The sequence below is a fragment of the Agromyces sp. CCNWLW203 genome (genome assembly GCF_036576125.1).
Lineage (GTDB): Bacteria > Actinomycetota > Actinomycetes > Actinomycetales > Microbacteriaceae > Agromyces.
The window spans coordinates 1-111,374 of sequence record NZ_JAZHYX010000003.1 but is presented as its reverse complement, the minus strand read 5'-3'; the positions used below and the strand labels follow the sequence as shown (position 1 = coordinate 111,374).

The following is a 111,374-nucleotide window of genomic DNA, read 5'->3' as shown; positions in this document are numbered from 1 at the left end:
CGCGAGACCAGGGACTCGAGGAACTGCCCGGCGAGCAGGGCCTGCGGGTAGTTGCCCCCGACGTGCGGGTCGAGGCACGTGGGCTCCGCGTCACCGCTCGCGTAGACGAGGGTGCCGCCCGAGACCGGTTCGCCGGATGCCTCGGGTGCGGGTGCCTGGCATGCGGCGAGCGCGATCGTCGAGACGACGGCCACGGCGGCGATGCCGAGCCGTCGCAGGTTCGGGGAGCTGGTCACGGGTGCAGCAGGCATCGGGGTCCTTGCGGTGGGGGATCTGGGCGGGCTCGCGTCGGCGTGGGCCCGAACTCATCCTGACAGTGAGAAACGGCGACGACAAGCATGTTGTTCTATTTCAGATAGAACAATAGGATTTAGCCATGCTGATCCGGCTCGATCCGACCCTCGACGCACCGCTCTTCGAGCAGCTCGCGTCCGGCCTGCGCGCCTCGATCATCGACGGCAGGCTCACGGGCGGCGAGCGCCTGCCCGCCGCGCGCGAACTGGCCGCCTCGCTCGACCTCAACGTGCACACCGTGCTGCGCGCCTACCACCGCCTGCGCGACGAGCACCTGATCGAGCTGCACCGGGGGCGGGGCGCCATCGTCGCCGTCCGCATCGGCGGGCACGGCGCTCTCGCCGGTGCCGTGTACGACCTCGTCGACGAGGCGAAGAACCACGAGCTGCCCGAGGCCGCCCTCCTCGCCCTCGTGCGCGAGGCCTATCGCTCGGCGCCGCAGGCCTCGGGCGTGCTCCGCCCCATGCCGACGCGGTAGTCTTGACGGCAACGATGTTGATCCGGCTATCACCGGGGAGTCTTCGGAAGAACCCAGGCGGGGCCACGCGGCATCCGCTCGGCAGTAGAACCGAACGGTTCGGCCCGTCACAGCCGGCAATGAGGGGCGAGTCGGTCGCAAGGCGCGGCTCGCAAGCGAGGTGGTACCGCGGCGGCGCTCGATCGAGCACCGGCGTCCTCGTGAGAGCATCCGTCCCCGCAAGGAGCGAGCGTGTACCCCCGTACCCCAGACGACCACGGTGTCGCCCCCTCACCCGAGTTCCCCGCCGTCGAGCGCGACGTGCTGGCCTTCTGGAAGGCCGATGGCACGTTCCAGGCCTCCATCGACCAGCGCGAGGGCGCTCCCGAGTGGGTCTTCTACGACGGCCCGCCGTTCGCCAACGGCCTGCCCCACTACGGGCACCTCCTGACCGGCTACGCGAAAGACCTCTTCCCGAGGTTCCAGACCATGCGCGGCAAGCAGGTGCACCGCCGCTTCGGCTGGGACACCCACGGCCTGCCCGCCGAGCTCGAGGCCGAGCGGCAGCTCGGCATCACCGACAAGAGCGAGATCGAGGAGATGGGCATCGCGGCCTTCAACCAGGCCGCTCGCGACGCCGTGCTCCGCTACACGAAGGAGTGGCAGGAGTACGTCACGCGCCAGGCGCGCTGGGTCGACTTCGAGCACGACTACAAGACGCTCGACGTGACGTTCATGGAGAGCGTCATCTGGGCGTTCAAGACGCTGCACGAGAAGGGCCTCGCCTACGAGGGCTACCGCGTGCTGCCGTACTGCTGGCGCGACCAGACGCCACTCTCGAACCACGAGCTGCGCATGGACGACGACGTCTACAAGATGCGCCAGGACCAGACGGTCACGGTCACGTTCCCGCTCGTCGGGGCGAAGGCCGAGTCGCTCGGCCTCACGGCCGTGCGCGCGCTTGCGTGGACGACGACGCCGTGGACGCTGCCGACGAACTTCGCCCTCGCGGTCGGGCCCGACATCGAGTACGCGGTCGTTCCCGCGGGGCCGAACGGCACGCCCGACGCGACCGTGCGGCGCGAAGAGGTCGGCACGGCCGAGACGGGCGCCGCGGCATCCGACACCGAGGTGCTCGGCGGCGAATACCTGCTCGCGATCGACCTCGTCGGCAACTACGCGAAGGAGCTCGGCTACGAGTCGGTCGACGACGCACGCGCCGCGGTCTCCCGCACCGTTCGCGGCCGCGAGCTCGAGGGCGTGGCCTACGACCGGCTCTTCGACTACTACGCCGACGTCGAGGAGTACGGCCTGCAGAACGCCTGGCGCATCCTCGTCGCCGACTACGTCACAACTGAAGACGGCACGGGCATCGTGCACCAGGCCCCCGCCTACGGCGAAGAGGACCAGAAGATCGGCGAGGCCGCGGGCATCCCGGTCATCATCTCGCTCGACGAGGGCGGCCGGTTCCTGCCGGCGGTGACGGATGTCGCGGGGCTGCTCTGGAGCGATGCGAACAAGCCGCTCACCCAGCTGCTGAAGGCCGAGGGGCGACTGCTCCGACAGGCGAGCTACGAGCACTCGTATCCGCACTGCTGGCGTTGCCGGAATCCTCTGATCTACAAGGCCGTCTCGAGCTGGTTCATTCGCGTGCCCGAGTTCAAGGGCCGCATGGGCGAACTCAACGACGACATCAACTGGGTGCCCGACAATGTGAAGGACGGGCAGTTCGGCAAGTGGGTCGCGGGCGCCCGCGACTGGTCGATCAGCCGCAACCGCTACTGGGGCTCGCCGATCCCGGTGTGGAAGAGCGACGACCCCGAGTACCCGCGCGTCGACGTGTACGGCTCGCTCGAGGAACTGCAGCGCGATTTCGGCCGCCTGCCGGTGAACCCCGACGGCGAGCCCGACCTGCACCGTCCCTACATCGACGACCTCGTGCGCCCGAACCCCGACGACCCCACCGGCCGTTCGACGATGCGCCGCATCCCCGACATCTTCGACGTGTGGTTCGACTCGGGCTCGATGCCGTTCGCGCAGGTGCACTACCCGTTCGAGAACCAGGAGTGGTTCGACAGCCACAACCCCGCCGACTTCATCGTCGAGTACATCGGGCAGACCCGCGGCTGGTTCTACGTCATGCACGTGCTCTCGACCGCGCTGTTCGACCGGCGCGCGTTCTCGAACGTCGTGAGCCACGGCATCGTGCTCGGCAGCGACGGGCAGAAGATGTCGAAGTCGCTGCGCAACTACCCCGACGTCTCCGAGGTCTTCGAGCGCGACGGCTCCGACGCGATGCGGTGGTTCCTCATGTCGAGCTCGGTGCTCCGCGGCGGCAACCTGATCGTTACCGAGGAGGGCATCCGCGAGGGCGTGCGGCAGTTCATGCTGCCGCTCTGGAGCACGTGGTACTTCTTCTCGCTCTACGCCAACTCGGCTCGAGAGGGCGGCTACGAGGCATCCGCTCGGACTTCCTCGACCGACGTGCTCGACCGGTACCTGCTCGCGAAGCTCGGCGCCCTCGTCACTGACGTGACCGCAGACTTCGAAGCCTTCGACTCGCCGCTCGCCGCGGCGAAGCTGCGCGACTTCGGCGATGTGCTGACGAACTGGTACGTGCGTCGCTCGCGCGACCGGTTCTGGGCGGGCGTCGGTGAAGACGGTTCGGGCAGCGAGGCGTTCGACACCCTCTACACCGTGCTCGAGACCCTCACGCGCCTCTCGGCGCCGCTGCTGCCGCTCGTCTCCGAGCAGATCTGGCGCGGCCTCACGGGCGGGCGCAGCGTGCACCTGGCCGACTGGCCCGACGCCGCGGCCTTCCCCGCCGACGACGCGCTCGTCGCCGCGATGGACTCGGTGCGCGAGATCAGCTCGGCCGCGCTCTCGCTGCGCAAGCAGTCAGGTCGCCGGGTCCGGCTTCCGCTCGCGCGCCTCACGGTCGTGGCGACGGATGCCGCAGCGCTCGCGCCCTTCGAGGCGATCCTGCGCGATGAGCTGAATGTCAAGGCCGTCGACCTCGTGACCCTCGATGCCTCGAGCGCCGAGCGCTTCGGGGTGACGAAGCGGCTCACCGTCAACGCGCGTGCGGCCGGGCCTCGGCTCGGCAAGACCGTGCAGCAGGCGATCCAAGCGGCCCGTTCGGGCGACTGGAGCGTCGAGGGCGACGCGGTCGTCGCGGGCGGCATCGCGCTCGAGACCGGAGAGTACGACCTCGTGCTCGAGGCAGGCGGCAGCGGCGACGGTTCGAGCGCCCTCGCGCTGCTCGCCGACGGCGGGTTCGTGATCCTCGACACCGCGACGACGCCCGAGCTCGAGGCCGAGGGCCTTGCTCGCGACGTCGTGCGCGCCGTGCAGGAGGCGCGGAAGGCTGCCGGCCTCGAGGTCGGCGACCGGATCCGCCTGATGCTCACGCTCGACGAGACCGGCGCAGCCGCGGCCGAGCGGCACCGCGAGCTCATCTCGGGGGAGACGCTCGCGACCGAACTGTCCGTGCTCGTCGGCGCCCCCGGCGACGACGCGAAGACGGTCGGCGAGTCGTCGCGACTGACCGTGGAGGTGGCGAAGGCATGACCGACGAACTCGAGTTCAGCGACGCGGCCGACGCCGTGTACCGGAGCCTCCTCGAACGGGTCGGCGAAGCCGCTCCCGAGCGACGACTCGACGCAACGCGACGGGCGGTGGAGATCCTCGGCGACCCGCACCGCGCCGCGCCCGTGATCCACATCACCGGCACGAACGGCAAGACCTCGACGAGCCGCATGATCGAGTCGATCCTGCGCGCCGGGGGCCTTCGCACCGGCCTCATGACGAGCCCGCATCTCGAGCGATTCACCGAGCGCATCCTGATCGACGGCCTCCCCGTCGCCGACGAGGCGGTCGCCCGCAACTGGGAGGAGATCGAGCCGTTCATCGCGATCGTCGACGCCGAGCTCGAGGCGGCCGGCACGCCCCGGCTGACGTTCTTCGAGGCGCTCACGGCGCTCGCGTTCGCGTGCTTCGCCGACGCCCCCGTCGACGTCGTGGTGCTCGAGGTCGGCATGGGCGGCGAGTGGGACTCGACGAACGTGGCCGACGGCCAGGTCGCGGTGTTCACGCCGATCGACCTCGATCACGAGTCGGCGCTCGGCACGACGATCGACGAGATCGCGCGCACGAAGGCCGGCATCATCAAGCCCGAGGCTGCCGTCGTCACGGCGTTCCAGTCGCCCGAGGCGCTGACGGTGCTGCGCGACCGGGCTGCCGAGCAGGGCGGCACCTTCGCCGTCGAAGGCGGTGCCTTCGCGGTGCTCGACTCCAGGGTCGCCGTCGGCGGCCAGCTCATCTCGGTGAAGGGACTCGCGGGGGAGTACCGCGACCTCGCGCTGCCCCTCTTCGGCCGCCACCAGGCCGAGAACGCCGCCGTCGCGATCGCCGCGGTCGAGTCATTCCTCGGCGCGGGCACGATGCGCATGGCCGACGAGGTGCTGCAGCAGGGTCTCGGCGGCGTGACCTCGCCCGGGCGACTGCAGATGGTCGGCACCGAGCCGCCCGTGCTCGTCGACGCCGCGCACAACCCGCACGGCGCCGCTTCGCTCGCCGCCGCACTCGAGGAGTACTTCGACTTCGACGAGGTGGCGTTCGTGCTCGGCGTGCTCGCCGGCAAGGATGTCGCCGGCATCGCGGGTGCGCTCGCACCGGTCGCGACCCGGTTCATCGTCACCGCCCCCGATTCCGATCGCGCCATCGGGGCCGAGGAGCTCGCGGCATCCGTCGCCCGAGCCGTCGGACCCGAGCAGGCGGCGGCCGTCGAAGCCGTCGAACGCCTCGACGACGCCCTCGACGAGGCCCGGAGATGGGCCGAGGCCGCGCCGAAGCGCGCGGTCGTCGTCGCCGGTTCGATCGTGCTCGTCGGCGGGGCCATCGCCATCGCCGCAGACCGTGAATGGGGGCGCTCGTGAGCGACTCGACGTCCGTGCCCGAACCCGACGACGCACCCGTGCGGCCGCTGCGCTCCATCCGCCAGAGCCTCGCCGCCATCGTGCTCGGCTTCGAGGTCATCGTGGTGTTCCTCGCCGCGCTCGTCATCTGGGGGCTCTCTCAGGGCGGCGTCGAGGGCTCCCTGCCGTCCTGGGTCGCCCTCGCGGCCGGCGGCGTCATCATCCTCGCCCTGATCGCGACCATCGGGCTCCTGCGGTTCAGCTGGGCGTACCCGCTCGGCTGGGCCATTCAGGTGCTCATCCTCGCGTCGGGCTTCCTGAACCCCGCGATGTTCGTCGTGGGCGCGCTCTTCGGCGGCATGTGGTGGTACTGCATGGTGACCGGCGCACGTATCGACCGAGACCGAGCGGCCGCGGCCGCGCAATGGAAGGAACAGCAATGACCAGCCCCATCGAAGAGACCCTCGTGCTCGTCAAGCCCGACGGCGTCGCACGCAACCTCACCGGCGAGATCCTCCGCCGCATCGAGGCGAAGGGGTACTCGCTCGTCGACATCCGCCTCGTGCAGCCCGACCGCGAACTGCTCGCCCGTCACTACGCCGAGCACGAGGGCAAGCCCTTCTACGAGCCGCTCATCGAGTTCATGGAGTCGGGTGCGATCGTCGCCATGCGCGTCGCCGGCAACCGCGTCATCGAGGGCTTCCGCGTGCTCGCGGGAACGACCGACCCCACGACGGCGGCACCCGGCACGATTCGCGGCGACTTCGGCCGCGACTGGGGCCTCAAGGTGCAGCAGAACCTCGTGCACGGTTCGGACTCGGTCGAGTCCGCCGAGCGCGAGCTCGCCCTCTGGTTCTGAGGCTTCGCTCGAGGCTGCTCGCCGCCCAGCTGCGGCCGCTCGCCATGAGACGGCGATCCGCCTCGCACAGCTGAACGCAGGTCGCGGCGCCCGGTCACCCGGGTGCCGCGACCTCGGCGTTTCAGCCGAAGGCGTTCTGCAGGTCGATGAGCACTCGCGGGATCGCGTTCATCTGCGCCTGCGCGAGCAGCACGACGACGGCGTAGCAGACGACCGTGATGAGGGGCACCCATGACAGCCAGCCGCCCGCGAGGCGACGAACGCGTGCCGATGCCGGAATATGCCCCTCGCGGAGGTTGTAGAGCGTCAGCGCCCAGAACACCGGGATCGTGACCGCCCACGTGAGCATGCACCACGGGCACAGCACGTCGAGCACGTAGATGCTCTGGTAGATGAGCCATCCGACGAACGCGAGCGCGCCGGCCACGCCGACGTTGAAGGCCAGCCAGAACCAGCGCGCGAATGTCGCCCCGGCGAGGATCGCCACGGCGATCGTGATGACCACGGGCCACGCCATGAGGCCGAGGAACGGGTTCGGGAAGCCGAAGACCCCGCCCTGCCACGAGGCCAGGTTGGTGCTGCACCCGACGAGCACCCCCACATTGCAGGAGGGGACGTGCGACGCGTCGCTGAGCGAGAGCACCTTCTCGATCGAGAGCTCGAACGCCGCGAGGAGGCCGAGCGCCCCGGCGATCAGCAGGAAGACGGCGAGGCCGACGGGGCGGGAACGGGCGGGGGAGTCCGGCATGCTCGGATTATGGCATGCCGATTCCGCCCTCAGCTGCGAGAGCATGCGATAATCGGATGAGTCGTCCGGGCCGCGCCCGGCACGACGCCAATGAGGGCTTTGAGGATGCAGCGCATCCAGTGGGCGGTGAACGCACCGCAAGACGTGGCGACACAGGCAACCTGCCGGTCGCAGTAATGAAGGATTCAGCGGCTCGGCGCACGCGCGGAGCCGCTCCAGACGAGTACGGGACGACGGCGCGGCCGTCGGAACCGGCGTAGGAGTGCACCAGAGATGGTGGAAGGCAACGAGAAGAACACGAACGAACCCGAGGCCGGCAACGGCACGACCAAGCGGCGCGGAGGTCTCTTCGGCGCACGGCGTGCGAGTCGCGCCAAGGCGGTCGAGACGCGGGTGACGCCCGAGGTCGAGACGCCGGCGGTGCCGGCGGTCGAGATCGCAGCTCCGGATGCCGCGGCGCCGGTCGCCCCAGCGTCGGTCGCCCCTGTGGCCACCGACGTCGCGAACGTCGACGCAGGCGCACCGACCGCCCCGGCGACGTCCGAGGCCGAGCAGCCGGCAGAGGTGGGTGCCGAGGCATCCGCTCCGACCGCCGAGGTCGAGGTCTCGCCGATCCCCGCGACCCTCACGACGACGTCGCTGATCTTCCATGCGCCGCCCGTGCTCGTGGGCTTCGATCGCGACGAACGCGATGAGCGCGACGCGCGCGGCGGTCGTGACGACCGCGGCGCGGAGCGTGGCGGCCGTGACTCCGCCCGCGACGACCGTGCGGGCCGAGAGCGCGACGACGACGAGTCGTCGACCGTTCGCCGGCGCACACGCCGTCGCAGCGGCGAAGAGGGCCGTGCCAACGCCGACGAGCCCGCTAACACGGTCGTCAAGGTTCGCCGGCCCCGCGAGGTCGAGCTCATCACCGAGCCGCAGAAGGTCAAGGGCTCGACCCGTCTCGAGGCGAAGAAGCAGCGTCGCCGCGACGGGCGCGATGCCGGGCGTCGCCGCGCGGTGATCACCGAGGCCGAGTTCCTCGCCCGCCGCGAGTCGGTCGACCGATCGATGGTCGTGCGAGAGAAGGGCGGCCGCATCCAGATCGGCGTGCTCGAAGACGGCGTGCTCGTCGAGCACTACGTCGCGCGCAACCAGGACGCGTCGCTCATCGGCAACGTCTACCTCGGCCGCGTGCAGAACGTGCTGCCGAGCATGGAGGCCGCGTTCGTCGACATCGGTCGCGGCCGCAACGCCGTGCTGTACTCGGGCGAGGTCGACTGGGAGGCTGCCGCCGAGAACGGCGAGAAGAACCAGCCCCGCCGCATCGAGCTCGCGCTGAAGCCGGGCGACCGCGTGCTCGTGCAGGTCACGAAGGACCCGGTCGGCCACAAGGGCGCCCGCCTCACGAGCCAGGTCTCGCTGCCCGGCCGCTACCTCGTGTACGTGCCGAACGGCTCGATGAACGGCATCAGCCGGAAGCTCCCCGACACCGAACGCGCGCGGCTGAAGAAGATCCTCAAAGAGGTGCTGCCCGACAACCAGGGCGTCATCGTGCGCACCGCCGCCGAAGGCGCGACCGAAGAGCAGCTCACGCTCGACGTGAACCGCCTCATCGCCCAGTGGGCCGACATCTCGACCCAGCTCGAGAAGGTGCAGGCGCCCGCGCTCCTGCACTCCGAGCCCGATCTGCTCATCAAGATCGTCCGCGACGTCTTCAATGAGGATTTCCAGAAGATGGTCATCGAGGGCGACGAGGCGCGCCAGACGATCGAGCGGTACCTCCGCGCGGTCGCACCCGACCTGCTCGAGCGGGTCGAGGCGTACGCCGGTGAGCGCGACTCCTTCGACGAGTTCCGTATCAGCGAGCAGATCGAGAAGGCGCTCGACCGCAAGGTCTGGCTGCCCTCGGGCGGCTCGCTCGTCATCGACCGCACCGAGGCGATGACCGTCGTCGACGTCAACACGGGCAAGTTCGTCGGCTCCGGCGGCAACCTCGAGGAGACCGTCACGAAGAACAACCTCGAAGCGGCCGAAGAGATCGTGCGGCAGCTCCGCCTCCGCGACATCGGCGGCATCATCGTCGTGGACTTCATCGACATGGTGCTCGAGTCCAACCGCGACCTCGTGCTGCGCCGACTCGTCGAGTGCCTCTCGCGTGACCGCACGAAGCACCAGGTCGCCGAGGTCACCTCGCTCGGCCTCGTGCAGATGACGCGAAAGAAGCTCGGCCTCGGCCTGCTCGAGTCGTTCAGCGAGCCCTGCGAGATCTGCGCGGGCCGCGGCATCATCGTGCACCACGAGCCCGTGGTGAAGCACCGCAGCGCTCAGCAGTCGCAGCCCGAGCGTCGTGGTCGTGGCCGCGGCGGCAACGGCCAGCAGCAGCCCGCGCAGGCCCCCGCCGAGCCCAAGGCCCACACCGGCACCCACGCGATCACCGACGACGTGAAGAACGCGCTCGCGCAGATCGCGGCGTCGACGATCCCGCACACCGAGCACAAGGCCGAAGAGCCTGCAGCGGATGTCGCGGGGGAGCAGCGGCCCGCTGCTGCGACCGCCGACGCCGGCCGCGCGCCGAAGCCCGAGACCGACGAGAAGCCCGCCGAGACGACGGGCGGCGGTCGTCGCCGCGGTCGTCACCGTCGGGTGTCGCAGGACCAGGGCGGCGCGGCTGTCGCGCCCGAGACCCTCTCGGAGCCCGCAGCGGCACCGGAGACGACGCAGGTCGAGACGCCCGAGCCCGCTGCCACGGTTGTTCCCGAGGTCACGCAGATCCTCGACCTGCCCGTGCCGCCCGTGGCGCGCAAGCGCCCCGCCAGGGTCGCCGAGACCGAGGTGCTCCTCGACTCGGTGCTCGACGCGCTGCCTGCGCCGAAGAAGGCCGGCGAAGGGCGCGGGCGCAGTCGTCGCGTCTCGACCGCCGCGCTCGACACCACGGCGGGCGGCCAGCCCGTGATCACCCGGGCCGACGGCTCCGGCGACTCCGCGGCATCCGATTCAGCCGAGTGATTCGCGGGCTGCGCGTTCACGCCGTTCACGCGGCGTGACGCGCAGTCCGCTCCTCCGCAGGCGCTCGACGAGCTCCCGCGGCGAGACCGGCAGGGCGCCCGCGGCGACGAGATCGTCGTAGCGCTCGACGGGTACGTCGTAGTGGTCGAGATCGAACGATCTCGGCGGCAGTCCGGTTCTCTCGGCGAACTCTCGGAGTTCATCGATGGACTCGTCACTGACGAGGTGGGCCCAGACCGTGCCGTGCTTGGGCCAGAGCGGCGTGTCGATGAGCACGGTCATGGGCCGATCCTACGTGTGGCGCGCGCGACTCGCCGGTGGGAGTGGTTTGACCGGCCCCGCGACATCCGGTAAACTCGACCGTTGGTGCCGCCGCTTATCACGGTGCGCCCATCCGCAGGTCTCCAGTGCTCGGTCCGCCGAGTTCCAGAATCACCCGCACATCAGTTTTCTGCCAGTCACCACCCTTCTTCCCGCTGGGGCGACCGCGCAGTGACACCCCATCAGACAGTCGGGGCCCCCGGGCTCCCCAGAGATAGGTACGAGTAGTGGTTTACGCAGTAGTGCGCGCCGGCGGTCGGCAGGAGAAGGTCGAAGTCGGCACCATCGTGACGATGGACCGCATCAAGGCAGACAAGGACGGCAACGTCAAGCTCGCCGCGGTGCTCCTCGTCGACGGCGACAAGATCACCTCCGACGCCAAGGCGCTCGAGAAGGTCACGGTCACGGCCGAGGTCCTCAACGACCTCCGCGGTCCGAAGATCGTGATCCAGAAGTTCAAGAACAAGACCGGCTACAAGAAGCGCCAGGGGCACCGTCAGGACCTCACGCGCGTCAAGGTCACCGGAATCAAGTAGAGCCTGAGGAGAGCAGCTAATGGCACACAAAAAGGGAGCGAGCTCTACTCGCAACGGTCGTGACTCCAACGCGCAGCGCCTCGGCGTGAAGCGCTTCGGTGGCCAGGTCGTCGGCGCAGGCGAGATCATCGTCCGCCAGCGCGGCACGCACTTCCACCCGGGCGCGGGCGTCGGTCGCGGTGGCGACGACACCCTGTTCGCGCTCGAGGCCGGTGCAGTGCAGTTCGGCAACAAGGGTGGCCGCAAGGTCATCAACATCGTGGCGGTCGGCGAATAGTCGACCGACGTTCATCGTGAGGGCGGGCTTCGGCCCGCCCTCACGTGTTTTACTGGGTTTGGAGAGTGCAGCATGGTCAGCTTCGTCGACGAGGTGACGCTGTTCCTGCGTGCCGGTCACGGCGGGAACGGCTGCGTCTCCGTCCGCCGTGAGAAGTTCAAGCCGCTCGCCGGCCCCGACGGCGGCAACGGCGGCAACGGCGGCGACATCGTGCTCGTCGCCGACCCGCAGGTGACCACGCTCCTCGGCTACCACGGGCGTCCGCACCGCTCCTCCGCGAACGGCCAGCCCGGCATGGGCGACCACCGTGCGGGCGCCGTCGGCGAGACCCTCGAACTCCCCGTGCCCGTCGGCACGGTCGTCAAGAACACCGACGGCGTCGAACTCGCCGACCTCACCGAGCCCGGCACGCGCTTCGTCGCGGCGGCCGGCGGTCTCGGAGGTCTCGGCAACGCCGCCCTCTCGACCACGAAGCGCAAGGCCCCCGGCTTCGCCCTCCTCGGCACCCTCGGCGACGAGGTCGAGATCACGCTCGAGCTCAAGTCCATCGCCGACGTCGCGCTCGTCGGCTACCCGTCGGCCGGCAAGTCGAGCCTCATCGCCGCCATGTCGGCTGCTCGACCCAAGATCGCCGACTACCCGTTCACGACGCTGCATCCGAACCTCGGCGTCGTGCAGGCCGGCGACCACCGCTTCACGGTGGCCGATGTTCCGGGCCTCATCGAGGGCGCCAGCGAGGGCAAGGGCCTCGGGCTCGAGTTCCTCCGGCACGTCGAGCGATGCTCCGCCCTGCTGCACGTGCTCGACTGCGCGACGCTCGAACCCGGGCGCGACCCGATCTCCGACCTCGAGATCATCCTCGCCGAACTCGCGGCCTATCCCGTGCCCGAAGGGCAGCTGCCGCTCCTCGAGCGCCCCCAGATCATCGCGCTCAACAAGATCGACGTGCCCGAGGCCCGCGAGCTCGCCGAGTTCGTTCGCCCCGACCTCGAGGCGCGCGGCTACCGGGTGTTCGAGATCTCGACCGTCAGCCACGAGGGCCTGCGTCAGCTCGGCTTCGCCCTCGGCGAGCTCGTCGACACGGCTCGGGCAGAGGCCGAAGCCGCGATTCCGCCGGCGCCCGAGCGCATCGTGCTGCGGCCCAAGGCCTCGAACGACCCCGGCTTCACCGTGCGTGCCGAGGGCGGAAGCTACGGCACCATGTACCGGGTGCTCGGCCAGAAGCCCGAGCGCTGGGTGCAGCAGACCGACTTCACGAACGACGAGGCCGTCGGCTTCCTCGCCGACCGCCTCGCCAAGCTCGGCGTCGAAGACGCACTCGTGCGTGCCGGCGCCGACGCCGGTTCGACCGTCGTGATCGGCAAGGGGTCCGGCGTCGTCTTCGACTGGGAGCCTACGCTCACCTCGACCGCCGAGCTCATCACGGCACCGCGCGGTACCGACGTGCGTCTCGACGAGAACCGTCGTGCCACCCGTGCCCAGCGACGCAGCGAGTACTACGAGCGCATGGACGCCAAGGCGGAGGCCCGGGCCGAGCTCGAGCGCGAGCGCACGGCCGGCATGTGGAACGAGCTCGACGAGCAGACGGATGCCGAGGCCACTGCTGAGGCTGCTGCCGGTGCCGACGCGGCCACCGGTGCGGGTATCGAAGCCGGGAAGGACTCGAGCGACGAGGGTCGGGAATGACCCCCGCCACTCGCGCCGAGATCCCCACCGCCTCCCGCATCGTCGTCAAGGTCGGCTCCTCGTCGATCAGCGGTGAGAACTCCGAGCAGATCGGCCCGCTCGTCGACGCGCTGGCCGCTGCGCACGCGCGGGGCGCCGAGATCGTGCTCGTCTCCTCCGGCGCGATCGCGACGGCCATCCCGTTCCTCAGCCTCGACGGGCGACCCACCGACCTCGCCACCCAGCAGGCGGCAGCGGCCGTCGGCCAGAACGTGCTCATGTGGCGGTACCAGACGAGCCTCGACCGCTATGGCGTGCTCGCGGGGCAGGTGCTCCTCACCGCGGGCGACCTCGAGAACTCGACCCCTCGATCGAACGCGCAGCGCGCGATGGATCGGCTGCTCTCCCTCCGCATCCTGCCGATCGTCAACGAGAACGACACGGTGGCGACGCACGAGATCCGCTTCGGCGACAACGACCGGCTCGCGGCGCTCGTCGCCGAGCTCATCGGTGCCGACCTGCTCGTGCTGCTCTCCGACGTCGACGCGCTGTACACGAAGCCCCCGCACCTCGAGGGGGCGAGTCGCATCGAGCACGTGCCCTACGGCGACGAACTCGCCGGCGTCGAGATCGGTTCCGCCGGTCGTGCCGGAGTCGGCACCGGGGGAGCGGAGACCAAGGTCTCGGCTGCCCGCATCGCAGCCGAAGCCGGCACGGCGGTGCTCATCACGGCGACGCCGCTCATCGCCGAGGCGCTCGCAGGCAATGACATCGGCACCTGGTTCGACCCGGCGCCCTCACGTCACACGGCGGAGCGCGACACCCTGCTCGCCTAGGCTGGGGCCATGGAGCAGACCGACCTCGACCTCTCGGTGATCGACACCCGCCTCGCCGCGGCGAAGGACGCCTCGCGGCGCCTCGCCCGTGCCTCCACCGCTGAGAAGGACGCAGCGCTCGAGCAGGTCGCCGTGCTGCTCGCCGAGCGCTCGGCCGAGATCATCGAGGCCAACGGGCTCGACCTGGAGGCCGGTCGTGCCGGTGGTCTCGGCACCGGCCTGCTCGATCGTCTCACGCTCGACGAGCGGCGCGTCGCCGCGCTGTCCGACGCGGTGCGCGAGGTCATCGGCCTCACCGACCCGGTCGGCGACACAGTCAGCGGACGCTCGCTGCCAAACGGCGTGCGCATCGACCAGATCCGCGTGCCGCTCGGGGTCATCGGGGCGATCTACGAGGCGCGCCCGAACGTCACGATCGACATCGCCGTGCTGGCGCTCAAGAGCGGCAACGCGGTGGTGCTCCGCGGTGGCACGGCGGCCGAGCAGACGAACCGGGTGCTGGTCGGCGTGCTGCGTGACGCGCTCGAGGCGGTCGGCCTGCCTGCCGATGCCGTGCAGACCGTCGACGACTTCGGTCGTGCCGGTGCCCGTCACCTCATGCAGGCCCGCGACTACGTCGATGTGCTGATCCCTCGCGGAAGTGCCGGCCTCATCCGAGCGGTCGTCGACGAGGCGAAGGTGCCGGTGATCGAGACGGGTGCCGGAGTCGTGCACATGTTCCTCGACGAGAGCGCCCGCGAGGACTGGGCGGTCGACCTCGTGCACAATGCGAAGACCCAGCGGCCGAGCGTCTGCAACGCGCTCGAGACGCTGCTCGTGCACGTCGACGCCGCCGAACGTCTGCTGCCGCCGGTGCTCGCGCGCCTCGAGGCATCCGGAGTCACCGTGCACGGCGACGACCGCGTCCGCGCGATCCGGCCCGAAGTCGAACCCGTCACCGATGACGACTGGGCCACCGAGCACATGTCGCTCGACATCTCCGTCGGCGTCGTCGATTCGATCGACGACGCGATGCGGCACATCCGTCGCTACTCGACGAAGCACACCGAATCGATCGTGACGAACGATCTCGGCAATGCCGAGCGATTCCTCAACGAGGTCGACGCCGCCGCCGTCATGGTGAACGCGTCGACGAGGTTCACCGACGGCGCCGAGTTCGGATTCGGCGCGGAGGTCGGCATCTCCACGCAGAAGCTGCACGCCCGCGGGCCTATGGGCCTGCCCGAACTGACCAGCACGAAGTGGATCGTGCGCGGTGCCGGACATGTGCGCGGCTGACCTCGCTAGACTGTCTGGAGCACGACCCGCAGGATTCGAAAGGAACGGCGAATGAGCCTTGTCACCGCAGTGCACACCGCGACAGTGCAGACCGCGACGGTGTTGACCGAGACGGTGCACGCGAGGGAACTGCCGATGGAGGGCTGGGTCTACGGTCTCATCGCACTCGCGATCTTCGCCGCCCTCGGGTTCGTCGTCGCTTCCTACCGCGACGTGGCCAACCGCCACGCCGCCAAGGCCGCGGCCTACGCCGCACGCCACACCGGAGACGAGCACGGCGGCCACTGAGGCGGGCGAGCGCGCGATGAGCGTCGCGGAGCGCCGGCCTCGAATCGGAGTCATGGGCGGAACGTTCGACCCCATTCACCACGGCCACCTGGTCGCGGCGAGTGAGGTCGCGCAGTCGCTCGACCTCGACGAGGTCGTCTTCGTGCCGACCGGTCAGCCGACGTACAAGTCGAACGTCACGCAGGCCGAGCACCGCTACCTGATGACGGTGATCGCGACGGCGTCGAACCCGAGGTTCACCGTGAGCCGGGTCGACATCGATCGCGAGAAGCCGACCTTCACGATCGACACGCTTCGCGACATCCGCCGCGAACGCCCCGATGCCGACCTCTACTTCATCACCGGCGCCGACGCGATCGCGCAGATCCTCTCCTGGAAAGACGTGCAGGAACTCTGGGATCTCGCGCACTTCGTTGCTGTGAGTCGTCCGGGACATGTGCTTTCCGTTTCTGGATTGCCGGAGCAAGACGTAAGCTTGCTGGAAGTCCCGGCACTGGCGATCTCGTCGACAGATTGCCGGAGCAGGGTGCGCCGGGGTTCCCCGGTGTGGTACTTGGTGCCCGATGGGGTCGTCCAGTACATCTCCAAGCACCATCTCTACCGGAGTGTCGAATGACGTCGTCGCAGGATCCGCCGCTGACGCGCCGCGAAATGCGCGAACGCGAGCGACTGCTGGAGCAGCAGGAGCCTTCGGCGACCCCGGATGCCGCCGGCCAGACCCGACCCGTTCCCGATGCCGTTCCTCCGGCCCCGCAGCAGCAGCCGTTGCCGCCCGCGCCGGCGCAGTCGGTGCCCGCGCCCGCGCTGCCGGTCGCGGCGACGAGTCCCGCGTACGCGGCTCCCCGCCCGGCAGCCGCGTTCGGTGAATCCGTCACGCCGTTCCCCTCGGCTCCGCCCGCGGGCCTTCCGCAGCAGAGTCCCTTCGCGCCGCGCCCGGTGGTTCCCGCGCCGGCCCCCGCGCCGCACGCCCCCGCGCAGCCGTACGTCCCCGCGCAGCCGTCGGTCGAGGCGATGCCGCAACCGCGAGCCGCGGCCGAGCAGACGCAGCAGCACGGGTTGAACGAGCCCACGACGCCCGAGCGAACGCTCACGCGGCGCGAGCTTCGAGCGATGCTCGACGCCAACCAGCTCGACGAGTTCGACCTCGAAGACGACGAGATCGACGACCCCGCACCGCAGCAGCACGGGGGAGTCGCGTCGTTCCCGGCAGCGGCGAGCCCGATGCATCCGACTCGCCCCGACGAGGCGATCGCATCACCGTCGCCTGCCGTCGGGCACTGGACCTCGCAGCTGAACGCCCCGGTCGAGACGGCTGAGCCGTTCGACCAGATGCTCTCGCGCGGCGGTGTCAGTCATGGAGTGCCGACGACCACCAATGCGCTGATCCTGCCGAACCTGCCCGACCACGGTTCGCTCGGCGGAACCCCCCTCGCATCGAGCGGGGAGATCATCGCCACCGGATCGATCGATCTGCCGCGTTCCTACGGTGCGACAGGCGTGCATCCCAGCCGCATCGATTCCTCCGACGTCGACCGGCTCTTCGACCAGATCGAAGAGGTCGGCACCGGCGCAGCGCCCGTCGCAGCGACGCGCGCCATCAGCACCCAGGGCGCAGCCCGCGCCATGATCGCCCCGCCGAAGAAGGAGGGCATGAACGTTCCGCTCGTGCTCGCCGTGACCGCCGGAGTGCTCGCGCTCGGCGTCGTCGCGACCCTCGTGATCGGCGCTGTCGCGGGGCTGTTCTGATCCGAGAACTCCACTACGCACCGGAAGTGAGCGCATGACTGCATCCGAACAGGCCCTCGAGACGCTCGCGCTGGCAGCGCGAGCCGCCGACTCGAAGGGTGGCGACGACCTCGTCGCGCTCGACGTCTCGCGCCAGCTTCCGTTCGCCGACGTGTTCCTCATCGTCACCGGCAACTCGGAGCGCAACGTCGTCGCGATCGCCGACGAGATCGAAGACGTGCTTGGTCGCGCCGGCACGTCGACGAGGCGCCGCGAAGGCCAACAGGTCGGTCGATGGATCCTGCTTGACTTCGGCGACCTCGTCGTGCACGTCTTCCACCAGGAGGAGCGGCTGTACTACGGTCTCGAGCGGCTCTGGGCCGACTGCCCGGCGCTTCCCGTCGCGCCGTTGCTCGCCGCGAGCAGCTGACCGGAACAGGCTCCACCGGTCGAGGGTCCCTCGATTTCGTCTGCGGGCGGAGGCTGGTGTAAGCTCAATTCGTTGCCTCGAACGAGGCAGAACGGGTCTGTGGCGCAGCTGGTAGCGCACCTGCATGGCATGCAGGGGGTCAGGGGTTCGAGTCCCCTCAGATCCACCAAGAACCCCTGTGAATCGAATGATTCACAGGGGTTTTCGCGTTGAGACGACAAGCAATTCGGCCTGATGCTGAATCCCGGTTCGTCGACGAGCTGGGGACTAGAGTGCGGCGAGCAGGGCCTCGGCTGCCGCGCGTGAGCGTTCCATGCGAGAGGGATCGTCGTCGAAGTCGCCGAGGAAGACCGAGCCGAGCGCGCAGGTGAGCACGCCATAGGCGGCGGTCAGGCAGGCGTCGGGTGAAGCGTCTCTGTGGGACTGAGCAACCAAGCCAGCGAGTTGAAGGCGCGTGGCCGTGTACGCGACGGTCAGCACGTTCGCGATCTCGGGAGTGGTGCGCGAGAGTTGGACGAAACCGAGCACGACCGCGTTCTCCCGGTCGGGGGAATTGAACTCCGGGCCGAACAGGTAGTCGAGCGCGCTCGTCATATCGCTGGTGTTCGGGGGCAGTATTGAGCAGATCTCGCCGCTGTGATCGGCGAAGAGGGCCGTCGCCGTGTCGAGCAGGAGTCGGTCCCGGTTGCCGACGAAGTGTCGGACGTGGCCTCGTGACATCCCTGCGGTGTCGGCGATGCGATCGAGCGTTGTGCCATGAATGCCGTACTCGGCGATGGTCGTCATCGTGGCGTCCAAGATCTGTTCTCGGCGTTCGGCGGCGACGGAGGGGCGTCCCATCGACATCTCCCTTCTCGTCAGGTTGCGGCTACTCGACGTGTCGCTGCCTGAGTGTAACGGCTCGGTAAATTCTAGTCTAGTCGGACTTGACTATTTACTTTTCCGTCCGTAGCGTGACCGTCACCCGCATCAACAAGTGACGCGGAGTCTCGAAGGAGCGACATGCCCGACATCCTGCGTATCCCCCCGGCACCCGAGAGCCCGCTCTCGTTCCCGGCACGGATTCGTATGCGCGACGGGGTGTTGCTCGCTGGCGATGTCTACCTTCCAGCATCACCCGGCGACTCCGACGCAACACCAGGTGACACGATCCTCATTCGTCTGCCGTACGACAAGTCGGGCGTCTACTGCTTCATCCCGGTCATTGCCGAGTACTTCACTCAGCACGGCTACCGCGTGGTTGCGCAGGACGTTCGCGGCAAGTTCCGTTCCGAAGGTGATGCGCTCCTGTTCGTGAACGAGGTGAACGACGGCTACGACACGATCGAGTGGATCACCCGGCAGTCCTGGTCGAACGGACGTGTCGCCATGTGGGGTGACAGCTACTACGGCTACACCCAGTGGGCCGCCGCTGCGAGCGGTCATCCAGCACTGAAGGCGATCTCACCGAGAGTCACCGGGACGAAGCTCGGGGAACCGGTGCGCACCGATCCGATGCGACGCACGCGCGATGTCGAGTGGGGCGTGACCTACATGTATCCGCTGACTCAATTCTTCGAGAACGATGCCGTGTACTGGGAGCCCGATTGGTCGCGACGGGATTTTGCCGCACAGGCCGAGGAATTCATGGCGCAGGTCGGGCAGCGCGGGCTTTCCTACGACCAGTGGTACCCGAATCCGGTGTTGCTTCCGCGGTTCCCGAATGGCGACCCGTTCGCCGGACGATCTGTACCGGCGTTGCACACCATCGGTTGGTGGGACAACTGCGCACCGCTCTCCTGGGCAGACGTGGAGCAGATCAAGCGACACCCGAACTGGGACGCGCTCCACTATCTGCGCATCGAATCGATCGATCACGAGAGCTACCAGCTGCTCGATGCCGATGAGGATCGGGTGCAGAACCGCAGCGCGGAACAGATCCGCGACCTTCTCCCTCGAACGCTCGACTCGACGCTCGCGTTCTTCGACGTCTTCGTTCGCGGTAACGGGTCGCCGGCCGATCTCGCGCGCGTCACGTGGAATCTCGCCGGCACCGAGGAGATGCGCGCGTCGGCGACCTGGCCGCCCGCCGGCGTGCGCCGGGTTACTCGATACGCCACCGCTGCATGCACTCTCGAAGACCAGCCCACTGCCGAGGCGACACTCGAATGGGTGCACAACCCCGCCGATCTCGTGCCCTCGAGCGCGCCGGATGCCTTCTCCTTCCTCCTCTACCGCCCCGACGAAGCTCTCATCGGCGATCGCGCCGATGTGCTCCGTTTCGAATCAGCGGCGCTGACGGCCGACGTCGACTTCGCCGGCCCTGTTTCCGTCCGGCTGCGAGTCGTCTCCGACGGACCCGTCATGGACTGCTTCGTGCGGCTGCTCGACGTCGCTCCAGATGGAACGGCGCTGCGGATCGCACGCGGACAACAGCAATTGCTCCGCGCGACGGAAGCCGAGACCATCGAAATCGACCTCGGCCATATCGGATATCGCCTTCGTGCCGGGCATCGTCTCCGCGTACACATCTCGAGCAGCGATTACCCGGAGTTCCTCCCGCAGCCGGGCACGGGTGCCGACCCGTGGACGTGGGGGCCGACCCGAAGCAACACGCAATCCCTCCTCGTCGGCGGCGCCGACGGGTTCGCATTGACCCTCACCATTCTCGAAGGAGACCTGCCCTGATGGAACCCACACTCGAGTACGTCTTCGAGATTCGCGCCACGATCGATCCCGACTTCCACATCGGACGTGGCCCCGAGGAGAAGCTCTCGTTCACTCCCGTTTCGGGTGGCAGCGTCTCCGGTCCGCGGTTCAACGGCGAAGTACTGTCGGGAGGCGGCGACTGGGCGACCGAGCGCTTCGGCACGGCCCAGCTGGAAGCCCGATACATGATCCGGGCTGACGATGGAACCGTGGTCGACGTTCTGAACCGCGGTTACTTCCGGGCGACCCCTGAAGTACTCGAACGCATGGACCGCGGCGAAGACGTACCTGAGGACGAACCGGGTCTGTACTTCCGCACCGCACCCGTCTTTCAGACCGACGCCCCGCAGCATCGCTGGCTGGCTGAGCATCAGTTCGTCGGTCTCGCACGTGATGAAGACGGCCAGGTCTGCATCCGTGTCTACCTGCTCGCCTGAGGCGCGAGCTCGACACCTTCGGGCAACACAGCTCGACACGTCTCCACGAACACACTGAACACCGATCCCGCACCACCCACCAACCCAACAGCACGGTCGCAGGCCCGATTCATCCGAGCTTGGCTGCAGCCGTACGGATCGAACGGAGTATCACCCATGAAACGAAACGGACTAGCGGTGGGTGCCATCGCTTGTGTGGCGATTCTTGCGCTGACTGGATGTGATCCTCGAGTCGATGGCGACGTCGATGGCGACATCCAGGAGTTCACTCTCGTCGATTCTCAGCCGGCGGGCACCAAGGCCGTCGACGAGGTGACCTGGGCCATTGTCGAGGGCGAGCCTGCGACCCTGAATCCGGCCGGCTCGGCCAGCCTCATCATTCCGAACCTCTGCGACAACCTGTTGTCGATCCAGCGCGACTTCTCGATCAAGCCGGGCATCGCCGAAAGCGCCGAGTTCGTCGACCCGGTCACTTTCGTCATCACGCTTCGCGACGATGTGACCTTCTGGGACGGCAGCCCGGTGACGGCGGATGACGTGGTCTACAGCCTCCAGCAAGGGACCAACCCGGCGTCGCAGTGGTTCAGCGCGTTCGCCCTCGTCGTCCCCGACCCGTCGGTGGGCATCGTCGCGACCGGCCCGAACGAGGTCACGGTGCGATTCGTCGCACCGGACTCCACCTTCCGTGACGCACTCGCAGGGCAGGGCGGAGCCGTGATGCAGAAGGCGTTCGGCGAAGCGGCCGGCGAGACGGTCGGTACTCCAGAGGGCGGCCTGATGTGCACCGGCCCCTACAAGCTCGAGCCGGGCGGCTGGACGCCGGGCAGCGAGATCGTGACGACCGCGAACGAGGACTACTGGGGCGGCGCTCCACTGGTCAAGAGCCTGAAGTACACCTTCGTGAGTGATGGCTCGACGCTCGCCACTGCACTGACCCAGGGCGAGATCGATGGTGCATTCAACGTGCCGCCGAGTTCACGCGCCGTCTTCGAAGGTGACGGCGCCGGCGCTCTCACGGTGGGACACTCGACCGCGTCGTACAGCTTCGGACCTGCGACGCCGACCGGTGCCGCAGCGAATCCGAAGATCCGCCAGGCGCTGAACCTCGCGATCGACCGTGATCAGTACCTCGAAACGGTCGTGAACGGGCTCGGGCACGTTCAGAAGACCATCGTGCCCGAGTTCTCGTTCCAGGCGATGGAAGGCGCGAGCACCTACCAAGACGGCTACGACGAGCTCGCTGAGCCGAAGGTCGACATCGAAGCGGCCAAGAAGCTGGTCGAGGAGAGCGGGGAGGATGTCAGCACGCCGCTGGTCATCGCAGTGCCCGCAGGCGCGAAGGAGTTCCAGCAGACGGCCGCGATCGTGCAGAGTGCCGGCAAGCAGATCGGTCTCGACATCGAGATCAACGAAATGCAGGCGTCCGACTTCGGAGCGATGTTCTATGACCCGAGCCAGCGTGAGGGAATCGACTTCGTCGCGACCCAGGGATACCTGGAGACCCCGGGTGTCCTCGGCTACCCGTCGCTGTTCATGCTCCCCCCCGAGCTGGGAGGCGTCTTCAACTGGAGCGAGTACGACAACCCCGAAGTGACCGCCCACATGACGGCTGCACGCAACGCGATCGACCCGGAGACTGCTGCGAAGGAGTTCGTCGCCGCCCAGAAGATCTTCGCGCCCGACATGCTGCAGGTCACGTTGGCCGGCACCTACCAGCTCACCTACCTGAACAAGGAGCTCACCGGGGTGACGACCTCCGTCGCCGCGTACAGCAGCCCCTGGGCGCTGCACCTCGGCGGCAAGTAGCGAGCCGGCCCGGACCACCCATGTTCAGAACACGCCGTAGCAGAGTCGCAGAATCCACCACCCGCGTGGATTCTGCGACTCCGCCGGCACCACCACGACCGGACGTGAACGCATTGTGAACACCCTCACCAGAACGTTGCTGGGCAAACTCGGCGGCCTGCTGCTCACCCTCTTCCTCGCAAGCATCGCGATCTACTCGACGGTGCTGCTCACGGGTGACCCGATCGCGGCGCTTGCGGGGGGAGCCAAGCCCACGCCCGAGCTCATCGACCAGATCCGCGCGGAGTTCCACCTCGACGATCCGGTGTGGTCCCGCTACTGGCAATGGCTCACCGGAGCGATTCAGGGTGACTTCGGGCGGTCGTTCATCTACAAGACCGATGTCATGACGCTCATCGCGCCGCGTTTCGGTATCACCGTGCAACTGGTGACGCTGACCGTCGTGATCATCCTCATCTTCGGCGTCGGCTCCGGCATGCTCGCCGCAATTCGTGGCGGCGCCGTCGATCGGACCGTGGCGGTCCTCACCTCGCTCGGCATGGCGCTTCCGACCTTCGTCGTCGCGATCCTGCTGATCTGGGTGTTCGCGAAGACGCTCGGATGGTTCCCCGTGTACGGCGAAGGCGAAGGGTTCTGGGATCGCCTCTGGCACCTCATCCTGCCCGCGATCTCGCTGGCGGTCCTGTTCATCGCCTACATCAGCCGAGTCACACGCAGCTCACTGGTCGCGCAGTTGCACTCCGAGCATGTGGATACCGCGAGAGTGCGCGGCATCCCCCGTCGACGCATCATCGGGGTACACGTCTTCCGGAACGCGTCACCGCAGATCCTCGCAATCTCGGGCACGACCATCGCCGGACTGTTCGCGGCATCCGCCATCGCAGAGGTCGCCTTCGGCCTCGGCGGTATCGGGTCCCTCCTCGTACAGGCCGCGGCACGAGCGGATCTGCCCGTCGTGCAGATCGTTTCTTTGCTGCTCGTCACGATCTTCGTGCTCATGAATGCGATCGCCGACCTGATCAGCGCCATCATCGACCCGTCGAGCGTAGCCGGAGGAAACAGGGCATGAGTATCGCACAGATCGCGCAGGGCGCCGTCCCCGACGTCGCCAGACGCGGGGCGAGCAAGGATTGGATGCTCGTCGTGGCGCTCGTCGTCTTCGGTCTCATCGTCATCGCGGCACTTCTCGGCCCCTGGATCGCCCCGTACGACGCCAATGAGCTCTACGTCGGTCCTGTGAACGGCGCACCGAGTCTCGCGCACCCGTTCGGCACTGACGACGTCGGACGCGACATCCTGTCTCGAGTGCTCGTCGGCGCCGCCCCCAGCGTCTTCGCCCCGATCCTCGTCGTCGTCTTCTCCACGTTGTTCGGCGTCGTCCTGGCGGTCACGGGTGCATGGTTCGGCGGATGGGTGAGCGGCGGCATCGCCCGCCTGATCGACGTCATCTTCGCGATCCCAGGCCTCGTGATCTCCGTGCTCGCCGTCGCGATCTTCGGCAAGGGCCTCATCGCCCCCATCGTCGCACTGTCGATCGCGTACATCCCGGTCGTCGCGCGGCTCTCGCACACGGCTGCTTCCCGCGAGCTCGGCAAGCCGTACATCGCCGCCCTGCGGGTGCAGGGAGTGTCGAGTCTCGCCATCTGCTTCCGTCACCTCGTGCCGGCGATGATTCCAGTCGTCGCGGCGCAGATGGCGGTCGGGTTCGGCTACGCGATGCTCGATCTCGCCGCGATCTCCTTCCTCGGACTGGGTCAGCAACCACCCGCTCCCGACTGGGGGTCGATGATCGCCAGCGGCCAGTCGAGCATGCTCGCCGGTGCCCCGGAACAATCCGTCTTCCCGGCGATCCTCGTCGTCGCAACCGTGCTCACCGTCGGCATCATCGGCGCAAAGGTCACCCTCTGGGCTGAGGAGAAGGAACGATGAACCACCCACTGCTCGAAATCGCCGGTCTCGACATCTACGCGCCGAGTGGCGTCGGCACTCGGCAACTGGTCTTCGACAGCACGTTGTCGGTCGACAGGGGAGAGGCGGTCGGCCTGGTCGGGGAATCCGGTTCGGGCAAGACCCTCACGGTGCGCGCCGTCGCAGGCTTGCTGCCCGACGGCTTCACGACGAGCGGCGCGATCCGGATCGACGGCCAGGATCTCGGCTCGATGAACGCACGGGCGCTTCGCGAGTTGCGAGCCCGCCGCATGGGCATGATCTTCCAGACCCCGCGGGCGCACCTCAATCCGTTGCGCACGATCGGCGACTTCATGACCGAGGCGCTCGTGCACGTCGCAGGAGCGAAACCGAGCGCCGCTGACGGGCGCGCACTGGAACTGCTCGACGAGGTCGGTATCACCGATCCTGCACGTCGAATGCGCCAGCATCCGGCCGAACTCTCAGGTGGTCTCCTGCAGCGCGTCATGATCGCCGCGACGCTCGCCATGGACCCGGAGATCCTGCTCGCCGACGAGATCACGACCGCCCTCGACGTGACGACGCAAGAGGAAGTGATGGCGGTGATCGCAGATCTGCGCCAGCACCGCGACCTCTCGTTGCTCTTCATCACCCATGACCTGGCGCTCGCCGGCGCAGTCTGCGACCGGGTGAACGTCATGCAGCACGGGCGCATCGTGGAGACTCTGCGCGCCGCCACCATGCGACAGGATGCGACAGCGGACTACACGAGAATCCTCATGTCCGCATCACTCGACGATGCACCGCCCATCCAGCCCGAAGCAGTCGGCGACGACGCCGTCGTGCGAATCGAGGACCTGCGCAAGACCTACCAGGTACGCGGCGCGGACGGCGGCAAGGAGACCCTGGTCGCCGTCGACCGGATCTCGATGGAGCTCGCTCCGGGAGGCTCGCTCGGCATCGTCGGTGAATCCGGCTCGGGCAAGTCGACGACGGCTCGAGTCCTCCTCGGACTCGAGCGCGTCGACGAGGGCACGATCACCGTGAACGGTCAGGACTGGAGCCGCCCGGCCCGCGGCAGCAAGGATCGCCGCCAGCGCGCGAAGGTCATGCAGATGGTGTTCCAAGACCCGTACCAGTCGCTCGATCGACGGCAGACCGTGCAGCAGTGCCTCGTCGAGGCGATCCGCGTGCACCAGCCGAAGGCTTCGAAGGACGCGATCGACGCGCGCGTCGTGGAACTCATGGCGCAGGTGCGGCTCGAGGAGAGCCTCCTCCGCGTCCGGCCGCGCGCCCTGTCGGGCGGCCAGCGGCAACGAGTCGCGATCGGCCGTGCCCTCGCAGCCGATCCTGCCGTGCTGGTGCTCGATGAAGCCGTCTCAGCACTCGACGTGACGACCCAGGTCGAGATCCTCACGCTGCTCGACGGCATCCGCCGCGAGACCGGCGTCGCGTTGCTCATGATCACGCACGACCTCACGGTGATCCGGCGCCTGTGCGACCAGGTCGTCGTGATGTGGCAGGGGCGGATCGAGGAGCGCGGCACTGCAGCGGCGATACTCGACGAGCCGAAGGCCCAGTACACCCACCTGCTCCTCGACTCGATCCCGCGCGAGGGATGGAAGCCTCGCCGACGCCGACTCGGCCGTACCCAGTCGCTGGCGACGGTGACCCGTAGTGTGACGACCCAGAATGAATGAAGGAGGCCGACCGATGTCCGCACCGCTGATGGAACCCGCGTTCGAGTACTGTTTCGAGCTGCGCTGCCGAGTGGAGGACCCCGTTCAGCTGGGCGGACAGGCGCCGGGCGAAGGTCTGCATTTCGCACGCGTGTCGGGAGGAACCTTCGAGGGCCCGAGGCTCCGGGGCAAGGTGCTCGACAGCGGAGGCGACTGGTGGAACGGCCGTGGGCTCACCGTCGCGCTCGACGCGCGCTACGTCATCGAGGCGGAGCTGGCCGACGGCACGGCCGGAGTCGAGGTGATCAACCGCGGCATCTGGCGCACCGACGAGAAGACGTTCGAGCGCATGCTGACGGGTGAGCCGATCACCGAACAGGATCTCTACTATCGCACGGCCTTCCAGTTCCGCACCGATCACCCCGAGCTGCAGTGGCTCACCGAATCCCAGTTCATCGGATATGCACGTGCCGAACCGGGCTACGTGATCATCCGCGTGTTCCGTCTGGCCTAGTACGCCGCGACTGATCGCCCCTTCGCAGAGAGTGGAAACACCCATGAGTACATCCGCAGAACTCGTCATCGTGAACGGCCGTGTCTTCGACGGCACGGTGCGCACCGAGAGCACTGCCGTCGCAGTTGCCGGTGGCCGCATCGTCCGTGTGGGCTCGGACGCCCAGATGCAGGACCTCATCGATGACGGCACACACGTCATCGATGCAGCGGGCGGAGTCATCCATCCCGGGTTCGTCGATGCGCATGCCCATGCCGCCTTCGCGGGCGTTGAGCGGTTGAGCATCGACCTCACGCCGGCGGTGAGCGTCGAGGAGACGCTCGAGCTGATCCGGGCCGGGGCCGAGCGCAGCGATGCCGAATGGCTCACGGGAGGCGGCTGGAGCCACGAGCTCTTCCCCATCCCCACCCGTCACCAGCTCGACGCGATCGTGTCCGACCGACCGGTCGCGTTGAGCGACGCCGGACACCACACACTGTGGGTGAACTCCAAGGCGCTCGAGATCGCAGGAGTGGACGGCAACACCCCGCAGCCTCACAACGGGCACATCCACCTCGACGAGAGCGGTGGGCCGATCGGTTATCTCAACGAGACCGCCGCGGAACTCGTGGGGCGGTTCATTCCGCCCGCCACCGATGACGAGATCTACGCCGGCCTGCTGAACGCTCAGGACTTCCTGTGGTCCATCGGCGTCACCGGCTGGCACGAGGCGATCCTCGGCGACTACAACGGCAAGGCCGACTGCACCTCCGGATACCTTCGGGGGATCACCGAAGGGACGCTGAAGAGCGATGCCTCCGGCGCACTGTGGATCGCCCCCGGACTGCAGGAGAACGACGTGCCTGCGCTCGTCGCCCGCTTCGTCGAACAGCGCGCGCGAAACGCTGAAGCCGGCTTTTCGACCTCGACCGCGAAGGCCATGATCGACGGCGTGCCCCACGGTGAGACCGCCGCACTGCTCGAGCCCTATTGCAGCCACGGCGATGACGGGTTCACCGGTGAGATGCACTTCGACGAGGCGACCATCCGTGCGTTCGTCACCCAACTCGACGCAGCGGGCTTCGCGTTGCACCTGCACATCATGGGAGACCGCGGAATCCGCGTCGCACTCGATGCCGTCGAAGCGGCGCGAACTGTCAACGGAGTCGGGCAGCGCCACCACATCGCGCATCTTTCGATGGTGCAGCCCGAGGACGCCAAGCGTTTCGGACCGCTCGGGATCACTGCGAACATCCAGGGGCTCTGGGCGGCACCCGATCCGTTCGTCGTTTCGATGATCGGCGAAGAGCGGATGATGCAGGGCTACCCCTTCCGTACGATCGCCGAAGGCGGAGCCGAGCTGGCGATGGGCTCGGACTGGCCGGTGTCGCCGGCCGAGCCGTGGCTCGCGATCCACGTGACGGTGAACCGCTGGGCGCCCCTGCCTCCGGGAGTCGAGCTGCCGCCGCTTCCCACCGGAGCGACGCCACCGACGCTCGATGCGGAGAACCAGTCGCTGACTCTCGAGCAGGCGCTCGGCGCGTACACGAACGGCTCGAGCGAACTCGTGCTCGGCCGTCCCGGACGCGTACGGGTCGGCGAGCGCGCCGATCTGGCGGTGGCGACAGGAGACCCGTTCGAGCTGCCACAGGAGGCGATCTTCACATTGCAGACCGCCCTGACGGTGGTCGGCGGCGAGGTCGTCTACCAACGCTGACCACCGGTCGCCAAGTGGGTCGGGAGTGTTCGGCCGCAGCTTCGCCCGTTCAGGTGTTGACCAAATATAGTTTTGCTGCAAAACTATCTGACATGAGCAAGGAAGCCCACCGCATAGTCATCGCCGGCGCCGGCATCGGCGGCCTCGTCGCCGCACTCAGCCTCGAAGCCGCCGGCTTCCGTGACATCGTCGTCTACGAGCGTGTCTCAGAGCTGAAGCCCCTCGGCGTCGGCATCAACCTGCTCCCGCACGCCGTGCGCGAGCTGACCGAACTCGGGCTCGGCGACGCGGTCGCTGCGCTCGGCGTCGCACCCAGCCGACTGTCGTACTACAACCGGCTCGGTCAGCCGATCTGGAGCGAGCCCCGCGGGCTCCACGCGGGCTACCGCTGGCCGCAGTTGTCAGTGCATCGCGGCGAGTTCCAGATGCGACTCGTCCACGAGGTCATCTCTCGGCTCGGCGCCGACGCCGTGCGGCAGGGGAGCCGGCTCATCAGCGTCGAGCACGGCGACGACGTCGAGCGCGCCCGCTTCGCGAGCGAGGACGGAGCTGAGTTCGAGGTCGAGTCCGACGTGTTCATCGGTGCCGACGGCATCCACTCGACCCTCCGCAAACAGGAGTATCCCACTGAGGGTGCTCCGCCCTGGAACGGGCTCATCCTGTGGCGCGGCACCTCGACGACCCCCGCGTACCTCGACGGCCGCACCATGATCATGGCGGGCGACGGCGAGCAGAAGTTCGTTGCGTATCCACTCGTCGACGTCGACGCCGACGCCAGTAGTGGCCTCAGCAGGGTCAACTTCATCGCCGAACGCCGTGCACCCGAGGGAACCCGAGCGACCGGTGACTGGAACCGCAGGGTCGACCCGGCACCGATCGTCGAACTCTTCAAGGACTGGGCGTTCGACTGGCTCGACGTGCCTGCCGCGATCGCCGCTGCCGACCAGATCCTCGAATACCCCATGGTCGACCGCGATCCCGTCGATCGCTGGGTCTTCGGCCGCTCGGTGCTTCTCGGCGACGGCGCGCACGCCATGTACCCCAACGGGTCGAACGGCGCGTCGCAGGCGATCCTCGATGCGCGAACCCTCGCCTTCCACCTCGCCATGGCCGACGAGGCCACCGGCGGAGTCGTCGCCGCCCTCGCCGCCTACGAGAACGACCGGCGGCCCGCGACGGCGAATCTGCTCGCCATGACGCGGCAGCTCGGACCGGAGAAGGTCATGCAGATCGCCTACGACCGCGCGCCGGGCGGCTTTGCAGACATCCACGACGTGCTCCCGAAGGAGGAGTTGCAGCAGATCGCTGACGACTACAAGCGCGCGGCAGGTTTCCACCCCGCAGGGCTCAACGAGCGCGCCTCCCTCACGCCGCCGCGCATGCAAGACTGACCTGATGACGAGCGGGGATCGCACAGGCGCCGACGAGATTGTGCGACTGAGCACGATCATCTCGCCGCTGCGCCGCGGACTGCTGCGAGCGGCACGGAATACCGAAGGTCTCCCCGACATACCCGACGCGCAGATCGAGGTCCTGCGGGCATTGCCCGTGGGTAGCACGCGGTCATCGGGGGAGCTCGCGACTGAGCTCGGTCTCAGCCGCCCGACCGTCAGCAACCTGCTGCGCGCGATGGAGACCGCCGGGCTCGTCACACGGCACGTGCCGTCGAACGATGGTCGCCGAGTCGATGTGGCCGCGTCCGCGCGCGCCGTTTCGCTCCTCGAGCGCTTCGACCGCGCCGCGGCCGAGGTTCTCGCCGAGTCGATGGCCGCGCTTGCGGAATTCGACCGGGCTTCCATCGAAACGGCGGTCGGCCCGCTCGAGCGTCTGCGCGATTTGGTTCAGAACGCCGCCGCATCGCATTCGAATGCGAACCGTCTCGATGCGGACGCCTGACGCCATGGCGTTCAGCTCGACGAGCACTCGACCCGGATGTCGTCGGCGCCGTGGCCTCAGAAGCGGTCCGGCATCGCCTGCGCAGATGACCTCGATCCGGGGTGTTCGCATCTGCAGGGGCCGCGAGGACCCCCTCGATGGATCAGTCCGTTCGAGGCGTGAGCTGCAGGACCGGGATCCGGCGATCGGTCTTCTCGAGGTACCCGCCGAACTGCGACTCCTCGGCCACGATCGCGCTGTACGCCTCGTGCCACTGGTCGGCCGGGATCTCGGTCGCCGTCACCGGCACCGTCACGACGTCGCCGTCGACGAGGGCCTCGATGTCGAACGACGGATTCGCCAGGAGGTTGTGATACCAAGCGGGGTTCTCTGGAGTGCCGCCCTTGGACGCCACCACGCGCCATCCGTTCTCGTTGCGGAAGCCGACGACGGGATTCAGGTGCGTCCGGCCCGACTTCGCGCCGATCGAATGCAGGATGATCAGCTTCGGGCCCCAGTGGTTCTCGGTGCCCTTGCTGCTGCGGAACTGCTCGATGACATCGTCATTCCAACCCATGTCATCGACAACAGAGGCGCTGCCCCGATTCTTCCCGGTGCGCTCCGGGGGACCGGGCGTCGGGCTGGGAGGCCCGAACGGTGACGACGGTCAGATGAAGCGGGACACGTCGACCCCGAACCACAGCAGCGCCTCGTGCGCGCTCCCGACGAGCACGTAGAGCGCGAGCACCGAGCCGAATGCGATCTCGCGGATCGACCCGGTGTCGCCGAGCACGGGCACGGCGACGAAGCCGTTCGGGCGCCAGATGCTGCTGATGATCGGTGCCTTGCGCAAGAACTTCGGCGGCCGCACCCTGATCGGCCAGAGGAGGCCGGGCAGGCCGCCGGTGGTGAGCAGGTCGCCGGCGAGATGCGCCACGAAGCCGAGAACCACGGCGAGCGGGAACCATGCGATGCTGCTCGGAGCGAGCAGCACGAGGAGCAGGGCGAACAACGCACCGAGTACCCAGGCCGTCAGCCACGACTCGACCATGTCGCGTGCCTTCACGGCGAAGCACATGAGTGCTGCCGCCCCGATCACGGTGCCGACCGAGAAGGTGCCGAGGCGGTCGGTCGTGAGCGTCAGGAGCGTCAGACCCCACGCGCCGGCGCCGACGAGCGCCGCCGCGATCAGCGAGTGGGCTCCATGCCGGTGCCCGCCGGAGACGGAGTTGACGGCGCCGGCGGCGAGCCGGCCGAAGATCGGCACCGATCGGGCGATCGTGGCGCTGTGATGGTCGGCATCGGGCAGCAGCGCCGCGCCTGCGCAGACGAAGGACCCGGCGATGACGCCCACCGGGTCGAGGGGGTAGGCACCGCTGGTGAGATACGGCATGGCTCCGGTCGCGGCGATCCACGCGGCGGCACCGCTCGTGGCATGGTTGACGCCCATCATCGTGCTGGGGGTGGTCCTCTCGGCGGCGCGCATCGAACTGGATGCAGATTCGACGTGCGCACTCCGCTCGTCACCTCACGGCCTCGGCCGCGCCATCCGACCGTATCGCGCCGCGCCGACACCGGATGCTGCGACCGCCGACTCCGATGCGGTTCAGGGCGCGGTCGCCGTCCCCACGATCAGCGACCTGAGCTCGTCGGCGAACCGGTCGACGGGACCGTCGACCACGAGACCGGGAGCGACGGCCGTGATCGGAAGGGCCGCGACCGCCGACGCCGGCAGGCCGACGTCGGCGCGCCAGGCGCTGATCTGCGCCGACGAGGCCGCATAGACGATGCGTCCGAGCCCCACCCAGGCATGAGCCGCGGAGCACATCGGGCAGTGCTCGCCCGAGGTGTAGACCACCGCTAGGGCTCGTTCCGGCGCCGTCAGGTTCGTCGCGGCCCAGCGAGCGATCTCGAACTCGGGATGCCGTGTCTCGTCGCCGAGGGTCGTCTCGCGATTGCGATCGGCGAACCGTTCGACGCCGGCGGCATCCACGAGCACCGAGCCGAATGCGCCGTCGCCTGCGGAGGCCGCCTCACGCGCGAGTGCGACGGCGCGTTCGAGGTGCACCAGGTCTTCTTCGGAGACGCTCATGGGGCGAGTCTGCCGCGATTTCGGCCGCCGCGCGACCGACTGGCGACCGGCTCGCGCCTTCAGGTTCGATGTGAAGGCGGCTCGGATGACGCGGCGCGACGTAGGCTCGACTGGTGGACATCAGAGAGATCCCCCTCACGACGATCGACGGCGAACCGACCTCGCTCGCCGACTACGCCGACCAGGTCGTGATGGTCGTCAACGTCGCGTCGAAATGCGGCCTCACCCCGCAGTACGAGAAGCTCGAGGCGCTGCAGCGCGAGTACGGCGACCGCGGCTTCACTGTGCTCGGCTTCCCGTGCAACCAGTTCGCCGGCCAGGAGCCCGGCAACGGCGACGACATCAAGGAGTTCTGCTCCATGACGTACGGGGTCAGCTTCCCGCTCATGGAGAAGGTGAAGGTCAACGGGCGCAACCGGCATCCGCTCTACGCCGAACTCACGGCGACCCCCGATGCCAACGGCAAGGCGGGGCGCGTAAAGTGGAACTTCGAGAAGTTCGTCGTGCAGCCCGGCGGCGCGGTGCAGCGCTTCCGCCCGACGACCCAGCCCGACGACCCCGAGGTGATCGCCGCGATCGAAGCGGGGCTCGCCGAGGCCCAGGCCGCCTGAGCGCGGCACGAGCCGAACTCTCTCGCCGGCTGCGGTGCGCACCGCGCGGCACCTTGACCCGTCGACCCGCCCGGCCCACAATTGGGGGGTTGATCCGAATGCCTAGGGGAGCGGAGCACGAATGTCCGACGCGTACACACGTCCGACCACCGACGAGGCGGCCGCCACGGCGACCCTGCCGAACTTCGCACCGGCGCCGGCCGACGAACCGGTGACGTCGACGCACGATCCCGCCGAACGTCGGAAGTGGAGCGGCGACCTTCGGTTCATGCTCGTCGTGCTCGCGGCCATCGTCGCGCTCTTCCTCGCCTTCGCCCTCCTCATCGCCTTCAGCCCCACGGGCGCGGCGATCAGTGCGCTCGCGATCATCGCCGCACCGATCGCCACGATGGTCGCGGCGTACTACGGCATCTCGCTCGCCCTTCGCCAGGTGAAGGACGCACGCGACGCCGCCGCGGCGAGCGAGTCCCGCGCGCGGGCCGCCGAGCAGACCGCCCGCGAGTCCGACGCGTGGGCGGCTCAGATGGAGTCGGGGCTGCGTGTCGCGGTCGCGAAGCTCAAGGCCGCAGGCCAAGACACCCGCGACGTCGAGCGCGCCGCGGGCACGCCCGACGACTTCTTCTGATCCCGAGCCGGCCCTGAGCTGACCCCGAGCCGGTCCTGGCCCCGGCGCGCCGGACTCAGAGCTCGGCGAGCACCGACACCGGCCGCTCGATGCACCGCGCCACGAAGGTGAGGAAGGCCGCCGCCTCGGCGCCGTCGCAGACCCGGTGGTCGAATGAGAGCGTGAGTTCGGTCACCGTGCGCACGGCCAGCGCGCCGTCGACGACCCATGGGCGTTCGATGAATCGGCCGACGCCGAGCATCGCTGCTTCAGGGTGGTTGATGATCGCCGCGGAGCCGTCGACGCCGAGCGTGCCGTAGTTGTTGAGCGTGAAGGTGCCGCCGGTCAGCGCCGAGGGCGGGAAGACGCCCGTGGCAGCCTCCTCGGTGCGGGCCGAGATCGCGTCGCGCAGCGTGCGCAGGGGCATCCGCTCGGCGCCGTGCACGACGGGCACGAGCAGCCCTCGCGGCGTCTGCGCGGCGAGACCGAGGTGCACGGCCGAGTGGTAGACGAGCTCGTCGCGTTCGGCGTCGAAGCTCGAGTTGAGCGCGGGGTGCTTCGCGAGCCCGGCGACGACGAATCGCGCGATGAGGGCGGTGATGCCGAAGCGCTCGCCGGTCGCCTCCCGCAATTGTCCGCGCGCGGCCAGCAGCCCGGTCGCGTCGACGTCCATCCAGACGGTCGCCTCGGGGATCTCCCGTCGCGAGCGCGAGAAGTGCGCGGCCGCAGCGCGCCCCATGCGGTCGAGCGGCACGCGCCGATCACCCTCGCGGTCGGCCGGGAGGGGAGCGACGGCTTCGGTCGTCGGCGGCCGCGTCGTCGCATCAGCAGCGGATGCCTCGGCGCCGACGCCCGTGACGGTCGCCGGTGCCTCCCGCTCGGCGATGAACGACTCGACGTCGCGTCGCATCACGAGGTGGTCGTGCCCCGAGCCGAGCAACTGGCTCGCGTCGAAGCCGTGCTCACGGGCGAGACGACGCACGATCGGCGAGACGACGGGGGAGCGGCGAGCGGCATCGAGCCGTGCGCCGCCGTTCGAGCGGGGCGCGGTCGACCCCGCTCCTCCGCTGCCCGGCGAGGCGACGGCAGCGCCGCCACTGAGGCCACCGCTGCCGCGTCGCCCGAAGCGCGCCGGCGCCGAGGCCGCACGCTTCGTCACGGTCGACTGCCGTGTGCCGTACCCGATCAGCACGGCGCCGGATTCCTCCGCCGGGGCTGAATCACTCGTCACGATGCCGGGCTCGGCGGGCTCCGCGACATCCGGAACCTTCGCATCGGCCTGCGCCGCAGTCTGCGCTCCGGGCTGCGCTTGGGTCTTCACCTCGGTGCCGAGCGTCAGCAGCACGGCACCCGCGTGCAGCACCTCGCCGACGTCGCCGCCGAGCGACTCGACGACCCCGGCGAACGGCGTCGGCAGCTGCACGACCGACTTGGCGGACTCGAGCTCGACCACGACCTGGTCGATCGCCACCTCGTCGCCGGGAGCGACGAGCCAGGCGACGATCTCGGCCTCGGTGAGGCCTTCGCCGAGGTCGGGCAGGATGAACTCGCGGCTCATGCGTCCCACTCCCAGGTGTCGAGCGCGGCGAGCACCCGGTCGGCGGTGGGCAGGTGGTACTCCTCGAGCTTCGGCGAGGGGAACGGGATGTCGAAGCCCGCGATGCGTAGCACCGGCGCGGCGAGGTGGTGGAAGTTGCGCTCGGTCACGCGGGCGGCGACCTCAGCGCCGTAGCCGCCGAATTGCGCCGCCTCGTGGATGACGGCGGCGCGAGAGGTCTTGCGCACCGAGGCGCCGACGGTCTCGTCGTCGAAGGGGGAGAGGCTGCGGAGGTCGACGACCTCGATCGACAGGCCCTCGGCCTCGGCGGCCTCCGCGGCCTCGAGCGCGGTGCGCACGGTCGGGCCGTAGCCGATGAGCGTCACGTCGGTGCCCTCGCGCACGACCTCGGCGCGGTCCATCGGAGCGGTCGTGACGGGCAGCGCGAGCGGCGCCTTCGACCAGTACCGGCTCTTCGGTTCCATGAAGACGACGGGATCGTCGCTCTCGATCGCCTCGCGCAGCATCGAGTACGCGTCGGCGGGGTTCGACGGCATCACGACGGTGAGCCCCGGGGTCGACGCCCAGTACGACTCGGACGAGTCGGAGTGGTGTTCGACGCCGCCGATCGCGCCGGCGCACGGGATGCGCACGACCATGGGCAGCGTGACGCGGCCCTTCGTGCGGTTGCGCATCTTCGCGACGTGCGAGACCATCTGCTCGAACGCCGGGTAACTGAAGGCGTCGAACTGCATCTCGACGACCGGGCGCATGCCGTACATCGCCATGCCGACCGCGGTGCCGATGATGCCCGACTCGGCGAGCGGCGAGTCCCAGATGCGCTGGTCGCCGAACTCGGCCTGCAGGCCGTCGGTGACGCGGAACACGCCGCCGAGCGGCCCCACGTCTTCGCCGTAGACGACGACGCGGTCGTCGGCCGCCATGGCGTCGCGAAGCGCGGCGTTCAGGGCGCCCGCCATGGTCAGCTGCGTCGGGGCGGATGCCTCGGCGGGGGTGCTCGTCGCGGTCGCGGTCATCGTGCGGCCCCCGAGTGCGAGGCGAACGCGCCGGCGGCGATCTCGGCCTCGAGCGACGCGCGCTGCTCGAGGAGCGCAGCGCGCTCGCGCCCGTAGACGTGGTCGAAGAGCTCGAGCGGGTCGAGTTCGGCCTCGGTCGTCATCACGTCGCGCGTGCGGGCGGCGAGAGCCTCGGCGGCATCCGTGATCTCGGTGCGCATGGCCTCGGTCAGCGCGCCCTCGGAGACGAGGAACTTCTCGAGTCGCTCGATCGGGTCGCGGCGCTTCCAGTGCTCGACATCGCGAGCGGCGCGGTAGCGGGTGGGGTCGTCGGAGTTCGTGTGCGCCTCGATGCGATAGGTCACGCCCTCGATGAGGGTGGGGCCGCCGCCGCTGCGGGCGCGCTCGACGGCGGCGCTCGTCACCGCGTACATCGCGGCGATGTCGTTGCCGTCGACGTGGTAGCCGGGCATGCCGTAGCCGACGGCCTTGTCGGCGAGGGTCGCCGCGCGGGTCTGGCGCTCGAGCGGCACGCTGATCGCGAACCCGTTGTTCTGCACGACGAAGACGGTCGGCGTCTGCCAGACCGCCGCGAAGTTGAACGCCTCGTGTGCGTCGCCCTCGCTCGTCGCGCCGTCGCCGAGGAAGGTCAGCGCGACGATGGGGTCGTTCCGCAAGCGCGCCGCGTGCGAGAGACCGACGGCGTGCAGCGCCTGCGTCGCGAGCGGGGTGGCCTGCGCGGCGGTGCGGTGGGCGTGCTGGTCGTAGCCGTTGTGCCAATCGCCGCGGAACGACTGCAGGATGTCGGCCGGTTCGATGCCGCGGGTGAGCAGCGCGATGCTGTCGCGATAGGTCGGGAACAGCCAGTCCTGCGCGGTGAGCGACGCCACGGCGCCGATCTCGCAGGCCTCCTGGCCGTAGGCCGAGGGATAGGTCGCGAGACGGCCCTGCTTCGTGAGCGCGGTGACCTGCACGTCGAAACGGCGGGCGACGACCATCTTGCGGTAGAGCTCGAGCAGCGTCTCGGTGCTCGGCAGCCCGAAGCCGCCGGTCGCCGCACCGGTGACCGCGTGACCGGCATTGTCGAGGAGGCGCAGGGGTTTCTCGCTCGGCAAGGTGCGGACGGATGCATGCTCGACATTGAGGCTCATGACCTCATCGTCGGACACTCTCGCGCGCCGCGTCGGCGGTCTCGAACAACCGTGAACGAACGGCTCCGCGCGCCCGAAAGCGTGGCCGTTCGTCCGCTGCGAGGGCCGTCAGGTGCGCCAGATGTCCAGCGTCTGCGCGGGCGGATGACCCTCGATCTCGGCGAGGATCAGGTGCGAGCGCGTCGACACGACGCCCGGCATGTCATGGATGTCGCGGAGGATCGCCTGGCTGAGCTGTTCGTGGTCGGGCGCGCTCACCGTGAGGATGATGTCGATGTCGCCCGAGACGGCCTGCACCTTCTCGACGAACGGCAGTGTCGCGAGCTTCGCCGCGATCTCCTCCCACGAGACCTCGCCGATGCGCACCACGACGAGCGCCGAGATGTTCAGGCCGATCGCCTTGCGGTCGATGTGCGCGCCGAAGCCCGTGATGACTCCGCGCTGCTGCAGCTGCTGCACGCGGTTGTGGGCGGCGGTGCGGGAGATGTGCACGCGCTCGGCGAGGGTGCGCACCGAGAGCCGGCCGTCGCGGCTCAGCTCGGCGACGATGCTGCGGTCGATACTGTCGAGCGCATCGTTGCGGTGCGGTACTGACTGGGTCATCTTCGTCCTCGTTGCTCGGTTCCAGAGTACCGGCTGCGGCGCTTCGCGCGTCGAAGCGATGCCCGCATCGGGGCGTGCCTGATGGCGCGGGGCAGCAACGGCCAGAGCGCGGCGATGGCGGCGAGCCATCCGTTCGCGACGCGCTCGACCCGAGGCGTCCAGTTGAATCCGTAAGCGGCCCGGATCGGCGCCGGCAGCAGCGCCGCCGTCATGAGGCGCACGAGCGGCAGCAGCAGCCCGGCACCGAGCGGTAGAGCGGATGCGTCGGCCAGCAGGCTCCTCGCGACGGCCCGAGCCTCATCGCCGACCTCGAGGGCGGCGAGGCGCTCGGCCCACCAGACGTCGAAGTCGGCGCGGGTGTCGGGCCATCCCTCGCCGGCGGCCTGCAGCCGCACCCCGAGCGGCGCGTAGCCGCGCACGATGACGTCGGCGGTGGCGGCCGGGAGCGGCCCCTCGAGACGCTCGTGCAGTTCGAGGGCGACGGCGAGCAGCGTCGAGGCGACCCAGCGCTGCGCGTCGGCGTCGAACGCGTTGTAGGCCGGCTGCCCGCCCTCGGCGCTTCCGCGCACGGGTGCGTGACGCCGGTTGACCGTGCGTACCGCTTCGGCGGCGAGCTGCTCGTCGCCGAAGCCGATCGCGTAGACGTAGTCGAGCGTGCCGATCAGGCGATCGAGGGGGCGTTCGCGGAAGCCGCTGTGCCGGGCCACACCACGAGCGACGCGAGGGTCGGCGAGTTGCAGCAGGATCGCGGCGCCGCCGCCGAGGAGCAGCACGCCCTCGGCGCCGTGGCGGCGGAAGACCGCGAGTTCGTCATCGTTCGTATCGGCACGCATCACTCCCAGTTGTAGCGCTAGTACCAGTTGAATCGCTCCGAGTGCGCCCAGGCGCCGCATGGGCTGCCGTATCGGTCGGCGATGTACGAGAGGCCCCACTCGATCTGCGTCGCGGCATTCGTGCGCCAATCGGCTCCCGCGCTGGCCATCTTGCTACCCGGCAGCGACTGCGGAATTCCGTAGGCGCCGCTCGAGGCGTTGTAGGCGTCGGCCCGCCAGCTCGACTCGCGGGTCCACAGCTTCACGAGGCACTGGTATTCGCCCGAGCCCCAGCCGTAGCGCGCGACGGCGGCTGCCGCGTAGGCCTTCGCGCCGGCGACGTCGACCACGACGCCGGGCGGCGGCGCGCTTCCGACGTTCACCGAGTCGCCGCTGGCGGCCTCGGCGGCGAGCAGTCGGGCCTCCTCGGCCTGCCGGAGCTGCTCACCGGCCTGGTACTGCCGCTCGAGTGCGGCCGTGCTGTCGCGCAGGCTCGCGAGCTGCGCGTAAAGGGTGTCGACGACGACCTTCTGCTCGGCGAGTTCAGCCTCGGCGGCCGCGTGGGTCGACTCGGCTGCCGCTGCGGCGTCGGCCGCGGCATCCGCGAGACGCGATCGTTCCTGTTCGGCGACGTCGGCCTGCGCCGAGAGGGAGGCCGACGCGGCCTTGGCGGCCTCGGCACGGTCGGCGATGCCGCCGTAGATGGTCGTCAGCTGCGCCGCACGGGAGAGCCCCTGCAGCAGGTCGGTCGAGGCGTCGTCGGTGAAGAGCAGTCGCATCGTGACATCCGCCCCGCCCGATCGGGCGAGCGTCGCGCCGACGCGCCCGAGTCGCTCGCTCGAGGCCACGGACTCGGCGTCTGCCGCGGTCGCCTGGCCCGCGAGCGTCGTGGCTCGCTCCTCGGCCGCTGCGTGTGCCGCGGCTGCGGCGGCCGACTCGCCCGCCGCGGCCACCGCGGCGTCGCCGAGCGCCGCGGCCGTCGACTCGAGCGAGGCGACGAGTCCGCCGATGCGCGCGGCCTCGGCCTCGCGCGAGACCACGTCCTGTTTCGCGGCGGCGACCTCCTCCCAGCTGGGATAGTCCTCGCCGGCGGCGGGAGCTGCGGGCAGCATCAGCGCCGCGGCGACGAATGCCGCCACGATCACCGCGTACCCCGGTCGCGTTCGCACGAGACCCCCTCTCGAGGCCGTGAGTCTACCCACGGCGGCTCTCGGCGGTCGTTCGGACACGCACCGTAGAGTCGTTCGAATGCGCGCCGCCCGAACTGCACGACTGCCACTGCTCGTGGTGGCAGTGATGTTCGCGCTGACCGCTTGCGCCGGCGCGTCCACCGATGACGGCGCCGCGACGCCCGCCGAATCGGTGCGAACGCCCAGCTCGACGCCGACGCCGAGGCCGATCGATCCGATCGCCGAATGGGTCGATGAGCGGATGTCGCAGCTCACCGTCGAGCAGAAGGCGGCGACCCTCCTCATGCTGCACGCGCCCGGCACCGACCCGGCGCCGCTGCGGGCGTACGTCGACGCGGGCGTGTCGGGCCTCATCCTGATGGGCGACAACGTGCCGGCGGGCCCGGCCGAGCTCGGGGCGCTCACGGCGGCCGTGCAGGCCGATCCCGAGGCCCCCGTGCTGATCGGCATCGACGAGGAGGGCGGCGAGGTGCAGCGCCTGCCCTGGGACGGCGCTGCTGCAGCGGATTCGCTTCGCGCCGAGGCGCCCGCCGCCGCTGAGGCGGCGTTCGCGGCCAGGGCGGCGACACTCGCCGCGAGCGGCATCAACGTGAACTTCGGCATCGTCGCCGATGTCACCGCCGATCCGGATTCGTTCATCTTCGGGCGCGTGCTCGGCACCGACCCCGGCGGTTCGGCCGAGCGGGTGGCCGGCGCGGTCGCGGGGGAGCAGGGGGTCGTCGCGAGCACCCTCAAGCACTTCCCGGGCCACGGGGCGGCGCCGGGCGACTCGCACTCGAGCATTCCGGCCGCGCCCCTCACCATCGACGAGTGGCGCGCCGGCCCGGCGCTGCCGTTCGCCAGCGGCATCGAAACGGGCGCCGAACTCGTGATGACCGGTCATCTCAGCTATCCGGCCGTCGACCCGGCGCCGGCGTCGCTCTCGCCGGCATGGCATCGCGTGCTGCGCGACGAACTCGGCTTCGACGGGGTCGTCGTGACCGACGACATGCTCATGCTGCAGCACAACGGGCTGCCCGAGTTCGCCGATCCCGGTGAGAACGCCGTGCGCGCAGTGGCGGCGGGCGCCGACCTGCTGCTCTACGTGCTCCCGGCCGATCCCGGCTCGATGGGCATCTCCGTCGAGGGCCTCGTCGGCGCGGTCGCAGGAGCCGTGCACTCGGGGCGCATCTCGGCGGAACAACTCGATGACGCTGCCGCGCGCGTGCTCACACTGCGGCGCACGCTCGCGGGCTGATCCGGGAGATCTTCGGAAGAAACTCCATCGACAGGGAATACCCTGAGTGTCTATGCGTTTGCATATGCGTGGCCGCACGGCCGCCATGACATCGAAAACACGGGAGACCGCCACACATGACGACGACTGCACCGACGATCGAGATCCCCGGCTACCGCGCTGGCACCTGGAACATCGACCCCACTCACAGCGAGGTCGGCTTCAGCATCCGCCACATCATGATCAGCAAGGTGAAGGGCAAGTTCGAGCGCTTCACCGCGACGTTCATCACCGCCGAGAACCCGCTCGACTCGAGCGTCACCGCCTCGGCTGAGGTCGCCTCCGTCACGACGAACGAGCCGAACCGCGACGCGCACCTGCGCACCGGCGACTTCTTCGACGCCGAGACCTACCCGACGATCGACTTCGTCTCGTCCGGCGTGCGCGTCGAGAAGGGCGACTTCAAGATCGACGGCGATCTCACGATCCGCGGCATCACGAAGCCGGTGACCTTCGACTTCGACTTCGGCGGCTTCGGCGGCGACCCCTACGGCAACTACAAGGGCGGCGCCACGGCGAAGGCCGTCATCAACCGCGAGGACTTCGGCCTGCAGTACAACGCGGCGCTCGAGACCGGCGGCGTGCTCCTCGGCGACCAGGTCACGATCACCCTCGAGCTGCAGGCTGCGCTCGAGCAGTAGTCAGCGCCGAGCGCTGGTTCACGAAGGGTCGGATGCCTCGGTATCCGGCCCTTCGTCGTCGGTTCACGTGGTCGTGATCTCGCCGAGCTCGGTCGACCAGAATGCCGCCCATCGCTCGAATGCGGGGCGGAATCCGCTCACCGCCGGTCGGCCGCGGAACCGAGTCACCTCGATCGACGTCGTGCCGCGGCGCTCGGGCGCACGGCGCCAGGTGCCGACGACCTCGCCGGCCGCAACGAGGATCGGCAGGAAGAGGCCGTTCTTGCCGGGCACGACGCGCAGCGCGTCGGTGTCGGAGCAGAACGCCGAGCGGTCGCCGTAGCCGAGGAAGTACTCGTCGAACGGGGCGAGCACGTGGCGGCCCGACGGCTCGGCCGATGACGACACGGCCGGCATCGATGGAGCATCGGCGGCGACGAAGCGCTCGTCGTCGAACGGGACCACGGCCTCGCCCGCCGCCGCCTGCGCGATGCGCGCCTGCGTGAGCGTGATTCCGGTCCACCACGCGAAGTCGCGCACCGTGACCGGCCCGTGGCCGCGTACGTACCCGGTGAAGAGACGCCCGAGGATCTCGTCGGTGTCTTCGGGCTCGTCGGGCCGGCGCGGCGACCACTCGTCGAGCAGCACGAAGCGCTGCCTCGCGCGGGTCTCGACCGGGCCGCAGCAGAGGAGCCCTTCGTTCGCGAGGCGCCAGATGAGGTGGTAGCCGCGCTGCCCGGCGGTGTCGATGCCCGCTGCCGCCCACGCCGTCTGCAGTTCGTCGCGCGTCGCGGCCCGCCCGCCCTCGAGTTCGTGCACCGCGACCCGGCGGGCGACGGCGTGCACCTCGTCGTCGAGGCCCTCGTCGCGGTGGGTCTTCGCCGCCCGCTGCATGAGCCGTGCAGCCGTGAGTCTCAGGATCGGCCGGAGCATCTCGGGAGCAACGAAGTGCAGGGTGCCGCGCATCGGCCATGAGCGCAGCAGCACGCGCTCGTCGATGGCCGCGTCGATCGTGGCCTCGGTCGCGCGCGGGACCCGGGCCCCGAGCACCCACTTCGCCGCCGCGAGGTCTTGCGCCTGCAGGCAGACCAGCCGCTCGACGGCTGCGGCGGGGGAGTCGAAGCCGCCGTCGAGACCCTGAGCAGCCAACCGGGCGGCACGCACCGTCGAGGTCGAGGCGCGCGAAGCATCCGTCGTCATGCTGCGAGTCTGCCGGAAGCCTGTGACATCCGCTCTCGCCTGCTTGCTTGCTCGCCGCCTCGCCCGGGCGGGATAGACTGGGAGGCTGTGCCGCTCGGCACGCAATCCCACCCCAGTTCCTTCGGAGGAATCCCGTGCTCGCCGTTCATGATCTCGAGATCCGCATCGGTGCGCGCGTGCTGATGGAGCACGTCGACTTCCGCGTCTCCAACGGTGACAAGATCGGCCTCGTCGGCCGCAACGGCGCCGGCAAGACCACCCTCACGAAGACGCTCGCGGGTGAGACGTTGCCGACCGGCGGCCGCATCGACCGCAGCGGTGAGATCGGCTACCTCCCGCAGGACCCGCGTTCGGGCGATCCCGAGATGCTGGCTCGCACCCGCATCCTCGATGCACGCGGACTCGGTCAGATCGCGCTCGGCATGCACGAGGCGAGCCTGAACATGGGCAGCGACGACCCCGAGGTCGCAGAGCGCGCCATGAAGAAGTACGGCAACCTCACCGACCGCTTCAACGCGCTCGGCGGATACGCCGCCGAAGCCGAGGCCGCCTCGATCGCCTCGAACCTGAACCTGCCCGACCGCATCCTCGACCAGCCGTTGAAGACCCTCTCGGGTGGTCAGCGACGTCGCATCGAGCTCGCCCGCATCCTGTTCTCCGACGCCGAGACGATGATCCTCGACGAGCCGACGAACCACCTCGACGCCGACTCCGTCGTCTGGCTCCGCGAGTTCCTGAAGAACTACCGCGGCGGCGTCATCGTGATCTCCCACGATGTCGTGCTCGTCGGCGAGGTCGTGAACCGCGTGTTCTACCTCGACGCGAACCGCTCGGCGATCGACATCTACAACATGGGCTGGAAGCACTACCAGCGTCAGCGCGCCGCCGACGAGGAGCGCCGCAAGAAGGAGCGGATGAACGCCGAGAAGAAGGCGGGGGTCCTGCAACTGCAGGCCGCCAAGTTCGGCGCCAAGGCCTCCAAGGCCGCCGCGGCGCACCAGATGGTCGCCCGCGCCGAGAAGCTCCTCGCCGGACTCGAGGAGGTGCGCGCCGTCGACCGCGTCGCGAAGCTCCGCTTCCCGACGCCCGCTCCGTGCGGCCGTACGCCGATCACGGCCTCCGACCTTTCGAAGAGCTACGGCTCGCTCGAGATCTTCACCGCTGTCGACCTCGCGATCGATCGCGGTTCGAAGGTCGTCATCATCGGCCTGAACGGCGCCGGCAAGACGACGCTGCTCCGCATCCTCGCGGGCGTCGACGCGCCCGACACGGGTGTCGTCGAAGCGGGCCACGGCCTTCGCGTCGGCTACTACGCGCAGGAGCACGAGACGATCGACGTCAAGCGATCGGTGCTGCAGAACATGGTCAGCGCGTCGCCGAACCTCACCGAGACCGAGGCGCGCAAGGTGCTCGGCTCGTTCCTCTTCACGGGCGACGACGTGCACAAGCCCGCCGGCGTGCTCTCGGGCGGTGAGAAGACGCGTCTCGCGCTCGCGATGATCGTCGTCTCGGGGGCCAACGTGCTGCTCCTCGACGAACCGACCAACAACCTCGACCCCGCGAGCCGCGCCGAGATCCTCGACGCCCTCGCGCACTACGAGGGCTCGGTCGTGCTCGTCTCGCACGACCCCGGCGCCGTCGAGGCGCTGAACCCCGAGCGCGTGCTCATCATGCCCGACGGCACCGAAGACCACTGGAGCCGCGAGTACCAGGAGCTCATCGAGCTGGCCTAGCGCCGGTCGAGCACGCCGTCCTCGAGGTCGGAGTCGGCGTCCCGCCGCTTCACCCTCGTCTTGCGGGCTGCGCGAGTCGCGGCATCCGTCGAACCGGATGTCTCGGCGAGCACCTTGCGCTCCTGGTTCGCGGCCCAGGCGAGCCCGACGAAGCCCATGAGTGCGAAGACGTACCACTGCAGCGCGTACGAGAGATGCGGACCCTCGTCGCGTTCGGGCCGTGCCGCCGCCAGCGGCGGTTCGTCGGCGTCGGCGCCCGTCTGCACGAGCACGCCGTAGGCGGCGGTGTAGCTCGGCTCGCCGACGCGCTCGGCGAGCTCTTCGAGGTCGATCGTCGCGAACTCGGCACCCGTCGACGTGCGGCCGTCGATGCGCCCTTCGCCGGCCTTCAACCGAGCCTCGATCTCGACGTGCCCGCTCGGCGGCGGCGGCACATCGCTCGGGCGGCCCTCGGAGTTCTGCGCGATCCATCCGCGATCGACCATGAACACGGTGCCGTCGTCGACGCGGAACGGGGTGATGACCTGGAACCCCGAGCTGCCCTCGAACGGGCGATTGCGCACGACGACCTCGTCGTCGGTCAGGTACTCGCCCGAGAGGGCTACGACCTGCCAGCGCTGATCGATGTCGAAGGCGTCGGGATCGGGCAGCGCCTCACCGACCGGCATGGCGGCGGCATCGTAGTTCGCGTCGATGCGGGCGACCTCGGCGAGCGCCTCGGTGCGTCGGTTGAACTGCCAGGCGCCGAGCGCCGAGCAGACGATCGCGAAGACGACCGTGAGCAGCAGATAGCCCGCCCATCGCCGATGCAGCAGGAATCGCCAGTCGTTCACTCGTCGTCTCCGTCTGCGGAGTCGGCCCGCGGTTCGTGGATGTCTGCGAAGGCGGCGACCGAGACAGGGAACGACCGCGCCTCGAGGAACCCGCGCAGGTAGTCGACATGCTCGTCGCAGGCCAGCCAGGTCTTGCTGCGGTCGCCGGTGTGGATGCGCGGGTTGCGCCAGTCGATGCGCCAGGTCGCCGGCTCACGGCATTGCGCGCGCGAGCAGGTGCCGTGGTCGGGCGACGCGCCCAGTCCACCGATCATGCGGCGCCGCGTTCGTCATCGCGGGCCGAGTCGTCGTCGGAGTGTTCGCGGGTCGGCTCGTCGTGCGGTGCGGCGCCAGCCGGGCCGGGCGTACCGCCGGCAGCAGGTGGGGGAGTGCGGCGCATGAGACCGCCGGGACGAAGCACCGCGCGTTGACGGCCGGAGCCCTGCACGTTCGCGAGCACCACGGCGAAGTACGGAAGGAAGATCGCACCCGCTGCGAACACCGCGAGCCACCAGCCCCGTGCGAAGAGCAGGCCGATGACGCAGAGCACGCGGATCGACATCGCGATCGAGTACTTGATCATGCGCGCCCGCCGCTCCACTTCGGGCGAGGGCGGCAGCGTGGTGATCGACTGCTGCTGCATCATGGTGGTCGCCGTGGTCCTGCGGCGCTCCTCTTGCTTCAAGCCTACGTCCGACCGCGGGCGACGGATGCCCCGAATACAGGAGCCTCTAAGCTGAAACGGGCCGATCGGCCCGAGGCCAGAAGGAGAAGTACGCATGACGACGAGCCGCACCGTTCTCGTGACCGGTGGCAACCGGGGAATCGGTTTCGCGATCGCCCGCGAGTTCATCGCCCAGGGTCACCGTGTGGCCGTGACCGCCCGCTCGGGCGAGGGGCCCGAAGGCTCGCTCACCGTTCGGGCCGACGTCACCGACGCGGCATCCGTCGACGCCGCCTTCACCGAGATCGAAGCCGCCCTCGGCCCGGTCGAGGTCGTCGTGGCGAACGCCGGCATCACGCGCGACACGCTGCTGCTGCGCATGAGCGAAGACGACTTCACGAGCGTCGTCGACACCAACCTGACGGGCGCATTCCGCATCGTCAAGCGCGCATCGAAGGGAATGCTGAAGGCCCGGTTCGGCCGCATCGTGCTCATCTCGAGTGTCGTCGGCCTCTACGGATCGGCCGGCCAGGTCAACTACTCCGCGTCGAAGGCGGGGCTCGTCGGCATGGCCCGCTCGCTCACCCGCGAGCTCGGCGCCCGCAACATCACCGCCAACGTCGTGGCGCCCGGATTCATCGAGACCGACATGACCGACGAACTGCCCGAGGCGCAGCAGGCCGAGTACAAGAAGAACATTCCGCTCGGCCGGTTCGCCGCGCCCGACGAGGTCGCGAAGGTCGTCGCCTGGCTCGCGGGGGACGATGCCGCGTATATCTCGGGCGCCGTCATCCCGGTCGACGGCGGACTCGGCATGGGGCACTAGGCCGTTCGGTCTCAGCGATCGATGCGCGTCACCTGGTACGTGGTGTCGGGCGTGGGCGGCGTGCCGAATCGGGCGTTCGGCAGGAACAGGCTGTCGGCGTAGGCGGCGACCGTGGTCGGCACCTGGAACTCGGGACTCGTGAGCTGGTCGACGAGCATGCCGCTCGTGCCCGCCGCGTCGAGGTCGATGACGGCGACGGTGTTCAGCCGGTTCTGCACGACGTAGAGCGTGCGTCCGGACACGAGCAGTCCATCGCCGGCGGTCAGGGCGATGCCGCCGAGGTCGACCGCGGTGGCATCACCCGTTGCGGGGTCGACACGGAAGAGCGTTCCGGTGGCCGACTGGATGACGAGCAACGCCTGCCGGTCGGGCGTCTGGGCGATGCCGTTGGCGTTGAAGCCGGGCTGCTGCATCCAGTCGCCGGTCAGTGGCAGCGTCTCGACCTCGTCGGCCTCGGGCAGCGCGCCCGATGGGGCGAGGGGGAGCCGGTAGAGCCGGGCCTGTTGACTGTCGGTGAACCACGCGCCCGACCGGGTCAGCACGACATCGTTCACGAACGACGGATCGGTCGTCAGCTGGTAGCTCGCGAGCAACTCGCCCGTCTCGGTGTCGATGACTCGGGCGGAGCCAGACGGCCCGCCGGCGACGAAGAGACGGCCGCGGTGGTCGACCTTCAGGCCGACTGAGGGGGTTCCAGGCCCTTGCGCGATGATCTCGCCCTCGCCGGACCGCACATCGGCGGCGTAGATGTCGCCGTCGGCGAGCGAACCGGTGTACGCAGTGCCATGGGCGTCGATCGCGATGCCCTCGGGCTGGAACCCGTTCGGCAGTGCGATGCGGTCGACGAGGGAGCCGGTCGAATCGGTCGAGCCCGAGGAGTCTGCCGAGCTGGTCGAGCCCGGCGGCGACATTGCGATGCCGGAGGCCTGCGAGGCGGTTGCTGCGAGGAGGGCGGTCAGGGCTGCGGTCGCGAACAGACGCGCGACATTGCGACTGGTCATGCGGGCATCGTACGCCGGTGCTGGCGGTGCCTTCGGGGTTCGGAGCGGACTCCCAGACGCGTCAGAACGCGCTGCCGAGCCAGAGGCCGAGGGCGGCCGCGGCCACCGAGAGCACGAGCATCAGCACGCCGCTGACGAGCGAGGCGGCGAGTCGACGCTGTCGGATGAGCTGCACGGACTCGTAGCTTGCGGTGCTGAAGGTCGTGTAGCCCCCGAGGAAGCCGGTTCCGAGCACGACCGCGAGCTCTGGCGGCAGCAGGTTCGACAGTGCCGCGCCGATGACGACCCCGAGCGCGAACGAGCCCGAGACGTTGACCACCGTCGTCGCCCAGGGGAACGCGGTGCGGATTCGCGATCGGATGAGCCCGTCGACGACGAAGCGCACGCCGGCGCCGAGGCCGCCGGCGACGACGACAACGATGAAGAGGGGGAGCGTCATGCGGCCCCGCCGCCCTGACGGGAGCGTCCGCCAGTACCGCTGAATCGGAGTCCGACGACGATGCCGCCCCACGTGGCAAATGCCCCGATCAGCAACGTGCCGAGGGCGTAGAGGATCGAGGCGGCGACGGCACCGTTCGCCACCAGGGCGACCGTGTCGCTCGCGAGCGCGCTGTACGTGGTGAAGCCGCCGCAGAAGCCGGTTCCGACGAGCAGTCGCAGCTGAATGGCGGATGCGTCGTCCTGCTCGCGGTGCGTGAGCGCGGCGTACAGGCAGCCCAGCACGAACGCGCCGACCACGTTGACGATCGCGATCGCGATCGGCACCCCATCGACGGCGGGAATCGTCAGGGCGAGCCCGGCGCGAGCGGCGGAGCCGGCCATGCCGCCCGCCACGACGAGGGCGATCGCGGTCCAACGAAGGTGCGGGGGCCGTGCACCCGTCACGAGGCGGTTCCGTGGCGGGGTTCCGTTGCCTGCTGCGAGGCGTGCCGCGACGCGGGAACGACGACGACCGGTCGCGCTTGGCGGTGTGCGAGCTGCGCACCCACGGAACGGTTGAAGAACTCGCGGAGACTCCCGCCGAACGAATGCTCGTGAGCGCCCACCACGATCATGGCGGCGTCGAGGGTCTCCCCGAGGTGCCCGAGCGCGCCGGCGACGTCGCCGACGAGCGCGAGCGTGCGCCACGGCACCTCGGCCGTCGCGAGTGCGCGATGCAGCGATTCGGCGAGCGATTCGTCGAACACCGCTTCGCGATCGTCGACGAAGTCGGGGTCGAGGGAGGCGCTCTCCACGGTTCCGTCGGCCGCCTCCTCGACGAGATACCGGGCCGGGTTGACGTAGGCGCAGACGAGCTCGGCTCTGAACCTGCTGGCGAAGAGCACGGCCTGCTGCACCACCTCGGCCGGCTGGCCGGGCACCACGCCGACGATCACCGGATGCGCCGAGCCACCACCCTCGACCTCAGCCATGCCGCGATGCTACGCCGCGGCGCGTGCGAGGGTCAACGAACGGCACCCGCAGCTCACCCGCGCAGGCCGAGGGCCACGAGCACCGGTGAGAGGTCGGGGCGATCGATCACGAGGTCGGCCTGCGCCCGCACGATCGGCTTCGCGCAGAAGGCGATGCCGAGCGCGGCACGATCGAGCATCTGCAGGTCGTTCGCCCCGTCGCCCACCGCCACGGTGCGAGCGAGCGGGATGCCACTGGCATCCGCCCACTCGGCGAGCGCGGTCGCCTTCGCGGCGGCGTCGACGATCGGTCCGTCGACCAGGCCGGTGAGTCGCCCGTCGACCGTGCCGAGCCGATTCGCACGGCAGAAGTCGAGCCCGAGGCGCTCGGCGAGCGGGTCGAGCAGCTCGTGGAAGCCGCCGGAGACCACGCCGATGCGCCCGCCGGCGGCGTGCACGCCGTCGATGAGCTCCTGCACACCCGGGGTGGGGGTCATCCGCTCGCGTGCGGCGGCGAGCACCGCGACCTCGAGTCCTGCGAGGGTGGCGACCCGCTCGCGCAGGCTCTCGGCGAAGTCGAGTTCGCCGCGCATGGCGCGCTCGGTGACCGCGGCGACGTGTTCGAGCGTGCCGGCGGCTTCGGCCAGCAGCTCGATCGCCTCCTCGCGGATGAGGGTCGAGTCGGCGTCGAGCACGACGAGGGGGCCGCTCGCGCGGCCGGTGGAGCGGGCGCTCACGCGGCGGCCCGGACGCGCGAGCCCTTGCCCACGACGGTGATGCCGCTGTCGGTCACGATGAAGCCTCTCGCGACGTCTTCGGCACGGTCGACGCCGATGCGGGCGCCCGCCTCGACGATGACCTCCTTGTCGAGGATCGCCCGTTGCACGGTCGCACGCGCATCGATGCGCGCGCGGTCGAAGAGGATCGAGTCGGAGACGTGCGCGCCCGAGCCGACCTTCGCCCACGGCCCGATGACGCTGCGTTCGACGTGCGCGCCCGAGATGACCGAACCGAGCGACACGATCGAATCGATGACGGTGCCGAGGGTGCCGCGAGCGTCGCGGGTGAACTTCGCCGGTGGCGAGTTCAGCTGCTGGCTGAAGATCGGCCACTCCCGGTTGTAGAGGTTGAAGACCGGCAGCACCGAGATGAGGTCTTGGTGCGCCTCGAAGAACGAGTCGATGGTTCCGACGTCGCGCCAGTAGTACCGGTCGCGATCGGTCGAGCCCGGCACCTCGTTGTTCTGCAGGTCGTAGACGCCCGCCGCACCCTGCGCCACGAACGCCGGGATGATGTCGCCGCCCATGTCGTGGCTCGAGTCCGTGCGTTCTCCGTCGCGCAGCACGGCGTCGATGAGGGCGTCGGCGTTGAACACGTAGTTGCCCATCGAGGCCAAGACCTCGCCGGGGGAGTCGGGGAGCCCGACCGGGTCGGTGGGCTTCTCGAGGAACCGGTGGATGTGCCGGGGATTCGCGGCGTCGACCTCGATGACGCCGAACTGGTCGGCGAGCCCGATCGGCTGCCGGATGGCGGCGACGGTTGCGGCAGCGCCCGACTCGATGTGCGCGTCGATCATCTGGCTGAAGTCCATGCGGTACACGTGGTCGGCGCCGACGACGACGATGATGTCGGGCTGTTCGTCGTAGATCAGGTTGAGGCTCTGCAGGATCGCGTCGGCCGACCCCGAGAACCAGCGCTTGCCGAGACGCTGCTGCGCGGGTACGGAGGCCACGTACGAGTTCAGGAGACCGCTCATGCGCCACGTCTGCGACACGTGCCGGTCGAGGCTGTGCGACTTGTACTGCGTGAGCACGACGATCTGCCGCAGCCCCGAGTTCAGCAGGTTCGAGAGTGCGAAATCGATCAGGCGGTACTGCCCGCCGAAGGGCACCGCCGGCTTCGCTCGGTCTTCTGTCAGGGGCATGAGTCGCTTGCCCTCGCCGCCGGCGAGGACGATGCCGAATACCTTGCGCGTCGCCATGCCCCAACTGTAGTCAGCGCGAGGCATCCGCGGGCCGTGAAGTCGGGGCGTGACGGATGCCGCTGCGCTACGTTTGCAGCATGCGCGTCGACCTGCTCACCCGCGAGTACCCACCCGAGGTCTACGGCGGTGCCGGTGTGCACGTCGCCGAACTCGTTCGAGCCCTGCGTTCGAGCATCGATGTGCGGGTGCGATGCTTCGGCGCGCCGCGCGACGAACCGGGCACGTTCGGCTACCCGACTCCGCCCGAGTTCACGGCGGCGAACCCCGCGCTCGGCACCATGGGCGTCGACCTGCTCATGGCGGGCGACGCGGCCGGAGCCGATCTCGTGCACTCGCACACCTGGTACGCGAACTTCGCCGGGTTCACGGCGAAGCGCCTGCACGGGGTGCCGCACGTCGTGACAGCGCACAGCCTCGAACCGCTACGGCCCTGGAAGGCCGAGCAGCTCGGTGGCGGCTACCGCCTCTCGTCGTGGGTCGAGCGCGCCGCCTTCGAAGACGCCGATGCGGTGATCGCGGTGAGCGAGGGCATGCGCCGCGACATTCTGCGCTCCTATCCCTCCATCGACCCGAGCCGGGTCGAGGTCGTCTACAACGGCATCGACCTCGAGGACTGGGCTCCGCATCACGCTCCCGACCTCGTGCGTTCGCTCGGCGTCGACCCCGATCGGCCGTCGGTGATCTTCGTGGGCCGCATCACCCGACAGAAGGGCCTGCCCTACCTGCTGCGGGCGGCGCGGCTCCTGCCCGATGACGTGCAGCTCGTGCTCTGCGCGGGCGCGCCCGACACCGAGCAGATCATGGCGGAGGTCACGGCGCTCGTCGACGAACTCCGCACCGAACGCGACGGCGTCGTCTGGATCGATCGGCACCTGCCTCGCGCCGAGCTCTCGGCCCTGCTCACCGCCGCCACCACCTTCGTCTGCCCGTCGGTCTACGAGCCGCTCGGCATCGTGAACCTCGAGGCGATGGCCTGCGGCGCCCCCGTCGTCGGCACCGCGACGGGCGGCATTCCCGAGGTCGTCGCCGACGGCGTCACCGGGGTGCTCGTGCCGATCGAGCAGCTCGACGACGGCACCGGCACGCCCGTCGACCCCGATCGCTTCGTCGCCGATCTCGCTGCGGCGCTCACCGCCGTCGTGAGCGATCCGGTGCGTGCAGCCGAGATGGGCGCCGCCGGTCGCCGCCGCGCCGAGACCGACTTCGGCTGGGCCGCGATCGCCGAACGCACGCTCGAACTCTACGGTCGCGTGCTCGCTCGGTGAACCGCGTCGACGCGCTCGGCGCGCCTCGGCGTGCCGAGCGAGCCCCGCGCTGCCGATAGCATGGGACGCATGGCGAGCACGGTTCTGCAGTTCCACGATGTGTCGGTGGTCCGCGATGGCAACACGATCCTCGACTCGGTCAACTGGAGCGTCGCCTCCGACGAGCGCTGGGTCATCCTCGGGCCGAACGGCGCGGGCAAGACGACGCTGCTGCAGATCGCGGCCGCGGCGATGCACCCGACGTCGGGCAAGGCCGATGTGCTGCAGGAGGCCCTCGGCAAGGTCGACGTCTTCGAGCTGCGCCCCATGATCGGCTTCGCGTCGACCGCGATGGCGCGCAAGATCCCGCGCAACGAGACCGTCATCGACGTCGTGCTCACCGCGGCGTACTCGGTCACCGGCCGTTGGAACGAGGAGTACGAGGCGATCGACCTGCGTCGCGCGCAGCGAGTGCTCTCGGAGTGGGGCCTCGAGGGCTTCGCCGACCGCCGCTTCGGCAGCCTCTCCGACGGCGAGCAGAAGCGCGTGCAGATCGCCCGCTCGGTCATGACCGACCCCGAACTGCTGCTGCTCGACGAGCCGGCCGCGAGCCTCGACCTCGGTGCTCGCGAAGAGCTCGTCGCGCTGCTCGGCGGCTACGCCGCGTCGTCGGCCTCTCCCGCGATCGTGATGGTCACCCACCACGTCGAAGAGATCCCCGTCGGCTTCACGCACGCCCTGCTGCTGCAGAAGGGTGGCATCGTCACGGCGGGTCCGCTCGCGGAGTCGCTCACGGCCGAGAACCTCTCGAAGACCTTCGGCATGACGATCGAGCTGACCGAAACCGACGGCCGGTACGCGGCGCGCGCCGTGTGACCGCATCCCGCTGTCGATTCTGCTAAGATCGATAGCTGGCCCGTGGGCCACCTTTTCTTCCCTGCGCACCCGCAGGTTTCGTAATCCACCGTCCGAATGCTTCACCAGCTGAAATCCAAGGAAGTCTCCATGAAGACCGACATCCACCCCGAGTACAACGCAATCGTCTTCCGCGACCTCGCTTCGGGCGCCACGTTCCTCACCCGCTCGACGGCGAAGAGCGACAAGACGATCGAGCTCGACGGTGAGACCTACCCGGTCATCGACGTCGAGATCTCGTCGGAGTCGCACCCGTTCTACACGGGCAAGCAGCGCATCATGGACTCGGCCGGTCGCGTCGAGAAGTTCAACCAGCGCTTCAAGGGCTTCGGCGCGTAAGCACTGTCGTACCGCGAAGGCCCCGCCATCGGCGGGGCCTTCGTCGTACCCCGGCACGGCGGCAGAGACCGCCTGCGGCGTGCTCGGCGCCTCCGACCCAGTGCCTCCGACCCGGTGCCTCTGACTCAGCGCACCGGCCAGGCGCCTGACGTCGTGAACTCGGGCTCGCCGTTCTTGCGGCGCCACGCCTGGTAGCTCTCGGCCTGCTCGCGGCTCCAGTCGACCTGGCGGGCGTGCAGCTCGGCGACGGCGGTCGCGGCGAGCTCAGGGTAGGTGCGGGCGATGGCCTGGGCGACGCGGCCTGCTGCCACGGCGTCGGCACCGGCATCATGGGCGTCTTCGAGCACGACCCCGTAGTGCTCGGCGGTCGCGGAGAGCGTGCGCTTGCCGCGCCGGTACTTGTCGACGGCCTTGTCGATGACGAGGGGGTCGATGATCGGCCCGGGGCCGGGAAGACGGTCGTGACCGTAGCGCTCGGCCTCCCGTTCGAGCACGGTCAGGTCGTAGGCGGCGTTGTACGCGACGATCGGCAGGCCCCGCGCCGCGGCATCCGCCAGGGCGCCGATGATCTCGGCGACGGCGACCACTGCGGCCTGACCTTCGAGCCGAGCCCGTTCGGTGCTGACGCCGTGGATGAGGGACGCTGCAGTGGGAATCTCGACGCCGGGGTCGACGAGCCACTCGCGCCGCTCGAGCACCTCGCCCGAGGCGCCGAGCACTCCGACGTGCGCGGTCACGATGCGGCAGGTATCGACGTCGATGCCCGTCGTCTCGAGGTCGAAGACGGCGAGTGTGTCGGCCCAGTGGCCACCCAGAAGATCCATGCCGTCAGGCTATGGTCGGCCACCGTCATCGGGGCCGCGCGAGGGCGCGTGTCGGCGGCATCCGCTGCTCTGCTGCTCTCGATAGGGCTCAGCCGTTGCCCCGCGTCGAACCATAGAATGGCAATGATGATCACCTCTCCCTACGCCGAGCAGCTCGCTCGCATCCCCGTGCGAGCGCACCGCGTCGACGTCGACGGCACCGAGACGGTCTGGTGGGAGTACGGCGAAGCGGATGCCCCGGTGCTCGTGCTCGTGCACGGTTTCCGCGGCGACCACCACGGCCTCGAACCGGTCGTCGCCCAGCTGCCCGGCTTCCGCATCGTCTCGCCCGACCTGCCTGGCTTCGGCGAGTCCGCGACCTTCGCAGGCCGCCCGCACGACATCGAGGCGTACGCCGCCTGGCTCGGCGCGTTCATCGACGCCGTCGGCATCACGGGGCCGTACACCCTGCTCGGCCACTCGTTCGGCTCGATCGTCTCGTCGGCCGCGGTCGCAGGGGGCCTCTCGCCCGAGCGCCTCGTGCTCGTCAACCCGATCGGTGCGCCGGCCCTCGAAGGTCCGCGCGGCATCATGACCCGGCTCGCGGTCTTCTACTACCGCACTGCTGCGGCTCTGCCCGAGCGCGCCGGCTTCGCCCTGCTGCGCAACGGCGCCATCGTGCGCGTCATGAGCGTGACGATGGCCAAGACCCGGTCGAAGCCGCTCCGCCGCTTCATCCACGACCAGCACGACCGGTATTTCTCGGCGTTCGGCGACCGCGACGCCGTGCTCGAGGCATTCCGGGCCTCCGTCAGCAACGACGTGAGCCAGTACGCCGCCGACATCACAGTGCCGACGCTCCTCGTCGCCGCCGAGCACGACCAGATCACGCCGCTCTCGGCGCAGCACCGGCTCGTCACGCTCTTCCCCGATGCAACCCTCGAGGTGATCCCCGAGGTCGGCCACCTCATCCATTACGAGACGCCCGGCGACGCCGCATCCCGCATCCTGACGTTCCTCGGCGCCGGGGCGCGCGCGTGAGGATCGTCGTCGACTGCCGCTACACCCGCATCGGGCAGCACGACGGCATCAGCCGGTTCACGGCGGGCATCGTGACGGAGCTCGGCAAGCGGCATCCGCTCACCATGCTCGTGAGCGATCACCGCCAGCTCGACATGCTGCCTGATCTGCCGTGGCAGCTCGTGAGTTCGCCGACGAGCATCCGCGAGCCGCTCGTCGCCCTGCAGGTGAAGAAGCTGCGGCCCGACGTCGTCTTCACGCCCATGCAGACGATGGGCTCGTGGGGGCGCGACTACAAGCTGCTGTTGACCCTGCACGACCTGATCTACTACGAGAACCGCACGCCGCCGCGCGACCTGCCGGCGCCCGTGCGGCTGCTCTGGCGGCTCTACCACCTCGCCTGGTGGCCGCAGCGCATGTTGCTGAACCGCGCCGACCAGGTCGTGACGGTCTCCGAGACGACGGCCGGGCTCATTCACGAGCACCACCTGACCGACCGGCCCGTCACCGTCGTGCCGAACGCGGCCGACGACCTCGGCGCTCCCGACCTGCCGCGCACGCGGCCCGAGGGGCATCGACTCGTGTACATGGGCTCGTACATGCCGTACAAGAACGTCGACACGCTCGTGCGGGCCGTGGCGGCCCTGCCCGATCACGAACTGCACCTGCTCAGCCGCATCAGCGACGACGAACGGTCGCGGCTCACTCGACTGGCACCGCAGGCGCGGCTCGTCTTCCACAACGGCGTTTCGGATGCCGCGTACGCCGAGCTGCTCGCGAACGCGACCGCACTCGTGCACGCGTCGAAGGCCGAGGGCTTCGGCATTCCGCTCGTCGAGGCGATGCGCCTCGGTACGCCCGTCGTCGTCAGCGACATCCCGATCTTCCGCGAGATCGGCGGCGACGCGGCCGTGTACTTCGACCCCGAGAACCCCGAGTCGCTCGTCGCCGCCCTGTGGTCCCTCGAGCGCGCGGGGGAGTGGGAGCGGCGCTCCGAGGCATCCGTCGGCGTGGCGGCCCGGTACAACTGGGCGGCGTCGGCCGAGCGCCTGCTCGCCCTCATGCAGTCGACGGTGATCGGCAATGGGCGACGTCGTCGCCGCGCCGGCTGAGACCCCGCGACGCGTCGTTGCCTACGGGTCGGTGCCCGTGAGTGCTTCGGGCTCGACGAGCGAGAGCTCGCCGGCTTCGAAGCGAACGAGGTGCACAGAGCCGTTGGCGACCGCGTAGCCGGCGGCCGGGAGCGTCCAGTCGCTGAGGTGCAGCATGAGCGAGCGGATCACGTCGCCGTGCGTGACGACCACGACGTTGCCGCCCGGGTGGGATGCGGCGATCTCTTCGAGCGCGCCAGTCGCCCGCGCGATCGCCGATGAGCGCGGTTCGAGCCCCTCGATCGTCGTGACCTGCGCCTCGACGGCGGCGCGGGCGCTCGCGTGATCGAGTCCCTCGAGCACGCCGTGCGCGCGCTCGGCCAGCGCCGGGCGGATCGTGGGCGCGGGCAGATCGAGTTCGCGCGCGATGATCTCCGCGGTCTCGGCGGCGCGCGAGAGCTGACTGGCGTAGACCGCGTGCCACTCGTCGTCGGCCGCGAGCCACGTCGCCGTGCGCACGGCCTGCGCCCGACCCGTGTCGTTCAGCGGGATATCGGTCATGCCCTGGAGGCGTCGCTGGCGGTTCCATTCGGTCTCGCCGTGCCGGACCAGGGCGATGAGCACCGAGTCGGTGCGGGTGTCGTCGGTGGCGGCATCCGTCATGTCAGCACTCTTGCAGATCGACCGCGCCGTCACGAATCGAGGGCGTCGGCGATCGCCACGAGCGTCTCGCTCGCGCCGGCGTCGACCTTCACCGCGGCACGGCCGTCGCCCTTCGTGACGCCGCGGTTGACGATGACGATCGGCAACCGCTTGCGCCGGGCCTGCTCGAGGAGACGCATGCCCGAATTCACGACGAGCGACGAACCCGCCACGAGCAGCACGTCGGCGCCCTGCACGAGGGAGGCCGCCGCCTGGAAACGGTCGGTGGGCACGAACTCGCCGAAGAAGACGACATCGGGCTTCAGGATGCCGCCGCAGACGGTGCACGCGGGGATCACCATCGCGTCGACGTCGTCGACCTCGACGTCTCCATCAGGGGCCGGGCGGATCGCGGTCGCGAGGTCGATGTCGGGGTTCAGCGCCTCGAGCCGGGCGGCCATCGCCTGGCGGGCGTAGTGCTGGCCGCATGTGAGGCACAGCACCCGGTCCATGCTGCCGTGCAGCTCGATGACGTGCCGGTTGCCCGCGCGGCGGTGCAGGCCGTCGACGTTCTGCGTGATCACGCCGCTGACGACGCCGCGTGCCTCGAGATCGGCGAGGGCGAGGTGCCCGCGGTTCGGCACGGCGCTGCTGAAGCTGCGCCAGCCGAGGTGGCTGCCGGCCCAGTAGCGCTTGCGGGCGCGTTCGGAGGCGAGGAAGGTCTGCACCGTCATCGGCGTGCGCACGGGAGCGCCCTCCCCTCGATAGTCGGGGATGCCCGAATCGGTGCTGACGCCCGCGCCGGTGAGCACCGCGACGCGCGCATCGCGGAGCAGTTCGATCGCCGCGGCGAGCTGCGCTTCGGCCACGACCGGAGCCTCGATACCAGTGCTCACGCGAGCCTCCCTTCGCCTGGTTCCCGAGTCTAGACGCGTCCGTTTTCCGGAATGTTTCGTGCACTGGCAGGCTGGGGGTGAGGAGACCCATGCACATCGAACGAGTCCGCGACGCGGCATCCGATGCGGTGGCCGATTACGCCCGGCTCACCGACGTCGCGCTGCGCAGCGTCCACGAGCCCGAACAGGGCCTCTACATCGCCGAGTCCGCGAAGGTCATCCGCCGGGCGATCGCCGCGGGCCACCGCCCGCGGTCGGTGCTCATGGAGGAGAAATGGCTCGTGGGTCTCGAACCGGTGCTCGCGCCGTTCGACATCCCGGTGCACCTCGCCGACCCCGACCAGCTCGAGGCCATCACCGGCTACCGCGTGCATCGGGGGGCGCTCGCGGCCTTCGAGCGACCGGAGCTCGTCGACCCGGCGCAACTCTTGGCCGGCGCTCGGCGCGTCGTCGTGCTCGAAGACATCGTCGACCACACGAACGTCGGAGCCATCTTCAGAAGCGTCGCCGCCCTCGGCGCCGACGCGGTGCTCGTGAGCCCGCGCTGCGCGGACCCGCTCTACCGACGGAGCGTTCGGGTGAGCATGGGCACCGTGTTCCAGGTGCCGTGGACCCGGCTGCCCGAGTGGCCCGAGGCCGCCGAGCTGCTGCACGACGCCGGATTCACGATCGCAGCTCTCGCCCTCGCCGACGACGCCGTCTCGCTGCCCAAGCTCGCCGCCGCCGCGCCCGAACGCCTCGCGCTCGTCTTCGGCGCCGAGGGCGACGGCCTCAGCCGCACGGCGCTCGAGTCGGCCGACTCGGTCGTGACGATCCCCATGCGCCACGGCGTCGACTCGCTGAACGTCGCGGCAGCCGCGGCCGTGGTGCTCTACGCGGTCGCCCTCCCCGAAGGAGGCGCAGTATGACCGAGGTCGGCTTGCAGGCGACCGACGCGACCGCGGCGACTGACGCGAAGGCGGCGAAGGCACGGGTGTACCGTCGTCGTCGCATCATCGTGTTCAGCGTGCTCGCGATCGTCATCGCGCTCATCACGACGGGCGGCGTCTACACGGCGAACGCGCTCGGCGCAGCCGTGCCCGCGGCTGCCCCGCAGATCACCGACCCCGAGCCGATCGCGGCGGCTCCGCAGCCGCTCGCGCTGCCCGGCTTCGGCGGCTACGCCGTCGGCGCCGTCGGGTTCGAGGGGCTCATGGCTGCCGGCAACGAGTCGACGCCCATGCCGATGGCGAGCATCACGAAGGTCATCACCGCGCTGACCGTGCTCGCCGAGTACCCGATCGCAGAGGGTGAGAGCGGCCCCGACATCGAGTACACCGATGCCGACGTCGACATCTACTGGGACATGGCCGCCCAGAACGGCTCCGTCGCCCCCGTCGAGGCGGGTGCGACGCTGAGCCTCAAAGAGAGCCTTGCGGCACTCCTGATCCCGTCGGGCAACAACTACGGCATCTCCATTTCGAACTGGGCCTTCGGCTCCGAGGGCGCACTCGTCGAGAAGGCGAACGCCTGGCTCGCCGCCAACGGACTCGCGAACACGCACGTCGTCGACTCGAGCGGCATGTCAGACGACAACGTCGGGACCGCGGCCGACATGGTGCTCCTCGGCGAGATCGCGCTGCGCGACCCGACGGTCGCGGTGATCGTCGCATCCAAGAGCGTCGAGATCCCCGAACTCGGCGTGCTCGAGAACTCGAACAAGCTGCTCGGCACGCACGGCGTCGACGGCATGAAGACCGGCACCACCGACGACGCGGCGAACCTGCTCTTCACGGCCGACTACGCCGTGGGCTCGTCGACGGTGACGGTGGTCGGGGTGCTGCTCGGCGGCGAGACCCACGCGGTGCTCGATGAGGCCATCGCCGCGCTGCTCGACTCCGTCGCCCCGGGCTTCCACGAGGTCGCACCGCTCGAGGCGAACCAGGTCTTCGCCGAGTACTCGACGCCATGGGGCGAGACCGCGCGGGCTCGAGCGACGCAGGGCGCGACGCTGGTCGTCTGGAGCGACACGCCCGTCGACGTCGAGGTGCAGGTCGAGCCGGTGACGCTCGCCGAGCGCGGCGAGCAGGTCGGCACCGCGATCGTGCGCGCCGGCGCGCAGGAGATCAGCGTGCCGCTCGTGCTCGACGCCGCGATCGTCGACCCCGGGGCATGGTGGCGCCTCTCGAATCCGGGCGCGCTCGGCTGAGCCCGCTCGTCGCGGCCCCTCGCAGCGAACGACCTCGGACTATTCGGGCGACGCGTAGGGTGCGGCATCCGGTCGCTTGGCGCTGATGAGATCGCCCGACGACTGATGACGGATGCGTCGCACCACCCACGGCACGAGGTACTCCCTCGCCCAGGAGAGGTCTTCGACACGCGCCTGGCGCCACGTGCTCGATGGCAGCGGCTCGGGGCGCAGCGGCTCGAGGTCGTTCGCGACGTTGAGGGCGTCGAGCACCATGCGTGCCACCGTGTGGTGGCCGAGCGAGTTCAGGTGCAGTCGGTCGGGCGCCCACATGCGCTGGTCCTGGATGGCGGTGAGCGCCCACTGGTCGGCGACGATCAGGTCGTACTTCGCAGCGATCGTGCGCAGGTTCTCGTTGTAGATCGCGACCTTGCCGCGGATGCCGCGGAACACGGGGGAGAAGCCGACGTCGACGCCCGTGAAGATGACGATCGTCGCGTGGTCGCGAGACAGGCGCTCGATCGCGTACTCGAAGCGCGCCGCGATCTCGTCGGGATCGGTGCGCGGGCGGATGACGTCGTTGCCGCCGGCCGAGATCGTGATGAGGTCGGGGCGCAGCGCGAGCGCCGGCTCGATCTGCTCGTCGATGATCTGCTGGATGAGCTTGCCGCGCACGGCGAGGTTCGCGTACGCGAAGTCCTCAGTGCCCAGCGCGAGCTGTTCGGCGACCCGGTCGGCCCAGCCGCGGTGCCCGCCAGGCGCATTCGGCTCGGGGTCGCCGATGCCCTCGGTGAAGGAGTCGCCGAGGGCGACGTAGCGCGACCAGGGATGCTGCTGGGAGACCATTCCTCCATTGTGCCAAGTCGATCCGGGTTCGGCGTCGATCCCGGTGCGGGGCCGATGCGCTCCCGATCCCGGTTCGGGGATGTCGGGCGCCTCCGCTACGCTCGGATCCAGTGAGTACCGCGATCCCTTTCGGCCCCCAACCGGGCACGTCAGCCGCCGAGCACCTCTCACCATCGTTCCCCGAACGCGCAGCGTGGGGCACGGCTTCGAAGCTCCGGGCGTGGCAGGCCGACGCCCTCGAGCAGTACCTCGCAGAGCTGCCGCGCGACTTCCTCGCCGCTGCGACGCCGGGCGCCGGCAAGACGACGTTCGCCCTCCGGCTCGCGGCCGAGCTGCGTGCTCGGCGCATCATCGACCGCATCACGGTCGTGGCGCCGACCGACCACCTGAAACGGCAGTGGGCGGATGCCGCGGCGCGGGCCGGCATCCGGCTCGACCCCGACTTCCGCAACGCCCACGGCCGCAGTTCGCGCCACTACCACGGTGTGGCGGTCACCTACGCGCAGGTCGCCATGCGGCCGGGGCTGCACCGCGACGTGACGCTCTCGGGCAAGACGCTCGTCATCCTCGACGAGGTGCACCACGGCGGCGATGCGCTCTCATGGGGCGACGCGATCCGCGAGGCGTTCGAGCGCGCCGAGAAGCGGCTCTCGCTGACCGGCACGCCGTTCCGCTCCGACACCGCGCCGATCCCGTTCGTGCAGTACGTGCCCGACGCCCAGGGCGTGCGGCTCTCGAAGTCCGACTACAACTACGGCTACGGGCGGGCCCTCGCCGACGGCGTCGTTCGCCCCGTGATCTTCATGGTCTACGCCGGCCACATGCGCTGGCGCACGAAGGCCGGCGACGAGATGGAGGCGAAGCTCGGCGAAGACAACACCAAAGACATCACCTCCTCGGCGTGGCGCACGGCGCTCGAGCCGAGCGGCGAGTGGATCCCCGCGGTGCTTGCGGCCGCTGATCGCCGGCTGACCGAGGTGCGCCACGGCATCCCCGACGCGGGCGGCCTCGTGATCGCGACCGACCAGACCGTCGCGCGCGCCTACGCGCAGATCCTCGAGCAGATCTGCGGTGAGAAGGTGACGATCGTGCTCTCCGACGAGAAGGAGGCGAGCTCGCGCATCGAGGAGTTCTCGGCGAGCACCAGCCGGTGGATGGTCGCCGTGCGCATGGTGTCCGAGGGCGTCGACGTGCCGCGCCTCGCGGTCGGCGTCTACGCGACGAGCGCCTCGACGCCGCTCTTCTTCGCGCAGGCGATCGGCCGCTTCGTGCGGGCTCGTCGCCGCGGCGAGACGGCCTCGGTGTTCCTCCCGAACGTGCCCGGCCTCATGGCGCTCGCCTCCCAGCTCGAGCTCGAACGCGATCACGCCCTCGACCGCCGAGGCGGTGAGGCCGACGACGACGGCCTCGACGACAGCCTGCTCGAGTCGGCCAACCGCGAGGAGCGCGCCTCCGAAGAGGAGCTGGGGCTCGGCACCTGGGAGGCGCTCGGGTCGGATGCCTCGTTCGACCGCGTGCTCTACGACGGCACCGAGTTCGGCACGCTCGCCGAGCCCGGCAGCGACGAGGAGTACGACTTCATCGGCATTCCCGGCATCCTCGAGCCCGAACAGGTCTCCGAACTGCTGCGGCACCGGCAGGCCCGCCAGGCCCGGCGTGCGGGGGAGCGGCGCAAGCACGTGGTGGCCGACGAGAACCCCGAGCCGGTCGCGCTCTTCCGCACGCTGAAAGAGCAGCGTTCCTTGCTCAACAGCCTCGTCGGGCTCTGGGCCCGGCACACCGGCGAGCCGCACTCGCAGGTGCACGGCGAACTCCGCCGCATCTGCGGCGGTCCGGCCGTCGCCCAGGCGACGGTGACGCAGTTGCAGGCGCGCATCGAGTTCCTGCGGAAGCGACTCGGCAGTCGCTGATGTGCCACTGACCGGGTGCTGACGGGCGTTGCGCACGGCTGCCGAGGGCGAGCGGTCGACGGATGCCTCGGTTCGCGGCATCCGGAGCAGGGCTAGCATCGCGGTATGGACCGCAGCTCTCGCGTGCTCGTCGTCGCCATCGTCGTCGCCTTCATCGCGTTCCTCGACGGCGCCGTCATCAATGTCGCCCTCCCCGCGATCGAGGCGGAACTCGGCGGCGGCCTCGCCCTGCAGCAGTGGGCGGTCGACGCCTACCTGCTCACGCTCGGCTCACTCATCCTGCTCGCCGGCTCGCTGTCGGACTCCTATGGGCGACTCCGCATCATCCGCATCGGGCTCTACGGCTTCGCGGCGACCTCCGTGCTCTGCGCCCTCGCGCCCGACGGGCTCGTCTTCGTCATCGGCCGTGGGCTGCAGGGCGCCGCCGGCGCCCTGCTGGTGCCGAGCTCGCTCGCGCTCATCATCGCGACCTTCCCGTCATCGGAACAGGGCAAGGCGATCGGTCGCTGGACGGCGTGGACGACCGTCGCGTTCCTCGTCGGGCCGCTGCTCGGCGGCGTGCTCGTCGACCTCGTGTCGTGGCGTCTCGTGTTCTGGATCAACCTGCTGCCGATCGCCGTCGCACTCGTGCTCATGCACGCGCTCGGCCGCGACGCCGCGAATCCCGCGAAGGAACGCATCGACTGGCTGGGTGCGGGGCTCGGAGTCGTCGGCCTCGGTGGCACGGTCTTCGCGCTCATCGAACAGGGCCGGTTCGGCTGGTCGTCGCCGGTCGTCTTCGTGCCGCTCATCGTCGGAGTCGTCGCGCTCGTCGTGTTCGTCTGGTGGGAGAACCGGGCGCCGCAGCCGATGCTGCCGCTCAGCCTCTTCCGCGCTCGCAACTTCGCGGCCGGCAACTTCGCGACGCTCTTCATCTACGCCGCGTTCTCGCTCGGCCCCTTCGCGATCACGATCTTCCTGCAGGAGTTCGCCGGGTTCTCGGCGACGCTCGCGGGATTCGCGACGCTGCCGCCGACCATCATGCTCGTCTTCCTCGGTTCCTGGTTCGGCGGCCTGTCGACCAGGTTCGGACCGCGCATCTTCATGACGCTCGGGCCGATCACCGCCGCCGTCGGCTACCTGCTCACGCTCACCGTCACGACCGAGGTGTCGTACTGGACGCAGCTCCTGCCCGGCATCATCGTGATGGGGCTCGGCATGGCGATGACCGTCGCGCCCCTCACAGCGGCGATCCTCGGGGCCGTCGACCCGGCACGCGCCGGCATCGGCTCGGCCGTCAACAATGCCGTCGCGCGCATCGCGGGGCTCGTCGCGATCGCCTCGATCGGCGTGATCGTCGGCACGCAGCTCGACGTGACCGGGTTCCACCGTGCCGCGATCGCGACGGCGGCCTTCCTCGTCGTCGGCGGCATCGTGTCATGGATCGGGATCCGGAACCCGGTGCGGACGACCACAGAGTCGTCGCCCGCACCGGCGCGCGACTGAGCCTGAGCCGCTCAGCGCGCTCCGGCCCTCGCCATCAGCGTGCGCTGAGGGCCTCCCGTGCGGAGGAGGCGCCGCCGCCGGCGCCATGGATGCCGCCGAGTTCGGCTGCTCGGTCGAGCGCGGCCATCAGGTCGTCGGTGAGGTCGTCGACGTGCTCGAGCCCGATCGCGAGGCGCACGATGCCAGCGCCGGGCTTCGCCTCGCCGGCGACGGGCCGGTGGGTCAGCGATGCGGGGTGCTGCACGAGGGAGTCGACGCCGCCGAGAGAGACGGCGTGCGTGACGAGCTCGCAGGACTCGGTGAATCTCGCGGCGGCCGCGTAGCCGCCGACGAGGTCGAGCGCGATGATCGATCCAGGCCCATCGAGCTGCCGGCCGATGAGGCCCGACGGGTCCTGGCCGGGCAGACCCGGGTAGTGCACGCTCGCGACGGCGGGATGGCTCTGCAGGCGCTCAGCGAGCACGGTCGCGGTGGCCTGCTGCGCACGAACGCGGAGCGGAAGGGTGCGGAGGCCGCGGTGCAGCAGGTATGCGCCCATCGGATGCAGCAGTCCGCCGGTCAGCGCACGAACCTGTCGAAGGCGCTCGACCCAGGCGCCGTCGGCTGCGACGACGCCGCCCATGACGTCGCCGTGGCCGCCGAGGTACTTGGTCGCACTGTGCAGCACGAGGGTCGCGCCGTGCTCGACCGGGCGCTGCAGCACCGGTGTCGCGAAGGTGTTGTCGACGAGCACGGGCACGTCGCCCACGGCATCCGCGATCGCCCTGATGTCGAGCAGTTCGAGGGTCGGGTTCGCGGGCGTCTCGATGACGACGAGACCGGTGTCGGGCCGGATGGCGCTCGCGATGCCGGCGGCGTCGGTCCAGGTGACCTCGGTGCCGAGCAGGCCGCTTGCGAGCACGTGGTCGGTGCCGCCGTAGAGGGGGCGCACTGCGACGATATGGGGGCGACCGGCGGAGGCTGTCGCGATGAGGGCGGCGGCGAGCGCCGCCATGCCGCTCGCGAACGCGACCGCGCCCTCGGTGCCCTCGAGCCCGGCGAGGGAATCCTCGAACCGTGCGACGCCGGGCTGCCAGAGTCGCTGGTAGACCGCCGATCGACCTTCGCCGAGGTCGTGACCCGTCGCGAGTTCCTCGTAGGAGGCACCGCCCGTCTCGACGTCTCCGAGCGGGTTGGTGGTGGAGAAGTCGATGACGGGCACATGGGATCCGCTCTCTCGAACGCCCGTCATTCCGCCGTGGACGGCGCGGGTCTCGAGGTGCGACGACGATGTCTGCATGGCTCGAATCAAGCAGAATCTGTGACGATCGGCAAACCCACGTGAAGGTTCGATGCGATACGCTCGATTTCTCGAATGTTCTGCAGTTTCGACCCCTGAGGAGACCACCGTGGCGCAGAAGCCCGAACTCGACCGCGTCGACCGGGCGCTGCTGCAGGCGCTCTCGACGAACGCACGCGCCTCGGGCGCCGCCCTCGCCGCCGAGGTCGGGGTCGCCGAGTCCACCGTATCGCTCCGGCTCCGGCGGCTGCAGGCGCTCGGCACGGTGCGCGGCTACCGGGTCGACGTCGACCTCGCCTCGCTCGGCGTCTCGCTGCAGGCGCTCATCGCGATTCGGCTCGTCAAGCACGACCGCAGCGAGATCGACGCATTCCGCCAAGCGGTGCCGCACCTGCCCGGCGTGATCGGCGTCTTCCACATGGCCGGCGCCGAGGACTACCTGATCCACGTCGCGGCGCGCGACGCGGAAGAGTTGCGCGAGTTCGTACTCGCCTACCTGACGGGCCACCCCGCCGTCGCGCACACGGAGACGAACCTCATCTTCGAGCACGCCGACGGCGACGGCTGGAACAAGCTCGTCGGCTGACTTCGGTTCGGCCGTCCGAAAAGCTGCCAATCCCGCAGAACACGGCCGCTGCCGTCACGCCGCCCGGTAGTTTGGCTGAGGCCGTTCGAACGGCCGCATGCGATGGCGCGGGACCAGCTCGGATCGCAGGCAGCCGGGCGCCCGCGATGAACGGGAGCACGGGAGCGCGATGAACGACGTACAGCCGGCGGGCACTGCCGCCGACCGGGCGAGATGGCGTCGCTACCTCGCCGATGAACGGGCCGAAGCCGCCGTCTACCGCGAGCTCGCAGCGCGACGCGACGGTGAGGAGCGCGACATCCTCCTGGCCCTCGCCGCGGCCGAGGGGCGCCACGAGGCCCACTGGCTCGCCCTGCTGGGCGGCGACGACGGCGGCATGCCCCGCGCCGACGTGCGCACGCGACTGCTCGGCACCCTCGCGCGGCGTTTCGGCTCGATCTTCGTGCTCGCGCTCGCGCAGCGCGCCGAGGCGCGTTCGCCGTACGCGACCGACCCCGACGCCACTGCGGCCATGGCAGCCGACGAGCGCATCCACGGGGAGGTCGTACGGGGACTCGCCGCCCGCGGCAGGCGCCGCCTCGCGGGCACGTTCCGCGCCGCGGTGTTCGGCGCCAATGACGGCCTCGTCTCGAACCTCGCACTCGTGCTCGGCATCGGGGCCACGGGTGTGCCCGCCGCCGTCGTGCTCTTCACCGGCATCGCGGGCCTCCTCGCCGGCGCCCTGTCGATGGGCGCGGGGGAGTACGTCTCGGTTCGGTCGCAGCGCGAGCTGCTGGAGGCATCAGCTCCCGACCCGACCGCTCGCGAAGCACTGCCCGACCTCGACATCGACGCCAACGAACTCGCGCTCGTCTATCGGGCACGCGGCATGGGGGAGCAGGAGGCCGTCGATCACGCTGCCCTCGTCGTCGCGCGCGTGCACGCCGCCGAACAGGTGCAGGCGCCCACCGACGCCCTCAGCGTCATCGAGCACGACGACGAGGCTGTCGGCACCGGCCTCTCGGCCGCGATCTCGAGCTTCTGCTTCTTCGCCTCGGGGGCGCTGATCCCCGTGCTGCCGTATCTGTTCGGCATGACCGGCCTCGCGGCGATTCTGACGGCGACGGTGCTGGTGGGCGTCGCCCTGCTCGCGACCGGCGCGATCGTCGGCGTGCTCTCGGGGGCGTCGCCGCTGAAGCGGGCACTCCGCCAACTCGCCATCGGCCTCGGCGCCGCGGCGGTCACGTACCTCCTCGGACTGGCCTTCGGCACCACGATCGTCTAGGAGCATCATGACCCGACCCGTCGCGCTGCTCACCGGCGCCGGCCGCAGCAACGGCATCGCCTGGGCCATCGCCACAACGCTCGCCGCCGACGGCTGGGACGTCGCGTTCAGCCACTTGGGCGACTACGACCGGCGGATGCCGCTGGGCGGCGACCCCGATCGCGACCCCGCGGCGCTCGTGGCCGAACTCGACGCGCTCGGTGCGCGGGCGATCGCCGTCGATGCCGACCTCGCCGACCCGTCGGTGCCGGGCAGGCTCGTGGCCGAGGCATCCGCTGAGCTCGGTCCCATCAGTGCGCTCGTGCTCTCGCATGCCGAGAGCGTCGACTCCGGCATCCTCGACACCACGGTCGAGAGCTTCGACCGGCACTTCGCCGTCAACACGCGGGCGTCATGGCTGCTGCTGCAGGCCTTCGCCGCGCAGGTGCCGAACGGCGGCGGCCGGGTGGTGGCGCTGACGAGCGATCACGTCGTCGGCAACGTGCCCTACGGCGCGAGCAAGGGAGCGCTCGATCGCATCGTGATCGCGGCGGCCCGCGAGCTCGCCCCGCTCGGCATCACCGCGAACCTGGTGAACCCGGGGCCGGTCGACACCGGCTGGATGGACGACGAGACCCGCGCGGCGCTCACCGCGGCGCAACCGACCGGCAGGCTCGGCACTCCCGACGATGCGGCGCGACTCGTTCGATTCCTCGTCTCCGACGAGTCTCGATGGGTCACCGGTCAGTTGATCATGAGCGACGGCGGCTTCTCGATCTGAGCGGCATGCTGCCGCGAGGTCAGCCGGCGGGTGCGGTCACGAAATCGATGAGCTCCTCGACCCGACCGAGCAGGGCCGGTTCGAGATCGCCGTAGCCGCGCACGCGGCCGAGGATGTGCTGCCAGGCTCGCGCGATGTCGGCCTGCTCGGCGTGCGGCCAGCCGAACGCGTCGCACACGCCGTGCTTCCACTCGGTGCCGCGCGGGATCACGGGCCACGCCTCCTTGCCGAGGCGGGCCGGCTTCACGCCCTGCCATATGTCGATGAACGGATGCCCCACGACGAGCACGTTCGCCCCGTGCGGGCCGCGCATGACGGCGTCGGCGATGCGCTGCTCCTTCGAGCCGGCCACGAGGTGGTCGACGAGCACGCCGGCCTTGCGGCCGGGGCCGGGTCGGAACTCGGCGAGCACGTCGGCCAGCACGTCGACGCCCTCGAGGTACTCGACGACGACGCCTTCGACGCGGAGGTCGGCGCCCCAGACCTTCTCGACGAGTTCGGCGTCGTGGCGCCCCTCGACGAAGATGCGGCTCGGCAGGGCGACCCGCGCGGGCGAGGACTCCACGGCGAACGAGCCCGATGCCGTGCGCAGCCGCCCCACGGGGGCCTTGGGCTTCGGCGCCACGAGCTGCACGGCCTCGCCGTCGACGAGGAAGCCGTGGCCGAGCGGGAACATGCGCTTGGCACCGAATCGGTCTTCGAGCACGACGATGTTCTTCTCGATGCCGATCACGGCGCCGCAGAACCCGTTCTCGGCGAGTTCGACGACGAGGTCGCGATCGGCCTCGACCGTCGGGATCACCTTTCGCCCGCGCGCCTTCCAGTCGCCGGCGAGCACGTCGCCGCCGTACCGGTCGTGGGGGTCGCTGCGGATGGAATCAGGAGGCGTCGCGGGCACCGATCGAGGCTAACGGAAGTCGCGCGATCGGTGCGGCGCCGACACGGTGAGGGGCTCGAATCGGTCGGCGACGAGGTTGGTGACGCCCTCGTGCGAGCGCTCGAGGATGCCGCGCACGATCATGGCCGGTGCTTCGCGGGCGATGCGGCGGTAGCGGTTCCACACCCCGACGCCCGCGATGACGTTCAGGGTGCCCGACTCGTCTTCGAGGTTCAGGAAGGTGATGCCGCTCGCCGTCGCCGGCCGCTGCCGGTGCGTGACGACCCCGCCCACCTCGATACGCCGCCCCGACTCCGCCTGCTGCAGCAGGTCGATGCGCACGACTCCGCGCCCGTCGAGCCGCTCGCGCACGTGCCTGATGGGGTGGTCGTCGGGGGAGATGCCAGTAGCCCAGAGGTCGTAGACCACCTGCTCGGCCGGGCTCAGCATCGGCAGCAGCGGCGGCTGCACGACGACGACGGAACCCGCGAGGTACTCCTCGCGGTCGAGGGCGGCCTCGCCCGCCATCCAGAGCGCCTCGCGACGCTCGAGGCCGAAGCCGTCGAAGGCGCCGGCGGCGGCGAGCGCTTCGAGCTGCGCGGCGTCGAGCGCACCCCGGCGCGAGACGTCGGCCATGTCGCGATAGGGCCCGCGGGCCTCGCGTTCGGCGACGAGTCGCTCGGCGACGGCCTGGCCGATCGAGGAGACGTCGGCGAGCCCGAGCCGCACCACGAATGCACCGTCTCGTCGGTGCTCGGCGCTGCGATCGGGGGCGCGACGATCGAACTCGCCGACGGGCGCCTGCACGGCTTCGGCGCACGCGTCGAGACCGGTGGGCGCGCGGCATCCGTCACCGTGGCTGGAGCCTGCTACGGCAGGGTCGCCGTCTGCGGCCTCGAGCCCCGCGTGCACACCCGACCGCAGGATGTCGGGCCGCAGCACCTCCACGCCGTGGCGGCGTGCATCGGCGGTGAGCGTCTGGGGTGAGTAGAAGCCCATGGGCTGGGCCCGCAGCAGCGCCGCGAGGAACGCGGCCGGATAGTGCAGCTTCAGCCACGAGCTCGCGTAGACGAGCAGCCCGAAGCTCAGCGCATGGCTCTCGGCGAAGCCGAAGTTCGCGAAGGCCTCGATCTTCTCGTAGATCGAGTCGGCGACTTCGCCCTCGATGCCGTTCTCGGCCATGCCGGTGTAGAGCTTCGCCTTTAGCCGCTCGATCTTCTCGACCCCGCGCTTGGAGCCCATGGCCCGCCGCAACTGATCAGCGTCGGCAGCGTCGCAGTTGCCGACCGCGACCGCCATCTGCATGAGCTGCTCCTGGAAGAGCGGCACTCCCATCGTGCGCTCGAGCACCGGTTCGAGCTTCGGATGCAGGTAGCTGACCGCCTCTTCGCCCGTGCGACGTCGGATGTACGGATGCACCGCGCCGCCCTGCACCGGACCGGGCCTGATGAGCGCGATCTCGACCACCAGGTCGTAGAAGCACCGGGGCTTCAGCCGGGGGAGCGTGCCCATCTGCGCACGGCTCTCGACCTGGAAGACGCCGATCGAGTCGGCGCGGCAGAGCATGTCGTAGACCGCCGCCTCTTCTTTCGGCAGGGTCGCGAGCTCCCACACCTCGCCCGTCGATTCGCGGATGAGGTCGAAGGTGTACTGCAGGGCCGCGAGCATGCCGAGGCCGAGCAGGTCGAACTTCACGAGGCCCATCCACGCGCAGTCGTCTTTGTCCCACTGCACCACGGTGCGGTTCTCCTTGCGGGCGTGCTCGATCGGCACCACCTCGCCGACGGGCCGGTCGGTGAGCACCATGCCTCCCGAGTGGATGCCGAGGTGACGCGGGAAGCTGAGCACCTGCCCGGCGAGCTCGACGACCGCATCAGGGATGTCATGGTCGTCGGTCTCGACGACGGCGCCCCAGCGTTCGACCTGCCGCGACCAGGCGTCTTGCTGCCCTGTCGAGTACCCGAGCGCCTTCGCCATGTCGCGCACGGCGGCCTTCGGCCGGTAGCTGATGACGTTCGCCACCTGCGCCGCGTTCTGCCGGCCGTACTTCGCGTAGACGTACTGGATGATCTCCTCGCGCCGGTCGGAGTCGAAGTCGACGTCGATGTCGGGCTCCTCGTCGCGGAGCGCCGACAGGAAGCGCTCGAACGGCAGCCGGTACCCGATCGAGTCGACCGCGGTGATGCGCAGGGCGTAGCAGACCGCCGAGTTCGCCGCCGAGCCGCGACCCTGGCAGAGGATGCCGCGGCGCCGCGCCTCGGCCACGATGTCGTGCACGATCAGGAAGTAGCCCGAGAAGTCCTTCAGCTCGATGACGTCGAGTTCGCGCTCGAGTCGCTCGCGCACATGCTGCGGCACGCCGGGGTAGAGCTCTTCGGCGCCTCGCCAGACGAGCACCCGCAGCCAGCTCATGGGCGTGTGCCCCTCGGGCACCTCTTGCTTCGGCAGCTTCGGGCGGGCGCTGCGCAGGGTGAAGGCGAGCTCGTTCGCGAGGGTCACCGAACGCGCGACGGCACCCGGGTAGCGCGCGAACCGTGCGGCCATCTCGGCGCCGCTGCGCAGGTGCAGCTGGTCGGAGGCCGGCAGCCACCCGTCGAGCTCGTCGAGGCTGCGGCGCGCCCGCACCGCGGCGAGGGCGGCCGCGAGACGGTGCTCGGGCGGCGTCGCGTAGTGCACGGCGTTCGTCGCGAGGAGCGGGAGCCCCGCCCGCTCGGCGAGTCCCGCGAGCGCGTCGTTCGCCTGCTGGTCGAACGGATGCCCGTGGTCGAAGAGTTCGACGACGACGTTGTCGCGCCCGAAGAGCGCGGTGAGACGGTCGAGCTCGCGCGCCGCGGCATCCGCCCCGCCCTCGGCGAGCGCGCGGCGCACGGCACCCTTGCGGCACCCGGTCGGCACGACCCATTCGCCGTCGGCGCGTTCGGCGAGCGCCTCGATGGAGTACACCGGTCGTCCCTTCTCGCCACCTGCGAGCTGGGCGTCGGTGATCGCACCCGCGAGCCGATGGTAGCCGGTCTCGCGCCGGGCGAGCACGAGCAGGTGCTCGCCCTCGGGGTCGGCGACGCCGTTCTGCGGCCCCTGCAGTCCGAGCGAGAGCTCGGCGCCGAAGACCGTCTGCAGTTCGGGGAAGCTCTCGGCGGCCTCGGCGAAGTGCACGATGCCGTAGAAGCCGTCGTGGTCGGTCATGGCAAGCCCGGTGAGCCCCAGGCGCTGCGCCTCCTCGACGAGCTGCTCGGGTGAGGAGGCGCCGTCGAGGAAGCTGAAGTTCGAGTGCGCGTGCAGTTCGGCGTAGGGCACGATCGGCCCGGTCGGGGCCGCGAGCCCCTCGGACGGACGATACGGATGGCGCTTGCGGCTCCAGGCGGGGGAGTCCCCGCCGTCGCCGATCGTCTTCGGCGTGCCACCCGGCCGGCGCTCGTCGGAGAGCTTGCGCTCGAGCTCCGACCACGGAATGCCCGGATTGTTCCACCCCATCGGTCACCCCCCTTTCCTGCACTGTTCGTTCTCAAACCGGTCGCTCGGCTCAGTCGTACCTCGCCTCGGCCCACCAGCCCTCGTCGTCGCGCACGAGGAGCCACGCGCAGCCGTCGTCGTCGACGATCTGGAACCGGTGCACGCGCCGCGCGTGCTCGGCGTCCCACCACCGCTCGACGACCGGCCAGGGGCCGGCCCAGGCCCGCACGGGAGCGGGTTCGCCGCCGGCGAGCGCGAACCGCTCGGGCCTGGCCGAGATCACTCCGCGCGCGTCGATCGTGACGACGGCGCCCCCGCCGTCGAGCAGCCCGATCGGCAGCCGCTCGCGGAACACGCTCGCGGGGGCGAGCGCCGGCAGGCTGCCGGGCCACGGTGCGCGCGAGTCGGAGGCAGTGCCGACAGTGCCGGAGCCCGAGCCGGCGCGTTCGGGCGCCCGATCGCCCCACGGCACGAGCACCTGCCGGTCGGCGAGCATGCGGCCGCCGCCGATCGCGGCCGTGACGACCGCATCATGGCCGAGCATGCTCTGCACGCGCGTGAGCCCGTGGTGCACGCGCTCGTCGGGCCCGCCGCCCCAGAGCCCCTCTTCGTGGTTGCCGGTCGAGTCGATGCGCTCGGGCACGACGCGCAGGCGCACGATCGGACGCGTGAGTGCGCTGTCGGCGGTGCCCGCGCCCTGCAGTTGCCAGCGCACCCGGTCGACGACGTCGGCGGGGGTGAACCAGCGGGGGTGCAGCCAGCTGCGGCTGGAATGCCCGCCGGCCTCGTCGTCGATCTCGACGCGGATGCCGGTGCACACGAGCCGCTTCGCCCGCATGCGCTCGATGAACTCGTCGGCACGCACGCGGAAGGCGAAGGCGAGCTGGTCGATGCGGTCGAGCGGCGGCTCGAACTCCTGTGCGACCTCGAACTCGGGCGGCGGTGTTCGGGCGAGCACCCTCGCCTGCTCGCGCCCGGAGGCCCGGTCGTGCGCGAAGGCGCCCGCCGCACCGAACCGGCGACGCACGTCGGCCTCGGGCAACGCCGCGAACTCGCCGAGGGTGCGCACCCCGAGTCGGTTCAGCAGCGTGCCGATGCGGGCATCGACGACGAGGCGCACCGGCAGCGGTGCGATGAAGGCAGCGGATGCCCCGGGCGCGACGATGCCCACGGGCGACTCGCCGGCGGTGCCCCAGGCCGCCGCACGGGCCGCCTGCTCGGCCGCGAACGGCCCGTCGGCGACCCCGACTCGCGCGCCCACCACGTCGAGCGCTGCGACGGTGTCGAGCAGCGCCCGCGCCGCGGCATCCTCACCGCCGTAGTAGCGCGCAGGGCCCCTGGCCCGCATCGCGAGCGTGCCGGGGCGGATGAGCTGCACCCCGGGCACCGTCTCTTCGACGCGGCGCACGACCGGTTCGAAGATGCGCACGTCGAGCGAGGCGTCGTAGTCGAGCAGGGTGAGCCCGGGGGAGCGGTACTGCGCCTCGCGGAGCTTCAGCCCGCGCACCACGCCGTCTCGGCGGGCGGCGGCCGAGCAGGCGAAGATCTGCCCGCCCTCGGTGAGGGCGACGGGGGAGTCGGGATCGAGGCCCGCCTCGCGGCAGGCGGCGAACACGGGCCAGTCGGGGCACCAGAGCACGATCGTGCGAGTGGGGTCGCCGTGTACGAGGTCGACCGCCATCAGACGGCCCGCCGAACATATTCGTCGAGGCGCACCGGCGCGCCCAATGGCACCGGCGCACCCGGCTGCGCCGTCTCGACGGACCGCGCCGGCTCGGCGTCGGAGGCGGCGAACTCGAGCGAGCGCCCCGGCAGTCGGAGCAGTGAGCGGCCGCGGCGCCCGAACTCGCCGCGCCCGCCCGACGAGACGACGACGTCGCGGTCGCTGAGATGCCCGTGCCCGAGCTCGAGTCCGTGCCATTCGCTCGCCTCGACGCCGAGGCTCGCATCGCTGCCCGGCCACTCGCCGGCGACGAGCAGCACGGTGCCCCGCTGCCGGAGCCTCGCGGACAATCGCGAGGTCTCGGCGGGGGAGACCCGGCCCACCGGTCGCACGGCGACCACGGGGATGACGTCGGCGAGCGCCGCGACCACGGCGAGCCACTGCCGCCCGGGGTCGGGCACGAGCGCGAGCCGCTCGAGGTCGATGCCGAACCGCGAGGCGGCCTCGACGCCGAACTCGGGCATGCCGGCGACCGCGACCCAGCGACCGCTCGCCGAGGGGCCGGCGAGGAGCGCCATGAGCAGGGTCGTCGACCCCTCGACCGAGACGACGGTGCCCTCGCGGAGGCTGCCGCCGGGCAGCACCTGCTCGAAGGCGGGATGCGTGGGCACCGCCTTCGAGTCGAGCCGCGTCGCCTGCATGCCCCTGATGCGGGCCTGCAGCTCCTCGACGCGCGACGGCGCTTCGGCCGGGGCGAGGGGAGCGGTCATGGTCACCCTCACAGTTTCGAACACATGTTCGAATACGGCAAGTCGAGAGTGCCGACCGTCCGGAACATCCGACGATCTCGAGACAGACGTCGGATGAGAGCGTTACCGTGCATCCGAGATCGTGCCGGCCGAGATGTGTGATTTCACAGCGCGATTCCACGATCTGAGAGGATGAGCCGCATGATCGAGGTGAACGACGTAGGCGTGATCGCGGGCAACGTGACCCTCCTGGCCCCGATCTCGACATCGGTGCAACGCGCTGAGGCGCTGATCGTGCGCGGTCGGAACGGAACGGGCAAGTCGACATTGCTGCGCGTCCTGGCCGGTGCCCGGAAACCGACGAGCGGGACGGTGCGGATCGCCGGCGCCGGCGTGATCGAGCGCGATCGTGATTTCCGGCGACGGGTCGCCGCGATGATCGGTTTACCGCCGATGGCCTCCGACCTCACCGTGCTCGACCATGTGCTCCTGGTCGCGACGACATGGACGGAAGACTCCACCGCTGCTGCGGAGCTCACGCACGGCGTGCTTGCGGAGTTGGGGCTGGATTCACTGGACGGACGGTTCCCCCACGAGCTGTCATCGGGGCAGACGCAGTTGTTCGGCCTCGCCCTGGTGCTGGCGCGTCCGTTCGAGGTGCTGATCCTCGACGAGCCGGAGCAGCGGTTGGACCCCGACCATGTCGAGTCGGTGATCCGCGCACTGCGTGCGCGGCGCGATGCCGGCGCGACGCTCGTGGTCGCGACGCACAGCACCTCGCTCGCGGATCGGTTGGCTGATCGCACGCTCCTGCTGGATGCTGCATGAGCGCCCGCTTGCGTGCTGCGATCGGGATCTGGCGTGCGCGTGACGTTCGTACGGCCGGCGACCGCGGGTTCCTGGTCTACATGGTCCTCATGGTCGCGCTGGTCACCGTGGCACCACTCGCCCGCGCGGTGTGGCTGAGCGCGACCAGCGCGGAAGGGGTCGCCCTGTTCGCGTCGCCTGCTGCACCAGGAGCGACGATGCTCGTCGTCTCGAGCATGTGGACGGGTGCACTGCTGCTGGGCCGTGATCGCGGGCCGGCACTTCGTCCACCGTTCCCGACTCATGCGCTCGCCGTCAGCGATCTGCCCCGCTCGAGCGCGTTCCGCGGCCCCGTGCTGCGCGCCGGCGGGCTCGTCACCGCGACGACGACGCTCGTCGCCGGACTGGTCGCCGGCAGCCTTGCAATGAGCGGCCTGTCCGAGCCGCTCAGTGTCGCAGTCTTCGCGGCAGTCGGCGCGATGGTCGGCGTCATCACGACGGTGGCGTGGCTCGCCGGCCAAGCGTTCCCACGGGCTGCAGTGCCGGTCGCGCTCGGCGTCCTGGCGGTGGGGGTCACTACTGCCGTCGTTCCCGTCATACAGCCGTTCACCCCCTCGGGCTGGGTCGGCCTCGCCTACCCGGGGACCAGTTCGTCGCACACCCTCATTGCACTGGCCGCTCTGACTGCGACACTCGTCGCCGCGGTGCCGGTGCTGATGAACCGGCTCGACATCGCCGTCCTGACCGCGCAGGCTGCCCGCTGGGACTCGGCGACGGCCCACGTGACGAGCATGGATTTCACCACGGCGGCCGCGCTCTACCGACGCCGGCCGTACACCGGGCGCCGCTCCCGGGCGGTCCGGCCGATGAGCGGGCTGGCGTGGACGTTCCTGATCCGTGACGCGATCGGTGCCGCCCGCACGCCCGGACGTCTCGTCGTCGGCGTCGTCGCCCTCACCGCGAGCGGGGTGCTGATCACGCTCGCGTTCGCACCCGGATCACCCGGCTGGCTGCTCGGGGCCGCCGCAGGCCTGATCGCATTCGCAGGCTTGGGGCCGGTCACGGACGGCATCCGGCACGCTGCAAGCGTTGCCGGGGACTTTCCCCTCTACGGGATCAGCGACGAACGGCTGCTCGCCAATCACGCACTCTTCCCACTGGTCGTGCTCGTGATCGTGCTGCTGGCGGCGGCCGTCGTGTGCTCGATCCTCACCGGCATCCCGGCCGCCTCGCCGCTCGCCAGCGCGCTCGCGCTCGGACTGCTCGCGCTGTTCACCCAGGTCGGCAACGCCCTGAAGGGTCCGCTCCCGCCCGAACTGCTCACCCCGATTCCCACGCCGATGGGCGACCTGGGTGCAGCGGTGCGGATGACCTGGGCCGTGGACGGGGTTCTCCTCGCGGCGTCGGCCGGCGCATCGGCGGCGCTCGCCTTCGAGTCCCCGCTCCTGCTCACCGGAGTCGCCGTCACCGTCGTCATCGTCGGAATCAACCGTTGGCGCCACCGGGGGTGATGCATCGCCGGTGAGCGATCCGAGATCGGGAGCGACTCCCGGAAATGCGAAAAGGCCGGATCAGAAAACTGATCCGGCCTTCTCGACACAAGCGTGCGCGAGGGGGGACTTGAACCCCCACGCCCGTTAGGGCACTAGCACCTCAAGCTAGCGCGTCTGCCATTTCCGCCACCCGCGCTCGTGTCAGGCCGTTCCGATCACTCGGTGGCCCGAGAGAAGACATTAGCACGGTTTCAGAGGTGCCTTCGACCACGGTGGCGAGCCACGGATGCCCCGGCTACCGTGAGTGGCATGGCCCCGTCTCCCATTGGCACCCCTTCCGACGCAGAACTCGACGAGACGGCGATCGTCGCCCGCGACCTGATCCGCTTCGACACCTCGAACTACGGCGAGGGCCGGGCCAACGGCGAGCGAGAGGCCGCCGAATACGTCGAGGCGCGCCTGACCGCGCTCGGGCTCGCACCGCAGCTCTTCGAGCCCGAACCGCGACGCACGAGCGTCGTCGCACGCGTGCCCGGCCGCGACTCCTCGAAGCCTGCACTGGTCGTGCACGGGCACCTCGACGTCGTGCCCGCCGACGCACGCAACTGGAGCGTCGACCCCTTCGCGGGCGAGGTACGAGACGGCATGCTGTGGGGCCGCGGGGCGGTCGACATGAAAGACATGGACGCGATGATGCTGACCGCTCTCGGCGACATCATCGGCTCGGGGTCGCAGCCGGCGCGCGACCTCGTGGTCGCCTTCTTCGCCGACGAGGAGGCCGGGGGAGGCGCGGGCTCCGGCTGGCTCGTCGACCACCACCCCGAGCTCTTCGAGGGCGCCACCGAGGCGATCAGCGAGGTCGGCGGCTACTCGATCACGGTCGGCGGTCGCCGCGCCTACCTGCTGCAGACCGGCGAGAAGTCGCTGCTCTGGGTGCGCCTCGTCGCGACGGGCACCGCCGCCCACGGCTCGCGGCTCATCCGCGACAACGCGATCACGAAGCTCGCCGAGGCCATCGCGAGGCTCGGCCGCACCGAATGGCCGGTTCGCCTCACCGACACCACGCGCGAGCTGCTCGGCGAGATCGCGGGCGTGCTCGGCGTCGACCCCGAGCAGGTCTCGCCCGACGAGCTCGCACTCGCCACGGGCTCGGCATCGGGGTTCATCACCGCGACCCTCCGCACGACCACGAACCCCACGCTCCTCACCGCGGGCTACAAGCACAACGTCATCCCCGACCGCGCCGAGGCGCTCGTCGACATCCGCACCCTGCCCGGTGAGGAGGAGGCCGTGCTCGCCGAGGTGCGAGCGCTCGTCGGCGACGAGGTCGAGGTCGAGATCGTGCACCGCGACGTCGGGCTCGAGGCCGCGACATCCGGAGCCCTCGTCGATGCCGTGAAGCACACGCTCGGCGTGCACGATCCCGGCGCTCCCGTCTTCCCGTACCTGCTCTCGGGCGGCACCGACAACAAGGCGCTCAGCCGGCTCGGCATCGCCGGCTACGGCTTCGCGCCGTTGAAGCTGCCAGAAGGCTTGGACTTCCCGGCGATGTTCCACGGCGTTGACGAGCGGGTGCCGCTGGACGCATTAGTCTTCGGTAGGCAGGTCCTGCGGGACCTCCTCCTCGACTACTGACCGAGCTCAGTCCTCCTGCTTCCGCGGAGGCGGAAGGCGGATGCACCACGTGATCGAAGCGCTCATCCTCGGCCTCGTCCAGGGCCTCACCGAGTTCCTGCCGATCTCCTCGAGCGCGCACCTGCGCATCCTGGGGGAGTTCCTGCCGGGCGCTCAAGACCCCGGAGCCGCGTTCACCGCGATCACGCAGCTCGGCACCGAGGCCGCGGTCGTGGTGTTCTTCTGGCGCGACATCGTGCGCATCATCTCGCACTGGTTCGGGTCGTTCACCGGCCGCGTGCCGCGGAACGACCCCGATGCACGCATGGGCTGGCTGATCATCATCGGCTCGGTGCCGATCGTGGTGCTCGGCATCGTCTTCCAGGACCAGATCGAGACGAGCCTGCGCTCGCTCTGGATCGTCGCGACGATGCTCATCGTGTTCGGCCTCATCCTCGGCCTCGCCGACTGGGCGGGTGCGAAGCGCCGCAAGCTCGACGACCTGACCGTGCCGCACGGCATCTTCTTCGGGCTCGCGCAATCGCTCGCGCTGATCCCCGGCGTCTCGCGCTCGGGCGGCACCATCACGATGGGGCTCTTCCTCGGCTACGAGCGGGCGGCAGCGGCGCGCTACGCGTTCCTGCTCGCGATTCCGGCGGTCTTCGGCAGCGGGTTCTTCCAGCTGTTCAAGAGCCTCGACGAGCCGAGCGTCTACGGCCTGATCGAGACCGCCGCCGCGACCCTCGTCGCGTTCGTCGTCGCGCTCCTCGTGATCGCGTTCTTCATGAGCTACATCTCCAAGCGCAGCTTCCTGCCGTTCGTGATCTACCGGGTGCTGCTCGGCACGACGATCTTCGTGCTCCTCGGCACGGGAGTGCTCAGCGCCTGATTCCGGTCGACCGCCCTCGGTGTTCAGCGCTCAGCGTTCCTCGGGGTCGATCCCCTTGGCGCCGCGGCCACCGTCGATCGGCAGCACGACGCCGTTGATGAAGGATGCGGCGTCGGAGAGCAGGAACGCCACAGCGCCCGCGACCTCTCCGGCTTCTCCGGGACGGCCGAGTGGATGCAGCTGTGCGATCTGCCGTTCCAGGGCGGCACGAGATGCGGTGTCGAGACCCTCCAGATGCTGCGTGTAGCGGTCGGTCACGATGGAGCCGAGGGCGACGGCATTGGTGCGGATGCCGCGGGGCCCGTAGTCGACGGCCATGGCACGGGTCAGCCCTTCGACCGCCGACTTCGCCACGGCGTAGGGGAGTGCGCCACGCACCGCGCGCTGCGCCTGATGCGAGGACACGTTCACGACGGATCCGCCGATGCCCGTTCGGAGGAATTCTCCGATCGCGGCCGATGCGCCGGCCACGGTCGGTCTCAGGATCGCGTCGATGATGTCGAGCACGGCGTCGCTGCCCGCCTCATGCAGCCAGGCGTCCCGGAAGACCGCGGCGTTGTTGACCCAGCCGGTGAGCTCGCCGAGCTCGCGTGCGTGCTCGACGACGGTCGACAGCACCGCGGCATCTGCCGCGTCACCGACGATCGCCGAGCCGTGTGCGGTCTCGACCTCATCGAGCCATTCGGCCCGCGTGACGTCGACGACGACGACCCCTGCTCCGCTCCGGAGGAGTGCCTCGGCGATACTGCGCCCGACACCGCCCGCTGCTCCGGTGACCACATGCACAGCCCGACGCTGTTCCATGCACCAATGCTAGTTCGGAGCAGAAGGGTCGCAGGAGGTCAGGGCGTCGGACGCCCGTCTGCGCGACCCTCCGGCCCGTCGCCGCGGCGACGGAGGTAGCGCTCGAACTCCTGCGCGATGGCCTCGCCGCTCGCCTCGGGGGCGTCGACCGCGTCGCGCGCCTGCTCGAGCTGGGCGATGTAGCCCGCCATCTCGTCGTCTTCGGAGGCGAGGGCGTCGACGCCCGCCTCCCAGGCCTTCGCGTCGACCTCGAGGCTGCCGCGTGGGATCGAGAGGCCGGTGAGCTCCTCGACCTTGCCGAGGAGGGCCAGCACCGCCTTCGGAGACGGGGCGTTGTGCACGTAGTGCGGCACCGACGCCCAGAGGGAGACCGTCGGGATGCCGACGCGCTCGGCCTGGTCGGCGATGACGCTGAGGATGCCGACGGGGCCCTCGTAGTTCGAGCGCTCGACGCCGAGCGCCGAGCGCACGTCTGGGTTCTCGCTCGAGGCGAAGACCGAGAGCGGCCTCGTGTGCGGCGCGTCGGCGAGCATTGCCCCGAGCAGCACGATTCCCTCGATGTCGGCGGCGAGTGCCGCGTCGATCAGCTCGGCCGCGAAGCCCTTCCAGCTGCGGGCGGGTTCGGCGCCGATGAGCACGTGCAGCGCCTCGGCGCCGGGGCCGCTGACGCGTTCGTCGTCGTCATCGGCCGCCGGCAGCTCGCCGGGCCCCATGATCGCCGCTCCGGGCCATTCCAGTCGGCGCACGCCGTCGTCGCCGAGCGCGATCGTCGGGCGAGTGAACTGGTAGTCGAAATAGAGCTCGGGGTCGACGGCGGCCTTCTCGACGAGGCCGAGTCGCTCGACGAGGAGCTTCGCTGCCCCGGTCGCCGCCTCTCCGGCGTCGTTCCATCCCTCGAATGCGACGACGAGCAGCCTTCCGCCCTCGAAACCGGCCGGCTGATTCACTCCTGGTGCCCCGCTTCCCGCCCCGGATCTCCGGGTTCACCTCCACAATAGGCCGTGCCCGTAGACTTGTCGGTTGTGACCACTCGCCTCCCCGCCGCAGTCCTCTGGGACATGGACGGCACCCTTGTCGACACCGAGCAGTACTGGATGGCCGCCGAGACGGAGATGATGGAGGCCTTCGGCCTCCCGTGGGGCCACGACGACGCCCTCGCGCTCGTCGGCAGCGGGCTCTGGGAGTCGGCGGAGTTCTTCCAGCTGCGAGGCGTGGCTCTCGAGGCCGATGACATCGTTGCGCGCCTCACGAACCGGGTGCGCGAACAGCTCGAGTCGCACGGCGTGCCCTGGCGGCCCGGCGCCCGCGAGTTGCTGCAGGCGCTCCGCGAGGCATCCGTGCCCACCGCCCTCGTGACCATGTCGATCCGTTCGATGGCCGACGACATCGTCGCCGCCATCCCGTTCGAGGCGTTCGACGTGATCGTCTCCGGCGACAGCGTCGAGAACGCGAAGCCGCACCCCGAGCCCTACCTCACCGCTGCGGCCGAGCTCGGCGTCGACATCGCCGACTGCGTCGCCATCGAGGACTCGCCCCCCGGCCTGGCCTCGGCATTCGCATCCGGTGCGGTCGCCCTGGCCGTGCCCAACCTCATCCCGCTCGACGGCCTGCCCTCCGCCGCCCTGTGGCCCACGCTCGACGGCATGAGCGTCGCCGACGTCGCAGCACTCCTCCTGGTTCGCGAGGTCACCGCATGATCGAGAGTCGAGGCGAGCAGAGCGGCCCGTTCCGCGTGGGCGACCGCGTACAGCTGACGGGCCCCAAGGGCCGACTGCACACGATCACCCTCCAGCCGGGTCAGCACTTCCACTCGCACAAGGGCCTCCTCGCGCACGACGACCTGATCGGCCGGCCCGACGGCTCGGTCGTCGCCAACCAGGCGGGCGTCGAGTACCTCGCGCTCCGTCCGCTGCTCACCGACTTCGTCATGTCGATGCCGCGCGGCGCCGCGATCGTCTACCCGAAGGACGCCGCGCAGATCCTCGCGCAGGCCGACATCTTCCCGGGCGCCAAGGTGGTCGAGGCCGGTGTCGGCTCGGGCGCGCTCTCGCTCTGGCTGCTCCGCGCGATCGGCCCTGCCGGTCACCTGTACTCCTTCGAGCGTCGCGACGACTTCGCGAGCGTCGCGCGTGCCAACATCGCCACCTTCCACGGCGCCGACCCCGAGAACTGGTCGATCACGCTCGGCGACCTCGCAGAGGTGCTGCCAGAGACGGTCGACGAGGCATCCGTCGACCGTGTCGTGCTCGACATGCTCGCGCCCTGGGAGTGCCTGCCGTCGGTCTCGGCGGCGCTGAAGCCCGGCGGCGTGCTGCTCTGCTACATCGCCACCGCCACCCAGCTCTCGCGCGTCGCCGAGGCGATCCGAGCCACCGGCGAGTACACCGAGCCGCAGTCGTCCGAGACGATGGTGCGCGGCTGGCACGTGCAGGGACTCGCCGTTCGGCCCGACCACCGCATGATCGCGCACACGGGCTTCCTCATCACGGCCCGTCGCCTCGCGCCCGACACGATCCTGCCCGAGCTGAAGCGTCGCCCGTCGAAGACGGAGTTCAGCGATGAGGACTTCGAGGCCTGGACCCCGGGCGCGCTCGGCGAGCGCAACGTGAGCGACAAGAGCCTGCGCAAGCGCGTCAGGCAAGCGGATGCCGCGGCCACCCGTTCGCGCGCAGGCGACGAGCCGATCGCGGTGGACGCGACCGACGTCGCCGACGCACCAGACCCGGCATCGCCCGAGACGGAGCCGTCCGGTCAGGGCGGGTAGGCTTTCATCGCCCCTCACCGATCACCCAAGAATCGAGGATCAGTGCGCTCGTCATTCGCGCTCATCGCCACGGCCGGCATCATCGCCCTGACCCTGTCGGGGTGCGCTTCGGCGCCGACGCCCGACACGGGATCCGGTGATTCCTCGAACGCGGTCACGGTGACTGGCGAATTCGGCGAGGAGCCCCGTGTCGAGTTCCCGTCGCCACTCGCGCCCGAAGAGACGCAGTGCACGGAGGTCATCGAGGGCGAGGGCGAGTTCCTCCAAGAGGGCCAGCTCGTCATGCTCGGCGCGTCGCTCTTCAACGGGTCGACCGGTGAACTGGTGCAGGCGATCGGCTACGACGACGATCCGGCGCCGCTCGCGCTCGGCGGCGACACGTTGATCGCGTTCACGAAGGGCCTCAGCTGCGCCCGAGAGGGATCCCGGGTCGTCGTGGTGGCGCCGTCCGAAGAGGCCATCAGGCCTTCGGAGGACCCGAGTGGCGCCGAGGGCCGCGAGAGCCTCGTTGCGGTCTTCGACGTGCAACGCGCCTTCCCCGCTCGCGCCGACGGCGCGGTGCGTCTCAGCCGCGACGGCTTCCCCGCAGTGGTGCTGGCGCCCGACGGCCGCCCGGGCATCACGGTGCCGAACGCCGACCCGTTCGAGACCACCGAGGTCGAGGTCCTGAAAGAGGGCTCGGGCGAGGTCGTGGAGTCCGGTGACGCGGTCGTCGTGCACTACACGGGCGTGACCTGGGACGACAGCACGGTGCTGGAGGACTCGACCTGGCCCAACGGCGCCCCGACCATCGTGACCGTCACCGACGACGAGGGCGGCCAGATGCCGCAGGGCTTCTCCGAGGCGGTCATCGGCCAGAAGGTCGGCTCGCAGGTCGCGGTCGTCGTGCCGCCGAGCGCCGGCTTCGGTGACCAGGGCAACGCCAACGTGCCCCCGGGTGCCACGTTGTTCTACGTGATCGACATCCTGGGCGTGCTCTGAGCCCGTCGCGGCGACCCTCGCCGTCACCGCGGTTCAGTAAGATCGCACGTGTGGCGAGCGGCGGAGTGAACAAGGGCGAGTCGAAGATCCCGGTCGAGGATCGCCTGTTCAGCCTCGTGCTGGCATTGCTCGCGACCGAGACCGGGCTCTTGAAGTCCGAGATCCTCTCCACGGTCCGCGGCTACGCCGAGCGATTCGACTCCGCCGGTCAGAACGCGAACCTCGAGCGTCAGTTCGAGCGCGACAAAGACGACATCCGCGAGCTCGGCATCCCGCTCGAGACCGTCGAGTCGCCCGACCGGCCGGGCGACAACCAGGCGCTGCGCTACCGCATCCCCAAGGGGCAGTACGACCTGCCCGCCGACGTGCGGTTCACGCCCGACGAGCTCGCGCTGCTCGGCCTCGCCGCCGAGGTCTGGCGCGAGGCGTCGCTCTCCGCCGACTCGCAGCGCGCGCTCACGAAGCTCCGTTCACTCGGCATCGAGCCGCGCGAGCCGGTGATCGGCTACGCCCCTCGCCTCCGGGTGCGCGATGCGGCGTTCGAGCCGTTGCGGCAGGCGCTCGATCGTCGGCAGTCGGTGCGGTTCCGCTACTTCAAGCCCGGCGAGTCAGAGCCGCGCCTGCGCACGGTCGACCCGCTCGCCGTGGTGCTGCACGACGGCCGCTGGCACCTGCACGCCTTCGATCACGATGCAGCTGACTCGCGTACCTTCCTGCTCTCGCGCATCATCGGCGAGGTCGTTCCCGTGCCCGGTTCGAGCTTCGAGGCTCCGCCGCTCGGCATTCAAGACCGCATCATCGCCGAGCTGCAGGAGCTGCATCAGCGCAACGTCGCCGATCTCGCCGTCACCGGCGGCAGCGACGCCGAGGTGCGGCTCGGCAAGCGGGCGATCGAGGGCGACGAAGACGCCGGGGTCATCCGCTTGCACTACACGGACGCCGCCGTGTTCGCCGACGAGCTGGCCGCGTATGGTCCCGAAGTCCGCGTGCTCTCGCCCGCGAACCTGCGCGATGCGGTTCGCGAGCGGCTCCGCGCGGTCGCGGCGGCGCACGATTCAGCATCCGACGATGCAGGGGAGCGATGATGGCCAAACGCCCGAAGCCGTTGAAGGCGCCCGACAAGCTCGTGTTCCTGCTCTCGTTCGTGCCGTACCTGCTCGAGCAGCGCGTCGTCGACGTCGCAGAGGCCGCGGCCCACTTCGGGCTCTCCGAAGACGAGATCCGGCACGCCGTTCGACTGATCGCGACCTCGGGCCTGCCCGGTGAGACCGGTACCTACCAGCCGAACGACCTCTTCGACATCGACTGGGATTCCTTCGAAGACGAAGATGTCATCGTCATCGTGCACCACGTCGCGATCGACGACGCGCCACGTCTCTCGGCGCGCGAGGCCGCCGCGCTGATCGCCGGGCTGCAGTACCTCTCCGCCTCGCCCGAGAACTCGGGTCGGGCCGCGCTCGCGTCACTCATGGCGAAGCTCACGGCCGGGGCATCCGCTGCACCCAGTCGACTCGCCGTCGCCGAATCCGAAGCGGATGCCTCGCTCTCACGCATTCGCGAGGCGGTGACGGGCGGCCGGCAGCTCGAGTTCGACTACCGCAACGCCCTCGGCGTCGCGGGCCGTCGCCGGGTCGATCCGCTGCGCATCCTGTCGCAGGACGCCGACTGGTACCTGCAGGCCTACTGCCACACGCGTGAAGACGTGCGCAACTTCCGGGTCGATCGCATGAGCGATCTGATCGTCTCCGACGCACCGGTCGACGACCACTCCGACCGCACGGTGCCCGACACGCTCTTCCAGGGTTCCGAGTCCGACCTCGACGTGGTCGTCGACGTGGCCCCCGAGACGCTGCCGCTGCTCGCCGACTACCTCGCCGACTCGCGCACCGAGCAGGTCGACGGGCGTCTGCGGGTGACGCTGCGCCTCGCGCACGTGCACGGGCTCAAGCGTCTCGTGGCGGGGCTGCCCGGCCTCGTGACCGTGGTGGCGCCGGCCGAGGCTCGCGCCGTGGTCGCGGAGTGGGCGGCAGCGGGCCTGGCAGGCTACGCTGATTCCGATCCTTCCGATGTCGGGCGGCACGAGCCTGACATCGACGACAGGTAGACTGTCGTCACCCTCACCGACGAAACGGACGAACCCCCATGTGGCAAGGCTTCACTGGTTGGCACGCGCTGATCATCCTCGTGGTCATCCTGTTGCTCTTCGGAGCTCCCAAGCTTCCCGCGCTCGCCCGTAGCCTCGGCCAGTCGATGAAGATCCTCAAGACCGAGGTTCGTTCCGACAAGTCCGATCCCGACGCGAGCGGCGACGAGACGCCCAAGGCCGACGGGCCGGATTCCGGCAAGAACTCCTGACCACGGTGACCGCGGTGAAAGATCGCGGCGAGAAGGACCGCGAGAAGCGGATGTCGCTCGGTCAGCATCTGATCGAGCTCCGCAAGCGCCTCTTCATCTCGGCGATCGCGATCGTCGTGGGTGCCGGCCTCGGCTGGTGGCTCACGGATGCATTCATCTGGGAGGCGATTCAGGATCCCGTGACACGGGTCGCCGAGGCGCAGGGCAACGACGCGGCGGTCATCTTCCCGACCATTTCGAGTGCGTTCGACCTGCGACTGCAGGTGGCCTTCACGCTCGGCCTCGTGCTCTCGAGTCCGGTCTGGCTCTACCAGATCTTCGCGTTCCTGGTGCCGGGGCTGAACAAGAAGGAGCGACGCTTCACGCTCGCGTTCTTCGCGAGTGCGATCCCGTTGTTCTTCGCGGGCTGCGCCGCCGGCTGGTTCGTGCTGCCGAACATCGTGAAGCTCATGATGAGCTTCGTTCCCGATGGCGCTGAGTCGCTGCTCACGGCGAAGGAGTACTACGACTTCGTGCTGAAGCTCGTCGTCGCGATCGGCATCGCGTTCGTGGTGCCGGTGTTCATCGTGCTGCTGAACTTCGCGGGTGTGATCAGCGCTGCGGCGATCATCAAGTCGTGGCGGGTCGCGATCCTCGTGATCGTGCTGTTCACCGCGATCGCGACGCCGTCGGCCGATGTCGTCTCGATGTTCATGCTCGCCATCCCGATGATCGCGCTCTACTTCCTGGCCTGGTTCATCGCGCACCTGCATGATCGCCGTGTCGCGCGCCGCAACCTCCTCGAATTCGGGGAGCCTGTCTAGGCTGGAGGGGTGATGAGCCTCTCGCCGGCCGAGCGCTACGCGCTGTCTCGCCAGCAGCGCCGCCAGCCGCGTCTCGCCGACTTCGTCGCGGGTCAGCGATTCGACCTCGACCCGTTCCAGCTCGCCGCGTGCGGTGCGCTCGACGAAGGGCGGAGCGTGCTCGTCGCTGCGCCGACCGGCGCGGGCAAGACGGTGGTCGCCGAGTTCGCGGTGTTCCTCGCCATGCAGGAGCAGGGCGAGAAGGTCTTCTACACGACGCCGATCAAGGCGCTCTCGAACCAGAAGTACCAGGAGTTCGTCGAAGCCTGGGGCGCGGAGTCGGTCGGCCTCCTCACCGGCGACACGAACATCAACTCGGGCGCCCGCATCGTCGTGATGACGACCGAGGTGCTGCGCAACATGCTCTACGCCGACTCGCCGCTCCTCGAGCGGCTCGCGTACGTCGTCATGGACGAGGTGCACTACCTCGCCGACCGGTTCCGCGGGGCCGTGTGGGAGGAAGTCATCATCCACCTCCCCGAGGCGGTGCGGCTCGTCTCGCTGTCGGCCACCGTCTCGAACGCCGAGGAGTTCGGCGACTGGTTGCAGGCGGTGAGGGGCGACACCGACGTGATCGTCTCCGAGGAGCGCCCGGTGCCGCTCGAGCAGCACGTCATCGTGAAGTCGAAGATGCTCGACCTCTTCGACTCCTCGGGGCAGGCGGCGACGAACCGGGTGAATCCCGAGCTCAAACAGCTCGCGCGTGCCGGCGGGCGCTCGATCTCCGGCCGTTCGACCCGGGGGCAGCGCGGCGGCGATCGTGGTCGCTACCACCGAGACGCGCGGAGCGGCAACGGCCGGGCCGATCGCCCCGAGGTCGTCGCCATGCTGCAGGGCAAGAACTTGCTGCCGGCGATCGTGTTCATCTTCTCGCGTGCCGGGTGCGATCAGGCGGTGCGCCAAGTGCTGCGCAGCGGTATACGACTCACCGAAGCGGCGGAGCGCACCGAGATCCGGGAGATCGTCGAGTCGCGCGCTCGGATGCTCCGCGACGAGGATCTCGCGGTGCTCGGCTACTGGGAGTGGCTCGAGGGCCTCGAGCGCGGCGTCGCGGCCCACCATGCCGGCATGCTCCCGGCGTTCAAGGAGATCGTCGAGGAGCTCTTCCAGCTGAAGCTCCTGAAGGTCGTCTTCGCGACCGAGACGCTCGCGCTCGGCGTCAACATGCCCGCGCGTTCGGTGGTGCTCGAGAAGCTCGAGAAGTTCAACGGCGAGGCCCGAGTGCCGATCACGCCGGGGGAGTACACCCAGCTCACCGGGCGTGCCGGCCGCCGCGGCATCGACATCGAAGGCCATTCGGTCATCCAGTGGGTCGACGGCCTCGATCCCGAGGCGGTGGCGTCGCTCGCCTCACGACGCAGTTACCCGCTCAACTCGAGCTTCCGCCCCACGTACAACATGGCCGTCAACCTCATCGACCAGTTCGGCCGCGAGCGCACCCGTCAGATCCTCGAGCTCTCGTTCGCGCAGTTCCAAGCCGACCGGGCGGTCGTCGACCTGGCACGCACCCTGCGCAAGCAGGAGGAGTCGATGGCAGGCTTCGAGCAGGCGATGAGCTGCCACCTCGGCGACTTCGGCGAGTACGCCGCCCTGCGGCGCCGCATCGGCGAGATCGAGCGGCAGTCGTCGAAGGGCAACCCGACCCATGCGCAGCGCGATCGGATGCAGCGTGAGCTCACGTCGGCTCGCAAGGCGATGCGCGCGCATCCCTGCCACGGCTGCGCCGAGCGAGAATCGCACGCCCGCTGGGCGGAGCGCTGGTGGCGGCTGAAGACGGAGCACGAGCAGCTCTCCCGGCAGATCAGAACCCGCACCGGCCAGGTCGCGAAGCGGTTCGACCGGGTCACCGAGGTGCTCGAGTCATTGGGGTACCTCGACCGCGACGCATCCGGTGCGCTCGTCTCGACCTCGTCTGGGCGCATCTTGAAGCGCATCTACGGCGAACGCGACCTGCTCGTGGCCGAGTGCCTGCGTCGCGGCATCTGGGACGGTCTCGATGAGCCTGGCATCGCGGCGATGGCCGCTGCGCTCGTCTACGAGCCGCGGCGCGATGACAGCAACGTCGAATACCGATTGCCGCGCGGCCGGTTCCGCGAGGCCTTCGAACGCACGACCGACACCTGGGCGGTGCTCGACGACATCGAGCGCGATCACCGGCTGCCCGGCAGCGAGGTGCCCTCGCCGGCACTCGCGTCGGCGATGCACTCGTGGGCGCGCGGCACGGGGCTCGGCACGGTCCTCGCCGACACGGAGCTCGCCGCCGGCGACTTCGTGCGGCTCTCGAAGCAGGTGGTCGACCTGCTCGACCAGATCTCGATCGTCGCCGATGCCGAGCTCGGGGCGACGGCGCGCTCCGCAATCGACGCGGTGCGGCGCGGGGTCGTCGCCTACGGCGCACCCGCGTGAGCGGTACCGCGTGAGCGGCCTCCGCGGTCGCTTAGGCTGATCTGGTGCCCGAGAACGCCCATCGCCCCGTCCTGCCGCTCTGGGGCGCGGTGCTCGCGGCCGCAGCCGGCGGGTTCTCCTACGACCTCGGCTTCCCGGGCGCGAGCATCTGGCCGCTCGCCTTCGTCGGCATCGCACTCGCACTCGTCAGCCTGATCGGGCGCTCGTCATGGGGTGCCGCACTCGTCGGCTTCGTCTTCGGGCTCTCGTTCTACCTGCTGCAGGTGTCGTGGACCTCGCTCTACCTGGGCCCGGTGCCCTGGCTCGCGCTCTCGGTGCTCGAGGCGCTCATCGTGGCGGCCGGCAGCGTGCTGATCGCCCTCGCGTATCGATGGCTCCCGCGAGTGAGCCCGTCACGGTGGATCCGGCTGATCGCCCTGCCATTGCTCATCGCTGGGCTCTGGTGCGTGCGCGAGGCCGCGATCGGCACCATTCCGTACGGCGGGTTCCCGTGGGGTCGTGCGGCGCTCAGCCAGTCTGAGAGCCCGTTCGCCCAGGTCGTGTCGTGGGCCGGGTCGACCGGACTGAGCTTCGTCATGGTGGCGATCGTGGCCGGTGTCATCGAGTGGGTGCGGCTCGCTGGGTGGCGGAGACCCGTCACCGTGCTGCCCGTCGCGGGGCTCCTCGCCGTCTCGATGCTCGTGCCGGCATGGCAGACATCGCCGGCCGGCGAGCTCCGCGTCGCGAGCGTGCAGGGCAACGGGCCGTCGGGCTACTTCGATGAGCGGGAGCCCGGTGACGTGCTGGCCGCGCAGCTCTCGGCGACCGAGCCGATCCTCGACGAGCCCGGCATCGATGTGCTGCTCTGGCCCGAGGGCGGATCCGACATCGATCCGACGCGCAGCGAGTCGGTCGCTCGCATCTTCGATCGGCTGAGCGAAGACCTCGATGCACCGCTCGTGCTCAACACCGTGACGTTGCGCGGCGAGGAGTACTTCAACACGTCGATGCTGTGGCGCGCGGGGGAGGGCGCCGTCGAGATCTACGACAAGCGGCATCCGGTGCCGTTCGGCGAATACATCCCCGACCGGGACTTCTGGTACGCCCTCGCACCCGACCTGATCGGTCTCGTGCAGCGTGGATACACGCCCGGTACGAACGCTCCGGTCTTCGATCTCGGTGACGCCGTCACCGGTCTCGCGATCTGCTTCGACGTCATCTACGATGACGTCGTCTGGGAGGGCGCGCGCGACGGTGCGCAGCTCTACATGTTCCAGACCAACAATGCGGACTTCCGCGGCACCGATGAGAACCAGCAGCAACTCGCGATCGCGCGGCTCCGGGCGATCGAGACGGGTCGCTCGGTCGTGAACATCTCGACCGTGGGCACGAGCCAGGTGATCGACGCATCAGGCCGCACGATCGACTCGCTGCCGGCATACGAACCGGGCGCGATGGTCACCGACGTCGAGCTCCGCGACGGGCTGACGCCCTCGGTGGTGCTCGGTGCGAGCGTGCCCGGCGTGATCGTGATCGGTTCGCTGGCAGCACTCATCGCCGCCGGTTTCATCGCCCGCCGTCGGTCTCGCGACCGCGACGGCGATGACCTCGTCGGTGAAGACGCTGTCGGTGATGACGTCGCCGGGGAAGTGGCCTAAGCGCCGATCTTCTGCTGACCGCGACGCGCGCGCAGGTAGCTGAGTCGCTCTTCGAGCAGCTCTTCGAGCTCGGCGCGCGTACGCCGCTCGAGCAGCATGTCCCAGTGGGTGCGGGCGATCTTCTCGCCCGAGCGGTCGATCTCGACCGGCTTCGAGTCGACGAGCAGCACAGCGGATGCTCCGCAGTGCTTGCACTCCCACGACTCGGGCAGTTCGGCCTCGGTCGAGAACGTCATCACGGTCTCGCGTCCGCAGGCCTCGCAGCGATAGGTGTACTCCGCACGATCGGCGAACACCACGCCGTCTTCACTCTGCAGGCTCTGTGCGCCGATGCGCATGCCTCGAAGGCTCCTGTCCGCCATGGCGTACTCCTCTCGCTCGTCTACATGTCTAAACGATCAAGCTGGGCGTTCCCTTTCCGGACCCTGATGTTTACCGGGGAATTCTCAGTTTCGAGCGGCGATGAGGGGGAGTGCGAGGTCGGCGCGGTCGGTCACGAGACCGTCGACGCCGAGGTCGAGCAGCCCGGTCATGTCGGCCGGTTCGTTGATCGTCCAGACGTGCACCTCTGCACCGGCGCGATGCACGGCGGCGATGAAGCGCTCGGTGGCGAGGGGAACCACGCCGATTCGCTCGGGTATCTGCAGGGCATGGGCGCCGCGGAGCGCACTGCGTACCGCCCGCGTCGAGCCGGTGAACGATGCGAGCCGGGTGCGGATGACTCCGGCACCGCCGACCGACGTCGCCGCGTCGAGCACGTATGCCGCGAGACGCCGTCGCCGGCCCTCGGAGAAGCTCGTGAGCAGCACGCGCGGACCGGCGCGCAGCTTCGCGACCGTCGCGACGGTCGCCTCGACCGCGCCCTCGATCTTCACGTCGATGTTGAACCGCGTCTCGGGGAAGGCGTCGAGCGCCTCCTCGAGGGAGCAGAAGCCCTGACCGTGGCCGAGATCGATGCGCCGCAGCTCGGCCATCGTGAGCTTCGACACCTCGACGTCGCGGTCGGCGACCCGTTCGAGCGTGGGGTCGTGCGCGACGACGGCCACGCCATCGGCAGTCAGGTGCACGTCAGTCTCGAGGTACTCGGCTCCGACTGCGACGGCCTTCGCGAAGGCGAGCAGGGTGTTCTCGGGTGCATCGAGCGCGAGGCCGCGGTGCGCGAGCACTCGCGGCCTCGTCGGCTCGAAGTAGGTGGTCGCCACGACCCGCCGTCAGAGGCGCGGGCCGGTCGCCCCGGGGGATTCCGGTGCCTGCGGGGGCGCGGCGGGGGTGAACGCCTTGCCGATGCCTTTCAGCGCCTCGGTGAGTTCGCTCGGCACGATCCAGAGCTTGTTCGACTCGCCCTGCGCGATCTGGGGGAGCATCTGCAGGTACTGGTAGCCGAGCAGCTTCGGATCGGCATCGCCCTTGTGGATGGCGTCGAAGACGGTGAGGATCGCCTCGGCCTCGCCCTGTGCGCGCAGCACTGCTGCCTTCGCGTCGCCCTCGGCTTCGAGGATGGCCGCCTGGCGCGCACCTTCAGCCGTGAGGATCGCGGACTGCTTCGTGCCCTCGGCGGTGAGGATGAGCGCGCGGCGGTCCCGCTCGGCCCGCATCTGCTTCTCCATCGAGTCCTGAATCGAGTGGGGCGGGTCGATCGCCTTGAGCTCGACGCGCCCGACGCGGATGCCCCACTTGCCCGTCGCCTCGTCGAGCACGATACGGAGCTGGCCGTTGATGTTGTCGCGCGAGGTCAGCGCCTCTTCGAGGTTCAGACCGCCGACGACGTTACGCAGTGTCGTGGTCGTCAGCTGTTCGACGGCGCCGAGGTAATTCGCGATCTCGTACGTCGCGGCGCGGGCGTCGGTCACCTGGAAGTAGACGACGGTGTCGATCGAGACGACGAGGTTGTCTTCGGTGATCACCGGTTGCGGCGGGAACGAGACGACGGTCTCGCGCATGTCGACGAGCGGGCGCAGCCGGTCGATGAACGGCACCAGGATGTTCAGCCCCGGGCTGAGCGTCTTGTGGTAGCGACCGAGCCGCTCCACCACGCCCGAGTAGGCCTGCGGGATGATACGGATCGACTTCGCCAACACGACGATGACGAAGATGACGATCGCGACGACGACGATCGTCGCGATGATGCCGGAAACGTCCATCAAGCCCCAGTGCTCCTCTCCACCGGAACGACGACCGCCGTCGCTCCGTCGATACCGGTCACGAGCACACGCTCGCCGACCGCGACATCCTTCTGCTCGGTGATGGGCGACAGTCGAGCCGTCCACACGTCGCCGTTCTGCAGGCGCACCTGGCCACCCGCGGGGGTGACGGTGCGCACGACCCGGCCGTCGGCGCCGATGAGCGCGTCGATGTTGCTACGGGTCGGATCACCGCCGCGCCGAAGCATCCGGAGCAATGGCGGTCTCAGCAGCAGGATCAGCGCGACTGCGACGAGCGCGGCGATGATGAACTGCGCCCACCAGGGAATGCCGAAGAGGCCCGACAGCAGCCCGGCCACACTGCCGAGCGCGAGCATCAGGAACGTCATCTCGAGAGTGAACACCTCGATGGTCGCGAATGCCAGGATCAATACGAGCCACACGATCCACGCGTACTGGGTCAGTACATCCAATTCGTTCTCCTTCGCACGGCCTGTACTGAAACTATCAGGGCGGTCGACCCAGTGGGCGGCGCCTGCGGACTTGATAGTCTCGGTTCGCCTGTTCCCTGCGGACCACGTCCGTCAAGACTCGAGGAGTTCCACTGTGACCAACCCGCTCGCCCCCGGATCGCTCGACGGACGTGTCGCCCTCGTCACCGGTTCCTCGCGCGGCATCGGTGCCGACACCGCCCGCTACCTTGCGGCTGCCGGTGCCTCCGTCGTCATCAACTACCGCAGCAAGGCGCCCCGCGCCGACAAGGTCGTCGCCGAGATCACCGCGGCCGGCGGCACCGCCATCGCCGTCGGTGCCGACCTCACCGACGCGGCATCCGTCGCCTCGATGTTCGAGCGCGCCGTCGCAGAACTCGGCCCGATCGACATCCTCGTGCTCAATGCCTCCGGCGGCATGGAGACGGGCATGGGGGAGGACTACGCGATGCGGCTGAACCGCGACGCGCAGGTCAACGTCGTCGAGGGTGCGCTGCCGCACCTCGCACCCGGTGCCCGCATCGTGTTCGTCACGAGCCACCAGGCGCACTTCATCCGCACGACGCCGACGATGCCCGAGTACGAGGCCGTCGCCCTCTCGAAGCGCGCCGGCGAAGACGCGCTCCGTGAGAAGCTGCCCGAACTCGAGGCCGCCGGCTTCGAACTCGTCGTCGTCTCGGGCGACATGATCGAGGGCACCATCACCGCCACGCTCCTCGAGCGTGCCAACCCCGGTGCGATCGAGGCCCGCAAGCAAGACGCCGGTCGTCTGTTCAACGTCGCCGAGTTCGCCGCCGAGGTTGCTTCGGCCGCCGTCGAGCCGGTGCCCGAGGCGAACACGCGGTACGTGGGCGACACCTCGGGCTTCGCGCGCGAGGGCGACGCCTGACCCGATTCTGCGACGTCCAGGCCCGGCCCGAGACAGCGAGAAGCCCGCCGAAGCAGACTGCTTCGGCGGGCTTCGTCGTTCGTCGGGGCTACTCCGCAGCGGGCGTGACGCCGCGGCCGAAGGTGAACGCGCGCACGATCTGCACGATGCCGAGCACGATGAGGCTGATGCCGGCGATCACGAACAGCACCGCGATGCCCCACAGCGGGGAGAACAGCACCACGATGCCGGCCACGACACTCAGGATGCCGAAGAAGATCGCCCATCCACGCGAACCCGCGTCACTCGACTGGGCCAGGGCGACGATTCCCTCGATGATCCAGAGGATGCCGACGAGGATGCCGAGGAAGATGCCGAAGAAGACCGCGGATTCGCTCGGGTTGGCGAGCACGATGATGCCGCCGACGATGAACAGCAGTCCGAGGATGATGTCGAGCGTGCGCGCGCCGCCCGAGATGCCCTTCGAGAAGATGCCGAGACCGAGGTAGGCGATGCCGGCGATCAAGAAGTAGATGCCGAACAGCACCGTGATCACGATGGCGGAGTTCTTCGGCCAGAACGTGATGAGGAGGCCGAAGATCAGCGCGACGGCGCCGCTGATGCCGAGCGTCGCGCGAATGGTGTTGATCGCCGACTTCGTCAGCGACGAGGCGTCGAGCGAGAATGACGCGAAAACCCCGGTGGGTTGCGACGTAGACATGATGGTGTCCTTTCTGGCGGCGGGTGCCGTGCAGGGTCAGGCTATGGCCGACGGTCGCCTGAGTGTCGGATGTGAATGCGCGAGTCTTCGGATGTCGCAGGGTGACGGTGTGGTGTTCTAGATGGCCGATTCCGTCGAGAACGCCGAGTGCGGCATGCACCTGCCAATATCGGAGCATGGCGGACGAGATGCTGCACCTGCCGTTCAGTGGAACCTGGATGGCCCAGAACAGCCCGGCTCGGCGCGTGCCGAGCCACGGAATCGACCTCTTCGGCGAGCGGTACGCCATCGACTTCGTCGCGGTCGATCTGCGACGACGCTCTTCAGAGCGGCGCGACTGGCGAACGTTCCTGTCAACCGAACCGCCTGAACGCTTCCTCGGTTTCGGGCGACCCATCGTGGCGCCGGTCGACGGCGTGGTCGCCGCAGTCCATGACGGCGAGCCCGACCACGAAGGGCGTCGTTCCCAGCTCGCACTCGTGCCGTATGCGCTGGGACAGGCCGGGCGGCTCCGACAGGGCGTGCATGCGATCGCAGGGAACACCGTGACGATCGCAGTGCGCGGGGGAGCGGCGTTCGTCTCGCTCGCCCACCTCCGTCTCGGTTCGATCCGTGTCGGCGTCGGCGACCACGTCACGGCGGGTCAGCACATCGCCGCGTGCGGCAACTCGGGAAACTCGACCGAGCCGCACGTGCACCTGCAGGTCATGGATCGCGCAGACCCGTCGAACGCCGCGGGGCTGCCGCTGCGGTTCCGGTCTTTCCGGGAGTGGCTGCCGGGCTCCGCTGAGCCTGTGATCGTCGAATCGGGCATCCCGGGGGAGCGGTCCATCGTGGAGTCGCTCGCCTGAGCCACACGTCCTGCTCCGAGGCATCCGCTGGTGTTCATGCAATGTAATGGGGGAGCCGTGAATGCACCGGGCGGCTCTGGCGGTCGCGTCGACGAGCGAATAGCGTGTGGCGCATGCGAGACGAGGATGACTCGGCAGGTCGAGACGGCCAGCCTGCGAGCCAGAAGGATCCGCCGTACCAAGCCCTGATGCCGAATCTCGACCAGGTGTCGCGTTCCTCCTTCGCGGCCGGCACGGTGAGCCGCCGGCGCATCAACCGAGCGTTAGTCGTGCTGGGCGTGGTGGCGGTGGCGATTCTCGCTGTCGTGTTCGTGCCGTTGATCCTGGGTGGCTGAGCCCGACCTCGGTGCCGTCGATCGACGCCACGTTGGCGCTCAACGGACATAATATGGGCGGCGCGATGTGTACCAGTAGACGATTCCACTGGTGCAGTGATTTCAGCTTTCGTCGTACCGATGATGGTGTGCGAGTGATGTCGCCATGCGTTTCGCGCGTCCTCATCACCGATGGGCTGTCTCAGGAGTACCGCGCCTGACGATTGCGGTGGATACCGAGTCGGCGGGATTCGGCGGATTCAGGCTTCCTCGGAGAACCATCCATGTGAGCCGATAATGCACATTATGTCGGATAACGGATCTGCCGGCCCCTCCTACTCAGCAAGAACGCGGTACCGGAGGTGGGTTTCGCTGGCGAATGCGGATGTCTCGACCCGTTGCAGCCTGATGCTCTTCCTGAGTCCGGTGAAGAGCGAGATACCTTCGCCGAGAAGGATCGGCACGACGTCCAGGTGGATCTCGTCGACGAGCCCGAGTTCGAGGCACTGTCTGGAGATGCTGCCTCCGAGCAGGCTGACCAGCTTCTCCCCTGCCGCCTTCTTGGCTGATTCGACGGCCTGCGCGATGTCGTCGACGACGAACGTGTATGTGACGCCATCCCTCTCGATCGGCTCATGAGTGCTGTGCGTCATCAGGTACACCGGCGCCGTGATCATGCCTCCATAGGGAACTTCGCCGTCTTCGATGGTCTGCGTCTTGTTTGCACCTCCGACCACGGCGCCGATGTCCTGCACAACCCTCCTGACGACCTCCTCGTCTTCGGGAGCCGATGGGAATCCGTTCATCCAGTCGACTCCCCCATCGATGTCAGCCATGAACCCGTCCACGGTCACAGTCGCGTGAATGATCACCTTTGCCATTGCTCGTCCTCCGTTGCAGAGCTGCCGTCAACATGGTGAGTCATTCGACTCACCTCTGTCGAGAGTATCCGCCGCACGTTGGTGAGTCAACCGACTCGCCTTGCGCCATACTGGGTGCATGCCACGCGAACTCTCTGCGTACCATCGGGATGTCGCCGCCAAGAACCGTGCGGCGATCCTGGAGGCTGCCGCCGGCCTGTTTCTCGAACTCGGCTATGACCGGACTCCGTTGGCCAGAGTCGCCGACCGTGCCGGCATCTCGAAGGCGACGCTCTTCAAGCAGTTCCCGACGAAGGCGGAGCTCTTCGAGGCAACCGTGCTGGCGGCGGGCGACACGCCCGAGCCCGAGCTGTTGGTGCCGTCGTCCGGCGACTTCCATTCAGGCTTGGTCAGTCTTGGTATGGCGTATGCGGAGCTGTTGTCACGGCCCCGCATGGCTGACCTCATGCGGGCGGTGATCGCGGAATCCGCGAGATTCCCGGAGTTGCGTGAGCGTACCTTCGATTTCGGCACGTTGCCCGTGCTCAAGGGGCTCAGGCAGTTCTTCCAGACGGCGAACACTCAGGGAACTGCGGCCGTGAAGGACTTTGATATCGCAGCGGCGCAGTTTCTCGGCATGATCGCCACCGTCGTGTTCTGGCCCCGCCTCGTCCACGGCAACTGGTCACTCAGTGATGAGGAGACAGCCCGCACAGTCGACGAGGCAGCTCGGACGATCGTCGCCCGCTACTCCACTCCGGATGAGGGCGCGGCGACCCGGGCTCACACTCGTTCAGCGGAATCGCCTCGACACCCATGATCGCTGATGGCCCCCTCACCTGGATCGGTTCGTTGGATCGGTAGTATCTGAAAACCGGCGCAGCGCGTCCGGATCTGCGTTCGATGCCGGCGTCGGTCGATGGGGAGACAACAGATGGTGACCGCTGAACGCGAGCTCAGGGACCTGATCCTCGAAGTCAAGACCACCGGTCCTGATTTCGATCCCGGCTTCGTACGCCGGGACCGTCTCATCGAGAGCGTCAGGTCCGGTCCGTCCCGGCTGGTCACCGTCACCGCGCCGGCGGGCTATGGGAAGACCTCGTTCCTCGCCGAATGGCGCCAGCGTGAAGACCGCCCCACCGGCTGGCTCACGCTCAGCAGCGACGATGACGACCCGGCGGCGCTCATGCGTCTCCTGACCCGAGCCTGCTCGCCCTTCACGCTCGTCGCCGCTTCGCTCGAGGACCAGATCTCGACTGCCGATCGCGGCGTGCTCGGCCGGATCGCACCCGTGCTCGGGCGCGCCCTCTCACAGTCCGCGCTCCCGTTCGTGCTCTTCATCGATGACGCGCACGTGCTGGAATCCCTCGATTCGATCGATGCGCTCAACGTCGTGCTGGCGGGTGTGCCGGCAGGCTCCCAGGTCGTGCTCGCCAGCAGGCACCGGCCCACCTCGTTCGCCCGCGGACGCGTGGCGGCATCGGCGGCTCACGTCACGGCGGAGGATCTGCAGATCGATGTCGCCGGGGCCGCCAGGATTGCTCAGGGCGCAGGCGCACGGGTCTCCCCCGAGATGCTCGGGAGCTGGGTCGAGCAGAGCGGTGGGTGGGCGGCAGGCCTACACATGTGCGCTCTCCTGTCCCGGAGCAGGCCGTTGGCATCGATCGCGGGCCAGGATCTCCTTGCCGACTATCTCTACCGCGAGTGCCTGCGCGCGCTTCCGGAGGACACCCATCGATTCCTGGTCTCCACCTCGATGCTGAGGTCGCTCGTTCCCGCGATGTGCGATGCAGTGCTCGAACGCTCCGATTCCGCGCGGATCCTCCGTGATCTCGAAGCTCGACAGCTTTTCATCACCTCGGACCCCCAACTCCGTTCCTATCGACTTCACCCGCTCTTCCGCGAGTACCTGCAGACCGAACTCCTGCTCGACGCCGGTTCGACGGTTCCCGAGCTCCACCGGCGAGCCTCCGACTGGTGCCAGCAGCACGGCCTCCTCCCTGAAGCGATCAACCACTCGATCGCGGCAGCTGATTTCGCGACAGCCTCCTCGCTCGTGGCGCTCGCTGCGCTCAACACGTACACGGCGGGCGAAACGACCACCCTCGGGCGATGGATCGAACAGGTCGGCGACGCGAATCTCCTCGCCAACCCGTTCGCCGTCGTGGTCGTCACGTGGTACTCGCTGCTGTCCGGAACCGACGATGCCGCACAGAAGTGGGCGTCGCTGCTCGGCAGCATGCCCGACGACGCCCCACGAGTCGATGGCATCGATCTCTCGTCGACGAAAGCCATGGTGCGAGCCATCACCATGAAGCGCGGTCTGCGGGAAGCCCTTGCGGACGCCGAGTTCGGGGTTCGTGCCGAGGCCGTCGAGAGTCCATGGCGTGATCCTGCGCTCCAGGTTCTGGGAAGCACCCTTCTCTACACCGGACACGAGAGCCGAGCGCGCGAAGTCCTGCAGGAGGCCATGCACACGGCGGAGGCGCATGGCAATCCCGCCACGATCGTCATGTGCGAGACCGAACTCGCGCAGCTCGCCATCGATCGCGACGACTGGGAGGCAGCCGACCGGCACGTGCAGCGAGCGCTCGACACGATTCAGGCGGGCGACATCGACGGCTACATCATGTGCGCGTATGCGCATGCCGCCGCGGCTTACTCCGCGCTGCACGCCGGCCGACGGACCGCCGGGCAGAAGTACCTCGCGCTGGCGATGTCCGAGCGCGGCCGGTGCGGAAGCGCTGTGCCCCTGATCAGCATCCCCACTCGTCTCTTCCTCATCTATGCGAGTCTGCAGGTGGGCGATATCGAGGCCGCACGGATGCTGTCGCGCGAGATCAGTGAGATCCTGCCGCCGCGGGACGGTCGCGAGGCGTTGGACGCCCGTGTGGCTGCGGCGGTGCTCGCCATCGATGAGAAGGAGCGTCTCGGTCGACACGTTGCGTCGACGGCGCTCACGGTTGCCGAGCAACGCGTTCTCCCCTATCTCCAGACCCACCTGACCCTCGCGGAGATCGGGAAGCGACTCTACGTTTCGCGGAACACCGTCAGCAGCCACGTTTCCTCGATCTTCCGCAAGCTGGGGGCATCGAACCGGGCCGAGGCCGTGGAGAATGCATCCGCGATGGGGCTGCTCGGCGGACTGAGAATCGCCTCGTTCGACGAGCATGCATCGACGAGCGGCCCGCCCGGCTCCGGTTCGTGAAGTACTTCTGGGCACACCTGCCTGGTGTGGGCTGTCAGCCGGATGAACTCGCGATCCGCCCCTGAGTACGGCCTCTTGCGCGCGGATTGAACAAGCGTTTAGGATCATGAACATGCGTTCAAGTATCGAGGACCTCACGACGCAGGCGCGCATTCGCGATGCTGCGATTCTGAGGTTCGGGCGAGATGGGTTCGCTGCGACGAGTGTTCGCGCGATCGCAGCCGAGGCAGGTGTGAGCGCCGGGCTCGTCATCCACCACTTCACGTCGAAGGACGCGCTGCGTGCTGCGTGCGACAGCTACGTCGTCTCAGAATTCCTGGGCCGCAAAGACGAGCTCCGGGGCGGCGACACCGCGGCCGCGATCGCGCGGTGGCTGGCCGATGTCGATGCCAACCGGCCGTTGATCGACTACCTCGCGCGCATGCTCACCGCGGAGAACTCCGCCGCTGACGATCTGTTCGATTCCCTCGTCGCGGGTACGAAGTCGATGCTCGACGAGAATGTCGCCAGTGGCGTCATGCGCGAGCCGATCGATCCCGAGATCACCGCTCTGTATTTGACGCTCTACGGCGTGGTGCCGCTCGTGATGCAGCGCCAACTGGCGCGCAGGCTCGGCGTCGACGGGCTCAGTGCAGAGAGCCTTCGACGCTCGACGCTGCCGATCCTCGACCTCTACACCCACGGTCTCTACACCGACGACCGCTTCCTCGTCGCCGCGGAGATGGCGATCGGACGCACGCCCGGTCCGCGCTCCGACAAGGGTGAGAACGATCCGAATCAAGATCCCGATCCGCCCATCGCCGGCGACATCTCCGATTCGTATTCGACTCATCATTGAAGGGAGCATGGGCAATGACCCCTGCGATCCGAACCACTGAACTCCACAAGAAATACGGCGCGCACACGGCAGTCCACAGCCTCGACCTCACCGTCGAGCAGGGCACGGTGTTCGGCCTCATCGGCCCGAACGGCGCCGGAAAGACGACGACGCTCAGGCTTCTGCTCGACATCATCCGCCCGACGTCGGGCAGCGCGCTCGTCCTCGGAGAGGCGCCGCGAGCCGGCGGATCGGCGCTCCGCCGCCGCATCGGCTTCGTGCCGGGAGAACTCCGCCTGGAAGGACGCATCAAGGGGCGCCAGCTCCTGCGCCACTACGCCGAGATCAGTGGCCCCGTGCCATCCGGCGTCATCGATTCCCTCGCGGAGCGACTCGATGTCGATCTCAATCGCCAGGTGCGCAAGCTCTCGAAGGGCAACCGGCAGAAGCTCGGACTGATCCAGGCATTCATGCACCAACCCGAACTGCTCGTGCTCGACGAACCCACGAGCGGCCTCGATCCGCTCGTGCAACGCGAGTTCCTCGCGATGGTGCGCGAAGCGAGCACGAATGGCCAGACGGTGCTGCTGAGCTCGCACGTGCTCAGCGAGATCCAGCAGACGGCTGACCAGGTCGCCGTGCTCAGCGCCGGGCGCGTCGTCGCCGAAGGCGATGTCGCCTCGCTCCGGCTCGGGCGGATCCGGCGCCTCAGGGTCACGCTCGACGGCACGAACGAGAGGGACCTGCGGGACGATCTCACTCGCGTGCCGCACGTGCGCGAGCTCGAGGTCGTCGGCGACGGACCCGTGCGACTGACCGCCACGATCGACGGCGATGTCGACCCGATCGTGAAGTTGATCGCGCGGTATCGCGTGACGGATCTGGTGGTCGAAGAGCCCGACCTCGAGGAATCGGTGCTTGCACTGTACGGCCCGAACGCGAACGGGGGTGCAGCATGACCCGGATGCTTCCCGTCTTCCGACGGTCGCTGGCCGATTCATGGCGTTCGCTCGCGGCTTGGAGCCTCGGTGTCGCCGCTGCCCTGTTCCTGTATCTCCCGCTCTATCCGAGCATGGGTGGCAACGGTGAGATGCAGCAGATGATCGACACGCTGCCACCCGAACTCGTGAAGACGCTCGGGTACGAGCAGATCGCATCCGGTCCCGGCTACGCGCAGAGCACGTTCTTCGGTCTGATCGGCTTCCTGCTCCTGGTGATCGCGGCGACCTCGTGGGGGTCATCGGCGATCGCCGGCGCCGAGGAGACCGGCAGGCTCGAGCTGACGCTCGCACACGGGGTCGGCCGGGTCCAGTACGCGATCGAGTCCGCGTCGGCGGCGCTGGTGAAGCTCATCTGGCTCGGTGCACTCGCAACCGTCATCGTGCTGATCCTCAACGAGCCGTCGGAGCTCGACATCGATGCCGCCCACCTGGTCGCGGCCTCCGCCGCGCTCGTCGGCCTCGCATTCCTCTCGACGGGATTCGGCCTCCTGGTCGGCGCAGCCACTGGCAGACGGATCCTGGCGACCGCTGCGGGCGCGGGCGTCGCAGTGATCGGGTACGTCTTCAACGCGATCGCCAATCAGGTCGACGACGCGTCGTGGCTCCGCGCGATCTCGCCGTATTCCTGGGCATTCCACGAGTCGCCGCTCCTCAACGGGGCGGATTGGGCCGGTCTCGGGCTGCTCTGGGGTCTCGGGCTGCTCCTCGTGGCGTCTGCGACGCTGGCGCTCTCGCGACGCGACATCACGGGCTGAGGGGCAGGGTGGGTATTCTCTGGAGGATGCCCACCCACGGCAACGGGGTCAGGAGCCCCGCGGCCGCCTCGACCCCGCTGCGCCGCCCCGCGCGAGGTTCATGTACCAGTTGTAGAGGTCGGAGCGCTCCGCCTCGAGCTCGCCGTACAGTCTGCGCACGTCGGCGTCGGCTGAAGGTGCGGCTGCATCACCTCAGCGAGGCCCGTGTCACCGGCACACGCGAACACTGCGACCATCGAAGCTGACGATGTCGCCAGGCTGCAGCTGTCGTCCGCGTCGGCGGTCAACCTCGCCGTTGACGGCGACGTAGCCATCGATGATGGCCTCCTTCACGTCTCCACCGGAATCGAAGAATCCGGCGAATTTCAGGAACTGCCCGAGGCGAATGACCTCTTCGCCGATCGGGACGTCTTCGATCGGGGCCGGGTTCGTCATCCCCTGAATGTAGTCGACCACCCGGCAGTCGCACTGTTCCGCTTCGGACAGACGGGTTCTCCGGCGGCGTCGTCGGCGGCCCGTCCGACAGTGGCCGCATGTCCCTCGCCCGGCTAACCTTGCGCCTACAGACCGCCGAGCCAGACCGACAGCGGAGGCATGCATGTGCACGGGAGTCAGCTACACCACGCGGGATCACTACTTCGGTCGCAATCTCGACCTCGAGTTCTCGTATAACGAGACCGTCACCGTCACACCCCGGAGCTTCCCATTCGAATTCCGCAAGGCACCTGCGCTCGCGACGCACCACGCGATCATCGGGATGGCGACCATCGCGGACGGATATCCGCTGTACTACGACGCGACGAATGAGAAGGGCCTCAGCATGGCGGGGCTCAACTTCCCGGAGAACGCCCACTACAAGCCCGAAGCCGACGGCGCGACGAACATCACGCCGTTCGAGCTCATCCCCTGGCTCCTCGGGCAGTTCGAGACCATCGACGAGGTGAAGACGGCCCTCTCGACGCTGAACCTCGTGAAGATCGACTTCAGCGAGACCTTCCCACTCTCACCGCTGCACTGGATCGTTTCCGACCGAACGGCATCCATCACGGTCGAGAGCGTGAAGGACGGGCTGAAGGTCTACGACAACCCAGTCGGCGTACTCACCAACAACCCGACCTTCGATATCCAGTCCTTCAACCTGAACAACTACATGCACCTGTCGAGGAAGCCCCCCGAGAAGAACTTCTCCGACGATCTGTCGTTCGACGTCTACAGCCGGGGAATGGGTGCGCTCGGCCTCCCAGGAGACCTGTCTTCGGCATCTCGCTTCGTCAAAGCGGCGTTCACCAAGATGAACTCGGTGGCCGGCGACTCCGAGTCGGAATCGATCAGTCAGTTCTTCCACATCCTGGGATCGGTGGCGCAGCAGCGTGGATGCGCCGAGGTGTCCCCGGGGAAGTTCGAGATCACGATCTACTCGTCATGCTGCAACACCGACAAGGGGATCTACTACTACACGACCTACGAGAACAGCCAAGTGACAGGGGTCGACCTGCACAAGGAAGACCTCGACGGAAGCGCGCTCGCCGCGTACTCACTGATCAAGGGCCAACGGGTGCACATGCAGAACTAGGGCTCGCGCACCTCGCCGATCGCAGAGTTGCGATGCTGAGCAGCTTCGGCTGAGGGCGCGGCTGCATCACCTCAGCGTACGGCGCGCTCCACCGGCAGCCAGAGCTCGCAGGTCGCCGTGCTGAAGTCCGCTGCCCGGTCGAGCACGGCCACGATCGAGGGACCAGGCCTCAACTGCCAGGGGTTCGAGGGGAACCAGTCGGTGGCGGTGGCGGCCCACGCCGACTGCAGCGCGGCCGGATATGCACCGGCGACGCGGAACACCGCCCACGTGCCGGCGGCGACCTCGATCGCGTCCAGATCACCGGGCACCGGCGTCGTCTCGGCGACGGCGACCCCGTGCAGATAGGTCAGTTCGCTTCCCTCCGCGTAGTCGGGGTCTACATCGGCGCTCACCTGCAGGAGCCCCGTCGGCTCGGTGTCTGCCAGCTCCTTCAGTCGCTGGTGCTCGGCCGGGGGCAGCGAGGCGATGTGCGCTTGGATGTGCGGATTGACGCCGTCGTGGATGAGCGGCACGCGGGCCGAATGGCCGATGAGTCGGAATGCCGGTCGATCGGCGATGCGAGTGTCCATGGGTGTGTTCCCTTCTACCGTCAGGCGGAACCTGAGCTGTGATTGTGTGCGAAGGGGGCCGCCGTTCCGCCGGACATCGGCAGGGCCGACGCCGTGTACGGATCTGAACGCCCGGGCGAACGCCTCGGTCGAGCCGTAACCGAACCGTGTCGCGATCCCGAGCAGGTCATCGCCGCCGAGTACCTCGGCCGCCGCCACCGACATGCGGCGCCGCCGCACGTACTCCGACAACGGCATGCCGGCCAGGGCCGAGAACATCCGGCGCAGGTGGTACTCGGTGGTGCCGAGGCGATGCGCCAGGGCGGCGATGTCGATCTCCTCGGTGAGGTGATCCTCGACGAACTCGACGAGGTGATTGAGCGGTGCGATCACGGGCTCCCCTTTCGATGACAAGCCTGCACGTCGAAAGAAGGCCGCACCCGACTATCGCGGTTCGATGCGATCGCGTCGAGTACGGAACGGGCGCCCGCTGCTCACTCGTTCGAGTGACGTTCGGCGTATTTCTCGAGTCGCCGGCCCGTGGCCGGCATGCCGAGTTCGTTGTACGGCCCGTCGACCTCGCGTTCGGGCAGCCGCTCGTCGGTCGGGCAGACGAGCACCGTGTTGGGCGTCGAGTGATCGATGACGTGCTCGAACATGGGATGCCCGCAGATCGGACACGCCTTGCCGTCGGTCGGCTCGAGCGGCGCCTCATCCGCTGGAGCCGGCGGGTTGATGAACACCGGCCCCAATGCCCGATCGACCTTGTCGAAGAAGTGGGTGAATGCGTTGCCGTCGTCGCGGCTCGCGTCGTCACGTGCCATCATGCGCCTGATGGTACGCCCGCTGCGCACCATGCCGCCAGTGCCCGCTCGCGCAACGATGACTCGGCATCGGCACAGCACCCGAATAGGCTTGTCGCATGACGGATGCCGCAGCCACACGCCAGGTCACGATCATCACGGGTGCGAGCCGCGGCATCGGCGCGGCCATCGCCGAACGTCTCGCCGCCGACGGGCACGACCTCGTGCTGACCTACCGTGAGCGACGCGGAGACGCCGATGCGGTCGCACGTCGCTGCGCGGCATCCGGTGCCCGAGTGCTGCTGCTGCAGGTCGACCTCGCCGATCTCGAGGCGACGGCGACGGTCGTGCCCGCCGCGATCGCCGAGTTCGGTCGGGTCACGGGCCTCGTGAACAACGCCGGCATCACCGGGCGCATCGGCGGCTTCCTCGATGCTGCGATCGACGAGAGCGACGAGCTCTTCCGCGTCAACGTGCTCGCCCCCATCGTGCTCACGCGTGCCGCGATCGCGCACATGGCGACCGATCGCGGCGGCGCGGGCGGCAGCGTCGTGAATGTCTCCTCCGGGGCGGCTCGAAGCGGTGCCCCGAACACGTACATCCCCTACGCCATGAGCAAGGCGGCGCTGAACGCGCTCACGACGGGCGCGTCGAAGGAGTTCGGCCCGGTCGGAGTGCGGGTCAACACGGTCTCCCCCGGCACGACGCACACCGAGATCCACGCGGCGGCCGGTCGGCCGAACGCCCCTGAGGAGCGCGCTCCGAACATCCCGATGCGTCGCGCAGGCGAGCCGCACGAGATCGCGGGTGCGGTCGCGTACCTCTTCTCAGCGGATGCCTCGTACACCTCGGGCGCCGACATCCGCGTCGCCGGCGGCAACTGACGAGACGGGGTTCAGGCTTCGCCGAAGCCTGACTCAGCGAGTGCCGCCAACGCGTCGACGGCTGCGCGGCCGTCGACATCGGCACTCGTGATGTCGACCTGCGCGCCCTTCGTGAGGCCGAGTGACATGATGCCGAGCAGGCTCTTCGCATCCGTGCCGTTCACGGTGACCTTCTGCGGGAAGGTGCTCGCGAGCTTCACGAGTTCGGCCGCCGGTCGTGCATGCAGCCCGTCGGAGTTCACCAGACGGATGCTGCGGGTGTAGCCGGATGCCTCGGGCACGGAGGCCACGGACTCGGCACCGGTGCCGCCGCCGACGTCGCCCGCGCTCGCCGAAGAAGCCGGCCCCCGCGCCGACTCGGCGGCTGCCACGACGACCTCGAGCCGGTCTCCCGCCTCCGCGGCGACCGCGGCGGCGACCCCGCCCTCGACGAGCGGTGCGTCGACGATGCGCACCCGCTCGCGCACCTCGTCGTCGAGGAAGTCGAGCGCCGTCTCGGCGGTGAGGATCGCCGACCCGAGATCGCACAGCACGACGACCCCCGAGCCGGAATCGGCCTCGGCGATGCCGGCCGTCACGAGGTCGAAGCTCGTGCCGATGCGGCCGTCGTCGGTGCCGCCCGCGGCGACGAGCGCCGCGGTCGGCGCCATCTGCCGTGCCAATTCGACGAGCCCGGTCGCGATCGCTGCCGAGTGCGAGACGAAGAGCACGCCCACCTTGTCGAGAGTCCCCATCTCAGGCGCCCGCAGATGCCGCCGCCGCATCGGCGGCCGCGCGCAGCAGCAGCGCGCTCGACTCGGCTCCCGGGTCACGGTGCCCTGCTGATCGCTCGCCGAGGTAGCTCGCACGGCCCTTGCGGGCGACCAGCGGTTCGGTGGCGACCGCCCCGGCTTCGGCCGCGTCGGCCGCGGCGGCGAGCACACCCGCCGCATCGGTGCCCGCCGCGGCCGCGGCATCCGCTGCATCGACGGCGGGAGTCCAGGCGTCGATCATCGTCTTGTCGCCGGCCTCCGCCTTGCCGCGCGAGACCACTCCGTCACGTGCGGCCGTGAGGATTGCGGCGATCGCCGGGCCATCGAGCGACACGGCGCCACCGGCCGCCGCGGCCGCCTTCAGGTAGGCGGTGCCGTAGAGCGGGCCCGCCGCGCCGCCGACGGTCGAGATGAGCGTCGTCGCGACGAGCTTCAGCACATCACCGGGCGTCGAGCCGGCGGCGAGGTCGTCGAGCTTCGGCAGCACGGCCTGGAAGCCACGATCCATGTTCTCGCCATGGTCGCCGTCGCCGATCTCGCGATCGAGCGTGATCAGCTCGACTCGATGATCCGAGATCACCTGCGCGCTCCGTCTGACCCAGTCCACAGCCCAGGTGATGTCCAATCCCACCGAGATTCCCCCTTCGATCCTTCTCTAACGACCCCACCGCAGTGCAGCCGTCTGCACCGGGGCATCCCACAATTCGACCATCTCGTCATCGAGCTTCAGCAGGGTGATCGACATGCCGGCCATCTCGAGGGCGGTGATGTAGTTGCCGACGAGCGATCGGGCGATCAGGATGCCGCGCTCTTCGAGCACCTCCGCCGCCCTGCGGTATGCGAGGTACAACTCGACCTGCGGCGTGCCGCCCATGCCGTTGACGAAGAGCAGGGCGCGCTCGCCGCGCTCGTACGGCAGGTCGTCGAGGATCGGCTCGAGGAGCCGGTCGACGAGACGATCGGCGGGTTCGAGCTTGACCCGTTCGCGTCCGGGCTCGCCGTGGATGCCGATGCCGATCTCGATCTCGTCTTCGGCGAGGGTGAAGCTCGGTTCACCGGCGTGCGGCACGATGCACGGCGTGAGGGCGAGGCCCATGGAGCGTGCATTGGCGTTCACGCGCTCCGCGACGGCGGCGACTTCGTCGAGCGAGTCCCCCCGTTCGGCGGCGGCGCCGGCGATCTTCTCGACCAGCACGGTGCCGGCCACGCCCCGTCGGCCCGCGGTGTAGAGCGAATCCTTGACCGCGACGTCGTCATTGGTGACGACGGAACGTACCTCGATGCCGTCGATCGCGGCCAGATCGGCGGCCGTCTCGAAGTTCAGCACATCGCCTGTGTAGTTCTTCACGATGTGGAGCACGCCCGCCCCGCCGTCGACCGCCTTCGTCGCTGCGAGGATCGGATCTGGTGTCGGCGAGGTGAACACCGCCCCGGGGACGGCGGCATCGAGCATGCCGAAGCCGACGTATCCGGCGTGAAGGGGCTCGTGCCCGCTGCCGCCGCCGCTCACGATGCCGACCTTGCCGGCGATCGGCGCGTCGGCGCGCACGACATGGATCGGATCGAATTCGACGCGCACGAGGTCGGCATGGGCCAGGCCGAATCCGGCCACCGACTCGTCGACGACCCGCTTGGGATCGTTGATGATCTTCTTCACGACATCCCTTCCCCTCAGACGCCGGGCGTCGTGCAGACGTGCAGCGACGTCGACGCAGCATTCCCCGCCAACCTACGCCCGACGCGTGCTCGACCGTAAGAGGCAGTCCGAAATCTGACGCGCCTCGTCCCGCTCCTTCCCCGCCGATGCCGGTCTGAGTATCGTGGGCTGTGTTCCGCCCCTGGGCGAAGCCCATCGGGCTAGCGAAAAGGATGGAAGGTCAACGTGGACAATCTCGGAGTGTTGTTCCTCAGCGAGCTCGTCGGCACGGCGATGCTCGTGCTCCTCGGCTGTGGTGTGGTGGCCAACGTCGCCCTCGCCAAGACGAAGGGCTTCAACGGCGGATTCCTCATGGTGACGATCGGCTGGGGCCTCGCGGTCTTCGCCGGCGTCATCGTCTCCTATGCGTCAGGTGCGCATATCAACCCGGCTGTCACGCTCGGTCTCGTCGCCAACGGTGCGACCGAGTTCGGAAACGCCGGGCTCGGCATCACCGTGCCCGTCGACTTCCTGTCGGTGAGCGCCTACATCGGCGCCCAGCTGATCGGCGCGATCATCGGCGCGGTGTTCGTCTGGCTCGCCTACAAGCAGCACTTCGACGCGGAGCCCCAGGCCGCCTCGAAGCTCGGCGTCTTCTCGACCGGCCCCGGCATCCGCAACTACGCCTGGAACCTCGTCACCGAGATCATCGGCACCTTCGTGCTCGTCTTCGTCGTGATCGGCTTCGGCGGCGGCCGTCAGGGCGACGGCGGCCTCGCCGCCCTCGGTGCGCTGCCCGTGGCGCTGCTCGTGATCGGTATCGGCGTCTCGCTCGGTGGTCCGACGGGCTATGCCATCAACCCGGCCCGTGACCTCGGTCCGCGCATTGCGCACGCCCTCCTGCCGATCCACGGCAAGGGCACCAGCGACTGGTCGTACTCGTGGGTGCCCGTGATCGGCCCGATCATCGGCGGCCTGCTCGCCGGCTGGCTGGCGATCCCGCTGCTGCCCATCATCACCTGATGAGACCGGGCCGGTCCTCGGGCCGGCCCGACCTCGTCCGCGTAACGACCACCACCTCATTTCACCGAGTCGCCCGACTCGGACAGAATCGGGCGACTCGAGCGGTACCGACAGCAACGGAGTTTCTCAGATGGCCGACTACATCCTCGCGATCGACCAGGGCACGACCTCGTCGCGCGCGATCATCTTCGACAAGGCCG

The 111,374-nt window shown here is 69.3% G+C and carries 113 protein-coding genes and 2 tRNA genes (1 of these 115 running past the window's edge); 68 read left to right on the top strand and 47 right to left on the bottom strand.

Annotated features, from left to right (window positions below; genetic code table 11):
* Positions 1–251: the 5' end (the start) of an ABC transporter substrate-binding protein gene (locus VPH61_RS08690; protein WP_442879076.1), read on the bottom strand. Its footprint begins 1,411 nt before the window's first position; 251 of the gene's 1,662 nt are visible here — the first part of the coding sequence; it begins with the start codon at positions 249–251; its stop codon lies beyond the left edge, outside the window.
* Positions 252–376: 125 nt separating this feature from the next.
* Here VPH61_RS08690 and VPH61_RS08685 point away from each other — a divergent pair, with 125 nt between their 5' ends.
* The 5 genes from VPH61_RS08685 (at position 377) to ndk (ending at position 6,526) form a co-directional block, all read left to right on the top strand.
* On the top strand, positions 377–772 hold the full coding sequence (locus tag VPH61_RS08685; protein WP_332063111.1) for a GntR family transcriptional regulator: 396 nt from the start codon (positions 377–379) through the stop codon (positions 770–772).
* Positions 773–1,003: 231 nt separating this feature from the next.
* Positions 1,004–4,321: an isoleucine--tRNA ligase gene (ileS, locus tag VPH61_RS08680; RefSeq protein ID WP_332063110.1), complete on the top strand. Its 3,318-nt coding sequence runs from the start codon at positions 1,004–1,006 to the stop codon at positions 4,319–4,321.
* Complete coding sequence (locus VPH61_RS08675; RefSeq protein WP_332063109.1) at positions 4,318–5,688, top strand: bifunctional folylpolyglutamate synthase/dihydrofolate synthase; 1,371 nt, start codon at positions 4,318–4,320, stop codon at positions 5,686–5,688. The genes ileS and VPH61_RS08675 overlap by 4 nt, the downstream gene beginning before the upstream one ends.
* Positions 5,685–6,110: a DUF4233 domain-containing protein gene (locus VPH61_RS08670; protein WP_332063108.1), complete on the top strand. Its 426-nt coding sequence runs from the start codon at positions 5,685–5,687 to the stop codon at positions 6,108–6,110. The genes VPH61_RS08675 and VPH61_RS08670 overlap by 4 nt, the downstream gene beginning before the upstream one ends.
* Positions 6,107–6,526 (top strand): nucleoside-diphosphate kinase, encoded by a 420-nt coding sequence (ndk, locus tag VPH61_RS08665; RefSeq protein WP_056009153.1) that lies wholly within the window; start codon positions 6,107–6,109, stop codon positions 6,524–6,526. Before VPH61_RS08670 ends, ndk begins: the two co-directional genes overlap by 4 nt.
* Before the next feature lie 121 nt (positions 6,527–6,647).
* Here ndk and VPH61_RS08660 read toward each other — a convergent pair whose 3' ends face one another.
* Positions 6,648–7,274: a vitamin K epoxide reductase family protein gene (locus tag VPH61_RS08660; RefSeq protein ID WP_332063107.1), complete on the bottom strand. Its 627-nt coding sequence runs from the start codon at positions 7,272–7,274 to the stop codon at positions 6,648–6,650.
* A 273-nt stretch (positions 7,275–7,547) separates the two neighbouring features.
* Here VPH61_RS08660 and VPH61_RS08655 point away from each other — a divergent pair, with 273 nt between their 5' ends.
* Positions 7,548–10,265, top strand: coding sequence for an Rne/Rng family ribonuclease (locus VPH61_RS08655; protein ID WP_332063106.1), 2,718 nt, complete (start codon positions 7,548–7,550; stop codon positions 10,263–10,265).
* On the opposite strand, the gene VPH61_RS08650 is transcribed toward VPH61_RS08655, so the two are convergent.
* Complete coding sequence (locus tag VPH61_RS08650; protein WP_332063105.1) at positions 10,254–10,547, bottom strand: DUF4031 domain-containing protein; 294 nt, start codon at positions 10,545–10,547, stop codon at positions 10,254–10,256. The two genes, VPH61_RS08655 and VPH61_RS08650, sit on opposite strands and share 12 nt — an antisense overlap.
* Positions 10,548–10,813: 266 nt before the next feature.
* On the opposite strand from VPH61_RS08650, the gene rplU reads away from it, so the two are divergent.
* The 10 genes from rplU to VPH61_RS08600 all read left to right on the top strand — a co-directional run bounded on the left by rplU (position 10,814) and on the right by VPH61_RS08600 (position 17,790).
* Positions 10,814–11,122 carry a 50S ribosomal protein L21 gene (gene rplU / locus VPH61_RS08645; RefSeq protein ID WP_074258992.1) on the top strand — a complete coding sequence of 103 codons (309 nt, stop codon included), beginning with the start codon at positions 10,814–10,816 and terminating at the stop codon, positions 11,120–11,122.
* Between the two features lie 19 nt (positions 11,123–11,141).
* Positions 11,142–11,399 (top strand): 50S ribosomal protein L27, encoded by a 258-nt coding sequence (rpmA, locus tag VPH61_RS08640; RefSeq protein WP_332063104.1) that lies wholly within the window; start codon positions 11,142–11,144, stop codon positions 11,397–11,399.
* Between the two features lie 72 nt (positions 11,400–11,471).
* The gene (gene obgE, locus VPH61_RS08635) at positions 11,472–13,085 is read left to right on the top strand and encodes a GTPase ObgE (RefSeq protein WP_332063103.1); all 1,614 of its coding nucleotides are present in this window, start codon (positions 11,472–11,474) and stop codon (positions 13,083–13,085) included.
* Complete coding sequence (gene proB, locus VPH61_RS08630) at positions 13,082–13,900, top strand: glutamate 5-kinase (protein WP_332063102.1); 819 nt, start codon at positions 13,082–13,084, stop codon at positions 13,898–13,900. The genes obgE and proB overlap by 4 nt, the downstream gene beginning before the upstream one ends.
* 9 nt (positions 13,901–13,909) lie before the next feature.
* Positions 13,910–15,178, top strand: coding sequence for a glutamate-5-semialdehyde dehydrogenase (locus VPH61_RS08625; RefSeq protein ID WP_332063101.1), 1,269 nt, complete (start codon positions 13,910–13,912; stop codon positions 15,176–15,178).
* Positions 15,179–15,229: 51 nt separating this feature from the next.
* Positions 15,230–15,466, top strand: a complete 237-nt coding sequence (locus tag VPH61_RS08620) for a hypothetical protein (RefSeq protein WP_332063100.1) — start codon at positions 15,230–15,232, stop codon at positions 15,464–15,466.
* A 16-nt stretch (positions 15,467–15,482) separates the two neighbouring features.
* Positions 15,483–16,082 (top strand): nicotinate-nucleotide adenylyltransferase, encoded by a 600-nt coding sequence (gene nadD / locus VPH61_RS08615; RefSeq protein WP_332063099.1) that lies wholly within the window; start codon positions 15,483–15,485, stop codon positions 16,080–16,082.
* Positions 16,079–17,212: a hypothetical protein gene (locus VPH61_RS08610; RefSeq protein ID WP_332063098.1), complete on the top strand. Its 1,134-nt coding sequence runs from the start codon at positions 16,079–16,081 to the stop codon at positions 17,210–17,212. Before nadD ends, VPH61_RS08610 begins: the two co-directional genes overlap by 4 nt.
* Positions 17,213–17,246: 34 nt before the next feature.
* Complete coding sequence (gene rsfS, locus VPH61_RS08605) at positions 17,247–17,621, top strand: ribosome silencing factor (RefSeq protein ID WP_332063097.1); 375 nt, start codon at positions 17,247–17,249, stop codon at positions 17,619–17,621.
* A gap of 93 nt (positions 17,622–17,714) precedes the next feature.
* A tRNA-Ala gene (locus VPH61_RS08600) sits at positions 17,715–17,790 on the top strand.
* 98 nt (positions 17,791–17,888) lie between these two features.
* Here the strand turns inward: VPH61_RS08600 and VPH61_RS08595 are convergent.
* A complete protein-coding gene (locus VPH61_RS08595) occupies positions 17,889–18,461 on the bottom strand; it encodes a TetR/AcrR family transcriptional regulator (protein WP_332063403.1) in 573 nt (190 codons plus the stop codon).
* A gap of 162 nt (positions 18,462–18,623) precedes the next feature.
* On the opposite strand from VPH61_RS08595, the gene VPH61_RS08590 reads away from it, so the two are divergent.
* From VPH61_RS08590 to VPH61_RS08545, 10 genes are all read left to right on the top strand, one after another.
* Entirely contained in the window at positions 18,624–20,288 is a 1,665-nt protein-coding gene (locus VPH61_RS08590) for a CocE/NonD family hydrolase (RefSeq protein WP_332063096.1), read from the top strand.
* Complete coding sequence (locus tag VPH61_RS08585) at positions 20,288–20,746, top strand: DUF3237 domain-containing protein (protein ID WP_332063095.1); 459 nt, start codon at positions 20,288–20,290, stop codon at positions 20,744–20,746. The genes VPH61_RS08590 and VPH61_RS08585 overlap by 1 nt, the downstream gene beginning before the upstream one ends.
* A gap of 312 nt (positions 20,747–21,058) precedes the next feature.
* On the top strand, positions 21,059–22,552 hold the full coding sequence (locus VPH61_RS08580; protein WP_332063094.1) for an ABC transporter substrate-binding protein: 1,494 nt from the start codon (positions 21,059–21,061) through the stop codon (positions 22,550–22,552).
* Positions 22,553–22,688: 136 nt separating this feature from the next.
* Positions 22,689–23,621 (top strand): ABC transporter permease, encoded by a 933-nt coding sequence (locus VPH61_RS08575; protein WP_332063093.1) that lies wholly within the window; start codon positions 22,689–22,691, stop codon positions 23,619–23,621.
* Positions 23,618–24,481 (top strand): ABC transporter permease, encoded by an 864-nt coding sequence (locus VPH61_RS08570; RefSeq protein WP_332063092.1) that lies wholly within the window; start codon positions 23,618–23,620, stop codon positions 24,479–24,481. The genes VPH61_RS08575 and VPH61_RS08570 overlap by 4 nt, the downstream gene beginning before the upstream one ends.
* Complete coding sequence (gene nikE / locus VPH61_RS08565; protein WP_332063091.1) at positions 24,478–26,160, top strand: ABC transporter ATP-binding protein; 1,683 nt, start codon at positions 24,478–24,480, stop codon at positions 26,158–26,160. The genes VPH61_RS08570 and nikE overlap by 4 nt, the downstream gene beginning before the upstream one ends.
* A gap of 13 nt (positions 26,161–26,173) precedes the next feature.
* On the top strand, positions 26,174–26,653 hold the full coding sequence (locus VPH61_RS08560) for a DUF3237 domain-containing protein (protein ID WP_332063090.1): 480 nt from the start codon (positions 26,174–26,176) through the stop codon (positions 26,651–26,653).
* Positions 26,654–26,696: 43 nt separating this feature from the next.
* On the top strand, positions 26,697–28,349 hold the full coding sequence (locus tag VPH61_RS08555) for an amidohydrolase (protein ID WP_332063089.1): 1,653 nt from the start codon (positions 26,697–26,699) through the stop codon (positions 28,347–28,349).
* 92 nt (positions 28,350–28,441) lie between these two features.
* Positions 28,442–29,740 (top strand): flavin-dependent oxidoreductase, encoded by a 1,299-nt coding sequence (locus VPH61_RS08550; RefSeq protein WP_332063088.1) that lies wholly within the window; start codon positions 28,442–28,444, stop codon positions 29,738–29,740.
* A 4-nt stretch (positions 29,741–29,744) separates the two neighbouring features.
* Positions 29,745–30,245: a MarR family winged helix-turn-helix transcriptional regulator gene (locus VPH61_RS08545; protein WP_332063087.1), complete on the top strand. Its 501-nt coding sequence runs from the start codon at positions 29,745–29,747 to the stop codon at positions 30,243–30,245.
* Positions 30,246–30,387: 142 nt separating this feature from the next.
* Here VPH61_RS08545 and VPH61_RS08540 read toward each other — a convergent pair whose 3' ends face one another.
* From VPH61_RS08540 to VPH61_RS08530, 3 genes are all read right to left on the bottom strand, one after another.
* Positions 30,388–30,801: a nitroreductase/quinone reductase family protein gene (locus VPH61_RS08540; RefSeq protein WP_332063086.1), complete on the bottom strand. Its 414-nt coding sequence runs from the start codon at positions 30,799–30,801 to the stop codon at positions 30,388–30,390.
* 90 nt (positions 30,802–30,891) lie between these two features.
* A complete protein-coding gene (locus VPH61_RS08535) occupies positions 30,892–31,677 on the bottom strand; it encodes a metal-dependent hydrolase (protein WP_332063085.1) in 786 nt (261 codons plus the stop codon).
* Between the two features lie 153 nt (positions 31,678–31,830).
* Positions 31,831–32,316 carry a nucleoside deaminase gene (locus tag VPH61_RS08530; RefSeq protein WP_332063084.1) on the bottom strand — a complete coding sequence of 162 codons (486 nt, stop codon included), beginning with the start codon at positions 32,314–32,316 and terminating at the stop codon, positions 31,831–31,833.
* Between the two features lie 113 nt (positions 32,317–32,429).
* Here VPH61_RS08530 and VPH61_RS08525 point away from each other — a divergent pair, with 113 nt between their 5' ends.
* Together VPH61_RS08525 and VPH61_RS08520 are read left to right on the top strand one after the other, a co-directional pair.
* Complete coding sequence (locus VPH61_RS08525; RefSeq protein ID WP_332063083.1) at positions 32,430–32,927, top strand: glutathione peroxidase; 498 nt, start codon at positions 32,430–32,432, stop codon at positions 32,925–32,927.
* A gap of 121 nt (positions 32,928–33,048) precedes the next feature.
* Positions 33,049–33,552: a hypothetical protein gene (locus VPH61_RS08520; protein ID WP_332063082.1), complete on the top strand. Its 504-nt coding sequence runs from the start codon at positions 33,049–33,051 to the stop codon at positions 33,550–33,552.
* Positions 33,553–33,607: 55 nt separating this feature from the next.
* Here the strand turns inward: VPH61_RS08520 and VPH61_RS08515 are convergent, their stop codons facing one another.
* The 6 genes from VPH61_RS08515 to VPH61_RS08490 form a co-directional block, all read right to left on the bottom strand.
* Positions 33,608–35,089, bottom strand: a complete 1,482-nt coding sequence (locus VPH61_RS08515; RefSeq protein ID WP_332063081.1) for a dihydrolipoamide acetyltransferase family protein — start codon at positions 35,087–35,089, stop codon at positions 33,608–33,610.
* On the bottom strand, positions 35,086–36,105 hold the full coding sequence (locus tag VPH61_RS08510; protein WP_332063080.1) for an alpha-ketoacid dehydrogenase subunit beta: 1,020 nt from the start codon (positions 36,103–36,105) through the stop codon (positions 35,086–35,088). Before VPH61_RS08510 ends, VPH61_RS08515 begins: the two co-directional genes overlap by 4 nt.
* Positions 36,102–37,235 (bottom strand): pyruvate dehydrogenase (acetyl-transferring) E1 component subunit alpha, encoded by a 1,134-nt coding sequence (gene pdhA / locus VPH61_RS08505; RefSeq protein ID WP_332063079.1) that lies wholly within the window; start codon positions 37,233–37,235, stop codon positions 36,102–36,104. Before pdhA ends, VPH61_RS08510 begins: the two co-directional genes overlap by 4 nt.
* 108 nt (positions 37,236–37,343) lie before the next feature.
* Positions 37,344–37,838 carry an Lrp/AsnC family transcriptional regulator gene (locus VPH61_RS08500; protein ID WP_056008950.1) on the bottom strand — a complete coding sequence of 165 codons (495 nt, stop codon included), beginning with the start codon at positions 37,836–37,838 and terminating at the stop codon, positions 37,344–37,346.
* A complete protein-coding gene (locus tag VPH61_RS08495; protein WP_332063078.1) occupies positions 37,835–38,671 on the bottom strand; it encodes an oxygenase MpaB family protein in 837 nt (278 codons plus the stop codon). Before VPH61_RS08495 ends, VPH61_RS08500 begins: the two co-directional genes overlap by 4 nt.
* Before the next feature lie 17 nt (positions 38,672–38,688).
* Positions 38,689–39,819: a hypothetical protein gene (locus tag VPH61_RS08490; protein ID WP_332063077.1), complete on the bottom strand. Its 1,131-nt coding sequence runs from the start codon at positions 39,817–39,819 to the stop codon at positions 38,689–38,691.
* Between the two features lie 79 nt (positions 39,820–39,898).
* Here VPH61_RS08490 and VPH61_RS08485 point away from each other — a divergent pair, with 79 nt between their 5' ends.
* Both VPH61_RS08485 and VPH61_RS08480 read left to right on the top strand, forming a co-directional pair.
* The gene (locus VPH61_RS08485) at positions 39,899–41,077 is read left to right on the top strand and encodes a glycoside hydrolase family 3 N-terminal domain-containing protein (protein WP_332063076.1); all 1,179 of its coding nucleotides are present in this window, start codon (positions 39,899–39,901) and stop codon (positions 41,075–41,077) included.
* Positions 41,078–41,193: 116 nt separating this feature from the next.
* Complete coding sequence (locus VPH61_RS08480; protein ID WP_332063075.1) at positions 41,194–41,757, top strand: YceI family protein; 564 nt, start codon at positions 41,194–41,196, stop codon at positions 41,755–41,757.
* Positions 41,758–41,820: 63 nt separating this feature from the next.
* Here VPH61_RS08480 and VPH61_RS08475 read toward each other — a convergent pair whose 3' ends face one another.
* Entirely contained in the window at positions 41,821–42,936 is a 1,116-nt protein-coding gene (locus tag VPH61_RS08475) for a winged helix DNA-binding domain-containing protein (protein ID WP_332063074.1), read from the bottom strand.
* Between the two features lie 134 nt (positions 42,937–43,070).
* Here VPH61_RS08475 and VPH61_RS08470 point away from each other — a divergent pair, with 134 nt between their 5' ends.
* Positions 43,071–44,669 (top strand): ABC-F family ATP-binding cassette domain-containing protein, encoded by a 1,599-nt coding sequence (locus VPH61_RS08470; RefSeq protein ID WP_332063073.1) that lies wholly within the window; start codon positions 43,071–43,073, stop codon positions 44,667–44,669.
* Here the strand turns inward: VPH61_RS08470 and VPH61_RS08465 are convergent.
* From VPH61_RS08465 to VPH61_RS08455, 3 genes are read right to left on the bottom strand one after another with little or no spacing between them, the layout of a single operon-like run.
* Positions 44,666–45,502 carry an SURF1 family cytochrome oxidase biogenesis protein gene (locus tag VPH61_RS08465; protein ID WP_332063072.1) on the bottom strand — a complete coding sequence of 279 codons (837 nt, stop codon included), beginning with the start codon at positions 45,500–45,502 and terminating at the stop codon, positions 44,666–44,668. The genes VPH61_RS08470 and VPH61_RS08465 overlap by 4 nt on opposite strands.
* On the bottom strand, positions 45,499–45,756 hold the full coding sequence (locus VPH61_RS08460; protein ID WP_332063071.1) for a hypothetical protein: 258 nt from the start codon (positions 45,754–45,756) through the stop codon (positions 45,499–45,501). Before VPH61_RS08460 ends, VPH61_RS08465 begins: the two co-directional genes overlap by 4 nt.
* Positions 45,753–46,127 (bottom strand): DUF3099 domain-containing protein, encoded by a 375-nt coding sequence (locus VPH61_RS08455; RefSeq protein WP_332063070.1) that lies wholly within the window; start codon positions 46,125–46,127, stop codon positions 45,753–45,755. Before VPH61_RS08455 ends, VPH61_RS08460 begins: the two co-directional genes overlap by 4 nt.
* A 133-nt stretch (positions 46,128–46,260) precedes the next feature.
* Between VPH61_RS08455 and VPH61_RS08450 the strand changes: the two genes are divergently transcribed.
* Entirely contained in the window at positions 46,261–46,971 is a 711-nt protein-coding gene (locus VPH61_RS08450) for a beta-ketoacyl-ACP reductase (RefSeq protein ID WP_332063069.1), read from the top strand.
* Positions 46,972–46,982: 11 nt separating this feature from the next.
* Here the strand turns inward: VPH61_RS08450 and VPH61_RS08445 are convergent, their stop codons facing one another.
* The 6 genes from VPH61_RS08445 to VPH61_RS08420 form a co-directional block, all read right to left on the bottom strand.
* Positions 46,983–47,972, bottom strand: coding sequence for an SMP-30/gluconolactonase/LRE family protein (locus VPH61_RS08445; protein WP_332063068.1), 990 nt, complete (start codon positions 47,970–47,972; stop codon positions 46,983–46,985).
* Positions 47,973–48,033: 61 nt separating this feature from the next.
* Positions 48,034–48,411: a fluoride efflux transporter CrcB gene (crcB, locus tag VPH61_RS08440; RefSeq protein WP_332063067.1), complete on the bottom strand. Its 378-nt coding sequence runs from the start codon at positions 48,409–48,411 to the stop codon at positions 48,034–48,036.
* On the bottom strand, positions 48,408–48,857 hold the full coding sequence (locus VPH61_RS08435; protein WP_332063066.1) for a fluoride efflux transporter FluC: 450 nt from the start codon (positions 48,855–48,857) through the stop codon (positions 48,408–48,410). The genes crcB and VPH61_RS08435 overlap by 4 nt, the downstream gene beginning before the upstream one ends.
* Entirely contained in the window at positions 48,854–49,384 is a 531-nt protein-coding gene (locus VPH61_RS08430; RefSeq protein ID WP_332063065.1) for a universal stress protein, read from the bottom strand. Before VPH61_RS08430 ends, VPH61_RS08435 begins: the two co-directional genes overlap by 4 nt.
* Positions 49,385–49,437: 53 nt before the next feature.
* Positions 49,438–50,100 carry a phosphoserine phosphatase SerB gene (serB, locus tag VPH61_RS08425; protein WP_332063064.1) on the bottom strand — a complete coding sequence of 221 codons (663 nt, stop codon included), beginning with the start codon at positions 50,098–50,100 and terminating at the stop codon, positions 49,438–49,440.
* The gene (locus VPH61_RS08420; RefSeq protein WP_332063063.1) at positions 50,097–51,344 is read right to left on the bottom strand and encodes a glucose-1-phosphate adenylyltransferase; all 1,248 of its coding nucleotides are present in this window, start codon (positions 51,342–51,344) and stop codon (positions 50,097–50,099) included. Before VPH61_RS08420 ends, serB begins: the two co-directional genes overlap by 4 nt.
* 80 nt (positions 51,345–51,424) lie before the next feature.
* Between VPH61_RS08420 and glgA the strand changes: the two genes are divergently transcribed.
* The 3 genes from glgA to VPH61_RS08405 all read left to right on the top strand — a co-directional run bounded on the left by glgA (position 51,425) and on the right by VPH61_RS08405 (position 53,845).
* Positions 51,425–52,612 (top strand): glycogen synthase, encoded by a 1,188-nt coding sequence (glgA, locus tag VPH61_RS08415; RefSeq protein ID WP_332063062.1) that lies wholly within the window; start codon positions 51,425–51,427, stop codon positions 52,610–52,612.
* Positions 52,613–52,681: 69 nt separating this feature from the next.
* A complete protein-coding gene (locus tag VPH61_RS08410; protein WP_332063061.1) occupies positions 52,682–53,467 on the top strand; it encodes an ABC transporter ATP-binding protein in 786 nt (261 codons plus the stop codon).
* Positions 53,468–53,596: 129 nt separating this feature from the next.
* A complete protein-coding gene (locus VPH61_RS08405) occupies positions 53,597–53,845 on the top strand; it encodes a type B 50S ribosomal protein L31 (protein ID WP_332063060.1) in 249 nt (82 codons plus the stop codon).
* 125 nt (positions 53,846–53,970) lie between these two features.
* Here the strand turns inward: VPH61_RS08405 and VPH61_RS08400 are convergent, their stop codons facing one another.
* Complete coding sequence (locus tag VPH61_RS08400; RefSeq protein WP_332063059.1) at positions 53,971–54,669, bottom strand: exonuclease domain-containing protein; 699 nt, start codon at positions 54,667–54,669, stop codon at positions 53,971–53,973.
* Positions 54,670–54,792: 123 nt separating this feature from the next.
* Here VPH61_RS08400 and VPH61_RS08395 point away from each other — a divergent pair, with 123 nt between their 5' ends.
* Positions 54,793–55,689, top strand: coding sequence for an alpha/beta fold hydrolase (locus tag VPH61_RS08395; protein ID WP_332063058.1), 897 nt, complete (start codon positions 54,793–54,795; stop codon positions 55,687–55,689).
* Positions 55,686–56,780: a glycosyltransferase family 4 protein gene (locus tag VPH61_RS08390; RefSeq protein WP_332063057.1), complete on the top strand. Its 1,095-nt coding sequence runs from the start codon at positions 55,686–55,688 to the stop codon at positions 56,778–56,780. The genes VPH61_RS08395 and VPH61_RS08390 overlap by 4 nt, the downstream gene beginning before the upstream one ends.
* 21 nt (positions 56,781–56,801) lie before the next feature.
* On the opposite strand, the gene VPH61_RS08385 is transcribed toward VPH61_RS08390, so the two are convergent.
* A complete protein-coding gene (locus VPH61_RS08385) occupies positions 56,802–57,422 on the bottom strand; it encodes a histidine phosphatase family protein (protein WP_332063056.1) in 621 nt (206 codons plus the stop codon).
* Between the two features lie 29 nt (positions 57,423–57,451).
* Complete coding sequence (locus VPH61_RS08380; protein WP_332063055.1) at positions 57,452–58,297, bottom strand: NAD-dependent protein deacetylase; 846 nt, start codon at positions 58,295–58,297, stop codon at positions 57,452–57,454.
* Positions 58,298–58,386: 89 nt separating this feature from the next.
* On the opposite strand from VPH61_RS08380, the gene VPH61_RS08375 reads away from it, so the two are divergent.
* Positions 58,387–59,205 carry a TrmH family RNA methyltransferase gene (locus VPH61_RS08375; protein ID WP_332063054.1) on the top strand — a complete coding sequence of 273 codons (819 nt, stop codon included), beginning with the start codon at positions 58,387–58,389 and terminating at the stop codon, positions 59,203–59,205.
* Positions 59,202–60,485, top strand: coding sequence for a D-alanyl-D-alanine carboxypeptidase family protein (locus tag VPH61_RS08370; protein ID WP_332063053.1), 1,284 nt, complete (start codon positions 59,202–59,204; stop codon positions 60,483–60,485). Before VPH61_RS08375 ends, VPH61_RS08370 begins: the two co-directional genes overlap by 4 nt.
* Before the next feature lie 39 nt (positions 60,486–60,524).
* Here VPH61_RS08370 and VPH61_RS08365 read toward each other — a convergent pair whose 3' ends face one another.
* Positions 60,525–61,310, bottom strand: a complete 786-nt coding sequence (locus VPH61_RS08365; protein WP_332063052.1) for an SGNH/GDSL hydrolase family protein — start codon at positions 61,308–61,310, stop codon at positions 60,525–60,527.
* A gap of 110 nt (positions 61,311–61,420) precedes the next feature.
* Here VPH61_RS08365 and VPH61_RS08360 point away from each other — a divergent pair, with 110 nt between their 5' ends.
* Together VPH61_RS08360 and VPH61_RS08355 are read left to right on the top strand one after the other, a co-directional pair.
* The gene (locus tag VPH61_RS08360; protein ID WP_332063051.1) at positions 61,421–63,220 is read left to right on the top strand and encodes a DEAD/DEAH box helicase; all 1,800 of its coding nucleotides are present in this window, start codon (positions 61,421–61,423) and stop codon (positions 63,218–63,220) included.
* 105 nt (positions 63,221–63,325) lie between these two features.
* Positions 63,326–64,705, top strand: coding sequence for an MFS transporter (locus VPH61_RS08355; RefSeq protein WP_332063050.1), 1,380 nt, complete (start codon positions 63,326–63,328; stop codon positions 64,703–64,705).
* 34 nt (positions 64,706–64,739) lie between these two features.
* Here VPH61_RS08355 and VPH61_RS08350 read toward each other — a convergent pair whose 3' ends face one another.
* Complete coding sequence (locus VPH61_RS08350) at positions 64,740–65,984, bottom strand: trans-sulfuration enzyme family protein (protein WP_332063049.1); 1,245 nt, start codon at positions 65,982–65,984, stop codon at positions 64,740–64,742.
* 109 nt (positions 65,985–66,093) lie between these two features.
* Here VPH61_RS08350 and VPH61_RS08345 point away from each other — a divergent pair, with 109 nt between their 5' ends.
* From VPH61_RS08345 to VPH61_RS08335, 3 genes are all read left to right on the top strand, one after another.
* Positions 66,094–66,570, top strand: coding sequence for an Lrp/AsnC family transcriptional regulator (locus tag VPH61_RS08345; protein ID WP_332063048.1), 477 nt, complete (start codon positions 66,094–66,096; stop codon positions 66,568–66,570).
* Between the two features lie 169 nt (positions 66,571–66,739).
* Complete coding sequence (locus tag VPH61_RS08340) at positions 66,740–67,834, top strand: VIT1/CCC1 transporter family protein (RefSeq protein WP_332063047.1); 1,095 nt, start codon at positions 66,740–66,742, stop codon at positions 67,832–67,834.
* 7 nt (positions 67,835–67,841) lie between these two features.
* Entirely contained in the window at positions 67,842–68,594 is a 753-nt protein-coding gene (locus VPH61_RS08335; protein WP_332063046.1) for an SDR family oxidoreductase, read from the top strand.
* A 19-nt stretch (positions 68,595–68,613) separates the two neighbouring features.
* Here the strand turns inward: VPH61_RS08335 and VPH61_RS08330 are convergent, their stop codons facing one another.
* The 4 genes from VPH61_RS08330 to VPH61_RS08315 are packed head-to-tail and all read right to left on the bottom strand — an operon-like array spanning position 68,614 to position 75,354.
* Positions 68,614–69,492, bottom strand: coding sequence for a DUF3097 domain-containing protein (locus VPH61_RS08330; RefSeq protein ID WP_332063045.1), 879 nt, complete (start codon positions 69,490–69,492; stop codon positions 68,614–68,616).
* 9 nt (positions 69,493–69,501) lie between these two features.
* Positions 69,502–72,942: an error-prone DNA polymerase gene (locus VPH61_RS08325; RefSeq protein WP_332063044.1), complete on the bottom strand. Its 3,441-nt coding sequence runs from the start codon at positions 72,940–72,942 to the stop codon at positions 69,502–69,504.
* 49 nt (positions 72,943–72,991) lie between these two features.
* Positions 72,992–74,602 (bottom strand): DNA polymerase Y family protein, encoded by a 1,611-nt coding sequence (locus VPH61_RS08320; RefSeq protein WP_332063043.1) that lies wholly within the window; start codon positions 74,600–74,602, stop codon positions 72,992–72,994.
* Positions 74,602–75,354, bottom strand: coding sequence for a hypothetical protein (locus VPH61_RS08315; RefSeq protein WP_332063042.1), 753 nt, complete (start codon positions 75,352–75,354; stop codon positions 74,602–74,604). The genes VPH61_RS08320 and VPH61_RS08315 overlap by 1 nt, the downstream gene beginning before the upstream one ends.
* A 180-nt stretch (positions 75,355–75,534) precedes the next feature.
* Here VPH61_RS08315 and VPH61_RS08310 point away from each other — a divergent pair, with 180 nt between their 5' ends.
* On the top strand, positions 75,535–76,161 hold the full coding sequence (locus VPH61_RS08310; RefSeq protein WP_332063041.1) for an ABC transporter ATP-binding protein: 627 nt from the start codon (positions 75,535–75,537) through the stop codon (positions 76,159–76,161).
* A complete protein-coding gene (locus VPH61_RS08305; RefSeq protein ID WP_332063040.1) occupies positions 76,158–77,651 on the top strand; it encodes a hypothetical protein in 1,494 nt (497 codons plus the stop codon). Before VPH61_RS08310 ends, VPH61_RS08305 begins: the two co-directional genes overlap by 4 nt.
* Before the next feature lie 94 nt (positions 77,652–77,745).
* Here the strand turns inward: VPH61_RS08305 and VPH61_RS08300 are convergent.
* Positions 77,746–77,829: transfer RNA gene (locus tag VPH61_RS08300), tRNA-Leu, on the bottom strand.
* A 113-nt stretch (positions 77,830–77,942) separates the two neighbouring features.
* Between VPH61_RS08300 and VPH61_RS08295 the strand changes: the two genes are divergently transcribed.
* Positions 77,943–79,268: a M20/M25/M40 family metallo-hydrolase gene (locus VPH61_RS08295; RefSeq protein ID WP_332063039.1), complete on the top strand. Its 1,326-nt coding sequence runs from the start codon at positions 77,943–77,945 to the stop codon at positions 79,266–79,268.
* A gap of 40 nt (positions 79,269–79,308) precedes the next feature.
* Positions 79,309–80,136 (top strand): undecaprenyl-diphosphate phosphatase, encoded by an 828-nt coding sequence (locus VPH61_RS08290; RefSeq protein WP_332063038.1) that lies wholly within the window; start codon positions 79,309–79,311, stop codon positions 80,134–80,136.
* 30 nt (positions 80,137–80,166) lie between these two features.
* Here VPH61_RS08290 and VPH61_RS08285 read toward each other — a convergent pair whose 3' ends face one another.
* Both VPH61_RS08285 and VPH61_RS08280 read right to left on the bottom strand, forming a co-directional pair.
* Complete coding sequence (locus VPH61_RS08285; protein ID WP_332063037.1) at positions 80,167–80,940, bottom strand: SDR family NAD(P)-dependent oxidoreductase; 774 nt, start codon at positions 80,938–80,940, stop codon at positions 80,167–80,169.
* A 38-nt stretch (positions 80,941–80,978) separates the two neighbouring features.
* Entirely contained in the window at positions 80,979–81,887 is a 909-nt protein-coding gene (locus VPH61_RS08280; protein ID WP_332063036.1) for a PAC2 family protein, read from the bottom strand.
* A 75-nt stretch (positions 81,888–81,962) separates the two neighbouring features.
* Here VPH61_RS08280 and VPH61_RS08275 point away from each other — a divergent pair, with 75 nt between their 5' ends.
* The 9 genes from VPH61_RS08275 to lnt are packed head-to-tail and all read left to right on the top strand — an operon-like array spanning position 81,963 to position 91,925.
* A complete protein-coding gene (locus VPH61_RS08275; protein ID WP_332063035.1) occupies positions 81,963–82,637 on the top strand; it encodes an HAD family hydrolase in 675 nt (224 codons plus the stop codon).
* Positions 82,634–83,704 (top strand): tRNA (adenine-N1)-methyltransferase, encoded by a 1,071-nt coding sequence (locus VPH61_RS08270; protein ID WP_332063034.1) that lies wholly within the window; start codon positions 82,634–82,636, stop codon positions 83,702–83,704. The genes VPH61_RS08275 and VPH61_RS08270 overlap by 4 nt, the downstream gene beginning before the upstream one ends.
* A 42-nt stretch (positions 83,705–83,746) precedes the next feature.
* A complete protein-coding gene (locus VPH61_RS08265; RefSeq protein WP_332063033.1) occupies positions 83,747–84,685 on the top strand; it encodes an FKBP-type peptidyl-prolyl cis-trans isomerase in 939 nt (312 codons plus the stop codon).
* Between the two features lie 50 nt (positions 84,686–84,735).
* Entirely contained in the window at positions 84,736–85,770 is a 1,035-nt protein-coding gene (locus VPH61_RS08260) for a helix-turn-helix transcriptional regulator (protein WP_332063032.1), read from the top strand.
* Positions 85,770–86,789, top strand: a complete 1,020-nt coding sequence (locus tag VPH61_RS08255) for a helix-turn-helix transcriptional regulator (protein ID WP_332063031.1) — start codon at positions 85,770–85,772, stop codon at positions 86,787–86,789. The genes VPH61_RS08260 and VPH61_RS08255 overlap by 1 nt, the downstream gene beginning before the upstream one ends.
* A 38-nt stretch (positions 86,790–86,827) precedes the next feature.
* A complete protein-coding gene (gene tatA, locus VPH61_RS08250; protein WP_332063030.1) occupies positions 86,828–87,040 on the top strand; it encodes a twin-arginine translocase TatA/TatE family subunit in 213 nt (70 codons plus the stop codon).
* 50 nt (positions 87,041–87,090) lie between these two features.
* Positions 87,091–87,843 (top strand): twin-arginine translocase subunit TatC, encoded by a 753-nt coding sequence (tatC, locus tag VPH61_RS08245; RefSeq protein ID WP_442879085.1) that lies wholly within the window; start codon positions 87,091–87,093, stop codon positions 87,841–87,843.
* A gap of 12 nt (positions 87,844–87,855) precedes the next feature.
* A complete protein-coding gene (locus tag VPH61_RS08240; RefSeq protein WP_332063028.1) occupies positions 87,856–90,288 on the top strand; it encodes a DEAD/DEAH box helicase in 2,433 nt (810 codons plus the stop codon).
* 44 nt (positions 90,289–90,332) lie between these two features.
* A complete protein-coding gene (gene lnt / locus VPH61_RS08235; protein WP_332063027.1) occupies positions 90,333–91,925 on the top strand; it encodes an apolipoprotein N-acyltransferase in 1,593 nt (530 codons plus the stop codon).
* Here the strand turns inward: lnt and VPH61_RS08230 are convergent.
* The 4 genes from VPH61_RS08230 to VPH61_RS08215 all read right to left on the bottom strand — a co-directional run bounded on the left by VPH61_RS08230 (position 91,922) and on the right by VPH61_RS08215 (position 94,539).
* The gene (locus VPH61_RS08230) at positions 91,922–92,287 is read right to left on the bottom strand and encodes an RNA polymerase-binding protein RbpA (protein WP_332063026.1); all 366 of its coding nucleotides are present in this window, start codon (positions 92,285–92,287) and stop codon (positions 91,922–91,924) included. The genes lnt and VPH61_RS08230 overlap by 4 nt on opposite strands.
* Before the next feature lie 84 nt (positions 92,288–92,371).
* Positions 92,372–93,127 carry a glycerophosphodiester phosphodiesterase family protein gene (locus VPH61_RS08225; RefSeq protein WP_332063025.1) on the bottom strand — a complete coding sequence of 252 codons (756 nt, stop codon included), beginning with the start codon at positions 93,125–93,127 and terminating at the stop codon, positions 92,372–92,374.
* 9 nt (positions 93,128–93,136) lie between these two features.
* The gene (locus VPH61_RS08220; protein WP_332063402.1) at positions 93,137–94,066 is read right to left on the bottom strand and encodes an SPFH domain-containing protein; all 930 of its coding nucleotides are present in this window, start codon (positions 94,064–94,066) and stop codon (positions 93,137–93,139) included.
* Positions 94,066–94,539, bottom strand: coding sequence for an NfeD family protein (locus tag VPH61_RS08215; protein WP_332063024.1), 474 nt, complete (start codon positions 94,537–94,539; stop codon positions 94,066–94,068). Before VPH61_RS08215 ends, VPH61_RS08220 begins: the two co-directional genes overlap by 1 nt.
* Before the next feature lie 133 nt (positions 94,540–94,672).
* On the opposite strand from VPH61_RS08215, the gene VPH61_RS08210 reads away from it, so the two are divergent.
* A complete protein-coding gene (locus VPH61_RS08210; RefSeq protein ID WP_332063023.1) occupies positions 94,673–95,446 on the top strand; it encodes an SDR family oxidoreductase in 774 nt (257 codons plus the stop codon).
* A gap of 88 nt (positions 95,447–95,534) precedes the next feature.
* Here VPH61_RS08210 and VPH61_RS08205 read toward each other — a convergent pair whose 3' ends face one another.
* Positions 95,535–96,146 (bottom strand): HdeD family acid-resistance protein, encoded by a 612-nt coding sequence (locus VPH61_RS08205; protein WP_332063022.1) that lies wholly within the window; start codon positions 96,144–96,146, stop codon positions 95,535–95,537.
* A 176-nt stretch (positions 96,147–96,322) separates the two neighbouring features.
* On the opposite strand from VPH61_RS08205, the gene VPH61_RS08200 reads away from it, so the two are divergent.
* Entirely contained in the window at positions 96,323–96,997 is a 675-nt protein-coding gene (locus VPH61_RS08200) for a M23 family metallopeptidase (RefSeq protein WP_332063021.1), read from the top strand.
* A 113-nt stretch (positions 96,998–97,110) separates the two neighbouring features.
* Positions 97,111–97,332, top strand: a complete 222-nt coding sequence (locus tag VPH61_RS08195) for a hypothetical protein (RefSeq protein WP_332063020.1) — start codon at positions 97,111–97,113, stop codon at positions 97,330–97,332.
* A 314-nt stretch (positions 97,333–97,646) separates the two neighbouring features.
* Here the strand turns inward: VPH61_RS08195 and VPH61_RS08190 are convergent, their stop codons facing one another.
* Entirely contained in the window at positions 97,647–98,192 is a 546-nt protein-coding gene (locus tag VPH61_RS08190) for a dihydrofolate reductase family protein (RefSeq protein ID WP_332063019.1), read from the bottom strand.
* Positions 98,193–98,310: 118 nt separating this feature from the next.
* On the opposite strand from VPH61_RS08190, the gene VPH61_RS08185 reads away from it, so the two are divergent.
* From VPH61_RS08185 to VPH61_RS08165, 5 genes are all read left to right on the top strand, one after another.
* Positions 98,311–98,991 carry a TetR/AcrR family transcriptional regulator gene (locus VPH61_RS08185; protein ID WP_332063018.1) on the top strand — a complete coding sequence of 227 codons (681 nt, stop codon included), beginning with the start codon at positions 98,311–98,313 and terminating at the stop codon, positions 98,989–98,991.
* 450 nt (positions 98,992–99,441) lie between these two features.
* Positions 99,442–101,379: a helix-turn-helix transcriptional regulator gene (locus tag VPH61_RS08180; protein ID WP_332063017.1), complete on the top strand. Its 1,938-nt coding sequence runs from the start codon at positions 99,442–99,444 to the stop codon at positions 101,377–101,379.
* A 112-nt stretch (positions 101,380–101,491) separates the two neighbouring features.
* A complete protein-coding gene (locus VPH61_RS08175; RefSeq protein WP_332063016.1) occupies positions 101,492–102,217 on the top strand; it encodes a TetR family transcriptional regulator in 726 nt (241 codons plus the stop codon).
* A gap of 14 nt (positions 102,218–102,231) precedes the next feature.
* The gene (locus tag VPH61_RS08170; RefSeq protein WP_332063015.1) at positions 102,232–103,155 is read left to right on the top strand and encodes an ABC transporter ATP-binding protein; all 924 of its coding nucleotides are present in this window, start codon (positions 102,232–102,234) and stop codon (positions 103,153–103,155) included.
* A 5-nt stretch (positions 103,156–103,160) separates the two neighbouring features.
* On the top strand, positions 103,161–103,952 hold the full coding sequence (locus tag VPH61_RS08165) for an ABC transporter permease subunit (protein WP_332063014.1): 792 nt from the start codon (positions 103,161–103,163) through the stop codon (positions 103,950–103,952).
* Between the two features lie 207 nt (positions 103,953–104,159).
* Here the strand turns inward: VPH61_RS08165 and VPH61_RS08160 are convergent, their stop codons facing one another.
* The gene (locus VPH61_RS08160) at positions 104,160–104,387 is read right to left on the bottom strand and encodes an RNA-binding S4 domain-containing protein (RefSeq protein ID WP_332063013.1); all 228 of its coding nucleotides are present in this window, start codon (positions 104,385–104,387) and stop codon (positions 104,160–104,162) included.
* 163 nt (positions 104,388–104,550) lie between these two features.
* On the opposite strand from VPH61_RS08160, the gene bsh reads away from it, so the two are divergent.
* A complete protein-coding gene (gene bsh, locus VPH61_RS08155) occupies positions 104,551–105,525 on the top strand; it encodes a choloylglycine hydrolase (protein ID WP_332063012.1) in 975 nt (324 codons plus the stop codon).
* A 71-nt stretch (positions 105,526–105,596) separates the two neighbouring features.
* Here the strand turns inward: bsh and VPH61_RS08150 are convergent, their stop codons facing one another.
* Both VPH61_RS08150 and VPH61_RS08145 read right to left on the bottom strand, forming a co-directional pair.
* Positions 105,597–106,469 (bottom strand): AraC family transcriptional regulator, encoded by an 873-nt coding sequence (locus tag VPH61_RS08150; protein WP_332063011.1) that lies wholly within the window; start codon positions 106,467–106,469, stop codon positions 105,597–105,599.
* A gap of 101 nt (positions 106,470–106,570) precedes the next feature.
* Positions 106,571–106,903, bottom strand: a complete 333-nt coding sequence (locus tag VPH61_RS08145; RefSeq protein ID WP_332063010.1) for a hypothetical protein — start codon at positions 106,901–106,903, stop codon at positions 106,571–106,573.
* A gap of 95 nt (positions 106,904–106,998) precedes the next feature.
* Between VPH61_RS08145 and VPH61_RS08140 the strand changes: the two genes are divergently transcribed.
* The gene (locus VPH61_RS08140) at positions 106,999–107,763 is read left to right on the top strand and encodes an SDR family NAD(P)-dependent oxidoreductase (RefSeq protein ID WP_332063009.1); all 765 of its coding nucleotides are present in this window, start codon (positions 106,999–107,001) and stop codon (positions 107,761–107,763) included.
* Between the two features lie 11 nt (positions 107,764–107,774).
* On the opposite strand, the gene dhaM is transcribed toward VPH61_RS08140, so the two are convergent.
* The 3 genes from dhaM to dhaK are packed head-to-tail and all read right to left on the bottom strand — an operon-like array spanning position 107,775 to position 110,172.
* The gene (dhaM, locus tag VPH61_RS08135) at positions 107,775–108,497 is read right to left on the bottom strand and encodes a dihydroxyacetone kinase phosphoryl donor subunit DhaM (protein ID WP_332063008.1); all 723 of its coding nucleotides are present in this window, start codon (positions 108,495–108,497) and stop codon (positions 107,775–107,777) included.
* A 1-nt stretch (position 108,498) separates the two neighbouring features.
* Positions 108,499–109,146, bottom strand: coding sequence for a dihydroxyacetone kinase subunit DhaL (dhaL, locus tag VPH61_RS08130; protein WP_332063007.1), 648 nt, complete (start codon positions 109,144–109,146; stop codon positions 108,499–108,501).
* A 24-nt stretch (positions 109,147–109,170) separates the two neighbouring features.
* Positions 109,171–110,172 (bottom strand): dihydroxyacetone kinase subunit DhaK, encoded by a 1,002-nt coding sequence (gene dhaK, locus VPH61_RS08125; RefSeq protein WP_332063006.1) that lies wholly within the window; start codon positions 110,170–110,172, stop codon positions 109,171–109,173.
* 225 nt (positions 110,173–110,397) lie between these two features.
* Here dhaK and VPH61_RS08120 point away from each other — a divergent pair, with 225 nt between their 5' ends.
* A complete protein-coding gene (locus tag VPH61_RS08120) occupies positions 110,398–111,174 on the top strand; it encodes an MIP/aquaporin family protein (RefSeq protein ID WP_332063005.1) in 777 nt (258 codons plus the stop codon).
* Positions 111,175–111,374: the final 200 nt, after the last annotated feature.

What these genes read in the sequence shown, in the direction of transcription:
- VPH61_RS08685 (WP_332063111.1), top strand. Translation starts at nt 377, where the DNA reads ATGCTGATCCGGCTCGATCCGACCCTCGACGCACCGCTCTTCGAGCAG.
- VPH61_RS08675 (WP_332063109.1), top strand. Translation starts at nt 4,318, where the DNA reads ATGACCGACGAACTCGAGTTCAGCGACGCGGCCGACGCCGTGTACCGG.
- ndk (WP_056009153.1), top strand. Translation starts at nt 6,107, where the DNA reads ATGACCAGCCCCATCGAAGAGACCCTCGTGCTCGTCAAGCCCGACGGC.
- VPH61_RS08660 (WP_332063107.1), bottom strand. Translation starts at nt 7,274, where the DNA reads ATGCCGGACTCCCCCGCCCGTTCCCGCCCCGTCGGCCTCGCCGTCTTC.
- VPH61_RS08655 (WP_332063106.1), top strand. Translation starts at nt 7,548, where the DNA reads ATGGTGGAAGGCAACGAGAAGAACACGAACGAACCCGAGGCCGGCAAC.
- VPH61_RS08650 (WP_332063105.1), bottom strand. Translation starts at nt 10,547, where the DNA reads ATGACCGTGCTCATCGACACGCCGCTCTGGCCCAAGCACGGCACGGTC.
- rpmA (WP_332063104.1), top strand. Translation starts at nt 11,142, where the DNA reads ATGGCACACAAAAAGGGAGCGAGCTCTACTCGCAACGGTCGTGACTCC.
- obgE (WP_332063103.1), top strand. Translation starts at nt 11,472, where the DNA reads ATGGTCAGCTTCGTCGACGAGGTGACGCTGTTCCTGCGTGCCGGTCAC.
- proB (WP_332063102.1), top strand. Translation starts at nt 13,082, where the DNA reads ATGACCCCCGCCACTCGCGCCGAGATCCCCACCGCCTCCCGCATCGTC.
- VPH61_RS08625 (WP_332063101.1), top strand. Translation starts at nt 13,910, where the DNA reads ATGGAGCAGACCGACCTCGACCTCTCGGTGATCGACACCCGCCTCGCC.
- VPH61_RS08620 (WP_332063100.1), top strand. Translation starts at nt 15,230, where the DNA reads ATGAGCCTTGTCACCGCAGTGCACACCGCGACAGTGCAGACCGCGACG.
- nadD (WP_332063099.1), top strand. Translation starts at nt 15,483, where the DNA reads ATGAGCGTCGCGGAGCGCCGGCCTCGAATCGGAGTCATGGGCGGAACG.
- VPH61_RS08610 (WP_332063098.1), top strand. Translation starts at nt 16,079, where the DNA reads ATGACGTCGTCGCAGGATCCGCCGCTGACGCGCCGCGAAATGCGCGAA.
- rsfS (WP_332063097.1), top strand. Translation starts at nt 17,247, where the DNA reads ATGACTGCATCCGAACAGGCCCTCGAGACGCTCGCGCTGGCAGCGCGA.
- VPH61_RS08595 (WP_332063403.1), bottom strand. Translation starts at nt 18,461, where the DNA reads ATGGGACGCCCCTCCGTCGCCGCCGAACGCCGAGAACAGATCTTGGAC.
- VPH61_RS08590 (WP_332063096.1), top strand. Translation starts at nt 18,624, where the DNA reads ATGCCCGACATCCTGCGTATCCCCCCGGCACCCGAGAGCCCGCTCTCG.
- VPH61_RS08585 (WP_332063095.1), top strand. Translation starts at nt 20,288, where the DNA reads ATGGAACCCACACTCGAGTACGTCTTCGAGATTCGCGCCACGATCGAT.
- VPH61_RS08570 (WP_332063092.1), top strand. Translation starts at nt 23,618, where the DNA reads ATGAGTATCGCACAGATCGCGCAGGGCGCCGTCCCCGACGTCGCCAGA.
- nikE (WP_332063091.1), top strand. Translation starts at nt 24,478, where the DNA reads ATGAACCACCCACTGCTCGAAATCGCCGGTCTCGACATCTACGCGCCG.
- VPH61_RS08560 (WP_332063090.1), top strand. Translation starts at nt 26,174, where the DNA reads ATGTCCGCACCGCTGATGGAACCCGCGTTCGAGTACTGTTTCGAGCTG.
- VPH61_RS08555 (WP_332063089.1), top strand. Translation starts at nt 26,697, where the DNA reads ATGAGTACATCCGCAGAACTCGTCATCGTGAACGGCCGTGTCTTCGAC.
- VPH61_RS08550 (WP_332063088.1), top strand. Translation starts at nt 28,442, where the DNA reads ATGAGCAAGGAAGCCCACCGCATAGTCATCGCCGGCGCCGGCATCGGC.
- VPH61_RS08545 (WP_332063087.1), top strand. Translation starts at nt 29,745, where the DNA reads ATGACGAGCGGGGATCGCACAGGCGCCGACGAGATTGTGCGACTGAGC.
- VPH61_RS08540 (WP_332063086.1), bottom strand. Translation starts at nt 30,801, where the DNA reads ATGGGTTGGAATGACGATGTCATCGAGCAGTTCCGCAGCAGCAAGGGC.
- VPH61_RS08535 (WP_332063085.1), bottom strand. Translation starts at nt 31,677, where the DNA reads ATGATGGGCGTCAACCATGCCACGAGCGGTGCCGCCGCGTGGATCGCC.
- VPH61_RS08530 (WP_332063084.1), bottom strand. Translation starts at nt 32,316, where the DNA reads ATGAGCGTCTCCGAAGAAGACCTGGTGCACCTCGAACGCGCCGTCGCA.
- VPH61_RS08520 (WP_332063082.1), top strand. Translation starts at nt 33,049, where the DNA reads ATGTCCGACGCGTACACACGTCCGACCACCGACGAGGCGGCCGCCACG.
- VPH61_RS08515 (WP_332063081.1), bottom strand. Translation starts at nt 35,089, where the DNA reads ATGAGCCGCGAGTTCATCCTGCCCGACCTCGGCGAAGGCCTCACCGAG.
- VPH61_RS08510 (WP_332063080.1), bottom strand. Translation starts at nt 36,105, where the DNA reads ATGACCGCGACCGCGACGAGCACCCCCGCCGAGGCATCCGCCCCGACG.
- pdhA (WP_332063079.1), bottom strand. Translation starts at nt 37,235, where the DNA reads ATGAGCCTCAATGTCGAGCATGCATCCGTCCGCACCTTGCCGAGCGAG.
- VPH61_RS08500 (WP_056008950.1), bottom strand. Translation starts at nt 37,838, where the DNA reads ATGACCCAGTCAGTACCGCACCGCAACGATGCGCTCGACAGTATCGAC.
- VPH61_RS08495 (WP_332063078.1), bottom strand. Translation starts at nt 38,671, where the DNA reads ATGCGTGCCGATACGAACGATGACGAACTCGCGGTCTTCCGCCGCCAC.
- VPH61_RS08485 (WP_332063076.1), top strand. Translation starts at nt 39,899, where the DNA reads ATGCGCGCCGCCCGAACTGCACGACTGCCACTGCTCGTGGTGGCAGTG.
- VPH61_RS08480 (WP_332063075.1), top strand. Translation starts at nt 41,194, where the DNA reads ATGACGACGACTGCACCGACGATCGAGATCCCCGGCTACCGCGCTGGC.
- VPH61_RS08475 (WP_332063074.1), bottom strand. Translation starts at nt 42,936, where the DNA reads ATGACGACGGATGCTTCGCGCGCCTCGACCTCGACGGTGCGTGCCGCC.
- VPH61_RS08460 (WP_332063071.1), bottom strand. Translation starts at nt 45,756, where the DNA reads ATGATCGGTGGACTGGGCGCGTCGCCCGACCACGGCACCTGCTCGCGC.
- VPH61_RS08455 (WP_332063070.1), bottom strand. Translation starts at nt 46,127, where the DNA reads ATGATGCAGCAGCAGTCGATCACCACGCTGCCGCCCTCGCCCGAAGTG.
- VPH61_RS08450 (WP_332063069.1), top strand. Translation starts at nt 46,261, where the DNA reads ATGACGACGAGCCGCACCGTTCTCGTGACCGGTGGCAACCGGGGAATC.
- VPH61_RS08445 (WP_332063068.1), bottom strand. Translation starts at nt 47,972, where the DNA reads ATGACCAGTCGCAATGTCGCGCGTCTGTTCGCGACCGCAGCCCTGACC.
- crcB (WP_332063067.1), bottom strand. Translation starts at nt 48,411, where the DNA reads ATGACGCTCCCCCTCTTCATCGTTGTCGTCGTCGCCGGCGGCCTCGGC.
- VPH61_RS08430 (WP_332063065.1), bottom strand. Translation starts at nt 49,384, where the DNA reads ATGGCTGAGGTCGAGGGTGGTGGCTCGGCGCATCCGGTGATCGTCGGC.
- VPH61_RS08420 (WP_332063063.1), bottom strand. Translation starts at nt 51,344, where the DNA reads ATGGCGACGCGCAAGGTATTCGGCATCGTCCTCGCCGGCGGCGAGGGC.
- glgA (WP_332063062.1), top strand. Translation starts at nt 51,425, where the DNA reads ATGCGCGTCGACCTGCTCACCCGCGAGTACCCACCCGAGGTCTACGGC.
- VPH61_RS08410 (WP_332063061.1), top strand. Translation starts at nt 52,682, where the DNA reads ATGGCGAGCACGGTTCTGCAGTTCCACGATGTGTCGGTGGTCCGCGAT.
- VPH61_RS08405 (WP_332063060.1), top strand. Translation starts at nt 53,597, where the DNA reads ATGAAGACCGACATCCACCCCGAGTACAACGCAATCGTCTTCCGCGAC.
- VPH61_RS08400 (WP_332063059.1), bottom strand. Translation starts at nt 54,669, where the DNA reads ATGGATCTTCTGGGTGGCCACTGGGCCGACACACTCGCCGTCTTCGAC.
- VPH61_RS08395 (WP_332063058.1), top strand. Translation starts at nt 54,793, where the DNA reads ATGATGATCACCTCTCCCTACGCCGAGCAGCTCGCTCGCATCCCCGTG.
- VPH61_RS08385 (WP_332063056.1), bottom strand. Translation starts at nt 57,422, where the DNA reads ATGACGGATGCCGCCACCGACGACACCCGCACCGACTCGGTGCTCATC.
- VPH61_RS08375 (WP_332063054.1), top strand. Translation starts at nt 58,387, where the DNA reads ATGCACATCGAACGAGTCCGCGACGCGGCATCCGATGCGGTGGCCGAT.
- VPH61_RS08370 (WP_332063053.1), top strand. Translation starts at nt 59,202, where the DNA reads ATGACCGAGGTCGGCTTGCAGGCGACCGACGCGACCGCGGCGACTGAC.
- VPH61_RS08365 (WP_332063052.1), bottom strand. Translation starts at nt 61,310, where the DNA reads ATGGTCTCCCAGCAGCATCCCTGGTCGCGCTACGTCGCCCTCGGCGAC.
- VPH61_RS08355 (WP_332063050.1), top strand. Translation starts at nt 63,326, where the DNA reads ATGGACCGCAGCTCTCGCGTGCTCGTCGTCGCCATCGTCGTCGCCTTC.
- VPH61_RS08350 (WP_332063049.1), bottom strand. Translation starts at nt 65,984, where the DNA reads ATGCAGACATCGTCGTCGCACCTCGAGACCCGCGCCGTCCACGGCGGA.
- VPH61_RS08340 (WP_332063047.1), top strand. Translation starts at nt 66,740, where the DNA reads ATGAACGACGTACAGCCGGCGGGCACTGCCGCCGACCGGGCGAGATGG.
- VPH61_RS08335 (WP_332063046.1), top strand. Translation starts at nt 67,842, where the DNA reads ATGACCCGACCCGTCGCGCTGCTCACCGGCGCCGGCCGCAGCAACGGC.
- VPH61_RS08325 (WP_332063044.1), bottom strand. Translation starts at nt 72,942, where the DNA reads ATGGGGTGGAACAATCCGGGCATTCCGTGGTCGGAGCTCGAGCGCAAG.
- VPH61_RS08320 (WP_332063043.1), bottom strand. Translation starts at nt 74,602, where the DNA reads ATGGCGGTCGACCTCGTACACGGCGACCCCACTCGCACGATCGTGCTC.
- VPH61_RS08315 (WP_332063042.1), bottom strand. Translation starts at nt 75,354, where the DNA reads ATGACCGCTCCCCTCGCCCCGGCCGAAGCGCCGTCGCGCGTCGAGGAG.
- VPH61_RS08310 (WP_332063041.1), top strand. Translation starts at nt 75,535, where the DNA reads ATGATCGAGGTGAACGACGTAGGCGTGATCGCGGGCAACGTGACCCTC.
- VPH61_RS08305 (WP_332063040.1), top strand. Translation starts at nt 76,158, where the DNA reads ATGAGCGCCCGCTTGCGTGCTGCGATCGGGATCTGGCGTGCGCGTGAC.
- VPH61_RS08295 (WP_332063039.1), top strand. Translation starts at nt 77,943, where the DNA reads ATGGCCCCGTCTCCCATTGGCACCCCTTCCGACGCAGAACTCGACGAG.
- VPH61_RS08290 (WP_332063038.1), top strand. Translation starts at nt 79,309, where the DNA reads ATGCACCACGTGATCGAAGCGCTCATCCTCGGCCTCGTCCAGGGCCTC.
- VPH61_RS08285 (WP_332063037.1), bottom strand. Translation starts at nt 80,940, where the DNA reads ATGGAACAGCGTCGGGCTGTGCATGTGGTCACCGGAGCAGCGGGCGGT.
- VPH61_RS08270 (WP_332063034.1), top strand. Translation starts at nt 82,634, where the DNA reads ATGATCGAGAGTCGAGGCGAGCAGAGCGGCCCGTTCCGCGTGGGCGAC.
- VPH61_RS08255 (WP_332063031.1), top strand. Translation starts at nt 85,770, where the DNA reads ATGGCCAAACGCCCGAAGCCGTTGAAGGCGCCCGACAAGCTCGTGTTC.
- tatA (WP_332063030.1), top strand. Translation starts at nt 86,828, where the DNA reads ATGTGGCAAGGCTTCACTGGTTGGCACGCGCTGATCATCCTCGTGGTC.
- tatC (WP_442879085.1), top strand. Translation starts at nt 87,091, where the DNA reads ATGTCGCTCGGTCAGCATCTGATCGAGCTCCGCAAGCGCCTCTTCATC.
- VPH61_RS08240 (WP_332063028.1), top strand. Translation starts at nt 87,856, where the DNA reads ATGAGCCTCTCGCCGGCCGAGCGCTACGCGCTGTCTCGCCAGCAGCGC.
- VPH61_RS08230 (WP_332063026.1), bottom strand. Translation starts at nt 92,287, where the DNA reads ATGGCGGACAGGAGCCTTCGAGGCATGCGCATCGGCGCACAGAGCCTG.
- VPH61_RS08220 (WP_332063402.1), bottom strand. Translation starts at nt 94,066, where the DNA reads ATGGACGTTTCCGGCATCATCGCGACGATCGTCGTCGTCGCGATCGTC.
- VPH61_RS08205 (WP_332063022.1), bottom strand. Translation starts at nt 96,146, where the DNA reads ATGTCTACGTCGCAACCCACCGGGGTTTTCGCGTCATTCTCGCTCGAC.
- VPH61_RS08200 (WP_332063021.1), top strand. Translation starts at nt 96,323, where the DNA reads ATGGCGGACGAGATGCTGCACCTGCCGTTCAGTGGAACCTGGATGGCC.
- VPH61_RS08195 (WP_332063020.1), top strand. Translation starts at nt 97,111, where the DNA reads ATGCGAGACGAGGATGACTCGGCAGGTCGAGACGGCCAGCCTGCGAGC.
- VPH61_RS08190 (WP_332063019.1), bottom strand. Translation starts at nt 98,192, where the DNA reads ATGGCAAAGGTGATCATTCACGCGACTGTGACCGTGGACGGGTTCATG.
- VPH61_RS08185 (WP_332063018.1), top strand. Translation starts at nt 98,311, where the DNA reads ATGCCACGCGAACTCTCTGCGTACCATCGGGATGTCGCCGCCAAGAAC.
- VPH61_RS08175 (WP_332063016.1), top strand. Translation starts at nt 101,492, where the DNA reads ATGCGTTCAAGTATCGAGGACCTCACGACGCAGGCGCGCATTCGCGAT.
- VPH61_RS08170 (WP_332063015.1), top strand. Translation starts at nt 102,232, where the DNA reads ATGACCCCTGCGATCCGAACCACTGAACTCCACAAGAAATACGGCGCG.
- VPH61_RS08165 (WP_332063014.1), top strand. Translation starts at nt 103,161, where the DNA reads ATGCTTCCCGTCTTCCGACGGTCGCTGGCCGATTCATGGCGTTCGCTC.
- VPH61_RS08160 (WP_332063013.1), bottom strand. Translation starts at nt 104,387, where the DNA reads ATGACGAACCCGGCCCCGATCGAAGACGTCCCGATCGGCGAAGAGGTC.
- bsh (WP_332063012.1), top strand. Translation starts at nt 104,551, where the DNA reads ATGTGCACGGGAGTCAGCTACACCACGCGGGATCACTACTTCGGTCGC.
- VPH61_RS08145 (WP_332063010.1), bottom strand. Translation starts at nt 106,903, where the DNA reads ATGATGGCACGTGACGACGCGAGCCGCGACGACGGCAACGCATTCACC.
- VPH61_RS08140 (WP_332063009.1), top strand. Translation starts at nt 106,999, where the DNA reads ATGACGGATGCCGCAGCCACACGCCAGGTCACGATCATCACGGGTGCG.
- dhaM (WP_332063008.1), bottom strand. Translation starts at nt 108,497, where the DNA reads ATGGGGACTCTCGACAAGGTGGGCGTGCTCTTCGTCTCGCACTCGGCA.